We start from the raw sequence: 115343 nt of genomic DNA on the forward strand, positions 1-115343 counted from the left end.
CGACGCATCTCGTTGATGCGCATGACCCCGCCGTTGTCGAGCTCGAACAGGGCGGTCGCGTTCGAGAAGTCGTTGTCGAACTGGCTGACGTCCTTGTCGAAGACGCCGTCGCCGCGGTCGTCCTTCACGCCGATGCAGCTGACGCTGACCGCGTGCCCGGGGATCGCGCCGAGGACCCCGCCGACGGAGTGCGTCGGGTAGAGCATGGGCGGGTAGCTGGCGGTGCGCTTCCACTCGTCGCCCCCGCTGTACTGGTACGCGGCGTAGAAGCCGAGGTCCATGTCGTGCACGTAGTCGCCCTCGGCGTAGAAGACCCGACCGAAGGCGCCGGCGGCGACCTGCTTGCGGGCGAACACCGTCGCGGGGTTGTAGTAGCTCGTCTCGCCCATCATGTAGGTCCGGCCGGTCTCGCGGACCGCCTGGATGATGTCGCGGATCTCGTCGACCGAGATCGCCATCGGCACGGCGGAGTACACGTGCTTGCCAGCGCGCAGGGCCTTGACCACGAGCGGGCCGTGGGTCCAGCGCTGCGTGAAGATCGCGACGGCGTCGACGTCCGAGGCGAGGACGGCGTCGAAGTCGTCGAAGGTGCCGTCGAGGTGCTGCGTCTCGACGAGTTCGGATGCCCGCTCGTCGACCAGGTCCGTGACGTAGACCCGGTCGACGTCGGGGTGGAGCTTGAACAGCTTGGCGAACTGGGGGGCGAACTGGCCCGCGCCGACCATTCCGACAGAGATCATCAGTGACCTTTCCAGGGGTGTGGGATGCGTCGCCGAGCGGGTCGCTCCGATGCGATCGAGCGCCATCCTGACACACGCTGTCTACACGTGACAACCCCTGTCCACGGCCCGGAAAAAGCCTCTTGCGAGCCGTGGTCCCCACGTGTAGATTCCCGGCTCACGGACTGCTGCACGTCAGTCCACCGCAGACGAAGGAGTCGCGATGGCAACCGAGAGCCCTGTGTCGTCACCCTTGACGACCGCCAGCACGAGACGGAGGAGTCGGTCCGCCGACCTCGCCCGTGCCCGCACCACCGTCCCGCGGCGCCGCCCCAGGAACGACCTGTGGCTCGCGCTCGTCTTCATCGCACCGGCAGCCGTCGGGTTCGCGGTGTTCCTCGCCTGGCCGACCGTGCGGGGCATCTACCTGAGCTTCACCTCGTACAACCTGCTCACCGAGCCCGAGTTCACCGGCCTGCAGAACTACGCCCGACTGGTGCAGGACTCGATCTTCTGGCACTCGATGGTCGTGACGATCGAGTACGTCCTCATCAACATCGTCATCCAGACCGTCGTCGCGCTGTTCATCGCCGTGATGATGCACCGGCTGACCAAGTCGACGTTCGTGCGTGGCATCGTGCTCGCGCCCTACCTGGTGTCGAACGTCGTCGCCGCCCTGGTCTGGCTCTGGATCCTCGACACCCAGCTCGGCATCGGCAACGAGATGCTCGCAGCGCTCGGCCTCGACCGCATCCCGTTCCTGCAGAGCGACGTCTGGGGCATCCCCTCGATCGCGCTCATCAACGTCTGGCGACACGTCGGCTACACGGCGCTGCTCATCTTCGCCGGCCTGCAGTCCCTGCCCGAGACCGTGTACGAAGCCGGGCGCATCGACGGTGCGAGCGAGTGGAAGATGTTCTGGCGCATCACGGTGCCGCTGCTCCGCCCGATCCTGTCCCTGGTGCTCATCATCACCGTGATCGGGTCGTTCCAGGTGTTCGACACCGTCGCCGTCACCACGCAGGGCGGCCCCGCGAACGCCACGAACGTCGTGCAGAACTACATCTACAACCTGGCGTTCGGTCGGTTCCAGTTCGGCTACGCGTCCGCGGTCTCGGTCGCGCTCCTCATCGTCCTCAGCATCATCACGATCATCCAGTACCGACTCACCCGCTCGGGTGAGTCCGACCTGGACTGAACGGAAGCGCCATGACCACGACCCTCACCCGCTCCGTCACCACGTCGCGCCCGCCCCGGATGGGCGCCGGCCACCGTCGCCGCCCGTCGCTCGGCCGGGTGCTCGCCTGGGTCGCGATGATCCTCGTCATCGTCGTCACCCTGTTCCCGTTCTACTGGATCCTGCGCACCGCGCTGTCGTCGAACACCGCGATCAACTCCGACCCCACCTCGCTGCTGCCCGTCGGGTTCAGCCTGGGCGGGTTCGAGCGGGTCTTCGGCCTGCAGTCCACCGAAGAGGCGTTGGCGCAGGGCGGCTCCGGCGCCGCGCTGAACTTCTGGCGGTACCTGCTCAACTCGATCCTGGTGTCGACGCTCGTCACCGTCGGCCAGGTGTTCTTCTCGGCAGCGGCGGCCTACGCCTTCGCTCGGCTGCGCTGGCCCGGCCGCGACAAGGTGTTCGGGGTGTTCCTGGCCGGGCTGATGGTCCCCGCGATCTTCACGCTGCTGCCGAACTTCACGCTCATCAAGCAGCTGGGGCTCGTCGACAACCTGCTCGGCATCGCCCTGCCGACGATGTTCATGACCCCGTTCGCGGTGTTCTTCCTGCGCCAGTTCTTCCTCGGCATCTCGAAGGAGGTCGAAGAGGCGGCGCTCATCGACGGCGCCGGCAAGGTCCGCGTGTTCTTCCGGCTCGTCATCCCGATGGCGGCGGCCCCGATCGCCACCCTCGCCGTGCTGACGTACATCACGAGCTGGAACGACTACTTCTGGCCGCTCATGGTGTCGTACACCGACAGCTCGCGGGTGCTGACCGTCGCGCTCGGCGTCTTCAAGTCGCAGACCCCGCAGTCCGGCACCGACTGGGCCGGGCTCATGGCCGCGACCCTGGTGGCGGCGCTCCCGATGATCCTGCTGTTCGGCGTCTTCGCCAAGCGGATCGTCAACTCCATCGGCTTCTCCGGGATCAAGTGACCCGGCTGTCGGACAGGACGAACACCATGACGAACCAACTGACCCGCCGCACGCTCTTCGCCGGCGGCGCCTCCGCCCTGGCCCTCGGTGCGCTCGCCGCCTGCTCGTCGCCCGGTCGGCGTACGACCAGCCGATCGGGTGCACGGACCGTGAGCTACTGGCTGTGGGACGCGAACCAGCAACCCGCCTACCAGGCCGTCGCCGACGCCTTCCACCGCGCGAACCCGGACATCACCGTGAAGATCACCCAGCTCGGGTGGAACGACTACTGGACCAAGCTCACCGCGGGGTTCATCGCCGGCACCGCGCCCGACGTCTTCACCGACCACCTGACGAAGTTCCCGCAGTACGCCGACCTCGACGTGCTCTACAAGCTCGACGAACTCGACGCGACCAAGGGCATCCGCGACGACGACTACCAGTCCGGGCTCGCCGAACTGTGGAAGGGCCAGGACGGCCACCGCTACGGCTCCCCGAAGGACTGGGACACCGTCGCGATGTTCTACGACAAGAAGGCGATGGCGAAGGCCGGGGTCTCCGCCGAGGAACTCGGGTCGCTCGAGTGGAACCCGGACGACGGCGGCACGTTCGAGCGGATGCTCGCCCGGCTGACGGTGGACTCCAAGGGCCGACGCGGCGACGAGGACGGCTTCGACAAGGACGACGTCGCCGTCTACGGCATCTCGTCGAACGGGTCGGGCGGCGACGGCTTCGGACAGACCCAGTGGTCGCCGTTCACCGGGTCGGTCGACTGGTTCTACACGAACGAGAACCCCTGGGGTGACAAGTTCCGCTACGACGAGCGGGTCGTGCAGGACACCCTCGCCTGGTACTACCGGCTGGCCGAGAAGGGCTACATGGCGAAGTACGGGGTGTTCTCCACCACGACCGGGCCCGAGGTCCAGCTCGGCGCTGGCAAGTGCGCGCTGTCGTTTAACGGCTCGTGGATGATCGGCTCGTACCTCGGCATGGACGACCTCGACGTCGCCGTCGCCCCGACCCCGATCGGTCCGGCGGGACACCGCGCGTCGATGTTCAACGGGCTCGGCGACTCGATCACGAAGCAGGCGAAGGACCCCGAGGCCGCGGCGAAGTGGGTGGCGTTCCTGGGCAGCGACGAGGCGCAGCGGATCGTCGGTCGGAGCGGGATCGTGTTCCCCGCTCGTCCCGCGGGCACCGAGGCCGCGGTGGCGTCGTTCCGGAAGCGCGGCCTGGACGTCTCGGCGTTCACCCGGCAGGTCGAGGAGGAAACGACGTTCCTGTTCCCGGTCACGAAGAACCCCGCCGACGTGCAGGCGTTGCTGCAGCCCGCCTTCGACGACGTCTACGCGAACGGCAAGCCGGTCTCGACGCTGACCGGGGTGAACGAGCAGGTGAACAACCTGCTCGCCCTCACCTGATCGCGCACGGTGCAGGCGGCCGCGGGCCTCCGGTTCGGCGGCGCGCACGGTGCGTGTGTGGTGACTGGGTGCGGGGTTGGTTGCGTGGTGCGGCGCTGTGAGCGCGCACGGTGCGGGCAAGCTCGCACCGGGTGGCGNGGCGCGCACGGTGCGTGTGTGGTGACTGGGTGCGGGGTTGGTTGCGTGGTGCGGCGCTGTGAGCGCGCACGGTGCGGGCAAGCTCGCACCGGGTGGCGGTGGGCGCACGGTGCGGTGGCCGGGAGGCGCGGTGCGGGCCGGCCACGGGCCTCCCGTCCGGCGGTGCGCACGGTGCGTGTGTGGTGACTGGGTGCGGGGTTGGTTGCGTGGTGCGGCGCTGTGAGCGCGCACGGTGCGGGCAAGCTCGCACCGGGTGGCGGTGGGCGCACGGTGCGGCGGCCGGGAGGCGCGGTGCGGGCCGGCCACGGGCCTCCCGTCCGGTGGTGCGCACGGTGCGTGTGTGGTGACTGGGTGCGGGGTTGGTGGCGTGGTGCGGCGCGGTAAGCGCGCACGGTGTGGGCAAGCTCGCACCGGGTGGCGAAGCCCGCACGGTGCGGTGGCCGGGTGGCCGGGCGGCGCGGCGCAGCCGACGGGTCAGAGGTCGTGCAGCTCGCGGTCGCGGAACCACTTCAGCAGCCAGGCCGCACTGGTCCGGTCGAACGAGCGCGGGAAGTCCATCGTCCCGGAGAGGAAGGGACTGAAGCCCGCTTCTGACCGGATGTCGGAGTCGTCGAGTGCTCGGTACGCCATCGACCAGCCGTCGAAGCGCCGGCGCTCGATGTCCTCGCGCACGAGCGACTTGACCTCACCGTGCCGCCGGTCCTTCGCGATCACGTCGTACCGGTCCTGCACGCTCCACGCCGGCCCCTCGAGCAGCTGCATGAACCGGCCGCCCTTGGCGAGCAGGAGCCCGGAGACCCCGAGCGCTTCGTTCCGCAGCCGGGACTCAGCGAGCAGCACCGCCATGGCCTGGTCGTTGAAGGGCACGACGGCACGACTCATGTAGACGATGGAGACGAGCACTCCTCCATACTGCTGGGTGGCAGGCCGTTGCGCGAAGTGGATGTCCGCAACGCGCCCCACGGATCGGCGCCGCGGATCAGCCCTGCGGCAGCTCGTGCGCGGTGACGTCCTCGTTGCGCTTCTTCCGCCAGGGTCGAGCCGGGGTGTTCGGGCCGTCCCACACCAGGATGGCGCCCCATGCCGCGGCGATCAGCGGCACCGAGATGATCGCGCCCGTGATGCCGGCGAGCACGGTGCCGGCGGTCAGGCCGATCAGGATGACGAGGCCGTGCAGCTTGAGGGTCCGCCCCATCAGGACGGGCTGCAGCAGGTTGCCCTCGAGCTGGTTCACCAGCACCACGATGCCGATCACGATGAGTGCCTGCACCGGGCCGAGCGCGACGAGCGCGACGAGGGCGGCGAGGATGCCGGCAGCGGTCGCACCGACGATCGGGATGAACGCCGTGATGAAGACGACGACGGCCAACGGCAGGGCCAGGGGCACGCCGAGGATCGCGATGCTGACCCCGATGCCGATCGCGTCCACCGCGGCGACGGTGGCGGTGCCGCGGACGTAGCCGCCGAGGGTCGAGACGACCCGGTCACCGACACGACGTGCACGGGCGTAGCGCTCACCGGTGAAGGGACGGAGCAGGAACTCCCAGATGCTCGGGCCGTCCTTCAGGAAGAAGAACAGCACGACGATCATCAGCACGAGCCCGGTCAGGAAGTTCGCGGTGGCCGACGCACCCGCCAGCGCACCGGAGCCGAACTGGGCGCTCGTGACGAAGTCGGACGCCGACGCGACCGCGTCGTCGATCTGCTTGTCGGAGATCGAGAACGGCAGGTTCTTCGCGAACTCCTGCAGCTGCTGGAAGCCGTCGACCGCCGACTTCTGCAGCTGCGACCACTGGTTCTCGACCGCGACGACGATGAGCCAGCCGATCAGGCCCAGGATCGCGAGCACGCCGATCAGGACGGCGAGGGTGGCGAGCACCGACGGCACGCGGTGCTTGCGCAGCCACGACACGACCGGGTGCATCGCCGACGCGATGATGAGCGCGAGGAGCACGGGGATCGTGACGACGCTCAGGATGTTGCTCGCCCAGACGACCCCGGCGACGACCACCACGACGATGATCAGCTGCAGGCACCGGGTCGCGAAGTGCCCGGCGGAGTCGGACCATGCGGCCTGGACCCTGGACGGCGGGGCTGGGGTGGTCGGGCGCGGAGCGTCGCGGAAGAACGGCATGCGCCAGACGCTACCGACCAGCGGGCCGCCGCGCCGCTTCTGACGGGCAACGCGTCGAGGGCAGCACGTCCGCGCGCCTAGGATCGGGCGCATGGCGACCGTCCTCCTCGTCCGTCACGGACGCACCACCGCGAACGCCACCGGCGTCCTGGCCGGACGCACCGCCGGCGTGCGACTCGACGCCGTCGGGCGGACCCAGGCCGAGCGGACCGCGGAGCGCATCGCCGCGGTGCCCGTGGTCGCCGTGGTGTCGAGTCCGCTCGAGCGCTGCCGACAGACCGCCCGCGCGATCCTCGACCGGCAGCCCGGCCGGCAGCCCGGCCGCCAGCCCGACCGGCAGTCCGGCGCGTCCGATCTGCTGATCGAGCGCGCCATCACCGAGGCCGACTACGGGCAGTGGCAGGGCCGGAAGCTCGCCGACCTGGCGAAGGAGCCCCTCTGGCGCACGGTGCAGGCGAACCCCAGTGCCGTCGTGTTCCCCGGCGGCGAGTCCATGCAGACGATGCAGTCCCGTGCCGTCGCGGCCGTCCGGCGCATCGACGCCGAGGTCGAGGCGGAGCACGGACCCGGCGCGGTCTGGGTCGCGGTGAGCCACGGCGACATCATCAAGAGCGTCCTGGCCGACGCGTTCGGCATGCACCTGGACCTGTTCCAGCGCATCGGCGTCGGGCCGGCCTCGGTGTCGGTCGTGCGGTACGGCGAGCACCGCCCCGAGGTCGTCGCGACGAACACCGAGTCGGGCGACCTGTCCTGGCTGCGCACCGCCCCGGCTCCCAGCGGGGAGGCCGCGGTCGGCGGCGGCGCAGGACATCCGGAACCCGATGCGCACACCGGCACCGGGCGTCCGGCCCCCGACGCGCCCGGCTGACCTGCGCGACCCTGAACGGGCGGAGCCGAGCGCTCCTACAATGCGGGTATGCCCACCATCGTCCACGGCTTCGACTGGCCGGACCGCCTCGTCGTCGGCACCATCGGCCGTCCGGGTGAGCGCGCCTTCTACATCCAGGCCCGCTCCGGTCGACGCGTCACCAGCGTCGCGCTCGAGAAGGAGCAGACCTCCGTGCTCGCCGACAAGATCGACGAGCTCCTCGACGAGGTCGCGACCGTCGACGACAACCGCTTCAGCGTGCCGCCGTCCGTGCCCGCCGAACTCCGCGACCCGGAGCCCCTCGACCAGCCGGTCGAGGCCGAGTTCCGCGCCGGAGCGCTGAGCTTGGGCTTCGACCCGTCCACCGCCCAGGTCGTCATCGAGGCGTACCCGATCGACGACGAGGTCGAGATCGTGTCCGAGGAGAGCGAGGACGGCGTCGAGATCGAGGCCGTCGTGGAGATCCCCGAACCCGCCGAGCTGTTCCAGGTGAAGATCCCGGTCGGCACCGCCCGGGCATTCGTCGAGCGCACGCGTGAGGTCGTCGCCGCCGGTCGTCCGCCCGGCGACGCATGAGCGACGGATCGCTCTCCGTCCGGGCGCGCATCCGTGAGGCGTCCAACGCCACCTTCCTCGCCGACCTCGACGGCGCGACCGTCGTCTACAAGCCCGTCGAGGGCGAGCGCCCGCTGTGGGACTTCCCGGACGGCACGCTCGCCGGCCGCGAGATCGCCGCACACCTGGTCTCCGAGGCGTTCGGCTGGGGCGTCGTCCCGCCCACGTGGATGGGCGACGGTCCGTTCGGCCCCGGCATGGTGCAGCGCTGGCAGGACGTCGACCCCGAGCAGGACGCCGTCGACCTGGTGGCACCCGAACTCGCCGAGGCGGACGGTTCGCCCTGGCTGCCCGTGCTCGAGGCCATCGACGAGCGCGACCAGCCCGTCACGCTCGTGCACGAGGACTCCGAGGCCCTGCGCCGGATGGCCGTCTTCGACGTCGTCGTGAACAACGCCGACCGCAAGGGCGGGCACGTGCTCGCGATGCCCGACGGCCACCGCTTCGGCGTGGACCACGGGCTCACCTTCCACGTCGAGCACAAGCTCCGGACGGTCCTGTGGGGTTGGATCGGCGAGCCCCTCGGGCCGGACGAGCTCGAGGGCCTCGACCGCGTGTCCGAAGCCCTGCGCGGCGGGCTCGGCGACGAGCTCGCCGAGCACCTGACGGACGAGGAGATCGACACGCTCCGGGCGCGCTGCGCGGCCCTGCGCGCCGTCGGGATCTTCCCGCCGCCGCCGGGTCACGGCCCCGCCGTGCCCTGGCCGCTGTTCTAGACGCACCCAGGTACGGACTGGAGGCCCGTGGCGGTCTCGCCACGGGCCTCCCGGCTGTCCGTGGCTGGCTTCAGAGCCCCCAGTCGTCGCGGAAGAGCGCGCCGCCGGCCCCGCGACGCGAGCCGAGGTACGAGCCGACCACGGCGACCCCGAGGTCGTCGTTCTCCGGCGCCACGACGCTGCCGTCCACCCGCTTCGCCATCGCGTCGATGAACCGGGCGAGCCCCGGGTCCTCGCCGAGCCGGAAGAACGTCGTCTGGGCGCCGAGGCGTCCGGCGTTCTCGAGCTCCCGCACGGTCAACGCGATCGTCACCGGGTCGGGCGGGTAGTCGAACCAGACCTGCCCGTTCGGCTCGAGGTGCGAGGTCGGCTCGCCGTCGGTGACGATGAGGAGCACCGGTTGGGCCGTGGGGTGCTTGCGGAAGTGCCGGTTGGCGAGCAGCAGGGCGTGGTGCAGGTTCGTGCCCTTGTCCCACATCGCGTCGAGCCCGACGAGCTGTTCGACGTCCATCACCTCGGCCTCGCGACCGAAGGCGATGAGCTGCAGGTCGTCGCCGCGGAACCGGGTCGACACCAGGGTGTGGAGCGCCAGGGCCGTGCGCTTCATCGGGACCCAGCGGTCCTCCATCGCCATCGAGAACGACGTGTCGACGAGCAGCGCGACGCAGGCCTGGGTGCGGGCCTCGGTCTCCTGCACCTCGACGTCGTCGATGCTCAGGTGCACGCCGGCTCCCTGCCGACCGCTGGCCGCCGTCCGCACCACGGCGTTCGTAATCGTGCGGGGGATGTCCCACGGCTCGGTGTCGCCGAACGCCCACTGCCGTGACGCCCCTGACGGTTCGCCCGCGGCGCCCGAGCGACGGAGGTCCCTGGCGCCCTGGCGACCGGACATCCGCTGGGCGACGTCCTTGAGCAGGCTCTTGCCGAGCTGCCGCATCGCCTTCGGGGTCAGCCGGAGCTGCCCGTCGGCACCGCGGCGCATCGCCCCCGAGTTCCGGAGCGCCTGTTCGAGCCGCTGCAGGGTCTTCGCGTCGACCGCCGCTTCGTCGCCCAGCTGCCGGGACAGCGCGTCGAGGTCCAGGTCGTCGAGTTCCGAGCCGGGGCCGGACTGGGCGAGCTGGTCGGCGAGCGCGTCGAGGTCCGCGATGTCCTGGAACACCCCGGTGCCGTCGCCGAGCCCGAGGCCCTGCTCGCCGTCCATCCGCGCCGACCCGCCCCAGTCCTCGCCGGGCCGCAGGGACCGCAGGTTCCCGTCGAGCTGGGACAGCTGCCCCATCAGGTCCGGGGAGCCGAACGCCTGCTGGGCGAGGGAGTCGAGTTCGTCCCGCTGCTCCTGGGTCATCGAGTTCCGCATGCGCTGCGCCGCGGCCGCGCGGGCTGCCAGGTCGTCGAGCAGCTCGTCGACGTTCGCGGGGTCCGACGGGAAGTACTCGCCGTGCTGGTCCATGAAGTCGTCGAACTGCTGCCGGGTGTCCTCACCGCGGGCGTGCGCCTCGAGCAGGGCGTTGAGGTCCTGCATCATCGCGCTGACCGCGGCCCGGTCCTGTTCGGTGGCGCCCTCGAGCGCCTGCTTCATGCCGGCGAAGCGCTGGTCGAGCACCTCGCGGCCGAGCAGGTCCTTGATCTCGTCGTACTTCTGCCGGGCCTCGGGGCTCGTCCAGTCGTAGCCGCCGAGCTCCTGCACCGCGGCGGCGGGGGAGGGCGACAGGCTGTCGAGCTGCAGTTCGGCCAGCGCCCGGTCGCCGTCGTCGAGGTCGACGTTGCGGGCGAGTTCGCCGCGTTCGGCACGGAGCGCCTGGTCGAGCAGTTCGCGGACCTGCTGCAGGGTGCCGTCGAGGTTGTTCCGGCTCGTCAGTTCGCGGCGCCGCTCGGCCACCTGGCGGGCCAGGTCGTCGAGGCCGCGCTGCGTCCGCCCACCACGTCGCAGGAACTCCCGCATCGCGCGCTCGGGCGACGTGCCGCCCATCACGTCCTGCCCGATGGCGTCGAGCGCCTCGGCCAGGTCGACCGGGGCCGCGAGCGGGTCCGGCCCGTCGGTGTAGGCCCCGTAGCGGGTGTCGCGCGTCAGGCGTCGGTTCTGCCTAGCCATAGACGGCTTCGCCCCCGCCGGACTCCTTGCTGATGCGCCGGGCCAGGAACAGGCCCTCGAGGGCGAGCTCGATCGCGCCGGCGCGTTCGCCGTCGTTCGTGGCACCCATCCGGTCGCACACCTGGTCGTACAGGTCGGACTCGCCGATCGACGGCAGCCCCTCAAGGAACGCCCGGGCGCTGACCTGCTCGCCCGTGGTCACCATCGTGCCGCCGTCGAGCGCGTCCACGAGCACCGCGAAGTCGAGACCCCTGAACCGGGCGCGCACGGTCTCGGCGGTCGCGGTGCGGAGCAGGTGCTCGAGGACCTCGTCGGCCCGGTCCTCTTCGCCGTTCTCGAACTCGATCTTGCCGCCGAGGACGTCCACCGCGGTCTCGAGGTCGATCGGGCGGGCGACCGCCTCGTCCTCGCCCTGGCGTGCTGCGCGGTGCACGGCGGCGGCGGACACCGTCTCGGCACCCGCGATCGCGAACCGGGCGCTCACGCCGCTGCGCTGGTCGACGGCGCTCGACGAACGGAGCGCCCGGGTGAAGCGGGCGAGGATCTCGATCAGCGCGTCGGGCACCTCGGCCGTCAGCTGCGCCTCCTGCCGGATGACGGCGATCTCGTCGTCGAGCTCGATCGGGTAGTGCGTGCGGATCTCGGCGCCGAAGCGGTCCTTCAGCGGCGTGATGATCCGGCCGCGGTTCGTGTAGTCCTCGGGATTCGCACTCGCCACGACGAGCACGTCGAGCGGCAGCCGCAGCACGTAGCCGCGGATCTGGACGTCGCGCTCCTCCATCACGTTGAGCATCGCGACCTGGATGCGTTCGGCCAGGTCGGGCAGTTCGTTGATCGCGACGATGCCACGGTGGCCGCGCGGGACGAGCCCGAAGTGGATGGTCTCCGGGTCGCCCAGGCTGCGACCCTCGGCGACCTTCATCGGATCGACGTCGCCGATCAGGTCGGCGACGCTCGTGTCCGGCGTCGCGAGCTTCTCGACGTAGCGGTCGTCGCGGTGCCGCCAGCTGATCGGCAGGGCGTCACCGAGCTCGTCGGCACGACGGATGCTCGCCGTCGTGATCGGTTCGTACGGGTGCTCGCCGAGCTCGGAGCCGGTGATGACCGGCGTCCACTCGTCGAGCAGGCCCTGCAGGGTGCGGAGCAGGCGGGTCTTGCCCTGGCCGCGCTCGCCGAGCAGGACGACGTCGTGCCCGGCGATCAGGGCGCGTTCGAGCTGGGGGATGACGGTGGTCTCGAAGCCGTGCAGGCCGGGCCACGGATCGGTGCCCTGGCGCAGGGCGGTGAGCAGGTTGTCGCGGATCTCGGCGCGGACCGTCTTCTGGACGTGACCAGAGGTGCGGAGCTCGCCGACCGTGCGGATGTCAGGTCGGGTCACGTTCTGGACGTTACGCCTTGTCGGACGGGAGGCTCGTGGCGGGGCCCGCCACGGGCCTCCCGTCCGTCCGCTTGTGGGTTTCCATCGCACTTGCGATCATTGAGATCCCGGCGACGGAGCCGGATTCGAAGTAGGGGGATCCGGCTCCGCCCCCGGTTGCTCGTACCGCATCTGAACCACATCGGCGATCTCGGCGTACGGTCCCCTTTCGTGAGCAGCGCGAACGCAACCATCAAGAGCCTGGTGCCCGCCAGGATGGACCGCTTGCCGTGGACCCGGTTCCACTGGAGCGTCGTCGTCGGACTCGGCGTGTCCTGGATCCTCGACGGTCTCGAGATCCAGATCGTCTCGAACGCCGGGTTCCAGGCCGACCTGAACCTGTCGACGCAACAGGTGACGTTGCTCGGCACGATCTACCTGGTCGGGCAGGTCGTCGGCGCCCTGGTGTTCGGGCGGATGTCCGACCGGCTGGGCCGCCGCAAGCTGTTCATCCTGACGCTGGCCATCTACCTGATCGGTTCCGGCATCGCGGGCCTCGCGCAGGACTTCTGGTTCCTGGCGGCCTTCCGGTTCGTGGCGGGGTTGGGCATCGGTGGCGAGTACGCGGCGATCAACTCCGCGATCGACGAACTCATCCCCGCGAAGTACCGCGGGCACGTCGACATCGCCATCAACGGCACGTACTGGGGTGGCGCGGCACTCGGCGCCTTCGCGAACATCTACCTGCTCGACACGTCGTACTTCGCCGAGGACATCGGCTGGCGCATCGGGTTCTTCCTCGGCCCGGTGCTCGGCATCGCGATCATCTTCCTGCGCCGGCACATCCCGGAGAGTCCGCGGTGGCTGATGACGCACGGACGTCAGGAAGAAGCCGAGGCCACCGTCTCCCGCATCGAGGCGTCGGTGGAGCAGGCGACCGGCAAACCGCTGCCCGAGGTCGACCAGTCGAAGGCGATGACCGTCACACCGACCGACCGCGTCGGGTTCCTGACCATCGCGCGCGTGCTGCTGAAGCAGTACCCGACGCGGACGCTCGTCGGCGCGACGATGATGATCACGCAGGCGTTCCTGTACAACGCGATCTTCTTCACCTACGCGCTCGTGCTGACGAACTTCTTCGGCCTGAAGACAGCGGAGACGGCGGTGTACTTCTTCCCGTTCGCGATCGGCAACCTGCTCGGGCCGATCATCCTCGGGCGCTTCTTCGACACCTGGGGTCGTCGCCAGATGATCTTCCTGACGTACCTGGTGTCCGGGCTCGTGCTCGCCACGTCGGCGTTCCTGTTCCGGGCCGACGCGATCTCGGCCACGGTGCAGGTCGCGTTCTGGTGCGTCTCGTTCTTCTTCGCCTCGGCCGGTGCGTCGAGTGCGTACCTGACGGTCAGCGAGATCTTCCCGCTCGAGCTGCGGTCGCAGGCCATCTCGTACTTCTTCGCGCTGGCGCAGATCTTCGGTGCGGTCGCCCCGGCCATCTACGGTGCCTTCATCGGGGACGGGTCGTCGCGGGAGCCGCTGTTCTGGGGGTACCTGCTCGGATCCGCGGTGATGATCGGCGGCGGCGTGGTGGCCCTGATCTTCGGGGTCGACGCCGCGCGGAAGGGGCTGGAGGACGTCACCCAACCGCTCTCGGTGCTCACCGGGGATGCGAAGTCCGACCGGAAGTGAGCACGGTGGCGGCAGCCTGACATTCTGTATGCAGAGTGTTTAGCGCCGCCGCCGCAGCGCTGTCACTGTGCTTGCATGGCACTCCTCCACAGTCCGACACCGGCGACGATCATCCACGACAGCGGCCGCCCGCTCCCCGGGGGCTTCGCCCGTGCGTGACCCTGGGGTGATGGAGCACACCCCGATGCGCGCCGCGGCCGGCGACCTCGATCCCCACGGCCTGCGCCGCAGCCTGCTGCGCGACGCGGTGTTCCTGCGCCTGCTCGACAACGTCCTGCGGGGCGAGTACCGCCGTGGGCAGCGGCTGCGGCTCGACACCCTGGCATCGGACATGCGGGTGTCGCGGACGCCTGTGCGCGAAGCCCTCGTGACCCTCGAATCGCTCCAGCTGGCGACCGTCCAGCGGTACGTCGGGGTCGTGATCTCGCACTGGTCGGTCGACCAGATGACCGAGCGCCTCCGGATCGCGCAGACCATGCTCGCCGATCCTCCGTCGAGCGCCGTCGGCTACCAGGACCGGTTCGACAAGGCGTGGCTCCGCGAGTGCTGGACCGAGGCCGGTGCCTTCGTCGAGCTCGGGTCCTGGTACCTGCGGCGCCGCGGATCGTCGGTGAGCGGCGACTGGTTGCTGTCGCAGCGCATCGTGCTCGACATGTTCTTCACCGATGACGTCGCCCTGGCGAACGGGATCGACGCCGTGGTCGACCGGCGCCGACGGGTCGAGATCGTGGAGCGAGCGGTGGACGCCGCCGGCCGAGATGCCCTCGACGACTGCGCCGCCGCACTCCTCGAACTCTCGACCGCCCTGATCGCCCTGCCGGACCGCTTCCGGGTGGTGGTGTCGGCCTGACGCGGCGTCGGCTGCGGATCCGTTCAGGTCCGTGCCGACCGCCGCGGATCCGCTGGTCGCGATGCCGTTCACCGAGCATCGCCGGTGTCCCTCGCACCGGATCGTCAGGAAACGTCGTGGCAGCCTTGACCGGTTGCCGTCCCCGGCGTGTCCACCGACGACAGGAGTGCCCGTGAACGACGTCCGCGACCGATCCCACCGCTTGAACCGAGCGTCCGGGATCGCACGGCACGGACGTCTCCGGCGCTCGAGCCCCCTCGCGACCGTGGCCAAGACGGTCTCCGCTGTCGTCGCGGTGGCGCTCGTGAGCTCGGTCTCGGTCACGGCGATCGCGGCGAAGCAGGTCACGGACGACCTCGGTGACGGGGTGGAGATCCAGGGCCAGCCCGCGCCGCAGGCGAAGGGTGGTCCCAAGCCCCTCAGCGCCTTCAAGGGCGGGTTCAACATGCTCGTCGTCGGCACCGACAACGACCCCGACCAGAGTGCTGCGTTCGGGGAGCGCGACGCGACCCTCAACGACGTCAACATCCTGCTGCACGTCTCAGCGGACCACACCAACGCCACCGCGGTGAGCATCCCGCGTGACCTCGTCACACCGATCCCGGCCTGCAAGAAGACCGACGGCACGGGCACCGCCCCGGCGATGGCGGCGCAGCCGATCAACACCTCGTTCGGCGAGGGCGGCCTGAACTGCGTGACCCAGACCGTGTCGGGCCTGACCGGGCTCGACATCCAGTACTCGGCGGCGGTGTCGTTCAAGGGCGTCATCGAGATGTCGAACGCGATCGGCGGCGTGCCGGTCTGCGTCGCCCAGCCGATCACCGACTCGTACACCGGGCTGAACCTGCCCGCCGGCACCTCGACGCTGCAGGGTGACGATGCCCTGGCGTTCCTGCGCACCCGGCACAGCGTGGGCGATGGGTCGGACCTCGCCCGGATCTCGAGCCAGCAGGTGTTCCTGTCGTCGCTGCTCCGAACCGTGAAGTCGAACGACACCCTCGGTTCGCCCGCCCGCCTGTACAAGCTGGCCCGGGCGGCGGCGTCGAACATGCAGCTGTCCCAGAGTCTGAACGACATCGGGACGATGGTGCAGATGGGCCTGGCGCTGCGGGACCTGCCGCTGGCGCAGGTGAACTTCGTGCAGTACCCGGGCACCACGGGCGGCACCGGGGTCTACGCCGGCAAGGTCCAGCCGACGACGTACCTGGCCGACCAGCTGTTCGCGAAGATCAAGGCCGACCAGTCGTTCTCGCTCGGGGCGGACAGCACGGGCATCGGGTCCGAGACGAACCCGACGCAGACGGGTCCGACGCAGCCGACCGCTGCACCGTCGTCCCCGGCCGCTGCGCCGAAGCCCGCGACCCCCGCGCCCCCGGCAGCACCGTCGTCCGCTGCGCCCCGCACCCCCTCGGCGACGCCCGAGACCATCGACGGACTCGAGGGCCAGTCCGCCGATCAGCAGACCTGCTCCAAGGCGTTCGGGTACTGAGGCGCGGCTGGCCCTCGCTGGCCCCGAGTCTCGGTCGGGCGGACTCTTTGCGGCCTTCAACGCCCGTGGAATGTCCGTGGGGACGAGTCTCGGCTCGGTAGCTGCCTGCCCCCGAGCGCAGGAACGGGGGCGCGGTGGTGCGCCGCGCCCCCGGGGAAGTCGCTCCCCGTCGGGCACCACGCGATCGGGCGCGCCGGGCCCGCGCGGAGAACGACGTCGGGTGCTGTGTCGCGACGACGGGGGCGAACCCCGGAACGTGATTGCCGCGTCCCGACGATGCTATGCAGTGGGGTACGCCCCGACAACCCCGATGTGTCCCCACTTCGGGGGACCGCGCTATCCGGCCCGAGCCACGCGCGGGCGTGCGTCGGGTCGAGAGTGGCGCGGTCCTCCTGTATGGTGGTCGGAGCGCTCGCGAGAGTGCTTGGAGACGTCGCATAGTCCGGCCGAGTGCACCACCCTGCTAAGGTGGAGTCCCCTTTGAGGGGACCGAGGGTTCAAATCCCTCCGTCTCCGCACTGTACGAACAGCATGACGAAACCCCGGTCCGATCGGACCGGGGTTTCGTCGTTCCCGGGCGCCTCGCACGGCGGTCGACCCCGCCGGAACCAGGTTCCGCGGCTCGAGCGCGATCAGGCGCGCGGCGGCCCCGTCGTCGACCGCACCACGAGCGTCGGTGGCACGAGCGTCCGGATGGGACCCGCCGGGGCTCCCGCAGCCGCGCCGATCCGCTCCACCAACCGCGCAGCCGCCAGGCGCCCGACCTCGTCGTTGTGCGGGTCGACCGTCGTCAGGCGCAGCAGGGGTGACGCGGCGAGCGGGGTCTCGTCGTTGCCGATCACCGAGACGTCCTGCGGCACGCGGAGTCCGGCTTCCTGCACGGCGGCGATCGCACCCATCGCCATGACGTCGTTCGCGGCGAACACCGCGGTCAGGTCGGGGTGCTCCCGGAGTGCGAGCCGCGTGCCCTCGTAGCCGGTGGCTTCCGAGGTGGGGCCGGAGCCGGAGACCAGCGGCTCGATGCCGGACGCGACCAGCTGTGCGACGGTGGCGTCCCGGCGGAGCGCAGCCGGGCCTCCCGAGCCGGTGACGTGGACGATGCGGCGGTGACCCAGCCCGATCAGGTGATCCGCTGCCAGCCGTCCGCCGGCGGCTTCGTCGGATGCGACCACGTCGAGTCCGCCTGGGACGTCCTCACGCGCACCGGCGACCACGACCGGGGTGTCCGCGGGGACGACGACGTCGGGGAAGCCCTCGGCGGCGAGCACCACGCCGTCGACCCGCAGGGAGACCAGGTCGTCGAAGGGCGAGGAACCGAGGTGGGCGTTGGCGCGGGTGTCGGCGAGGGTGAGGCGGAGTCCGTGCGGGGCGAGGGCCTCGCGGATGCCGTCGAGCATCGGGACGTACCAGGGGTTCCGGAAGTCGTCGACGATGACGCCGATGGTGCGGGTCCGGGTGCCGGCGAGGATCGCGGCGGCGCGGTTCGGGCGGTAGCCGAGCTCCGCGACGGCGGCGAGCACCGCGGAGCGGCGGGCGGGGGAGACCCCGGGGTCGTCGCGCAGCACCATCGACACCAGGGACTTCGAGACGCCCGCGCGTGCGGCGACGTCGATGATCGTCGGCGGGCGAGGGGTCACGCTGAGCCTTTCCGGCACGGTGCTTGACAGGACATGGGCTGGTGCGGCTACAGTCTACCGAAACGTTCTGGAACGTTCCAGAATCGGATCCAGCGACCTTCTCGAAGGAGAGAACATGAGCGACAGCATCGGCGTCGCCGTCATCGGCGCGGGCATGGCGGGCAAGGCCCACATGGCTGCGTGGCGGAACGCACCCTCCCTCTTCACCTCGACGCTGCCGCCGGTCCGGCTCGTCTCGGTCGGCGACGTGTACGAGCCCCTCGCCGCCGAGGCCGCACGGCGCTTCGGCTACGAGCGGCACGACACCGACTGGCGGGCCATCGCGGCAGCGGACGACATCGACGTGGTGAGCGTCGTCGTCGCGAACACGCTGCACCGCGAGATCGTCGAGGGGCTGCTCGCCGCCGGCAAGCACGTGCTGTGCGAGAAGCCGCTGTCCGACTCGCTCGACGACGCCCGCGCCATGGCGTCCGCCGCTGCCGAGGCCGAGCAGCGCGGAGTCCTCGGCCGCATCGGTTTCACCTACCGTCGCGCTCCCGGGCTCGCGGCCATCAAGGAGCTCGTCGAGGACGGCACGCTCGGCCGGGTCCTGCACGTCTCGGGTCGGTACTGGACCGACTACGGCGCCTCGCCCGACGTCCCGTTCTCGTGGCGCTTCGCGGGGGAGCCCGGGTCCGGGGCGCTCGCCGACGTCGGCTCGCACCTGTCCTACGTCGCCGAGTTCCTCGCCGGACCGGTCCGGAGCGTCAGCGGTGGGACGTTCACCACGTCGATCACCGAGCGACCCGTGGCCGCCGGACACGCCCTGCGGGGGCAGGCGGTCCCGCTCACCGGTGCGACCGCGGCTGTCGGGAACGACGACTACGCCACGTTCAGTGCACGCTTCGGTGACGGCACGGTCGTCGGGTCGCTCGAGGCCTCCCGCGTCGCGGCCGGGCATCCGAACGGACTCGTCATCGAGGTGTTCTGCGAGCGCGGGGCCGCCCGGTGGGACCAGGAGCGCGCCTCCGAGATCGGCCTCGCGCTGCAGTCCGACGGCTCGCGTACGGGCGGGTACCGCCAGGTCGTGCTCGGCCCGGACCACCCCTACGTCGCGGGCGGCATGGCGATGGACGCCCCGGGCGTCGGTTGGGGGCAGAACCAGATGTTCGAGTACCAGGCGCGGGCGTTCCTCGACGAGGTCGCCGGGCTGTCCGGCGACGTACCCGACGCCCTGCCCGCGAACGCCACGTTCGACGACGGCGTGCACAACATGGAGGTCCTCGACGCGGTGGCACGGTCCGCCGCGGCCGGGGGTGCGTCCGTCGACGTGGCCGACGCCGTCGTCCCGACCACGGAGGGTGTCCGCGCATGAAGCTCGGTCTCTACAACGCGATCCTGCACGACCGCCCCCTCACCGACGCACTCCGGGTCATCGCGGCCAACGGCCTGACCGGCATCGAGCTGAACACCGGCGGCTTCCTGCCCCCGGTGCACGTGCCAGACATCGACGCGATCCTGGTCGACGACGCAGCCCGTGACGCCTTCCTCGCGCAGTTCGAGGACACCGGCGTCTCGATCGCCGGCCTCAACTGCAACGGCAACCCGTTGCACCCCGACCCCGCGATCGGTCCCGCCCACGCCGAGGACGTCCGACGCAGCATCCGCCTCGCGGCCCGCCTCGGACAGGACCGCGTCGTCACGATGTCCGGGCTTCCGGCGGGGGAGTCCGGCGGGACGCGGCCGAACTGGATCGTGAACGCGTGGAACTCGGCCGCGCTCGACGTCCTCGAACACCAGTGGAGCGTCGCGGTGCCGTTCTGGCAGGAGATCGACGCCCTGGCCCGGGAGCACGGCGTGAAGGTCGCGCTCGAGCTGCACCCGCAGAACCTGGTGTTCAACCCGGCGACGATCCGCGAGCTCGTCGAACGCGGCGGGCTGACGAACGTGGGGGTCGAGCTCGACGCCTCGCACCTGTTCTGGCAGCAGATGGACCCGGTGGCGGTCGCCCGCGACCTCGGCCCGCTGGTCTTCCACGCCGCCGCGAAGGACGTCCGGATCAACCCGCACGCCGCGATCAACGGCGTGCTCGACAACTCGTTCCGCCGGTTGTCGACCGACGAGCCACGCACGAACCTGGGCGGCGACGAGTGGGCGAACGAGTGGCCGAAGCCGTCGGCGTGGGACTTCGTCGCGCTCGGCAAGGGCCACGACGAGGCGTACTGGACGACGTTCCTCGAGGCCCTGCGCGCGATCGACCCGGACATGTGGGTGAACATCGAGCACGAGGACACCGAGCTCGGGCGCGAAGACGGCGTCGCGGTCGCCGCGCGCGTGCTGCGCGCCGCGGACGCGGCACTGCCGCACCGGGCCTGACCCTCCGGCGGCCGACCCGCACACCGCCTGGAGGCCCGTGAGCCGTTCCGCGCACGGGGTGACGGATCCGCTCGTGGTGCGCAGTGCCTCCCGGCCGCACCCTGCGCGGATCGGCCACCGGTGCGCGGAACGACCAGTCGGTGCACCCGTGCCGGGTGCTGTCACCGGGCCGGGGTAGCATGCACGACACCTGTCCTGTGACGATGGAGCCCTGCGTGCCGGAACCGACCGACCCCGCCTTCCCGCTCGAACACGTGCGATCGGTGGGCGACGACATCGTGGCCTCCGTCGCCACGGTGATCGACGGCAAGACGGAAGCCATCCGAACCGCCCTGACGGTGATGCTCGCCGAGGGGCACCTGCTCGTCGAGGACGTCCCCGGGGTCGGCAAGACCGTGCTCGCCAAGGCGCTCGGCGCCTCGGTTGGCGGGTCGGTGAACCGCATCCAGTTCACGTCGGACATGCTGCCGTCCGACGTCACGGGCGTGAACATCTTCGACCAGTCGTCCGGCACCTTCCGGTTCTCGCCCGGCCCGGTGTTCGCGAACGTCGTCATCGGCGACGAGATCAACCGCACCAGCCCGAAGACCCAGTCGGCCCTGCTCGAGGCGATGGCCGAGTCACAGGTCACCGTCGACGGCGTGACGCGGCAGCTGGACCGTCCGTTCATGATCGTCGCGACGCAGAACCCCATCGACATGGAGGGCACGTACCCGTTGCCCGAAGCCCAGCGCGACCGCTTCATGGCGCGCATCGCGATGGGCTACCCGAGCGTCGACGCCGAACGGCAGATGCTCGCGAACCGCGGCGGCAGCGACCCGCTGTCGCGCCTGCGGCCGATCGTCGACGTCACCACCCTGCGGCAGATCATCGAGACCGTGGCCCACGTGCACATCGCCCCCGACGTCGAGGCGTACATCATCGCGATCGTCCGGTCGACGCGCACGCACCCCGACCTGGTGCTCGGTGCGAGCCCCCGTGCGACGCTGCACCTCGCGCAGGCCGCGCGTGCGCACGCTGCGCTGGCCGGCCGGCCGTTCGTCACCCCCGACGACGTCGCAGCGCTCGCCCCGATCGTCCTCGCACACCGGCTCGTGCCGGTCGCCCGCGGGCTCGGCGGCACCGGCGAGGACACCGTGCGCGAGATCGTTGTCCGCATCGTCTCGGACACCGCCATCCCGTTCACGGCCACCCCCGTCCGCTCCTGATGGCGCGTCCACCGGCACCGCCGTCGCTGCTGCGACGCGTCGGTGCCGCGCGGTCCACGGCCGCCCGGTTCGGTCGCCGCGGGCTCTCGTTGGCACGCCGGACCCCGTTCCCGCGTCCGACGGTCCGCGGCTGGACGGTCATCGCGGTCGGCATCGGCCTGGTCGGCGGCGGCCTGGTCGGCTCCACGAGCGTCGCGGTCACGGCAGGGCTCCTGCTGCTCGTGCTCGTCGTGCTCGGCATCGTCATGGCGTTCGTCGTCGCGACCCCGCTGCGAGGCAGCCGCAGCACCGCCCGGGCGATCGTGCAGGTGGGCGAGGTCTACCGCGAACGCATCACCCTGGGCGGCACCAGCCTGCCGTTCGGGCCGCGGGCGACGCTGCTCGTCCGCGAACAGCTCGAGGACGCCTTCGCCAGCCTGGCCGAGGCGGAGACCTACGCCGAGGTCGGACCTGGCCTGCCGCCGGCGGTGCTCGACGTCGAAGCGCTCGCGATGCACCGCGGCCGCTCGCTGGTCGGGCCCGTCACGATCCGGGTCGAGGACCCCTTCGGCCTGCTCCGGATCGACCGTCCCGTCGTCGCGGCCGAAGAGATCGTCGTCGTGCCGGCCTCGGCGCCGCTCGGGGCGATCGACGCCGGAGCGCTCGCCGGTGCCGTCTCCGCCGACGAGGGCCGGGTCGGACAGGGCGGTTCGGCCGACGACAGCGAACTCCGTCCGTACCGACCGGGTGACCCGATCCGCCGGGTGCACTGGGCCCAGAGTGCGCGCCGCGGGGAACTCCACGTCCGCCAGACCACGCAGGCCCAGCCGCCCGAGGCCGTGATCGCGCTCGACGTCCGGCGCGAGTCCTACCAGCGCCTCGGTCGGGAAGACCTCGCCGAGCTCTCCGACCTGGGCGGCGACCAGGCCTTCGAGCACGCCGTGGTGGTGGCCGCCAGTGTCGCCCGCGCGCTCGCCGCCCGGACCTCCCGCGTCGTGCTCGTGTTCGACGGCCCCGAAGGCGCGACCCGGCACGCGGGCGACGTCGGCGGGCTCACCGACGTGCTCGTCGGGCTCGCCGACGTCCGGCTCCGCTCCGATGCGCGACAGGTGACCGACGTCCTGCCCGAGGTCCGCGGCCGAGACGTGCACGGGATGACCGCCGTCGTGACCGGTACCTGCACCGCGGAGGAAGCCGCCGAGCTCGTCAGTGCGACGAGTGGGTCGAGCCGCGGCATCCTGGCGACCATCGTGCCGCCGGACCCTGCCGTCCGGGGCATCCTCGACCGCGGTGGCTGGCGGACCCTCGTGGTGCCGGTCGCCGGTGCGACTCCGTCCGGAGCAGCGCGGTGACCGGGGCGACCGCACCGGTGCGTGGCCGCGTGGACGTGCGCGAGATCCTGGAGCGGGACGACCTGCGTGACGTCCCGAGCGCCTGGGTCGTCGCCCTCGCGCCGGTGCCCGTGCTCCTCGCCGCCCTCGCCATCCGGCCGCTCGTGCAGGGCATCGCCTGGTGGGTGTCCGGTGTCGTCGTCGTCGCCGTGCTCGTCGCGGTGATGCTCGCGGTGCGCCGGCAGACGCCCGGCATCCGCTTCGTCGTCCTGGTCGGCACGGTCATCGCCTGCTCGTGCGCCGCCGCCCTGGTCAACGACATCCAGCCGCTCGGGTGGCTCGACGCCGACGGGGCCCTCGGGCAGACGCTCGCCGCGATCCGCCTCAACCCGGCACCCCTGCCACAGACCGACGCGATCCGGCTCGTGGTCACGGCGTCGATCGGGTGGGTGGCGGCGGTCGCACTGTTCCTCGCCGCCATCGCGCGGATCCCGTCGCTCGCCGCGGCCCCGGCCCTGGTGATCCTGATCGTGCCGGGCGTCATCACCGGCCAGCCCGCCGGCACCCCGCTCGTCATCGCCACGTCGGTGGCGTTCCTTGCCCTGCTGTGGTTGTCGGTGCGCCCCGTGCAGCGCGCACTGCCCGCCGCCGTCGTCGGTGCCATCGGGCTCGTCGTCGCCATCGGACTGCCGACGATCGTGCCGCTCAACGCCAGCTGGCTGTCCGGTGTCACCGGTGCGATCCAGTCCCCGATCCAGCCCGGACGGCCCGGCACGCTGCTCGAACTCGGCAACGACCTGCGCCGCCCGAGCGAGCTCGAGGTCTTCCGGTACCGCTCGTCGGACGGGCAGCCCGAGTACCTCAAGCTCGCCGACCTGGACGAGTTCGGCACGGGGGACTGGGTGCCGACCGTGACGAACGCGGCCGAAGCCGACACCGCCGACGAACAGCAGTGGGCCGAGGGCGTCAACCCGCGCCTGGCGAGCCGCGGCGACGTGACCGTCCGGATCACCGGGCTGTCGAGCACCTACCTGCCGGTGCCGTCGGGTGCGGTCTCGATCGAGTCGCAGTCCACCAACCTCGACCTGTCGCAGTGGCGCTGGATGGGGAACTCGAGCACCGTCCGGTCGACCGGCGCCGCGACGGCCCGGGGTGCGATGTACGAGGCGTACGGCGCCTCGACCTTCGCCAACGACTACCTCGACGCGGTCGCCGCCTCGGGGGTGCTCGCGCGCTCCGACGGCCGTGGCTTCCGGGAGCCCAGCCGCGAGCAGCTCCGCACCGACCTCGCCCTGCCCGACGACCTGCCGGCGAACATCTCGTCCACCGCCACCCGTGTCGCCGCAGCCGCGACCGACGACTACGGCCGGGCACGGGCGCTCGAGCAGTGGTTCCGCAGCGACCTGTTCACGTACTCCGAGACCGCTCCGGTGGAGCAGGGCTACGACGGTGACAGCATGGACGTCGTCTCGACGTTCCTGCGCGTGCGCGACGGGTACTGCGTGCACTTCTCGTCCGCGATGGCCGTGATGGCCCGGACGCTCGGCATCCCCTCGCGCATCGCGGTGGGGTACCGGGCCGGGTCGCCGCAGCCCGACGGCGAGTACGCCGTGTCGAACCGGCAGCTGCACTCGTGGCCCGAGCTGTACATCGAGGGTGCCGGCTGGGTCGCGTTCGAGCCGACGCCCGACTCCGACGAGGCCGCTCCGTCCGAAGAACCCTCGGCCTCGCCGACGGCAGCGGCACCGGAGACCCCGCTGCCGGCGCCCGAGCAGACCACCCCGGCGGAAGAGGCGGCGTCGTCGACTCCGTCGGAGTCCCCGGTTCCGGGTGCTGCGGGTGCGTCCAGCACCGGCGGCGGCGGTGGCCCCGTCGGTCTGCTGGTGGGCCTGTTGCTCGTGCTCGCGGTCCTGGTCGCCCCGGGCTTCGTGCGTGCCGTTCGTCGCCGCTCCCGGCTGTCGGCGATCGCCGCCGGTCGGTCACCTGCCGTGCAGGCGTGGCGGGAACTGCTCGACGACGTCGCCGACCACGGGTACGCCCCGGGCCTCGCGCCGCCGGGTGACGCCGCCGCCGTGGCCCGGACTGCCCGAGCCGTGCTCGGACGCCTGCGGCCCGGACTGCCCGCGTCGGTCGTGCCGCACCTGGAGGCCGCCGTCGACGCGGTCGACCGTGAGCGCTTCGCCGCCGACGGGGCCGCATCGGCGGACGGTGCGGCGCTGGGCAGCCACGTCCGACAGGCCCGTGTCGCCCTGGACGAGTCGGTGCCGAGCGTGCGCGTCGTGCGGTCGCGGCTGCTGCCACCGAGCCTGTTGCCGTCGTCCGCCTGGTCCCACGACGGGCCGAAGCCCCGCCGTCGGGATCGTCGCTCGGCCTGACGCCGGCGCGGGCGCGTGGTGCGAGCCTCGCACGGTGCGGGGTTCGTCGGGCGCTGCGGGGTTSGTCGGGTGGTGCGTGGTTGGTGGCTCGGTGCGGGGCTGTRGGCGTGCACGGGGCGGTCGAGCGGGCACGGGGTCGCGAACCTCGCACGGTGCGGGCTCCGTTGGGCGATGGCTCGGCGGATGTTGCACGGTGCGGGGTTSGTCGGGTGGTGCGTGGTTGGTGGCTCGGTGCGGGGCTGTGGGCGTGCACGGGGCGGTTGAATGGGCACGGGGTTGCGAACCTCGCACGGTGCGAAGCCCCGACCGCCGCGCCCGACCGCCGCGCCCGGCCGCCAGGCCCGCCCGCGGGCCGCGGCAGCGTCAACGCCGGCGGATGACCGCCTCGAGCAGGGTCGCGACCAGCTCGCCCGGGTTGACCCCCGGCAGCGCCGGCGCGTCGAACACCAGGCCGACGTTCGCCGCGATGAGCACGTTCGCGAGCTCCTCCGGCGTCATGCCCACGTCGACCTCGGGGTGGCCACCGAGCCACAGCCGCACCAGTTCGAGCACGCCGTCCTGCAGCACCCGGCGCTGCCGGATGAACTCGGGCAGGAACTCCGGGTGCCGGACGGCGTACCCGCGGAACGTCGACAGCAGCGCGAACTGTTCGCTCTGGTCGTTCTGACCGAACGCGACGCGCAGGACGTTCCCGACGTCGACGGAGTCGATGTCGGCGTGCACGAGTTGCCGCAGGGAGCCGAGCACCACGTTGGTGGACCGCTGCATGACCTGCCCGAGCAGGTCTTCCTTCGACGAGAAGTTCGAGTAGACCGCACCCTTGCTGAACCCGGCGCGCGCAGCGACCTCGTCGAGCCGGGCGCCGTGGACCCCCTGTTCGGCGAAGACGGCCGCACCGGCGGCGAGCAGGCGTTCTCGGACCTCGGCGCGCGGGATGCGCTGGGCGGGGGAAGCGTCGTCGCTCATCGGTTGGTGCTCCGACCTGTGCTGGTGGTCGTCGGGGAGAGCATCGTGGAGGAGACCTGCCGCGCCGCGCGTCTGATCCCGCGCGGCATCAGCGAAGCCCCCATCCCCACGTCTGCTCGGAACCGCCGCGTTCGGGTCGCGTCGGTGCTGTGCGGACAGCGTTCACCGGGATCGCACCGGCAGAACCACCAGGACGATACCCGGCGGTACTGATCGTACCGTCGCGGAGCCGCGGATGACAGCCCCTCAGTCCTCGTGCTCTTCCCGGACGCTGCCGGCACCGGTCCGACGCCCCGGTCGACGGAGCAGTCGGAGCGCGTCCGGTCGCAGGCTCCGACCGCGCCGGAGCAGCGAACCCAGGGTCGACTTCGGCTGCCAGTCACGACCGTTCGGCAGTCCCCAGCCGCGGCGGACCGCGCCCCAGCGGAGCCCGAGCGACAGGGTGATCGCGAGCAGGATGCCGATCGAGGGTGACCCGAGGGCCGAAGCGATCACCATCGTGGCCGACGCGGCGACGGCCACGGTGGCGTACAGCGCGTTCCCGCCGAACACCGCCGGCACCCGTCGCAGCAGCAGGTCGCGCATGGCCCCGCCACCGACCGCCGTGATGGTCCCCATGATGATCGCGGCGGGCCAGTCGAGGCCGGCGTCGTAGGTCCGCTGCACGCCGACCACCGCCCAGAACCCGATCACGGCGGCGTCGAGCACGGTGAACAGGCGGTCCCAGGTGATCTCGGAGAACGACACGAGGAACGCGATGAGCGCCCCGGCGACGGCGACCGGCACGTACAACGGGTCGACCAGTGCGACGGGCGGCCCGTTCTGCAGCAGGGTGTCGCGGAGCATCCCGCCACCGAGTCCGGAGACGAACCCGACGACCAGGAACCCGAACAGGTCGAAGTCCATCGCGCGGGCGATGGAGCCGCCGAGCAGGGCGGACGCGAAGACCCCGGCGAGGTCGAGCACGTTCGTGACCGACGCCAGGCCGTCGACGGACAGCAGGTTCATGAGAACCATCAAACATCACGTCGCACGACTGGCGGGCCGATCCGCGGTTAGGTTAGCCTCACCTTCGTCATGCTCGCCACTCTCGTCATCGGTCTCCGTGAAGGCCTCGAAGCCACGCTCATCGTCGGCATCATCGCCGCGTTCCTGCGTCGCAACCGCGTCCCGCTCGCCCCGATGTGGTCGGGCGTCGGGCTCGCGGTGCTGCTCAGCATCGCCGTCGGCTTCGGGCTGCAGGCCGTCGAGCAGGCGCTGCCGCAGGCGCAGCAGGAGGGCATGGAGGCGGTCATCGGCATCGTCGCCGTCGTCTTCGTCACGGGCATGATCGTCTGGATGCGCACGCACGCGCGCACCCTGACCGCCGACCTCGAAGCGAGTGCGACCGCCGCGCTCGGCCGCGGCACCGCCTGGGCGCTCGCCGGCATGGCGTTCCTCGCCGTCCTGAAGGAGGGCTTCGAGACCTCGGTGTTCCTCCTCGCCACGTTCCAGGCGTCGTCGGACACCGGCCTCGCCGCGCTCGGCGCCGTGATCGGCATCGCCGCCGCGGTCGCCGTCGGCTTCGGTATCTACACCGGTGGCGTCCGCCTCAACCTGTCGCGGTTCTTCACCGGCACCGGGGTCTTCCTGGTCTTCGTCGCCGGCGGCCTGGTGCTGACCGTCCTCCGCCGCGCGCACGAGGCCGGCTGGATCGTCATCGGCCAGCAGCGCACCGTCGACCTGTCGTGGCTCGCCCCGAACGGTTCCGTGCAGGGCGCCCTGGTCACCGGCGTGCTCGGCATCCCGCCGGACCCACGGGTCATCGAGGTGCTCGGCTGGGTCCTCTACGTCGTCCCGGTACTGGCCCTGACCCTGTGGCCGCGCGCCTGGCGTCCGTCGCCGGACCGCGTGCCCCGGGTGCGCGCCGTCGTGGCCGGCACCCTCGCCGTGGCGGCAGCGGCGCTCGCGATCGCCGTGCCGACCGGCGGCGTCGACCTGCCCCGCACCACCGCGGTCGGCGGCGACGCCAGCTCCGTCTCCGCCAGCGTCGACGGTGCGTCCGGCGTCCTCCGTGTGGCCGGCACCGGAACCGGCCAGGAGGCCCGACTCGCCCTGCCGACGTCGGCCCACCGCCGCGTCACCCGCGCGGGCGTGGCCGCCGACCGGTGGCGCGTCGTGCAGGCCGGAACCGGTGCGCAGGGGAGTGGTGCCGACCGTCCGTCGAGGCTGACCCTCGACGACCTCGTCACACTGTTCGGCCGACTGCCCGTCGGGGTCTCCCCGTCGACGAACCCCGGCCCGTTCGCGGCCCGCTGGGCCGTCCGCGACACCGTGACCCTGTGGACGGTCCGGGGTGGGGTCCTGGACGCCACCCGCCACGAACGCGACGTGCTGACGCTGAGCGGTGGGGGCCTCCCGTCCGCACGCACCACGACCCTGGACCGCACCGTCTGGTCCGTCCCCGACGCCCGCGTCGAGCGGTCGGCCGCCTCGGTGGCCGCGGCCGACGCCCGGTCAGCCGACCTGCTGCTCTGGAAGGCCTGGCTGCCGATCGCCCTCGGCACCGCGGCCGCCGCACAGGCGCTGCTGGCCCTGCGTGACCGCCGCCGTCGGCGGCTCCCCACGACCCGCACCCCCGAACCCGTCCCCGCTCGTGGCCCTCCGGCCGCGGACCCTGCAAGGAGCACCGACCATGTCCTTCGGTAAGCCCGTCCGACCCCTGATCACCCTGGGCGCCCTCGGCGTCGTCACCGCCCTCGCACTCTCCGGATGCTCCGGCGGGTCCGCCGAGACCGGCGGCTCCGGCACCGACGCGAAGGTCTCCCGCGTCACCGTCACGCTCACCAACGACGGGCAGGACGCCTGCGCGGTGTCCGCGACGAAGGTCCCCGCGGGCCCCGTCACGTTCACGGTGAAGAACGAGTCGTCGACCGCGATCACCGAGGTCGAGCTGCTGCAGGACCAGCGGATCCTCGGCGAGAAGGAGAACCTGGCACCCGGCCTCGACGCCGTCCGGTTCACCGCCACGCTGACCGGCGGGAAGTACCAGGTGTACTGCCCCGGTGCCGAGACCGAGCTGACGGACTTCACCGTCACCGGCAAGGCCGTATCCACCGCGAACAGCAGCGCCTCGACGCTGCTCCGTGACGGGACGAAGGGCTACGCGACCTACGTCGACGGCCAGGTGACCGACATGGTCGCCGCGGTCGAGCAGCTGCAGAAGCACATCGACGCCGGCGACCTCGACGCGGCGAAGACCGACTACGCGAACGCCCGTCCGTTCTACGAGCACGTCGAGAGCGACGTCGACGGCTTCGTCAAGAAGGGCTTCAAGGCCACCGACAACGCGGGCAACCTCGACTACCTGATCGACATGCGCGCCTCGAACCTCGACCCGGCCGTCGGCTGGAGCGGGTTCCACGCCGTCGAGAAGGACCTGTTCCAGGCGGGGAAGATCACCGCGTCGACGAAGCAGACCGCCGCGGACCTGACCGAGGACGTCCAGCTGCTCGCGAAGCTCGTGCCGACGCTCGACTACAAGCCGGAGGACCTGGCCAACGGTGCCGCCGGGCTGCTCGAAGAGGTGCAGTCGAACAAGATCACCGGCGAGGAAGAGGCCTACAGCCACATCGACCTGGTCGACCTCGCCGCCAACGTCGAGGGTGCCCGCCAGGCCTTCGCGTACCTCAAGCCGGGGCTGACCAAGCTCGACCCGACTCTGACGAAGCAGATCGCGAAGCAGTTCGACGCCACGAACACGCTGATGGACGGCTACCGCGACGCCGACGACCTGGGCGGCTTCGCCAGCTGGGACGCCGCCACCAAGAAGTCCGACGCGAACACGATCTCGCAGCAGATCCAGGCGCTGCAGGACCCGCTGTCCCGCCTGGCCGAGAAGGTCGCGACCGCGTGACCGAGCCGGATGAGGGACCCCGGGCGGACGAGGGACCCCGGGCGGACGAGGCACCCCGGGCGAACGTCTCGCGCCGCGGACTGTTCGGCGCCGGCCTGGCCGTGGCCGGTGCCGGGGTCGGCGCGGCCGCGGGCATCGGCGGCGCCACCGCGGCGACCGGGGTGAACCCGTTCACGGCGGCGACGAACGGCGACGAGTCGATCGACCTGTCCACGAGCCACCCGTTCTACGCCACCGCGGCACGGCAGCCACAGGGCGGGATCCGCACCACCCCGCAGCGGCACTGCGTCTACATGACGTTCGACCTGTCGACCACCGTGACGACCGAGCTGCAGGTGCTCCTGGCCCGCTGGTCGGCCGCGATCGCCCAGCTGCAGGCCGGCAAGACCGTCGGCAGCGTCGAACCTGCCCACGGCAACGGGGTCGGTGCCGACACGGGCGAGGCGCTCGACCTCGGTCCGGCGTCCCTGACCGTCACGGTGGGGCTCGGCCCGGGCGTCTTCGACGAGCGCTTCGGGCTGGCCGACCGGCGTCCGGCGTCGCTCGCCGACATCCCGACGCTGCCGAGCGACAACCTGCAGCGGGGCCTGACCGGCGGCGACCTGTCGCTGCAGGCCTGCGCGGACGACCCCCAGGTGGCGTACCACGCGGTGCGCGACCTGGCGCGGATGGCCCGCGGCACCGCGACCGTCCGCTGGACCGTGCTCGGCTTCGGTCGGGCATCGGCCGGGCCGGACCAGAGCACGCCCCGCAACCTGATGGGGTTCAAGGACGGCACCCGGAACATCACGACCGACGCCGACCACGACCGGTTCGTCTGGCTCGACCGCGACGCCGGGTGGATGGCCGGGGGCAGCTACCAGGTGGTGCGGAAGATCCGGATGAACATCGAGACCTGGGACGCCGACGTCGTCAGCGACCAGCAGCGGGTGTTCGGGCGGACGAAGATCCAGGGGGCACCGCTCTCCGGCGGACAGGAACACACCACCCCGGACTTCCACGCGAAGGACGACGACGGTGCGACGAAGATCGACGCGACGTCGCACATCGCCCTCGCCGCACACGAGGCGAACGGCGGCGTGAAGATCCTGCGCCGGCCGTACAACTACACCGACGGGCTCAACGAGTACGGCCAGCTCGACGCCGGGCTGCTGTTCATCGCCTACGTGAACGACCCGGACCACTTCACGCGGTTGCAGCGGAAGCTCGGCGCCTCGGACCGGCTGAACGAGTACGTCTCGCACATCGGCTCCGCGGTGTTCGCCGTGCCGCCGGCACCGCGCAAGGGGTCGTACATCGCCGAGCAGCTGTTCCGCTGAGCTGAGTCGCCGACAGGACCCACCGACGCAGAAGGGGTGGGCGCCCTCCGCCGTTTCCCTGGAGGCGGAGGACGCCCGCGTCGCGGAGTCTTGTCGAACGGAACCACCGCCGACTTGCTGAAAGCGACCCGGCACGACGCGTCGCGGTGCGACAACCCCGAGAGTACCGCGTGGATCCGCGGATCCGCAGTGTTCGACCGGGATGGGACAGCAACCGTGGCGGCCGGCTCGCGCGACGCGTGCGCCGGACGCGCCCCGGGCCTCCTGACCGACGCGAACGGGCCGCCTCACCATGGTGAGACGGCCCGTTGCGGTGTGCGCTCGGGAGGCGCGGGGTCAGTCCGTCAGGACCATCGCAGCACGTCGTGCACGGTTGCGGCGGAGGACCACGAGTGCTGTGGTCCCGGCGAGCAGGAGCAGGCCGGCCGCGATCGCCGGAGCGGTCAGGTCCGCACCCGTGTAGGCGAGGTCGCCACCGGCGCGCGGGTCGTCGTCGGTCCCGCCGACGCCGCCGATGCCGGCGTCGTCACCGGTTCCCGCGCCGGGGCCGGGGGTGACCCCGCCACCGGTGCCCGGGGTCGGGTCGGCCGGGTCCGTCGGGTTCGTGGGGTCGGTCGGGTCCGTCGGATCGGTGGGGTCGACCGCCGCGGCGACCGGGATCGTCACGGCGAGGGTGACGGTCTGATCACCCGGCAGGGAGACCACGAGCGGTGCGTCGGTCGTGGCGACCGGCTCCGCCACGGCGGCGAGCGAAACGGACCCGGCGGTGCGGGCGGCAGCGCGTGCAGCCGGCGCCTCGATGTCGGGGACCGTGACGGTCAGGGTCGCGCGACCCTGCTCGTCGTTCGTGTCGATGATCGTCGGGTCGATGGCGGCCGACGCGAGCTCCTTGCCGTCCGCGCTGACCGAGACGGTGCCGGCCTTCGCGGGGTCCTCGCTGCTGAACACGAGCGACGACAGGTCGAGCTCGATCTCGTCGCCGGGCTGGAACCCGTCGGACGGGGTCGGCGTGACCGTGACCCCGACGGCGCGCTGGTCGGTCGGGGGCGTGACCGTCGGGTTGGCGAGGAAGTAGTCCACCTGGGCCTGCAGGTCGACCTGGCCCGAGTCGGCGATGTTCGTGCCGGTCGCGAAGGCGCCGAAGTTGTCACCACCGGTCGACAGGAACGAGTTGACGGTCACCTTGAGGGTGTCGGTCAGCGCGATCGGCTCGCCGTCGAGGGTCATCCCGGTGATGCGGTCGCCACGGCCCTTCGACGGGTCGTAGGTGTACGCGAAGCCGTCCGAGACGCCGAGCTTCAGGAACGGACGCGGCAGACCGTCCGGCTGCCACTGCTGCTCGAGGGCGTTCTTGATCTGCTGGCCCGTCATGTCCTCGGTGACCAGGGTGTTCGCGAACGGCTGGACGAGCGCGGCTTCCTTGTAGGTGACGGTGCCGTCCGGGTCGCCGGCGCCGCTCGACGCGGCGATCATGTCGGTGCGGAGTCCGCCGGGGTTCATGAAGGCGACCTGTGAGCCGTTGCGCTCGGTGGCGCTGCGCTGGACCTCGGCGATGTAGTTGCCCAGGACGGATTCGCCACCGCGGTTCTCGGTCGTGCGGTCGGACTGCACGGCGCGACGCAGGTCACCCGTGATCGTGCCGAGTTTCTTGCTGCCCTCGACGTCGGCGACGGCCTTCGCGGCGGTCACGATGTCGGCCACCGCGTTCACCGAGGTGGGGTCGGTCGGCACACGGGTCTCGCCGTTGACCGACTTGACCTCGCTCGTGATGCCGGTGAGCTGCTTGTCGGCGTCCACCGTGAGCTGCAGGTGCCCGAAGGCCACGCCGTAGGACCCGGCCTGGATCACCGGACGCTTCGTGCCGTCGGGGCCCGCGATCGAGTGGTTGTACGTCGCGTGGGTGTGCGCTGAGACGATGGCGGAGACCTTCGACGAGACACCCGAGGTGATCTCGCCGAACACACCAGAGCCGGTGGCGTCGGCGAGGACGTTCGTCGGTGCGCCCTCGTGGACGAGCAGGACGAGCACGTCGGCCTCGTCGTTGTCGTCCTTACCGTCGGTGAGCTGCTCGGCGTACTTGTTGACCTGGCTGACGATCGGGGCCATCGCGAGGCCCTCGACACCGCCGGGGCTGACGAGCCCGGGGATGAGGTCCTCGGTGGTGGCGCCGATGAAGCCGATCTTCACGCCGCCCTTCTCCACGATGGAGTACGGCGTGAACGCGGGGTCCGTGGTGCCGGCCTTGACGATGTTCGCCGAGACGTAGGGCCACTCGGCGCGGTCCTCGATGCGGCCGGTCAGGTCGCTCTGGCCCTTGTCGAGCTCGTGGTTGCCGATCGCGCTGACGTCGAGGTCCATGGCGTTCAGGGCGTCGATCGTCGGGGTGTCCTGCTGGATGAGCGACGTGAAGGTCGAGGCCCCGACGTTGTCGCCGACGCTGGCGAAGATCGTGTTCGGGTTGGCCTCGCGGTACGACTGCACGACGCCGGCGAGCTTCGCGGCGCCCGCGGCCTTGTCGGCGGCGGTGCCCTCGGACTCGATGCGACCGTGGAAGTCGTTGACGTCGATGATGTCGATCGTCGTGTCGCCCTCGGCGGCGACGGCTGCGGACGGGACGGACAGTGCGACCAGGACCCCGGCGGTGGCGAGGGCCGCGCCGACGCCGAGGCGCCGTCGGGTCGTCGCACCGGCGGATCCGGTGGTGTGGGAAGTGTTCATCGCCGTCGAACCTACGAAGACGCACAGGCGACTCGCCAGACCCCGTCGCAACTCGTCACACGACGTTCACATCCACGATGTCGAGCTTCAGCGGATCTCCCGCCAGGTCGTCTCGGCCGCGCTGCCGATCACGGCCTCGATGATGTCGGCGGAGCGGGCGCCGTCCGCGAAGGTCGGCAGTCCGTCTGGTGCCACCCCGGTGCGGGCCGCGGTGTAGGTGTCGGCGACGAAGGCCGCGAACGCGTCGAGGTACCCCTGCGGGTGTCCGGCCGGCACGATCGCCAGCCGGCGCTGGTCCGGGTACCCCTGCGAGGGGTCGCGCACGACGATCTGCGCGCCGCGCTCGTTGCCGAACCACGCGGACTCGGGCTGCTCCTGGTCGAACGCCGCGCTGCCGCGGGTGCCGTCGACCTCGAACCACAGGCGGTTCTTGCGGCCCGACGCGACCTGCGAGATCACGACGTTGCCGATGCGGCCCGTGGCGGTGCGGAAGGTCGCCACGGCGGTGTCCTCGGTGGTGACCTCGGCACGCTCCGCCGCGTCCGCCACCGGGTCCGGGTCGGGGGAGCCGGAGAACGACGGACCGGACGCCGCAGGCCGGGTGGGGTAGACGATGTCGGTCGCCGCGGACACCGAGGCGAAGCGCTCACCCGTGACGAACTCGACCAGGTCGCACCAGTGCGAGCCGATGTCGGCGAACGCGCGGGACAGCCCGCTCGAGGTCGGGTCGACCCGCCAGCTCGAGGCGTCCTCGTCGAGCATCCAGTCCTGCAGGTAGTGGCCGTGCACCGCGAGCAGCCGGCCGAGCTCCCCGTCGGCGATGCGCGCCCGGATCTCGCGGACCATCGGGTGGTAGCGGTACACGAACGGCACCGTGGCCACGACACCGGCGTCGGCAGCGGCGGCGACGAGCTCGGCGGCCTGGGCGGGGTCGATCGCCAGGGGCTTCTCGCACACGACGTTGATGCCGGCCGCGATCACCGCGAGCGCCTGCGGGTGGTGCTGGTCGTTCGGGGTGCAGATGTGCACGACGTCGGGGGCGTCGGCGATGACCTCGTCGAGCGAGGCGTAGCCACGGGGCAGGTCGAGCTGCGAAGCCACCTGCTCGGAGCGGGTGGCGTTCCGGCCGAGGACACCGAGGACCTCGGCACCGGAGGCCCGGGCCGCCCGGGCGTGGACGCCGGCGATCATGCCCGTCCCGACCACGGCGACACGGAGGCGTCGCCCTTCGTACCCATTGCTCATGGTGCTCCCTCGCGCCGGAATGACACCACCGTAGCGGCCCGGTCATCCACCGGGGCCGATGAGTACCGTCTGCAGCATGTCGAGCCTCCAGACCAGCCTGCTCATCCTCGGAGCCAGCGGCGACCTGTCCAAGCGCCTGCTCCTGCCCGGCCTCGCGACCCTGCTCCAGGTGAAGGACGACTGGGACGTCCAGCTCGTCGGGGCCGGTGTCGAGGACCTGTCCGACGCCGACTGGAAGGCGCAGGTGCGCGAGTCCTTCGAGAACGCGCAGGCGTCGAAGAACGAGGAGGACGAGGGCGCTTCCGGCGACACGGCGCTGCCGGAGCGACTGCAGGCCGTGGTCGACGCCTCCACCTACCGGAAGGCCGACGTCACCGACCCGGACGACCTGCGGGCACTGCTCGAAGTGTGCGACCACGACCCGGCGATCTACTTCGCGCTGCCGCCGGCCGTCACCGAGAAGAGCTGCGAGCAGCTCGCCCACCTCGACCTGCCCGCCCGCACCCGGCTGGCGCTCGAGAAGCCGTTCGGCACCGACGCCGACAGCGCCTCGAAGCTCAACGACCTGCTGCACTCGTTCATCCCCGAGGAACGGATCCACCGGGTCGACCACTTCCTCGGACGCTCCACCGTGCTCAACCTGCTCGGGCTGCGCTTCGCCAACCGCATCATCGAGCCCCTGCTGTCGTCGCAGCACGTCGAGCGCGTCGACATCGTCTACGACGAGACCCTCGGGCTCGAGGGTCGTGCGCGCTACTACGACAAGGCCGGCGCGCTCACCGACATGATCCAGAGCCACCTGCTGCAGGTGATGGCCGTCGTCGCGATGGAGGCCCCCGCCTCGATCAAGGCCGACGACCTGCGCACCCAGAAGGAGCTCGTGCTGCGGGCCGTCCGGCCCTGGGGTGGCGACGTCGTCACCGCGGGCAAGCGCGCCCGGTACACCGCCGGCACCGTCGGCGACCGCCAGCTGCCGTCGTACGTCGACGAGGACGGCGTGGACCCGTCGCTCGGCACCGAGACCCTCGCCCAGCTCACCCTGGAGATCGCGAACTGGCGCTGGGCCGGCGTCCCGTTCACCCTGCGCTCCGGCAAGGCGCTCGCCGCACAGCGCCGCGAGATCGTCATCACGTTCAAGGACTCCCCGCACGTGCCCGAGGGACTCACCGGCACCGAACTGCCCGACCGGCTGCGCATCTGGATCGCCCCGGACGAGATGCAGCTCGAGCTCAACGTCAACGGCGCCGGCGACCCGTACACGATCGACCACACGAGCCTCGAAGTGACCTTCAACCCCGGGCGCCTGAGTGCCTACGGCGAGGTGCTGGCCGGCGTGCTCGAGGGTGACGCGACGCTGTCGGTCCGCGGCGACAGCGCCGTGCAGGGCTGGAAGGTCGTCGGGCCGTTCCTCGACGCGTGGAAGGCCGGCGGGGCGCCCCTCGACGAGTACGCAGCGGGATCGGTCGGCCCCGACGGCTGGGACAACATCGAGGCCTGAGCCCGACGGGCGGCGTAGCGTCGGGCGACGTGAACACCACCGACGACGTCCTGCAGACCGTTCCCGAACCCGCCGGCGCCGACATCCGTGTCGACGACGTCTCCTACGACCACGAGGGCACCGAACTGCTCGGTGTGCTCGCGAAGGACGCCGCGATCGCGGGCCGTCGTCCGGCCGTCCTCGTCGTGCACGACTGGCACGGCGTGAACGAGCACGTCGAAGCCCGGGTGACCATGCTCGCCCGACTGGGCTACGTCGCGTTCGGCGCGGACGTCTACGGTGCGGGCGTCCGCCCCGGGGACGACACCGCGGCCCAGGTCGCCGGCGGTTTCTACCAGGACCTGCCGCTGCTGCGGGCCCGCGCCACCGCCGGACTCGAGCGACTGCTCGCCGACCCGGACGTCGACCCCGCCCGCGTCGTCGTCATGGGGTACTGCTTCGGAGGCTCGACCGCACTCGAACTCGCACGGACCGGGGCCGACCTGGTCGGTGCCGTGTCGTTCCACGGCGGGCTCATCGCGCACGACCCCTCGGACGCCGCCGACATCCGGGCGAAGCTGCTCGTCCTCACCGGGGGCGCCGACCCCGTGGTGCCGGACGAGGCCGTGCACGCGTGGCAGGACGAGATGCGCGCTGCGCCGGACGTCGACTGGCAGGTCGTGACGTACTCGGGCGCGATGCACGCGTTCGCGGTGCCCGGCACCGACGCCCCGGACCACGGTGCGCAGTACCAGGAGCGCGCCGACCGCCGGTCGTGGCAGGCGCTCCGGGTGTTCCTGGCCGAGGTGTTCGACGAGGAGCCCGCGGCACGGTGACCGCGCGGCCGCCGGGGGCTGCTCGCGACACGCCGGGCACGGGGGCCGGAGCGCCTCGATTGGCGCCCGGGCCGCACCTGTTGTAGAGTCTTCCACGGCCGCAAGGCCACGCGCTCGTAGCTCAATGGATAGAGCATCTGACTACGGATCAGAAGGTTGGGGGTTCGAGTCCCTTCGAGCGCACAGTACGAAGAAGGGCCCCGGTGGACACCACCGGGGCCCTTCTCCGTTCCGGCCGGCGAGGGCCAGAGCCCGGCGAGGGTCAGCCCGCGGCGTGGTGCGGGTACTCGGCGGAGCGGCCCTGGAACGCCAGGATCGCGGGGTTGCGGATGTGTCCGTCCCCGATCTCGATCGCCCGGCGGATCGTCTCCGACCCGGCCCAGGCGTCGGCGCCCGACATCACGGTCCGCAGGAACGGCAGCAGCGCCTCGCTGATCTCCCAGGTCGACGAGTTCCAGAGCAGCGACGGGCTGTGGTCGACCGCGTAGTAGTTGGTGGTGCCGCCGACGGTGGCCATCGGTTGTGCGAAGGACGTCGGGTGCGCCCAGCTGAACCCCATCCCCTCGTCGACGGAGACGTCGACGACGAGGCTCCCCGGACGGAAGGCCGCCAGGTCCTCGGTGCGCAGGAACACCAGGGGCGCGTTGGGGTCCTGGAGCGTGCAGTTCACGACGATGTCGTTCGCGGCCAGGTACGGCGCGAGCGGGACCGGCCCGTCCGGGGTGCTGACCACGCTGTCGAACGGCGGTGCGTCGGTCTGCCCGAAGTGCAGGATGTCGACGGAGGGGATGGGTGAACCGACGGCCGCGATGTCCCGGTTGGTCAGGACGCGGACGTCGTGGATGCCGTGTGCGTTCAGGGCGGTCACCGCACCACGGGCCGTGGCACCGAACCCGATGACGACCGCGGTGAGCCGGCGCCCGTAGTCGCCCGTCGACCCGCAGAGCTGCAGTGCGTGGATCACCGAGCAGTAGCCGGCGAGCTCGTTGTTCTTGTGGAACACGTGCAGGCCGAAGCCACCGTCGTCACGCCAGTGGTTCATCGCCTCCCACGCGATCAGCGTCAGTCGTTTGTCGACGGCGAGCTGCGTGAGTTCCCGGTCCTGCACGCAGTGCGGCCACCCCCAGAGCACCTGACCGTCACGCAGGTCCGCCAGGTCGGACGGCAGGGGCTTGGGCAGGAGGACGACGTCCGCGGTCGCGATGACCTCGTCACGGTCGGCCATCGCGCCGACGAGTGGTTCGAGCTGGTCGTCCGGCACGCCGAAGCGAGCGCCGTACCCGCGCTCGAGCGTCATCGCTCGGCGAAGGTCCGGATCGATGCGCTCGAGGTGGGCCGGGTGGATCGGCAGGCGGCGCTCGTCGGCCTTCCGGGAGTCGGCGAGCACCCCGAGGTGGAGCAACTGGTGCGCTGGCGCTGTTTCGGTCATGGTGCACTGTACGGTGCAGGCCGACCACGGGTGCGCCGGACGGGACGACCGCTCAGGAACCGGGCGAGTACGGCCGGGCCGCGTCGATGATCTCCGGGGCACGCTCGATGCCGAACGACGTGAAGAGCGGCGACCACAGGGCCTTGAGCTGCGCGACGAGTTCGTCGTCGGTCAGCTGTGTCGAACCGTCCACCATGCCCAGTGTCGTGTTGAGGAGCAGCAGGACCGACGGCTGGACCTCGGCCGCGTCGACGTCAGCGGCCGCCACCCCGGCGCTGACGAGCTCGCCGCGCGTCATCTCGAACCAGTCGAAGCCGCGCGGCACCGGCACGCCGGCCTTGCCGAGTTCGTGCAGGAGCCGCACGGCGCCGCCCGCGACCGAACCCCTGCGGACGTCGATCCCGGTGGTCAGGAGGAACACCGTCAGGCGCTCGAGCCCGGGCTCGGCGGGCAGCGCGTCGAACAGTTCACGCCAGCGCTGCTGCTGCAGCTCGATGACCGCCGTCGCCAGGTCCTTCTTCGACGGGAACAGGTGGTACCCGATCGCCGACTTCGGCTTGCCCATGGCCTCGGCCACGCGGGAGAACGTGGTCGCCTCGTAGCCGAAGGCCGCGAACTGTTGTCCTGCGGCGTCGATGATGGCTCGTCGAGACGCCTCCATGGCGAGCTGCCGCTGGTTCATCTGGCGCGGTGTCCTTCCTCGCCCGGGATCGAGCGGTCAGTGAACACCACATCCTAGGGCCGCTCACTCCTGCGGCCCGTCACCCCGTTCGGGTCAGGCGGCGCAGAACGTGTTCCACGCCACGTCGATCCCCTTCCGGTGCAGCGAGTCGAGTCCGGCGTCGAGGTGCGTCCGCTCCGCGTCCACCAGGTGCGCGCACCGGTGGTCCTGGGCCACGGTCTGCAGCTGGCCGAGCGCGGTCACCAGGTCGGTGTCGATCGCGTCGAGCTGGGGCCGGATGGTCGCCAGGTCCGGTGCCGTCGTCGGTGCGGTCCACGGGTTGTGCGTCCAGTGGTTGATGAGGCCGCGCTGGACGACCTTGCTCGCGGCGATCTGTGCGCGGACCACCCGGGTCACCAGGACGGGGTCGACGCCCTGCTGCTCGGCCAGGGTCACCGCTTCGTCGACGACGGCCTGTTCGCGCACCGGGTCGGCGACCGGCTTGCCGCTCAGCCACTTCGACTCGGCCACCGGGTCGGCGAGCTCGAGTCGACGCAGGATGAGCGCGCCGAGGGTGTCGAGCTGCGCCGTCGACGCCGCGGGACCGGAACCGTCGTGGGAGATGGTCATCGTGGAACCCGTCGGTTCAGCCGAGGTGGACAGGGTGTCGGCGTTCGCCACCGACGTGGGCAGTGCGATGCCCGCTGCGAGCAGGCCGAGGGCGAGCGCGGTCGCGGCGCTCCGGCGGGCGCGCTGACGGGCGGAGGTCGAGGTGGTGGGGTGTGCGGTGTTCACGGGGTTTCCTTCCCGAACCGGCGCCGGAAGCGTCGGGTCAGATCGTCGATGATCGGTTTGATGACCTCGTCGTAGAACGGGTAGACGCCGAAGTGGTCGGCGCCCTCGTCGCAGTAGCAGTCCATCGAGATGGCCTCCTCGAAGTTCGAGAAGACGTAGGTGGCGCGGTGCGGGAACACTGCGTGCGGTTCGTCGTCACGCGGGGTCGTGGTGGTCACGGCGGTGCTCGATCCCGGTCGGCAGCCGTCAGCCGGCCAGGCGAGCCGCGGGGACGCCCGGGTCGCGCCCGGAGACCACCACGGCATCGATCTCGGTGGACCCGTTCCCCGACCCGACCGTGCGGTTCTGGATCTGGTTGAGCGCCCAGTTGCCCGGCAGGGGCTCGAGCTGGTTGCCCGCCCACGCCGGCGACATCCCGGCGACGAACGAGAAGTGCGCGAGTCCGGAACTGCTCACCGCGGTGCACGTGGCACGGGATCCGTAGACGCCCTGCTTGTACAGGTTCCCCCGGTCCCGCAGGCCGGCTGCGACGCCGCGGAAGTACGGCACCACGAGCGACTCGTCCTGCGCGGCGGTGGCGTCGAAGTCGGCGGCGAAGTAGATGGTGGTCTGCTTGGGGATCCCGAGTTCCCGAGCGGCGTCGTGGGCGCGGTGGGCGTCCTTGACACCCTGCTCCTCGGTGAACCACGAGGCGGCGAACCCGCCCTCCTCGAAGATCGGCCACAGCCCGAGCCCGGCGCTCGCCATCACGCGCAGCTCGTCGGGCGTCAGGGCCTTGTCGAGCGCCCCCGACCGCTGGTGGTTCGTCAGGTAGCGGCCGACGCCGGTGGCGCCGGATGCACGGACGGCTGCAGCGCGCGCGTCGTCGAGGCGCACGGCGGTGTCGGCCCCGGTCGTGGCCCGGTCGGGGTCGCCCGTGCTCGCTGCCAGCGCCGCCCACGTGCCGGCGTCGCACGTCCCGGTCTGCTCGGCGGGCGGGAACGCCTGGAACTGCTGGAACGCACGGACCACCGCGGCGTCCGCCGCCGAGTAGGCGCTGCTGAACACGACGCGCTCACCGTTCAGCACCAGGAGCGCCTTGACGAGCAGCACCCAGGCGCCGGTGGCCCCCACGCCGACGACGCTCGGTCCCGCGGCGCGGAGTGCAGCAGCCGTCCCCGGACCCCAGGCTCCGTCGACCGTGACGCCGACCGCGACCTGCACGGCGCGGATCGCTGCCGCGTACGTGCTCGTGTCGACGACCCCGCTCGTGCTGCCGTACGCACCGCCGACCGCCTCGGCGTACGTGCGGTTGAGGTACTGCTGGACGGTGCGGACCGATCGGGACCCGCCGGAGGCGAGCCGCACCGGGTCGACGGTCAGGAGTGCGCCGAACAGGTGGGCCGACAGCGGGAGCCCGCCGGGAGCTGCGCCCAGGTCGGACCGCAGGGCCTCGGCGGCCGCGACGGTGGCCGCGTCGAACTCGCCGGTGAGCGAGACGGTCGACGCGCCCTTGCAGATGAGTCCCGCCTGGACGAGCCCGCGCCAGGTCTCGGCGTCGTCGCCCGTCTCGGCGCCGACGTCCCCGTGCTGCTCGAGTTTCTGCCGTGTCGTCGGACCGAACGTCGCGACGACGGGGGAGATGCCGAGGAGCGACTGGGTGGCCTGCACGATCCCGAGCACGGTGCCGCTGCCGGTCAGTCCGTCCTCGTCCACCTGCACCCATCCGTGCACGTGCCCGAAGGTCTTGTTGAGCCAGCGCTGCACGGCCAGGACACCCGCGTCGGCCGAGCCGGAGGAGCCGGTCGACCCGGGGGAGCTGGCCGAGCCGGAGGGGGTCGCCGCGTCGGCCGGGGCCGCGAGCGTGGTCGTGACGAGCGGGACGGCGGCGGTGATGCCGATGAGCGCAGTTCGGCGCGAGATGTGCACGGGGGTGCCCCTTCAGTTGCCTCGAGCGTCCGCTGGCCACCGATCACGCTGTGCGATGCTGATGGCTGCGGCATGGTCCGAGCAACTTCGTCCCTCAACTTGGGACGGTCCTGCATTTCAATAGACGATCGACTGATGAAGCGCTCAGTCCGACAGAACGGACGGGAGGCCCGTGGCGGTTTCGCCACGGGCCTCCCGTCCGTTCCGTCCGTTCTGTCGGTGCGTCGACTACGCGACGGTCGCGCGCGCCTCGGCGAGCGACGGGTAGTCCGTGTAGCCCTCGGCGGTCGCGCCGTAGAAGAGCTCCGGACGCGGCTCGTTGAGCTCGGCGTCGTGCTCCCAGCGGTGCGCGAGGTCCGGGTTGGCGATCGCGGCGCGGCCCACGGCGACGGCGTCGGCGTGGTCGCCGTCGACGAGCGTGATGGCCTCGTCGCGGGTGGTGAGCGACGAGAAGCCGGAGTTCACGATGAACGGGGCACCGGTGGTCCGGCGGATGTGCTGCACCAGGTCGCCGGTCGGCTCGGCGTGCAGGACGTCGACGAAGGCGAGCCCGAGCGGCGCGAGGCCCTCGGCGACGGCCGTGTAGGTGGCGCGGACGTCGTCGGCGTCGTCCTCGATGACGCCCTGGATGCCGTGCTCGGGCGACAGGCGGATGCCGGTGCGCTCGGCGCCGATGGCCTCGGCGATGGCCGTGGTGACCTCGATCGCGAAGCGCGCGCGGTTCTCCGGGGAGCCGCCGTACTGGTCGGTGCGGGTGTTCGACACCGGCGACATGAACTCGTGCACCAGGTAGCCGTTGGCACCGTGGACCTCGACCCCGTCGAGCCCGGCGGCGATCGCGTTGCGGGCGGCCTGCACGAAGCCCTGCACGGCCTCCTGCACCTCGGCGGTGGTCAGCGCGTGCGGGACGGGCATGTCGGCCTTCGAGCCGTCGGCCAGGTGCGTCTGGCCGGGAGCGGCGACGGCGGACGGGCCGACGATGCGCGGCGTCTGCGAGATGTCGGTGTGCGAGACGCGGCCACCGTGCATGAGCTGCATCACGATCGTGCCGCCGGCGGCGTGCACGGCGTCGGTCACGCGGCGCCAGCCGGCGATCTGGTCGTCGGTCTCGATGCCGGGCTGGCCGGGGTAGGAACGGCCCTCCTGCACGGGCCAGGTGCCCTCGGTGATGATCATGCCGAGGCCGGCGCGCTGCCGGTAGTGCTCGACGAGCAGGTCGTTCGGGACGCCGTGCTCACCGGCGCGGGTGCGGGTGAGCGGGGCCATGACGACGCGGTTCGACAGGGACAGGGCACCGATGGTGGTGGGTTCGAAGAGCTTCACGTCAGGGGGAACGACGAGTTGTCCGATGCAATTCCGTCTCGGAGCAGTTCTTCAGGCAGCGCCGTCAGTCGCGCGGGCACACCAGCGTCGACGAGCGCACCTGACCCTCCGGCCGGATCACCTGGTGCTGGGAGAGGGGCTTGCCGCACAGGGGGCAGCCCCGGTCGATCGTCCGGTCGTCGATGCCCTCGGGGCGGCCGGCGCCGATCTGCGAGGGGCCCATCTTGTCGATGAGCGTCGTGTTCCATCGTTCGTACCACTGGCCGAAGCGTCCCACGGTGCATCCTTTCGTTCGTGCACGAACCATTATGGCACTGATGGTCGCGGATCACACCTGGTCGACGCGTTCCAGCAGCTCGGTCAGTTCGTCCTTCAGTGACTCCAGGCGAGCGAGTGGCCACCCGAGCCGGTCGGCGACGGCCAGCGGCACCGCCTGGGCGCGGTCGCGCAGGGCGTGTCCGGCGGTGGTCAGCGAGACCTCGAGCTGGCGTTCGTCGGCGGCACTGCGCGTGCGGCGGACGTAGCCGGAGGCCTCCAGTCGCTTGAGCAGTGGGCTCAGCGTCGCGGAGTCGAGTCGCAGCTCGCCGGCGATCTCGCGCACCGACCGCGGGTCCCGTTCCCACAGGGCGAGCATCACGAGGTACTGCGGGTGGGTCAGGCCCATCGGTTCGAGCAGGTCGCGGTACAGCCCGATGACGCTGCGGCTCGTCGCCGCCAACGCGAAGCAGAGCTGCCGGTCGAGCGCGAGCGGGTCCGGTGCGGTCTGGGTCATGCGCCCAGGGTACTTCGTTCGTGCACGAAGTGGTCTGAGGCGCGGTGGTGGCGCGTTCATGCAGGGACAGATATCGACAGAACACCAGTCGATCGACGCGTGTTCTGTCGCGTTGCGGACGCATCAGGTGCGGACGCATGCGTCGGGGCGGTGGGCGCAACGGCCTGGAGGCCCGGTGCCGGTCTCGCCTTGGCCTCCCACCAGCAGTGCGAGTCGACCCGGGTGCATCCGGGAGCGGCGCCGGGCGCGGACAGGCCGAGCACGGCGCGTGCGGTGACGGTCTTGCCCGAGCCGGACGCGGTGGGAGCGCTCGAGCTTCGCGCCCTCCACGTCGACGTCCGGCACGATGCGGTCGAGCCACTTCGGGAACCACCAGGCGCTCTTGCCGAGCAGGTGCATCGCCGACGGGATGAGCAGCATGCGGACGACGAAGGCATCGATCAGCACACCGAACGCCAGCCCGAAGCCGATCGGCTTGATGGTGGACGAGTCCGAGAAGATGAAGCCCGCGAACACCGAGATCATGATGATCGCCGCTGCCGTGACCACCGCGCGACCCGCGTGCAGACCGCGCTGGACGGCCACCTTCGCGCTCGCGCCGTGGGCGTAGGCCTCACGCATGCCGGACACCAGGAACAGCTGGTAGTCCATCGCCAGACCGAACAGGATGCCGATCTCGATGATGGGCAGGAAGCTCAGGATCGGTGCCGGGTCGTGCACACCGAAGACCGAGCCGAGCCAGCCGAACTGGTAGATCGCGGTCAGACCACCGAACGACGCCAGCACGGACAGGATGAACCCGGCGGTGGCGGTGATCGGCACGAGGAACGACCGGAACACGATGATCAGGATGATCAGCGACAGTCCGACGACCACCACGAGGTAGAGCGGCAGCACGTTCGACAGCTTCTCGGAAACGTCGATGTTCGCCGACGCGTTGCCTGCGACGCCGAGCGTGACCTTGCCGTCGTCGGTGGAGACGGTCTGCTCGCGCAGGTCCTTCACGACGTTCTCGGTCGAGACGCTGTCCGGGCCACCCGAGGGCTTCACCTGGAACGCGACGATGTCACGGTCCTTCGATGCACCGATGGGCAGCACGGCCTCGACGTCGTCGTTCTTCGCGATCGCCTGGCCGATGGTGACCTCGGTCGCGGTGACGTCGCTCTTGCCGATCGACTCCGGCAGGGTCGCCACGACGAGCAGCGGGCCGTTCTGGCCGGCGCCGAACTCCTTCTCGAGCGTCTTGTAGGCCTTGTACTGGCTGGAATCAACGGCCTCGGACGATCCGCTCGGCAGGCCGAGGCGCATCTGGGTCGCCGGCAACGCGATGGTGCCGAGCACCGCGACGCCGAGGACGAGCGTGATGACCGCGCGCCAGCTCGACATGGGCTTGTTCGGGATCCGCGTGGAGTCGGTGTTGCCGATCTTCGCGCGCTCCTTCTTCCGCAGGATCCGCATGCCGATCAGCGACAGCAGGGCCGGCGTGAAGGACGTCGCGATGAGGATCGCGAAGAGCACCGCGACCGCACCGACCGTGCCCATCAGGCCGAGGAACGGGATGCCGGTGATGTTCAGGGCGAGCAGCGCGACGATGACGGTCGCACCGGCGAACACCACGGCGTTGCCCGAGGTGCCGTTCGCGAGCCCGATCGACTCGTGCACCTGCATGCCCTGCTTCAGCTGGGTCCGGTGCCGGTTCAGGATGAACAGCGAGTAGTCGATGCCGACCGCCAGGCCCAGCATCACCCCCAGCACCGGCGTGACCGAGATGAACTCGACCACGCTCGAGAACGACAGGGCGGTGAGCGAGGCGACGCCCACGCCCAGGACGGCACTGACGAGCGGGACCGCGGCGCCGATGACCGTGCGGAGCATCAGGAGCAGCACGATAGCGGCGATGATGACACCACCGATCTCACCCGGTCCGAGGATCGACGGCACACCCTGCGCGATGTCGTTCGAGACGTACACGTTGACGCCCCGGATGTCGGCCGATTCGGCGTCGTCCGCGATGGCGGTCTTGGTGTCCGCGGGGACCTCGTAGGTCGACGTCGTGAACTGGACGGTGCCGATCGCGGCGCTGCCGTTGTCCGACACGAAGCGGATGTCCTTCGACAGGTCGAGCAGGTCCGAGCCCTGTTCGAGCTCCCGCTCGTTGTCGTCGAGCTTCTGCTTGTTCGTGTCGATCTTCTTCTGGGCGTCGGCGATCTGCTGCTCACCGGCGTCGATCTGGGCCTGCTGGGCGTCGATCTGCGCCTGGGCCTGCTGGAGCTGGGCCGCTGCGGCCTGCGCCTGCGCGGCGGGGACGGCTGCGCCGCCGGCTGCCTGCGCCTGGGCCTTCTGCGCGTCGAGCTGCGCCTGCGCGTCCGCGATCTTCTGCTTGCCGGACTCCAGCTGCGCCTTCTGCGCGTCGAGCTGGTCCTGGCCGGTCTCGATCTTCGCGCGGCCGGACTCGATCTGCTCGCGACCGTCGACGATCTTCTGCCGCTGGTCGTCGAGCCGGTCCTGCGTCGCGAAGCCGCTCGTCGTGCCCTTGACGCCGTCGAGCTTCTCGAGGCTGGTCAGGAAGTCGTCGATCTCGGACTGCTGCGAGGACGAGAACGCCTTGCCGTCCTTCGTCTCGAAGACGATCGTGCCGTTGCCGCCGTTCGCCGACGGGAACTTGTCGGCGAGCTGGTCCTGCACCTGACTGGTCTTGGTGTTCGGGATGGTGATCGACGACGAGATCGTCCCGGCGAAGAGCGTGTACGTGACGCCCGCGACGGCCATGATCACGACCCAGGTGATGATCACGAGCCAGTGGCGTCGTGCGGAGAACCGTCCGAGACGGTAGAGGAGACCGGCCATGCGGAGTGCCTGCGGTCCTTTCGTTGTCAGGTGCTGGTGGTGCGGGGTGCGCCGGTGGACCCCTGGGGGACGAGGAGGTGGGGTGGTGTCAGTCGTCGGCCATGTAGCCGCTGCGGACGCTGTGCACGAGTCGGGCGAGCAGGTCGTCCCACGCGTCGAGGGCGGGCTGGTCGAGATCGGGGCCGGAGGTCGCCAGCCAGTGTTCCGCGATGACGACGATGCCGCTCATGAGCCCTTCGACGAGCAGCGCTGCATCGAGGGGGTCGGCGGCCGGGTAGCGACGGGCGACCTCGTGCCGGAGCCGTTCGGTCACGCGTGAGAACGCCGTCTGGGTCAGGACTGCGGCCTTCGGGTCGTCCTTGCCGGGGTCGCCGAGGATCCGGTACATGCCGGCGATCGCCGGGGCCAGGTCGGCGCCGCGGGCCGCGGACTCGAGCTCGTCGAACATCGACGCCCGGCTGCCGTCGCCCACCGGCGTCCGGGCCATGTCGGCGAGGAACCGGTCGATGATGACGGACAGCTCCTGCTCGCAGACGGCCAACAGGACCTCGTCGAGCGAGGCGAAGTGGTTGAACACAGTGCGCCGGGCGATGTCGGCCCGGGCGGCGAGGTCGTCCACGCTGAAGTCGCGTCCGCCGCGCTCGTCGATCAGGTCGCGGGCGGCCTGCAGGATCGCCGCGCGGTGCTTCGCCTTGAGGGCGGCACGGCGGTCGGTCACGATGGTCACGAGAGGGAACACTAGGTGCATCGATGCACTCGGTGCAATGAGGCTCGGTGCTTCCCCAGGTTCGTCCCCCGGCGTGAACGTCTGTGCTGCACCGGTGTTCAGGCGGAGGTGTCCGGTGCCAGACTGGACCGACGAACCACCGTCGTACGAAGGAGTACCCGATGCCCGTCCGCCTGTCCCCGGAGACCCTCGACGAGATCGCCGCGAGCGGTGTCGCCGTCCCCACCTACGACCGCGCCGGCATCACCGCCGGCATCGTCCACTTCGGCGTCGGCGGGTTCCACCGCGCGCACCAGGCGATGGTGATCGACCGGCTCCTGCAGCAGGGCGAGGCCCGCGAGTACGGCATCTGCGGCGTCGGCGTGCTCGAGCAGGACCGCCGGATGGCGACTGCCATGGCCGAGCAGGGCGGCCTGTACACGCTCGTCCTCAAGCACCCGGACGGAACCCGCGAGTCGCGCGTCGTCGGCAGCATCATCGAGTACCTGCTCGCCGTCGACGACCCCGACGCCGTCGTCGAGAAGATGGCGCACCCGGACACGAAGATCGTCAGCCTGACCATCACCGAGGGCGGCTACAACTTCGACCACGTCACGGGCGAGTTCGTCGCCGACGAGCCGGGTGTCGCCGCCGACCTGCGCGGCGACGGCCCGCCCCGCACGGTCTTCGGCCTGGTGGTCGAGGCTCTGCGCCGCCGACGGGACCGCGGGCTGGAACCCTTCACCGTGATGTCCTGCGACAACATCCAGGGCAACGGGCACGTCGCCCGGTCGATGTTCACCGCCTACGCCCGGCTGCAGGACCCGGCCTTCGCCGACTGGATGGACGAGCACGTGTCGTTCCCGAACTCGATGGTCGACCGCATCACCCCGGTCACGGCCGACGAGGACCGCGCCTGGGTCCGCGACGAGCTCGGCATCGACGACGCCTGGCCCGTCGTCGCCGAACCGTTCTTCCAGTGGGTGCTCGAGGACGACCACCCCGCGGGCCGGCCGCCCTACCAGGACGCCAACGTGCAGATCGTCGAGGACGTCGAGCCGTACGAACTCATGAAGCTCCGGCTCCTCAACGCCAGCCACCAGGGGCTCTGCTACTTCGGGTACCTGTCCGGCTACCGCTACGCGCACGAGGCCACACAGGACCCGGCGATCGCGACCTTCCTGCGCCGCTACATGGACGAAGAGGGCGCACCGACGCTGCACCCGGTGCCCGGCATCGACCTCGATGAGTACGAGTCGACCCTGATCGAGCGCTTCCAGAACCCCGAGGTGCGCGACACCCTCGCCCGGCTCTGCGCCGAGTCGAGCGACCGGATCCCGAAGTGGCTGCTCCCCGTCGTGCGCGAGAACCTGGCCGCCGGTCGGCCCGTCACGCTGTCCGCCGGCATCGTCGCGTCCTGGGCCCGCTACGACGAGGGCACCGACGAGTCCGGCGAGCCCATCGAGATCGTCGACCGGCTCGCCGAGCCCCTGCACCGCATCGCCCTGACCCAGCGCGAGGACCGCCTCGCCTTCATCGCGAACCGCCAGGTCTTCGGCGACCTGGTCGACGACGAACGGTTCGTCGCCGCCTACCGCGACGCCCTGGACGGGCTCATCGCGGACGGCGCGCACGCCACCGTCACGCGCCTGTCGCGGTCCTGAGACGCGACCGACGAACGGACGGGAGGCCCGTGGCGGCGCCGCCACGGGCCTCCCGTCCGCCTGCTGGCGGCTGCCGTCAGACGCTCACCGCGCGACGTCGTCCCACGGCACCGGAGTGGTCTCGCCCGTCTCCCAGTCGCGACGCAGCACGCCGTAGCCGACCGACCCGACGGCCGGGCCGCCGTCGACGGGCCACGCCTCGCGGTAGTGGGCCTCCTGCACCCAGCCGGCACGGACGAAGACCCGGCGCATGGCGGTGTTGTCCTCGCGGGTCTGGCCCTCGAAGCGTGTGATCGCCGGCATCGTGGTGAACACGTGGTCGGTCACCGCACGCAGGGCGGGGACCCCGAGGCCGCGGCCCCGGAACCGACCGGCCAGGCGCAGGTCGAACAGGGGGACGGGGTCGGCGAGGTCCTCGAGGCGGACCAGCCCGATGCGTCCGAGTCCGTCATGGTCGAGCCAGGACGTGTCGTGCTCCTCGTCGCGGTAGGCGCCGGAGTCGACGGCGCTCGCCGCGTCGGCCGCGCTGATGCGCCGTCGGACGTGGAACGGGAACTCCTCGGACGTCAGGAACGCGAGCAGCTCCGGGCGGTCGGCGCCGGTGGGGTCCAGGCGGGTGAGTCGGACGGCAGGAGCTGGCATGCCGCTCAGGGTAGTTGCACGGTCGTCGGGCAGGCTCGGGGCGTGCGAGGTGGGACGGGGACGACGACCACAGCCCTGACGGCCCTGGTGCTGGTCGGACTGGTGGGGTGTTCCGGCGAGCCGGGGGGTGCGTCGGCTTCTGCTTCTGCTTCTGCCGCTGCGTCGGCTCCGGGTGCAGCGGCGCCGTCGACCGACCCGGCGACCGACCCCGCAACCGCGCGGGCCTTCGCGTCGCTCGAGCGGCGGTACGACGCTCGGCTCGGCGTCGCCGCGGTCGACACCTGCAGCGGCCGGACCCTCGTGCACCGTGCAGGGGAGCGGTTCGCGTTCGCGTCGACGGTGAAGGTGTTCATCGCGGCGGCGGTCCTCGACGGCTCGTCCGACGCCGACCTGGCGACCGTCGTGCACTACGACCGCGGTGACCTGCTCGAGTACGCGCCCGTGACGAGCGAGCACGTCGACACCGGGATGACGGTCCGGGAGCTCATCGACGCGGCGCTCCGGTCCAGCGACAACACCGCGGCCAACCTGCTGGTGGAGCGGCTCGGCGGCCCGGACGCCGTCGAGCGGTGGCTGCGCGGCATCGGGGACCGGACGACGAGCGTCGACCGGGTCGAACCCGACCTGAACCAGGCGACGCCGGGCGACCGGCGTGACACGACGACGCCGGAGCGGTTCGCGGCCGACCTGCGGGCGGTGCTGCTCGGGGACGTCCTCGACGCTGCCGACCGGCGGGTGCTCCGCGACGCGATGCTCGGCAACACGACCGGGGACGCGACGATCCGTGCCGGGGTGGCCCCGTCGTGGCGGGTCGCCGACAAGACCGGCACGGCGTCCTACGGGGTCCGGAACGACATCGCGGTCGTGACGCCGCCGGGACGAGCACCGATCGTGCTCGTGGTGATGACGAGCCGGGCCGATGCCGCCGCGGAACCGTCGGATGCACTGGTCGCCGCGGCGACCCGGGCCGCGGTGGCCGGGCTGACCGGCTGAGCCGCACGCCTCGCGGAGCGTCGCGGGACTACCGGAGTGTGCTCGCCCAGCGCTCGATGGTGTCGTACGCCCGTTCCCGGACGTCCGGCGCGGACAGGACGACGTCGTGCAGGGCCCCCGCGAGCCGGCGGACCGTGACCTCGTCACCGAGGGAGAGCGCACGGTGCGCCACCGTGTCGACGTTCAGGGCGACGTCGGCCCGCGCCATCCCCGGGTCCCACCGCGGCTGGAGCATGCTCTTGTCGCTCAGCATCACCAGGGTCGGGACCGTGATGCCGAGCCCCTTCTCGACCTCTGCCTGACCGTCGAAGACCGCGGCGAGCCACCCGGGGTGCAGGGGGAAGCCGCGCTCCGGCCGCCACTGCTGCTCGTAGGTCCACGACCCCTCGCCCTCGGCCGAGACGGTGCGCGTGTAGAAGCCGGGGTCGACGGCGGGCATCGGCGCGAGCGGGTTCCGGCGCGCGCCGAGCCTGATGACCGGTGCGACGATGGCCCGCCCCACCGCGGTGGCCTGGAACTCGAGCCACGGGCTGTTCAACACCAGGCCGTGCACGAGCTCCGGGTGCCGGGCCGCCCACAGCGACAGGGTCAGACCGCCCGTGGAGTGGCCCATCGGCACGAGCTTGCGGCGGTCCGAGCCGGGGTGCTCGGCCGAGATCGCGTCGAGCGCTGCGGCGATGTCCTCGTCGTACACGGCCAGGTCGTCGACCATGCCCGGGGTCTGGTGCGGACGCAGACTCCGACCGTACTTCCGCAGGTCCAGCGCGTGGAACCGGGCGCCGAGCCGCTCCAGGCGTTCGGCGAGCTCGACCTGGAAGAAGTAGTCCGACCAGCCGTGCACGTAGAGCACATCGACCCCGTGCAGGGGCCCGCGACCGTGCAGCAGCAGGTCCGTCGGGGTGTGCCGTCGGCGGACCAGGGTGGCGACGACGGGGCCCTCGGAGTCGGTGCCGAGCGGCAGTTCGAGCCGCTCGTACGGTGCTCCGAGCACGTCCTCGTGCCACCTCTGGTCCGTCATGCGGCGAGCGTATCCGGCGCCGGTGCGGGCGGTGCTGCTGCGGGGTCGTGCACCCGTCACCCGGCCAGGACCACCCGCTCCCTCAGACCCCGGTCAGTTGTACGACGCGAGTCGGTTCGGTGCGGTGTTGCCCGCAGGTGTGGGAACCGCGCCGCCGACGCCGTTGATGATGCTCGAGATGGTGCCCGTGTCGCCGAGCGAGACGGTGACGAGCCCGTGGGCGCGGACGCCAGCGGTCTGCGGGACCTCGAACGCCCGGTCGGCGTGCACGGACGGGTTCGTGTTGAAGAAGGCGTAGACGCCGCCGCCCCAGATCTCGTGCTTCGTGACCGAGGACGCCACCTTGTAGGCCGCGTAGCCCGCGCCGGTCGGACTCTGCCAGGATGCGTTGTCCGGCACGTCGTACGGCATCTCGTTCTGGAAGAAGATCGTCCTGCCGTTCTCACCGTTCCAGAGCACTTCGTACTTCTGGTAGTGCTCGACGAAGAGCCCGGTGGCGAGCACGTCGTTGCCGTTCACCTCGACCCCGGTCGCGCCGATGTTGACGTTCCAGCCCGTCGGTGCGCCGCCGTGGTCGGCTCGCCAGGCCCAGATGTGGTCGACCAGTGTGTCGTCGGCGTTCACCTGCAGGGTGGTCGTCGCCTTGCCCTGCACGCTCGAACCGACGCGGAAGAAGACGTCCTGGATGCTCTGCGGATCTCCCGCGTGGTCGACGTGCGACCCAGCGCTGCCGAGGCGGACGAGCTGTGCGCTGTTCTGCGCACCGGCGTCCACGACGAGGTTCGACACGTTCACCCCGGCGACGTCCGTCGACGTCAGAACGGCGTTGCCCCTGGTGGGAACGAGGGTGGGGAAGCCGATTCCCGTCACGACGGTGTCCGCCCTGGTGACGGCGATCGGCGAGTCGAGCTCGTACGTGCCCGGCGTGAAGAAGAGGTTGAGGCCCTGCGCCAGAGCGGCGTTGATCGTGGCGGCCGAGTCGCCCGGGTGCGCGACGTAGAAGTTCCGCATCGGGAGGTCGGTGCCGGCGGTGTTCGGCCACGTGACACCGCTCGCGTTCTGCTTGAGCGAGGGGACGAACACGTGGTACTTGTTGGACGAATCCACGTACAGGTACGGCTTCTCCCGTGTGGTCGGCGTGGTGGCGAGCGTCGTGTAGCTCTTCGAGAAGTCGTTCGCCGGGGCGCCCTGGACCCCTGAGAAGGTCATGTTCCAGTTGCCGCCCTGCCACGACCCGATCGTCGAGTTCCGCGTGTACCACTGCTGCTGGGACCCCGAGGTCACCGTGCCGTCCACCTTCGTGTCGGCGATGTAGCCGCCGGACGAGTACCCCTGTCCACCATCCTGGTTCGACGGACCCATCGTCAGGTTGCCCTTCACGTGGACCCGGCGCATCGGGGCGGCCTGGGACACCGCCCACCGGTCGGTTCCGCTCTCGGGCGCGATCGCCACGTTCTCGACCGACCGCCAGAAGTTCTGTGTCGCGTTCTTCTCGTCGCCGGCGTTCCACCCGGAGTCGACGTTCACCGCGCCGTTGATCGTGACGTCGTCGGGGTTCTTGCCGAGCCCAGCGACCGACGTGTAGAAGCCGAGGTTCGCCCAGATGCGGCCGTAGCTGCCGGGCTTGAACAGGAAGACGTGCCGCTGCGTGCCGAACTGCGCCGTCGTGCTGCGGAGCTGGCTGGTGAACGCCGCGTCGACGTCGGCCTGGATGGTCGACGCCGGCACCGTGGGGTCGTAGACCTTCACGTTGCTGCCGAAGTCCGGGGTGTCGCTCGTGGCGACTGCCTGGGCCGAGATCGCCGGAGCCAGTGCCCCCACGACTCCGACGCTCAGGGCGAGCGCGAGGATCCGCTTCATCCGTCGTTGCATGATGCTCGATTCGTCATCGTGCGGCGTCGTTGCCGCACGGGACAGACCGTAGACCCGTTGCCGCGCTCGGACAGTCGGGAGAAAAGGGGACAAGTGCCCCGGCGGCGGGGACTAGCTGCGTGGCGCCCGGACGAAGAACAGCGTGAGGGCACCGAGGACGACCGCGGCGACGATGAGCGCCCAGGCGAGCAGGACGACCGGCCCGTCCCAGGGGGAGAAGAGCAGTCCGACCCCGATCACCAGGGCCACGGCGGCGCCGATCAGGGCGAGGCGGTGCGGTCGTACCGGAGCGGTGCGTGTCACGGCACCCAGGGTACGCGTGCGCGGCCGGTGGTGCGGAGCGAGCAGGGACGATCGGTCACACGGTGGCGCGCATCACCCACCGCCACTTCGCGATGCGGCGGTCGCGCACGAACCCGAACTGCGTGAACAGTTCTTCCGGTCCGGTGTGCAGGTACGCCCCGCGCTGCGGTTTCCGCTCGACCGTCTGCTCCGGGTAGGCCTCGACCGTCCCGCCGCCCGCCCGGCGGATCTCGTCCAGGGCCGTGGTGACCGCGGCACGTGCGACACCGTGGCCGCGGTGCCGGGACTCCACGAACACGCAGCCGATCCGCCAGTCCGGCGGGGTCGAGGCGTCGCGGGCGTACGCGCCCGGGTTCAGGATCGTCGGCAGCTCGGCCGGGCGTCCGAACTGGCACCAGCCGACCGCGGTGCCGTCGGCGTAGACGAGCACCTGGTGGTTCGTGCCGTCGCGCACGTGCCGGTGCTTCGCCTCCTGGTGGGACACCGTGGGGTCCGGTGTGCCGCGCGGGCCGTCCGGGTGGAAGCCGATGCACCAGCACCCGCCCCACACACCGTTGCTGCGGGTGACGAGCGCGGCGAAGTCGGGCCACGTCTCCTCGGTGAGCATCGCCGTCGAGTACTCCATGCGCCGATCATGCTCCGCACGGGCGGCGAGCGCCGAGCGGCGACCGACCCCGGCACTTTCCCAGCGGACACGACGGTGTTCCGCGGGGAAGTCCCGGCGGCCACCCGAGCAGGACTGCGAGCCTCTCCGGACCGCGCCGACGGTGGCGCGGACGAGGGGGAACGACATGACGATGCGACGTGCAGGGGGAGCCGCGCTCGGCTTCGTGGGTGGCAGTGTGCTCGCCGGGTTGCTGGTGAGCGTCGGGGTGACGCCGGTGATCGCGGTCGCCGGCGTCGGCACGACCTCGGCGATCGGGGTGTTCGAGTCGTTGCCGGAGGACATCGAGATCGGGCAGCTCCCGCAGCGCAACCAGATCTGGGCGTACCGCGGCGGCGAGCCGGTGCACCTGGCGAACGTGTGGGACCAGGACCGCCAGGAGCTCACGCTCGAGCAGATCAGCGACCACCTGGAGCACGCCGCGGTGGACGGCGAGGACAAGCGGTTCTACGAGACCGGCGGCGTCGACGCGACGTCCGTCGTCCGGTCGCTCGTGAGCGTCGCCACGTCCGGGACCGAGGGCGGGTCGGGTGGTTCGACCCTGACGATGCAGCTCGTGCGGAACATCAAGATCCAGCAGGCCAGCGAACTGCCCACGGCCGAGGAGCGCGAGGCCGGGTACGAGGAGGCGACCAGGCGGACGCCGCAGCGCAAGCTCGCCGAGATGAAGCTCGCGATCAGCCTGGCGAAGCAGTACACGAAGCGGCAGATCCTGGCGGCGTACCTGAACATCGCCTACTTCGGCGACCAGACCTACGGCGTGCAGTCGGCGGCGCAGCACTACTACGGCAAGTCGGCGAGCGACCTGACCCCGGCCGAGGCGGCGTCGCTCATCGCGATCGTGCAGTGGCCGGAACGACGGGACCTGTCGACGCCGGACCACCACCGCGACAACGCCGCCCGGCGGAACGTGATCCTGCGGTCGATGCACGAGCAGGGGCACCTGTCGGCCGAGGAGTACCGAACGGCTCGGCTGTCCCGTGTCGCCGACTCCGTGCACCTGACGGCACCGCACCAGGGGTGCGAGGCGGTCGAGGTGGGCGCCGCGTTCTTCTGTGACCACGCGGAGACCATCGCCCAGCGGCTCCCGCAGCTCGGCGCGACGAAGCAGCAGCGGGCGGACGCCTGGCGCACCGGCGGGTACCGGATCCAGACCACGCTCGACCTCGACCTGAACGCGGCGCAGAAGCAGCTGCTCGACCGGTACGACCCGAAGACCGAGACCCGGCTGGCACTCGGGGCTACGTTCAACACGGTCGAGGCAGGGACGGGCCGCGTGCTGACGATGGCACAGAACACCGACCACGACCGCTCGTCCGACGCGCCCCGCACCGCGACCTCGCTGAACTACGCCACCGACGAGGCGGACGGCAGCTCCACCGGCTTCCAGACCGGGTCGACCTACAAGATGTTCACCCTGCTCGCGTGGATCGAGGCCGGCCGCAGCCCGGACACCGTCGTGGACGGCACGCCGCACCCGCACAGCGAGTGGACCGCGTGCGGGGAACCCGCCTCGGCGTTCTGGCAGCCGAAGAACGACTCAGCCGGGCAGCGTGGTCCGTACTCGGTCCGGTCGGCGACGGCGCAGTCCGTCAACGCCGCGTACCAGTCGATGGCCGAACAGCTCGACCTGTGCGACATCCGCGACGTGGCCGAGCGGCTGGGCGTGCACCTGGCGAGCGGCGGCGAACTGCCGTGGAACCCGGGGTCGTTGCTCGGCACCGAGAGCATCGCCCCGCTCACGATGGCCTCGGCCTACGCCGGCATCGCGAACGGCGGGCGGTTCTGCGCACCCGTGGTGATCGACCAGGTCGTCGCGCCCGACGGTGAGGAGCTCGGCGGACAGCCCCGCTCGTGCACGCAGGCGGTGTCCCGGCAGACCGCGGCCACCGCGTTCGACGTCATGCAGGGCGCCTTCCGCGGCGGGACGGCGAGCGGTGGGCAGACCCCCGACGGCGCGACACTGTTCGGCAAGACCGGCACCACGGACGCGGCCGACCAGGTGTGGTTGGTGGGCGGGACCTCGCGTGCCGTCACCGTCTACTGGCAGGGCAACACGGACGGCGCGAAGCACAACCTGCGGTCGTTCTCCAACGGCCAGGGCGGTACCTACGCCGGGTCGCGTGCGGCCGTCTGGCGCGACGCGCAGACGGCGGTGAACGCGGCGCTGCCGGTCGGCTGACGGCCCGGAACGCAGCCACGAACGGCCTGGAGGCGCGGTGCCAGCTGGCACCGCGCCTCCAGGCCGGTTCTCGGTTGCGTCCTACGACAGCTTCTTGCTGTCCTCGAGCCAGCCTGCGAGCTTGGTCATGTAGTCGGCCTGCGACGTGTAGTCGAGTGCCGGGAACGTCCAGCTGTGGACCTGGCCGGCCTTGAGCGCGGCGTTGTCGGCGAAGGTCGGCTGCTTCTCGAGGTCGGCGACCTGGTAGCCCTGCTGCGACAGCAGCAGCACGTCACCGGTGATCTGACCGGCGTTCTCCCACGAGTAGATGCCCCAGTAGAAGCCCTTCGGCTTCGGGTTGACGAAGTCGACCCCGTACGACGCGTACATCTGCAGCGACGGCTCGTCGGTCGGGCGGGTGACGTACGCGCCGTCACCGTCGGCGTACATCGAGACGACCGACAGGTCCGTGTCCTTCGAGACCTTCTCGAGCTCGTCGGCGGCGGTGTCGAAGCGCTTCTCGGCGGCGTCGACCGTCGACTCCTTCGCGCCGAGCGACTCGGAGAGCTTCGCGATCTCCTCGATGACGTCCTCGCCCTTGCCGCCCCACTTCACCTCGGCGACCGGCGCGATCGCCTTGATCTGCTTCTCCTGCGCCTTGTCCTTGAAGCCGTAGCCGGGCTGCGTGGTGTCGAGCGTGCCCTTCGCGTCGGTCGGGTAGACCGAGGTCACGACGAGGTCGGGCTTCAGCGCGGCGAGCTGCTCGAGGTCGATGTCGCCGTAGGCGGTGCCGAGCTGGGTGATGCCGTCGGTGTCGAGGCCCTTGAACCGGGCGTCCTTCGCCATCGTCAGCTGCCCGAAGGTGCCGACGGGCTTGAGGCCGTACTCGATGAACGACAGGGCGATGTCGTTCAGCACGACGACGCGCTTCGGCGTGTGGTCGACCTTGACGGTCGCGCCGGTGGCGTCCTGGTACGACCACGCCTTCGACGCGGCGGTGCCGCCGTCTGAGTCGGAGTCGTTCGAGTTGCCGGTGCTCGAGCAGCCGGTCAGGAGGAGTGCCGAGACGGTCACGGAGGTCAGGAGGGCGGCGCGCAGGTGGCCACGTCGGGAGGTCTTCACATTAGGAGAGGCTAACCTAACTTTGCGGCACTCGCCAGCACGTCTTCGGTTTTCGTGCGTGTGACGGTGTGCTCGGCCGGGGCGTGCGGGACCGGGTCGTGCTCGTCCGCTTCGGGCACGATCATCGGCGCACCGGTCACGGGGTCGGGGAACACCCGGGCGTGCAGGCCGAACGCGTGCTCGAGCAGTGCCGGGGTGAGGACCTCGTGCGGTGTGCCGTCGGCCACGACCCCGCCGTCGTGCAGCACCACGAGCCGGTCCGAGTACCGCGCCGCCAGCGACAGGTCGTGCAGCACCATCACGATCGTCGACCCCTGCTCGCGGTTCAGCCGTCGGACGAGCCGCAGGACCTCGAGCTGGTGCGCGAGGTCCAGGTAGGTCGTCGGCTCGTCGAGCAGGAGCGTCTCGGCCTGCTGCGCGACGACCATGGCGATCCAGGCGCGCTGGCGCTGTCCGCCGGACAGGCTCGTGACGTCGCGGTGCGCGACCTCGGTCAGTCCGGTGGCGGCGATCGCGTCCTCGGCGACGGCGGCGTCCTCGGCGGTCCACGGCTTCGCCCACGACTGGTGCGGGTTCCGGCCGCGCATCACCAGGTCGAGCACGCTGGTGCCGGCCGGGGCGACGGGGGACTGCGGCAGGATCGCGAGCTTGCGGGCGACCTGGCGGTTCGGCTCCTTGCGGATCGGGGCGCCGTCGAGCAGGACCTCGCCGGCCTGCGGCTTGAGCACGCGGCCGAACGCCTTGAGCAGGGTCGACTTGCCGCAGCCGTTCGCGCCGAGGAACGTCGTGACGGTGCCGCGCTCGATGCGCAGGTGCAGGTCGCGCAGGACCGGCTGGCGGTCGTAGCCGACGGACAGGCCCTGGGCTTCGAGCACGCTGTCGTGCTCGTGCTCGTGCTGGTGGTCGCGGTCGTGCGCTGTTGTCATCGGGACATCTCCTTGCGGTGACGGACGAGGAGCCAGATCAGGTACGGCGCCCCGATCACGGTGGTGATGATGCCGACCGGCACCTGCCACGGGAACGCGGAACGGGACAGCAGGTCGGCGGCGAGCACGAGCACGGCTCCCAGAGCACCGGCGAGCAGCAGCGGCGGCCGGTTCGTGCCGGCGAGCCGGAGCCCGACCTGCGGCACGACGAACGCGACGAAGCCCACCGGTCCCGCGGCGGCCACGGCGGCGGCGGTCAGCACGACCGCGAGTGCGATGACGAGCAGCCGGTGTCGCTGGACGCCGAGTCCGACGCCGGTCGCGACCTCGTCGCCGAGCTGCCCGATGCCGAGTGCCGCACTCGTCGCGAGTGCGATCGGCACCGCGACCACGGCCACCAGGAGCAGCGGCCAGACGCTCTCCCACGAGGTGCTCGACAGGCTGCCGACCAGCCACTGCGAGGCCGCGGTCGCGACCGTGATCTTCGCCCGGACGAGCAGGTAGCTGGTCACGGCGTCGAGGGTCGCGCTCACGCCGATGCCGACCAGCACGAGCCGGTAGCTCTGCGCGCCACCGCGCCAACCCAGGCCGTAGACCAGGACCGCTGCGACCAGGGCGCCGATCGTGGCGGCCACCGGGATCCCGCCACCGAGCACCAGGGACGACACCGAGTACGTCCCGCCGCCCAGCACGATCGCGGCGACCGCACCGACGCTCGCGCCCGCGGTGACGCCGATGATGTCCGGGGTGCCGAGGGGGTTCCGCGTGAAGGTCTGGGTCAGTGCCCCGGCGACCCCGAGGGTCAGGCCGACGAGTGCGCCGGTCAGCACGCGGGGCAGGCGCAGGGTGGTGATGATGAAGGCGTCGGGACCGGACTCCAGCCCGAGCAGGGACCGGATGACGACCCCGGGCGCGATCCACGTCGAGCCGACCGCGGTGCCGAGGACGATGAGCACCAGGACGGTGGCGAGCGACGCGACGGTGTACCAGAACACCCGGGGGCGCCAGGCGAGGCCGACGGGGCCGATGCGGATGCCGGCACGGCCGGGGGTGCGGGCCGCGGGGCCGTTCGTGCCCGGCGCACCGGGTGTACTGCCGGGCATGCCGGTGGTGCTGCCGGGCGTCCTCCCGCTGCTGCGCACCGCTGCCCCGCTCACAGTGACACCAGCGATCGGCGGCGGGCCACGGCGACGAACACCGGGCCCCCGATGACGGCGAGCACGATGCCGACCTCGACCTCGGAGAACCCGCCGATCAGGCGACCGATGACGTCGGCGACCAGCACGAGGGCGGCGCCGACCAGACCGGACACCGGCAGCGTCCAGCGGTGTCCGGTGCCGACGAGCGCGCGGGCGACGTGCGGGACCGTCAGGCCGACGAAGCCGATCGGGCCGGCCGCCGCGGTCGCCCCGGCGGCGAGCAGCGTGATCCCTCCCAGGCCGACCAGCCGGGCGACGAGCACGTTCTCGCCCAGGCCCTTCGCCAGCTCCGACCCGAGCCCGAGGGCGTCGAGGGCGCGGACGTTCAGCACCGCGAGCACGAGTCCGGCGGCCAGGAACGGCCACACCGCCCCGAGGATGTCGAGCTGGCGTGCGGCGAGCGACCCGACGACCCAGAGCCGGTACGCGTCGAGCGACGCCTGGTCGGTCAGCACGACGAACGAGGTCAGGGCGGCGAGCAGCGCCGAGACCGCGGCGCCGGCGAGGGCGAGCGGCACCGGGCTGGCCGTGCCGCTGCCGGCGATCGTCACCGAGAAGACGACGACGCTGGCGACCAGGGCCCCGACCAGTGCGAACCAGACGGTCGCGCTCGTGCTCGTCACCCCGAACACGTAGACGCCGAGCACCACCGCGAGCCCCGCGCCCGACGAGACGCCGAACAGACCGGGGTCGGCGAGTGGGTTGCGGGTGTGTCCCTGCATGAGCAGTCCGGCGATGCCGAGGGCCGCGCCGACCGCTGCGCCGATGAGCGTGCGCGGGATGCGGGAGCCCCACACGATCGCCTCGTCGGTGCTCGATCCGGTGCGCGTGAGCCCCGCCCACACCTCGGCGACGCCGATGCGGTTGCTGCCGAGCAGCATGCTCGCCACGGCGACGAGGACCAGGGCGACGACGAGGCCGATGATGACCGCGGTCCGTCGCCGCATCGCGGTCCGGTGCACACCGAGGGCGCGGGACGCGTCGCCGTCCCGGGCGCTGGACACGACGGGTTCGGGGGCCTCCGGACCGGAAGCCAGAACGGGATTGGGGGCTGGCACGGAAGTCATCTTAGGTTAGCCTTGCCTCATGGCGAAGACCCCGCGGCTCCTGCCGACGAACCCCCGGCTCTTCCGCGCCCGTGTCCTCCGGACCCAGCGGGTGACCCCCTCGATGCAGCGTGTCACCGTCACCGGCGACGACCTGCACGAGTTCGGCTACCTCGGTTTCGACCACTGGTTCCGCCTGTTCGTCCGGCGCCCCGACCAGGACGCCTTCCGGATGCCCGACCTGGACGGCAAGAAGTGGTGGCCGACGTTCCTCGGCATCCCCGAGGACATCCGCCCGCACTGCGCGAACTACACCGTCGCCGCGTACCGGCTGCTCGCCGACGGCACCGCCGAGCTCGACATCGACTTCGTCGTGCACCTGGACCACCGCGGTCAGCTCGAGGGCCGTGCCGCGATCTGGGCCTGCTCCGCCCGCCCCGGCGAAGAGCTCGCGATGCTCGACCAGGGCTGCATCTTCGACGTCCCGGCCGGCACCAGCGAGGTCGTCGTCGCGGCGGAGGAGACCGGCCTGCCGGGCATCGTCGGCATCGCCGCGTCGTTGCCGCGCGACACCGTCGGCCGCATCATCCAAGAGGTCCCGACCGCCGCCGACATCCGCGACCTCGACGCCCCCACCGGCGTGCAGGTGACGTGGATCGTCCGGCAGCCGGGCGCGGTCCCCGGCAGCGGCGCCCTCGCGGAGCTGCAGCGGCACGTGCCGTCCGACGACAGGGGCTACGCGTTCGTCGTGGGGGAGTCGAAGCTCGCCACCGAGGGCCGCCGCCACCTGCACCGTGCGGGTCTGCCGAAGTCGCGCATCACGTTCTCCGGGTTCTGGAAGCACGAGACGAAGGTCTCCGTCCCCGCCTGACCCGCGCGCTGCCTGGCAGGTGTGCCCGGTCCCGCCAGGTACGCCCGCTCTCGCCAGGCACGCCGCGCCCGTGGCGCGACCAACGGACGGACGGGAGGCCCGGTGCCAGCTGGCACCGGGCCTCCCGTCCGTGGTGGGGCCGCGTCAGCCCTTGAGGCCCGAGCCCGTCACGCCCTCCACGATCTGCCGCTGGAAGATCAGGTAGAGGATGATCAGCGGCAACGCCGCCAGGAGTGCACCAGCCTGGATGTCGGCGTAGCGCTGCCCGAAGCTGCCCTGGACCGTGGCGAGCCCGACCGGGATCGTCATGAGGTCCGGGTTGGACAGCACGAACAGCGGCAGCAGCAGGTTGTTCCACACCCCGACGAAGGTCAGGATCGTCACCGCTGCGATCACCGGACGCGACAGCGGCAGGATGACCGACCAGTAGACCTTCCAGATGCCGGCGCCGTCGATGCGCGCAGCCTCTTCGAGCTCCTTCGGGATGCCGTCGAAGAACTGCTTGAAGATGAACACCGCGATCACGGCGGGCACCTGCGGGAAGATCACCGACCAGTACGTGTTGAGCAGGCCGACCGCGTTGAGCTCCTGGAAGATCGGGATGATCAGGACCTGGGTCGGGATCATGATGCCCAGGATGATGAGCAGGAACGCGATGTTCCGGCCGCGGAACACCAGCCGCGACAGCGCGAACGCCGCCATCGAGGCGAACAGCACGGTGAGCACCGCGGTCACGACGCTCGTGATGCCGCTGGCCAGGTACCAGTTCCAGATGTCGCCGGCCTGGAACAGCGACGCGTACGAGTGCAGCGTCGGGTTCCAGTTCGACAGGATCGAGTTCGCGCCGAGCGCGGCGACACCGTTGTCGGACAGCGACGTCTTCAGCGCGAACACGCTCGGGATGAGCCAGATGATCGCGAAGATCGTCAGGATGATGCCCGACGCGATCGTGAAGCCGCGCCCGCTGACACCGATCTTGGCGGCGCTCGTGGGAGCGGCGGACGAGACCCCGGTGCGGAGCTTCCGGCCGGTGGTGATGCTCTCGGTGGCGGTCATGTCAGGCACCGATCTCTCGCTTGGCGGCAGCGCGCTCGACGAGCTGCCGGATGACCGCGATCGCCACGATCACGATGAACAGGAGGACCGACGCAGCCGACGCGGCACCGAGTCGGTTGTCGGTGAATCCGACGCCGGTGATGAGCTGCAGCGAGACCTGGGTGGAGATGCCCGGGCCGCCGTTCGTCATCAGGTAGACCTGGTCGAAGATCTTCAGGCTCGCGATGATCTGCAGCAGGATGACGAGGGTCGTCGTGCGGCCGAGCAGGGGGAGCGTGATCGACTTGATCTGCTGCCAGTTCGAGGCACCGTCGACGGCGGCGGCCTCGTACAGTTCGCGCGGGATCTCCTGCAGGCCGGCCAGGTAGAGCACGAAGTTGAAGCCGAGGGTCCACCACACGGTGGCGATGGCGACACCGATCATCGCCGTGTTCGGGCTGGCCAGGACACCGGCGCCCGGAGTCATCCCGAGCAGCGACTGGACGCTCGCGAAGAGACCGGTGCTCGGCGTGAAGATGAACACCCAGATGAGCGAGATCGTCGCCGACGGCAGGATGAACGGCAGGAAGAACGCCAGACGGAAGAACCACTGGCCGCGGTTCATCCGGTTCGTCAGCACGGCGAACACGAACGCCAGGATCACGAGCGGCGGGGTCGTGTACAGCGTGAACTGCAGCGTGTGCCAGAGCGAGGACCAGAAGTCGTCGCGACCGAGCATCTCCGCGTAGTTCGCGAACCCGGCGAAGCTGCCGAGCCCGGTGCGGACCGTCGAGGTGTTGAAGAAGCTCGTGACGATCATCCAGACCGTCGGACCGAGCAGGAAGGCGATGTAGAACAGGCCGAACGGGGCGAGGAACAGCCAGCCGCTGCGGCCCTGGCCGCGGGTCAGGCTGGAGCGGTACGGGCGGAGTCGTCGCGGCGCGCTCGCCGCGTCCGTCGGGCGGTCGAGGACAGGTGCTGTGGTCACGTCATCGTGCCTTTCGCAGGGTGTTCACGTCGTTCGTGGTGGTCGCAGGCCCGATCACAGCGGGCTCGGCGTGTTGAGGTAGGTCGACAACTGGGACTTGATCGCGCTCATGGCCGCGGCGGGGGAACTGCTGCCCTGCTGCACGAGGGCCAGCTGGGCGCCCACGGTGTTCTCGAACGTGGACCCGGAGCCGCCGTACCAGGCGGCGTCGTCGAACACCGCGGTCTCGGCGGCGGAGGCGTAGTTCGACTGCGGCGTCAGCTTCTTGTAGGCCGAGCTGTCGTACGTCGGCAGGTACGCCGGCACGTGGCCACCCTGTGCCCAGGTCAGGCTCTGCTCGAGCATCTGCTTGATGAACAGCATCGCCGCCTGCTTCTGCTCCGGCGTGCGGTCCTTCTTCGGCAGGATGAACGTGTGCGAGTCGGCCTGGGTCGCCGGCTTGTCGAAGAGCTGCGGGACCGGAGCCATCCCGAACTTCAGCCCCTTGATCGACTGGGCGGTGCTGATCTCCCACTCGCCCTGCATGAAGAAGCCGGCCTTGCCGGTGAACATGAGCGTCTGCGCGGTGGCGTAGTCGAGGCCCTTGTTGAGCCAGCCCTGCTTGACCCACTTCTGGGTCATGTCGGTGACCTTCGTGTAGGCGTCCTCGTTGACCGTGAGCTTGGAGCCGCCGTCGCTGATGAACGGCGTCGCACCCTCGATCTGGTTGTACATCGTCCAGAAGAAGCGCCACGGGGTCGCGACCTCACTGACGTTCGCGACGTTGAGCGCCGTGCCGCCGGTGACCTTCGAGACTGCCGCCAGGGCCTTCTCGAAGGCGTCGATCCCCGTCAGGTCCTTGAGGTTGTCGTCGCTGTCGAGCAGGCCGGCCTTCCGGCACACGTCGACGTTGTAGAACAGCACGAAGGGGTGGGTGTCGAGCGGCACGCAGATGTTCTTGCCGTCGGTCTTCTGCGCCGTCCAGGCCTTCTGGTTGAAGTCGGCGGCGCTCATACCGACGCCGGCGAGGTCCTCGGAGGTGATGGGATCGAGCAGGTCACCGTCCCACAGGGGCTTCGCCCGGGTCAGGTGGGAGATCGCGACGTCCGGCGGCTTGTTCCCGACGGTGGCGAGTGTGACCTTCGAGTAGTACGGGTTGCCCCACGCGAACGTGGTGGCCTGCAGCGCGCTCGATCCGCCGTGCTGCTTGGCGTAGCCGGCTTCCATGTCCTGCATGCGGACGCCGTCACCGCCGCCGAACAGGTTCCAGAAGACGAGGGTCTCGGGGTTGAGGGCACTGCCGGCGAGACCGGCGGCGAGGGGACTGGAGCAGGCGGCGAGCGGCAGGACCGTCGCGGCCGCTGCACCGGCGGCGAGGAAGCCCCGCCGCGAGAGGCGCGACGCAGGTGTTGCGGGTGGGATCGGCATGGCATCACTCCATCGGGATGGGCCGGGCTCGGGAACAGGGTCGGTGCTCCCGCCGGAGCATCGCTGCTCCGGACCCGGAGCACTGCTGCTCCGGACACGGAACGACCTTCCGGTGCTCCGTGAGCGCTCACATTAGCGCTCGCCCCTGTCATCCGCCACCCCTTTCGCGACGGCGTGGAACCCGGTAGCGTTTCCGTCAGGTGAGCGCTCACTTTCGTGACGGCCCGCTTCGGTTCCCGTACGCGCCCCCACCGCTCCCCGCACGAACCGCACTGCCACGATCGAAGGAGATCCATGCCCCGCACACACCTCGTCCTCGACGCCGCGTTCACCGTGGGGCCGGTGCGACGTCGCCTGTTCGGCGGGTTCGTCGAGCACCTCGGCCGCCACGTCTACGACGGCATCCACGAGCCCGCCCACGAGACCGCCGACGAGCACGGCTTCCGGGGGGACGTCGTCGAACTCGTCAAGGAACTCGGCGTCTCCGCCATCCGCTACCCCGGTGGCAACTTCGTCTCCGGCTACAAGTGGGAGGACGGTGTCGGCCCCGTCGAGCAGCGCCCCCGCCGCCTCGACCTCGCCTGGCACTCGACCGAGACGAACGAGGTCGGCCTGCACGAGTTCCAACACTGGCTCGACCGGGTCGGCTCCGAGCTCATGCTCGCCGTGAACCTCGGTACCCGCGGCACGCAGGAGGCGATCGAGCTCCTCGAGTACGCCAACATCGACGCCGGCACCGCACTGTCCGATTACCGTCGTTCCAACGGTCGCCAGGAACCCTTCGCCATCACGATGTGGTGCCTCGGCAACGAGATGGACGGCCCGTGGCAGCTCGGCCACAAGAACGCCGACGACTACGGCAAGCTCGCCGCCATGACCGCCAAGGCCATGCGACAGATCCAGCCCGACCTCGAGCTCGTCGCCTGCGGTTCCTCCGGGGCGTCGATGCCGACGTTCGGCGAGTGGGAGCGCACCGTCCTCGAGCACACCTACGACGACGTCGACTACATCTCCGCGCACGCCTACTACGAGGAGGACGACGACCTGCCGTCGTTCCTCGCCTCGGGCGTCAACATGGACCACTTCATCAAGACGGTCACCACGGCCGCCGACCACGTCCAGGCGCAGAAGAAGTCCGACAAGCGCATCGACATCTCGTTCGACGAGTGGAACGTCTGGTCGATCAAGAAGTGGGAAGCCAAGGCCAAGACCTTCACGCTCGACGAGTGGCCCGTCGCCCCGCGTCTGCTCGAGGACGTCTACACCGTCGCCGATGCCGTCGTCGTGGGTGGCCTGCTCATCTCGCTGCTCCGCCACGCGGACCGCGTCGCCTCGGCCTCGCTCGCCCAGCTCGTCAACGTGATCGGCCCGATCATGACCGAGCCCGGCGGCCCGGCCTGGCGCCAGACGACGTTCTTCCCGTTCTCGGTCACCTCGCGCCTGGCACAGGGGACGTCGCTGCAGGTCAAGGCCTCCGGCGACACCGTCGACGGTGGCAAGCACGGCGAGGTCCCGGTCGTGGACTCCGCCGCCACCGTGACCGAGGACGGCAAGGCCGCGGTCTTCCTGGTGAACCGCCACCCGTCCGAGCCGACCACGGTGACGATCGACCTCGCAGGCATCGGTGCGTCGGGCGACGTCCACGCCGAGGGTGTCTGGGACGACGACCTGCACGCCGTGAACGACCTGGAGAACACCTCGCGCGTGGGGCTGCGCACGAACGAGTCGGTCCGCCGCGAGGGCGACACCGTCACGATCGAGCTCCCGCCGGTCTCCTGGACCGCCGTCTCGATCGGCTGACAAGACGCCTCGGCGCGCGCCACGGCGGGCGTCGAGTGAGCACAGAGGACGTCGGGCGCTCGCGCCCGACGTCCTCTGCTCGTTGCGGGGGCGCGGCGCGCCGCGGGCCGCGGCCGAGTCTCGTCTGGGCGGACAGGGCGCGGCACGCGGATGGCGCAGCCTGTCCGCGGGGCCGAGTCTCGGCACGAGCGCGCCGCGTCAGCGCGCCGGCGGTGCCGCCGTGCTCGCGCGCTCGACGAGCCGCACCGGCACCAGGTCCGACGCGACGCTGACCCGCTCGCCGTCGATCTGGGCGAGCAGCGTGGCGACCGCTCGGCGGCCGACCTCGTCGAAGGACTGGTGCACGGTGGTCAGCGGCGGCCAGAACGAATCGGACTCGGGGGAGTCGTCGAACCCCACCACGCTGAGCGACGACGGCACCGGGCGTCCGGACTCGTGTGCGGCGCGCAGGACCCCGAGGGCAGTCTGGTCGTTCGCGGCGAACACCGCGGTGATCTCCGGCCGTGCGGCGATCTCGAGCCCGGCCTCGTACCCGTGCTCGGTCGTCCACCCACCGCGGAACACCGGGGGGACGGGCCGACCGGCGCGCGACAGGGTGTCCTGCCACGCGGCGAGGCGACGGGCCGCCGAGTACGACGAATCCGGACCGGCGACGTGCCAGACGGTCTCGTGGCCCAGGTCGAGCAGGTGCTGCGTGGCCTGCCGGGCGCCGTCTGCCTGGTCGGTGTCGATCGCGGGGTGGTCCGTGCTGCCCGTGGAGTCGACGATCACCATGGGGACGCCGTCGGGCAGTACGACCTCGGCGGTGTCGATGATGTGCGACTCGATGATGATCACGACGCCGTCGACGGCCTGTTCGTGCAGGCGTGAGAAGGCGGACCGGACGCCCGCCTCGGTGCGCGAGGCCATGGGCAGCAGGGTGATCGTGAAGTCGGCGACCCCGGCGGCGTCGGCGATCGCCTCGAGCGTGCGCATGTTGCCGAAGGACGCGAGCGTGAACATGATCACGCCGATGGTGCGGAAGCGGCCCGAGCGCAGGGCGCGGGCGGCACGGTTCGGCCGGTAGCCGAGGGACTCCATCGCGCGCTGGACGCGGTCGCGGGTCTCCGGGCTGACGTTGTCGAAGCCGCGGGCGACCCGCGAGACGGTCTGCATCGAGACCCCCGCGGCGTCGGCGACGGCGGCCATCGAGGGGGCGCGGCGGGTGCCGGCGGGGGACTCCATCGTCACGCTGGCGCTCCTTCCGGATCGAGGGGCCGAACGGTCGGCCTCCCCGGACGCTAGCGCATGTTGACGTTGCCATGCTATCGTCGCGACGTTCGATGTTGACGTCAACATCGGTGACCGCCCGGACCCCCTGATCCGGCCCGGGCCGAGCCGCCGACATCGACCACCCGAACGCAGCAGACGAAGGAGTCACATGAGCACGCTCGCAGCGCGCCCCGGTGAGGCAGCACCCCGCCCCACCGCCGAGCGCCCCGCCGGCCGCCGCCCCAAGCCGCGGGGACGGTTCACCGGATGGCTGTTCGTCGGCCCGTTCGTCGTCGTCCTGGTCCTGATGCTCATCGTGCCGATCGGGTACGCGCTCTGGCTCAGCCTGTTCCGCGACCAGCTCATCGGCGGCAACCAGTTCGTCTGGTTCGCCAACTACGTGCAGCTCTTCCAGGATGCCAAGTTCTGGTCCGGGCTCGGTCGGGTCGCGATCTTCCTGGTCGTCCAGGTGCCGATCATGCTCGGCCTCGCGCTCGTCGCCGCCCTGGCCCTCGACAGCGCCCGACTGTGGGGGACGAGCTTCTTCCGCATCGCGGTGTTCCTGCCCTACGCGGTCCCCGGTGTCGTCGCAGCCCTGATCTGGGGCTTCATCTACGGCAACCAGTTCGGTCTGACCGGTGCCGCGAACGACGCGCTCGGCATCGACCTGCTGCAGCCGTTCAGCCCGAGCTGGGTCCTGACGTCGATCGGCAACGTGGTCACGTGGGAGTTCCTCGGCTACAACATGCTGATCTTCTACGCCGCACTCCGCACCGTCCCCGGTGAGCTGTACGAGGCGGCGGAGCTCGACGGCGCCGGCCCGATGCGCACGGTCCTCTCGATCAAGCTCCCGGCGCTCCGCGGCCCGATGGTCATCGCCACGATCTTCTCGATCATCGGCAGCTTCCAGCTCTTCAACGAGCCGAACCTGCTCAAGACGCTCGCCCCGAACGTCATCGGCAGCGCCTTCACCCCGAACATGTACGCCTACTCGCTGTCCTTCAGCGGCCAGCAGTTCAACTACTCCGCCACGGTCGCGATCGTGATGGGCGTGATCACCGCGGTGATCGCCTACGTCGTCCAGGTCCGCGGCACCCGCGAGGAGAACCGATGAGCACCATCCAGCACCCCGCCGGGCCCGCAGCGGCCACGGTGACCGAGGCGACCACGACGCAACGCGCGCCGCGCACCCGCTCGATCCGCGCCTCCCGGCAGCTCCGCACCGCGGAAGGCGGACGCAAGCCGAAGCGTTCCGGCCTGCTGACCGCGGTCATGGTCGTCTTCGTCGTGTACTCGTTCGCGCCGCTGTTCTACCTGCTCGTGAACAGTACGAAGACGCAGTCGTCGCTGCTCTCCACCTTCGGTCTGTGGTTCGGCGGGGACTTCAACCTCTGGCAGAACATCGTCGACACGGTGACGTACAACGACGGCATCTTCCTGCAGTGGTTCGGCAACACGCTGCTCTACGTGGTCGTCGGCGCCGGCGGGGCCACCCTGCTCGCCACGGTGGCGGGCTACGGCATGGCGAAGTTCCAGTTCCCGGGGCGCCGTGCGGTCTTCGCCGTCGTCCTCGGCGCCATCGCGGTCCCCGGCACGGCACTGGCCGTCCCGACCTTCCTGCTCTTCTCGCAGGTGGGCCTGACGAACACCCCGTGGTCGATCATCCTGCCCTCACTGATCAGCCCGTTCGGCATGTACCTGATCTGGACCTACGCGGTCGACGCGATCCCCGCCGAATTGCTCGAGGCCGCCCGCATGGACGGTGCCGGCGAGTTCCGGATCTTCTTCACCATCGCGCTCCGCCTGCTCGCTCCCGGTGTCGTCACGGTCCTGCTGTTCGCCGTCGTCGCGACCTGGAACAACTACTTCCTGCCGCTCATCATGCTGAGCGACCCGAAGTGGTACCCACTGACGGTCGGCCTGAACCAGTGGAACGCGCAGGCCACCGGGTCCGGCGCGCAGCCGATCTACAACCTCGTCGTCACGGGATCGCTCCTCACGATCATCCCGATCGTGGTCGCGTTCCTCTTCCTCCAGCGCTTCTGGCAGTCCGGCCTCGCAGCCGGGTCGGTCAAGGCCTGACCCCTCGGACACCAGGCGCACGGCGACCCCGCCACGCGCCGCCCGGTCCGGCACACAGCAGCACCACCCCCTCCACGAAGAAGTGAAAGGCACTCCCATGAACAAGCGTCTCCGGCGCGGGCTCAGCGCCCTCGCCATCGGCGTCACCGCCGCGATCGCCCTCGCCGCGTGCGCCTCCGGCAGCTCCGGCTCCGGCGGTTCGGCCGACGACATCGACAAGGCCCTGAAGGACGGTGGCACCCTGACCTACTGGTCGTGGACCCCGTCGGCGAAGGCCCAGGTCGCCGCGTTCGAGAAGCAGTACCCGAAGGTGAAGGTCAAGCTCGTCAACGCCGGCACCGGCGCCGACCAGTACACCAAGCTGCAGAACACGATCAAGGCCGGCTCGGGTGCCCCCGACGTCGCCCAGGTCGAGTACTACGCCCTGCCGCAGTTCGCCCTGTCCGAGTCGCTCCTCGACCTGTCGAGCTACGGCTTCGACTCGCTCGAGAAGGACTTCGCGAAGAGCACCTGGAGCTCGGTGTCGATCGACGGCAAGGTCTACGGCCTGCCGCAGGACTCCGGCCCCATGGCGCTGTTCTACAACAAGAAGGTCTTCGACAAGCACGACATCGCCGTGCCGAAGACGTGGGACGAGTACGTCACCGCGGCCAAGAAGCTGCACCAGGCCGACCCGAAGGCGTACATCGCCGCGGACTCCGGCGACGCCGGCTTCACCACGAGCATGATCGCCCAGGCCGGCGGCACCCCCTTCACCACCGACGGTGACAAGGTGACCATCAACCTGCAGGACGCGGGCTCGAAGAAGTGGACGAGCACCTGGAACGAGCTCGTCGAGCAGGGCCTGCTGTCGAAGACGGTCGGTTGGACCGACGACTGGTACAAGCAGCTCGGCAACGGCGAGATCGCCACGCTGATCACCGGCGCCTGGATGCCCGGCAACCTGGAGTCCGGCGTCGCCCAGGCCTCGGGTGACTGGCGTGTCGCCCCGATGCCGACCTACGACGGTGGCACCGCCCAGACCGCGAACAACGGCGGCAGCGCCGAGGTCGTCATGAAGCAGTCGAAGAACCCGGCACTCGCCGCGGGCTTCCTCAAGTGGCTGAACTCCTCGAAGGAGTCCACGAAGGTCTTCATGGAGTCCGGCGGCTTCCCGTCGACCACCGCTGACCTGGACTCGTCGGCCTTCCTCGACGAGAAGCCGTCCTACTTCGGCGGCCAGCAGATCAACAAGGTGCTCGTCGACGCGTCGAAGTCCTCGGACAACGACTTCACGTACCTGCCGTACCAGGTGTACGCGAACAGCGTCTACGCCGACACCGTCGGCCAGGCGTACGAGAACGGCACCTCGCTCGACGCCGGACTGCAGGCCTGGCAGAAGGCCCTCGCCAAGTACGGCAAGGACCAGGGCTTCACGGTCTCGACCAAGTAGTTCCCGGTATCCCCGCGGGGCCGTGCGGACACGTCCGCACGGCCCCGCTCCACGCCCGGCTCCGGCCGGCCATGAGAAGGTCACACCATGCGCTTCGCCATCGGCGACACCGACTTCCTGCTCGACGGCGAGCCGCACCGGGTCCTGTCCGGCGCGATCCACTACTTCCGCGTGCACCCCGACCTGTGGGCCGACCGGATCCGCAAGGCCAAGCTGATGGGCCTCAACACCATCGAGACCTACGTGGCGTGGAACGCGCACGCGCCGTCGCCGGGGGAGTTCGACCTGTCCGGAGGCCTGGACCTCGGCCGCTTCCTCGACCTCGTCGCGGCCGAGGGCATGCACGCCATCGTCCGCCCCGGCCCCTACATCTGCGCCGAGTGGACCAACGGCGGGCTGCCGTACTGGCTCTTCGCCGACGGCTCCGTGGGGGTCCGCCGAAACGAGCCCGGGTTCCTCGCAGCGGTCGAGACGTACCTGCAGCACCTGGCCCCCGTGCTGGTCCCGCGGCAGATCGACCAGGGCGGGCCCATCGTCCTGGTGCAGGTCGAGAACGAGTACGGCGCCTACGGCTCCGACCCCGAGTACCTGCGCGCGCTGGAGCAGATGCACCGCGACATCGGGCTGACCGTCCCCTTCACGAGCGTCGACCAGCCGATGGGCACCATGCTCGAGGACGGCTCGCTGCCCTCACTGCACAAGACCGGTTCGTTCGGCTCCCGCTCCGCCGCCCGGCTCGAGCGCCTGCGGCAGGCCCAGCCCACCGGCCCCCTGATGTGCTCGGAGTTCTGGGACGGCTGGTTCGACAGCTGGGGCGAGCACCACCACACCACGCCGGCGTCCGCCAGTGCCGAGGACCTGGACGTCCTGCTCGCCGCCGGCGGCTCGGTGAACATCTACATGTTCCACGGCGGCACGAACTTCGGCTTCACGAACGGCGCGAACGACAAGGGCGTCTACCGTCCGATCGCGACGTCGTACGACTACGACGCCCCGCTCGACGAGGCCGGCCGACCGACGTCGAAGTTCCACGCGTTCCGCTCGGTGATCGCGCGCTACGCGCCCGTGCCGCCGCTGCCCGCAGCGATGGAGCCGGGTGGGTCGGGTCGCCTCGGTCCCGTGGCCGCGTCCGGCGACGGCCTGGAGGCCCGGATCGCCCCCGCCACGGACCTCGCCGTCCGGCTGGACCGCGTCGCCTCGCTCCGTTCCCTGCTGCCCACGCTCACGACGTGGTCCGCGCACGACGAGCCGCCGACCTTCGACGCCCTCGGAGCCGCGAGCGGCTTCGTCGTCTACCGCGCCGAGGCCGACCTGCCCGCCGGAGGGGTGCTGACCGTCGGCACCGAGGTGCGTGACCGTGCGATCGTGTCGGCCGACGGTGTCGTCGTCGGGGTCCTGGAGCGCGAGCACCACGACCGGGCCATCACCCTGCCGCCGGTGACCGGCCCGCTCGAACTCCTCGTCGAGGACCAGGGCCGGGTCGACTACGGCGTCCGCATCGGTGAGCCGAAGGGCTTGATCGGGGGCGTCTCGATCGACGGCGTCCCGGTGGCCCGCTGGACGGCGTCCCCGCTCGCACTCGACCCGATCGCGCCGGCAGCCGTCACCGCACTGGCCGAGGTCGCTGCCTCCGGCGGGGACGTGCTCGCGGGGCCGACGTTCGCCGCGGGGTCGTTCGACCTCGACACCGTCGACGACCGGTACCTGTCGCTCGACGGGTTCCGCAAGGGAGTCGCCTGGGTCAACGGGTTCTGCCTCGGTCGGTACTGGTCGCGAGGCCCGCAGCGGACCCTGGCGATCCCGGGCCCGGTGCTCCGCCACGGTCGCAACGAGCTCGTCGTGCTCGAGCTGCACGCCGCCGCGTCCCGCACCGCGTGCCTGCTCGTCGAGCCCGACCTGGGCCACACCGAGGCGTAGCCGCGCGGCCGCCCTGGTCAGATCGGGCGTACCTGGTCGAATCGGGCGTACCCGGTCGGAAGTTCCGACCAGGTACGCCCGATTCCGCTTTCCAGCGCGGGCGTCATGGGAAGGATCAGTCGCTGTCGAGGGCGTCCAGGTCTGCCAGGGCCCGCTCGGCGTCGGCGATCCGGTCGGCCTCGGGGCGACTCCACCACTCGGGGCCGCGCTCGCCCAGGCCGTGCTTGGCCAGGCCGTTCCGGTGCCGCGCCGCCGCCAGGGCCTCGTCGTCGCCTGCGCGCTTCGCGGTCTTCACGGCGTTGCGCCCGCGCCCCAGGTGGGAGCGGAGTGCGGCGGCGAGTTCCTCGGGCAGGGCGGGGTCGGTGCGGCGCCAGCGTCGGCCGTCCACGACGAAGAAGTGGTCGTCGGGTTCGGCGGTCATGGTCCGAGTCTGCTCCGTCGGTGGTGCCGGGTAGACAGGAGCCGATGAGCCACGAACGCGTCCGCCCGATGCTCGACGTCCGACGCATCTACGCCGAGCCGGCCGCCCTCGAACTCCAGCGCGGGCAGGAGATCGTCGGGCGCTGGCCGGACGCCGAGATCGTCCCGGTCGAGTCGCACTGGAACATCCCCGAGGTGCACGGCGACGAACGGAACGTCCAGCGCTGGGTGCGGATCAAGACCGAGGCGCTCGTGCTCGGCGTGAAGAAGTCGTTGGTGACCCGGCCGAATGGTCGCTCCGCCGACTTCATCGCACCGTCCACCGCGAACGGCTGCGCGATGGCGTGCGCCTACTGCTACGTGCCGCGGCGCAAGGGCTACAGCAACCCGGTCACCGTGTTCGCAAACATCGACCAGATCACCAAGCACGTGGCGCGGAACATCGCCAAGCAGGGGCCGAAGACCGAACCGAACCAGTGCGACCCGGAGTCCTGGGTCTACGACATCGGCGAGAACAGCGACTGCTCGGTCGACGCGATGATCAGCGACAACGTCCGCGACCTCTGTGACCTGTTCCGGATGACGCCGACGGCCAAGGCCTCGTTCGCCACGAAGTACGTCAACCGCGACCTGCTCGACTGGGACCCGATGGGCCGGACCCGGATCCGCTTCTCACTGATGCCGCACGAGACCGCGAAGGTCACCGACATCCGCACGAGCCCGATCGCCGAGCGCATCGCCGCGGTGAACGACTTCGTCGACGCCGGCTACGAGGTCCACCTGAACTTCTCGCCGGTCATCCTCACGCCGACGTGGGAGTCGGACTGGGCCGAGCTGCTCCGGCAGGTCGACGACGTGCTGTCCCCGGCCGCCAAGGCGCAGCTCGCGGCCGAGGTGATCTTCCTGACCCACAACCAGCCCCTGCACGAGGTCAACCTCGGGTGGCACCCCCAGGCCGAGGAGCTGCTGTGGCGTCCGGACCTGCAGGAGCAGAAGGTGTCCCAGAACGGTGCCGTGAACGTGCGCTACCGGTCCGGCATGAAGGGGCAGCTCGTCGAGCGCTTCCGCGAACTCGTGGCCGAGCACCTGCCGTCGTGCCGGATCCGGTACGCCTTCTGACCGGCCCCCGACCGATCAGGGGATGAGGCGGTCGGCCCGGTACCGGGCGAACAGGTCCGCGAAGGCCTGCTCGGTCCGCCGGAACGCCGTGAACCCGGCGTCGCGGCTCTTCCCCATGTCGGTGACGACCTCCATCGCACGACCGAGGTCGGCGTCGGTGTGCCACCACGAGGCGAGCCGGGTGATGTCGGCCTCGGCGAGACCGTGGCGCTCGGCGATGCCGGCCCACTCGGACTCGTACGGCGCCATCTGCTCCTCGAGCGGTCGCGGAGCGTCCTCGTAGCCCACGACGCGCGCGGGGTCGACACCGAGGTGCGCGGCCAGGCGCGGCCACATCCAGCGCCACCGGAAGACGTCACCGTTGACGATGTTGAACGACTCGTCGGCACCCTCGGGTGACGTCGAGGCCCACACCATGTGCTCCGCGAGGATGCCGGCGTCGGTCATGTCCGTCAGGCCGTTCCACTGTGCCTCGCTGCCCGGGAACACGAAGTCCAGGTCGAGTTCCTTCGCCAGCGTGGCCTGCACGGCGAGTGTGAGGCCCATGTTCATGGCGTTGCCGACCGCGTGCCCGATCACGGTGTGCGAGCGGTGCACGGACCAGGTGAACCCCTGGCGTTCGGCGGCTGCGAAGAGCTCGTCCTCTTGCGCGTAGTAGAAGTTCGGGGTGTCGAGGCGCGGTTCCTCCTCGTGGAAGGGGGTGTCGGGCATCTCGCCGGCGGCGTACGCCTCGAACGGGCCGAGGTAGTGCTTCAGGCCGGTGACCAGGGCGACGTGCTCGAGCGGAGCGTGCGACAGCGCCGCGAGCAGGTCGCGGACCATGCCGCCGTTCACGCGGATGTTCTCCGCCTCGGTGTCCTGCCGCTGCCAGGCGGTGAAGAAGACGTGGGTCGGGTGCTCGTCGGCGAGTGCGGCCGCCAGGCTCTCGGGGTCGCGCAGGTCGGCCGCGACGGTCCGGACGCCCTGTTCAGCGAGCGGTCGGCGGGAGAGCGCCGTCACGTCCCAGCCGAGGTCGAGCAGGTGGCGCACCAGGGCGGAACCGGTGATGCCACTGGCTCCGACGACCAGGGCTTCGCGGCGGGCAGAGGTCTGTTCGGTCGATCCGGTTGCAGTCATCCTTCGATGCAACCGACGTTGGACGACACGTGTTCCCTCCTCACGTACCGTCGCGCGCTGAGTGTGCACAAAAACGCCCCATGTGTACCGCTGATCGGTACACTTCTTGCGGAGGCATCGACATGCAACTCGTGAAACCACTCGCCACACTGCTGGGGGCCACGCAGGCTGACGCGCTCCGCGTCCTCGCCCGGACCGATTCCGGCATGACCGGACGCCAGGTGGCGCGGGTCGCGGGCGCTGCGCAGCACACCGGCATCAAACGCGCGCTCGACAAGCTCGAGGCAGCAGGGCTCGTGCAGGTCGAGCGTGGTCTCCAGCACTCCGCCTACCGGGTCAACCGGGAACACCTGCTCTGGCCAGCGGTGGAACTCGGCCTCGAAGCAGGCGACGAACTCGAACGTCGGATCGGCGCCTACGTCGAGTCGGCGGAGGCCGGGGTCCTCTCGGTCTCGATCTTCGGGTCAGTCGCCCGGGGCACCGCGACGCCGGCGTCCGACCTGGACCTCCTCGTCGTCTTCGAGCAGACCGTCGACACCGACGTCGTCGTCCGCCTCGGTGACCTCGTCCGGCGGTGGACCGGCAACGAGTGCCAGGTGTTCGACGTGACCCGCGCTGATCTCCGTCGGTTCGTGGCCGAGGGAGACCCGCTCGTCGGGTCGTGGCGAGAAGAAGCCCGAACAGTCTTCGGCGAGGAGATCAGGACGTACATCTGATGGGCGCCCGCGTGCGCGCCGTCGACAGGGCCGCAGTCGCGATGCGCCGAGACGAAGCGCAGTCCTACCTCGAGGTCGCGCTCCTCTACGTCGAGTCGACGAGTCACGCGGACTGGAAGGCCGCCGGTGCGAACGCTGTGCTCGGCGGGATCGCGGCGTCGGACGCTCTTTGCGGTGCGATCCTCGGCTACCACCACCTCGGTGACGACCACGCTGCCGCTCGTCGGCTGCTCGACCAGGCCTGCGCACCGGACACGCGACCCGGCCTGCACTTCAAGCGTCTGACCGATGAGAAGACGAACTTCCAGTACTCGACGTCGCGCGTGACCCAGGAGAAGACACGGGCGCTGGTGACCGCGCTCGAACGGCTCATCCGCACGGTTCACGAGCGCACCTGAAACAGGCGCGCCGCGACCCGGATCACCGCGGACGGCGGATGCGGATCGGTCCCTTGGCGGTCGACGGGTCGACGACGGACCCGCCCTGGGTGATCTCGACCTCGCCGCGCGCGACCATGCGCCGGGCGGCTCGCCGTGCCGGCTCCATCAGCGGTCGCCAGTCGTCCGGGTCCAGCGAGCGTGCGACCTCGGACGGGCAGATGCTCGAGGTCCGTGCCCGGGCTGCGAGCAGTTCGTCGATGCGCTGCTCGAGGGCCCGGTCGGTGTCGTCGAGACCGTGCCGGCGACAGGCGCCCGAGCACCACTTCGCCTCCGGTGCCGCCGAGGACGGCATCCGCCGACCGCACGAGGCGCAGGTCCGCTCGGCGTGCGCCGACTCCGACGCCGAAGCATCGGCTTCCGTCCTGATCGCCCGTCCCATCACCCCATCCTCGTCCTGCCGTCCGCGGGGGTACACAGCGACCACGCACCCGGCCCAGGTGCACCTGGCAGCATCGGAGCGGTGAACCCCGACACCGCCCCCACCCGTCCGTCCGAGCCCGCCTGGGCCCAGCACGTGATGTGGTGGCACGTCTACCCGCTCGGCTTCGTCGGCGCCGAGGTCCGTCCGACCACGCCGGTGGGGGAGCGTCCGCTCGAACACCGCCTCGACCGCCTGACCGGGTGGCTCGACCACGTCGTCGACCTCGGTCTGAACGGCCTGTTGCTCGGCCCGGTGTTCGCGAGCTCGACCCACGGGTACGACACGGTCGACCACTTCCGGATCGACCCGCGCCTGGGCGACGACGCCGACTTCGACCGTCTGGTCACCGCGGCGCACGAGCGTGGCGTGCGGGTCCTGCTGGACGGGGTGTTCAACCACGTCGGCCGTGAGCACCCGGCCTTCACCGCGTTGTCGGAACAGGGCCCCGAGGCACCGACCGCCGACCTGTTCGCCATCGACTGGTCCGGCTGGCAGCCGGGACGGCCCGTGCCCGTCGGGCTGTTCGAGGGGCACGACATCCTCGTCGCGCTCGACCACGACAGCCGCGCCACCGAGGACCTCGTGGTGCAGGTCATGACGCACTGGTTGGAGCGGGGGATCGACGGCTGGCGGCTCGACGCGGCGTACGCGGTGCCGCCGGCGTTCTGGGCACGGGTGCTGCCACGGGTGCGGGAGCGGTTCCCGGACGCCTGGTTCAGCGGTGAGGTCATCCACGGCGACGCGGCGGCGATCGCACGCGACTCGACGATGGACTCGCTCACCCAGTACGAGCTGTGGCAGGGGATCTGGCACGGCATCGCGGACGGCAACGGCCACGAGCTCGCGCACGCGATCGAGCGGCACGACGCCCTGCTCGTCACCTTCGCCCCGACCACGTTCGTCGGCAACCACGACGTGACCCGGATCGCGAGCGCGGTGGGGGAGCGGTTCGCCGGGCACGCCGCCGCGGTGCTGTTCACGGTCGCGGGGACGCCGGTGGTCTACGCCGGTGACGAGTACGGCTGGACCGGTGTGAAGGAGGAACGCGAGGGCGGCGACGATGCTGTCCGCCCGGTGTTCCCGGCCGAGGTGCCCGCGCCGACGGACCTGACGCACGCGTACGAGGCGCTCATCGCCCTGCGCCGCCGGAACCCGTGGCTGCACCGGGCACACACCGACGTCGTGCACCTGACCAACACCGCCGTGGTGCTGCGGACCGCGACGGCGGACGCTGCCGTGGTGACCGCCCTGAACCTGGCGGACGATCCCGTCGAGGTGCCCGTGGCCGACGCGACGCAGGTCGAGGCGGGCGGGGCCGATGTCGGGGACGGGACCCTGCGCCTCCCGGCCGGGGGGTGGGCCGTCCTGTCGCGTTCGTGAGCAGAAACGGTCGGGTCCCCATCGAGGACCCGACCGTTTCTGCGCACCAAGCGAACGCGAGCGAACGCGAACGCGCGCTCCCTACTTGCGGGCGGACGCCGCCCGGCGCTTGTTGAACACGTCGAACGCGACGGCGGCGAGCAGCACCAGGCCCTTGATCAGGGACTGGAACTCGGTGCCGACACCGAGGATCGACATGCCGTTGTTCAGCAGGCCGATGATGAGACCACCGACGATGGCGCCCGGCACGGTGCCGATGCCGCCGGTGACCGCAGCGCCACCGATGAACACGGCGGCGATGGCGTCGAGCTCGAAGCCGTTGCCGGCGCCCGGAGCCGCCAGGTTGAGCTGGCCGGTGAAGACCACGCCCGCCAGGGCCGAGATGACACCCATGTTGACGAAGAGCAGGAACGTGACCCGCTTCGTCTTCACACCCGACAGCTGCGCGGCCAGCGCGTTGCCACCGATCGCGTAGATGTGGCGGCCGAACACGGCACTCCGCATGACGACCGAGTAGATCACCACGAGCGCACCGAGCACGACGAGCACGATCGGGGTGCCGTTGTAGCTGGCGAGCAGGAGCGCCACGTAGATCACGAGCACGGCGCCGAAGGCCGTCTTCACGATGAACCAGGCGAACGGCTCGCTCTCGAGCTGGTACTTGCGACGCGTGATGCGACCGCGGAACGCTGCGATCACCATGACGGCCGCGGCGGCGAAGCCGAGGATCATCGTGAGCGGCTCGTACCCGGTGGTGCCGAAGGACGGCAGGAAGCCGGAGCCGAGCGAGCGGAAGCCGGTCGGGAACGGCGAGATCTGCTGGTTCTGCAGCACGATCTGGGCCGCGCCGCGGAAGGCGAGCATGCCCGCCAGCGTCACGATGAACGCCGGGATCCCGAAGTAGGCGATCCAGAAGCCCTGCCAGGCACCGACGAGGGCACCGACGACCAGGCAGAGCACGACCGCGATGGGCCACGGGATGTTCCACTGCGTGATCATCACGCCGGCCATGGCACCGGTGAAGGCGACCACCGAACCGACCGACAGGTCGATGTGCCCGGCGATGATGACCATCACCATGCCGATGGCCAGGATGAGGATGTAGCTGTTCTGGACGATCAGGTTCGACACGTTGATCGGGGCCAGCGTGATGCCGTTCGTGGTCACCTGGAAGAAGATGACGATGACGATCAGCGCGATGAACAGGCCGATCTGTCGGAGCTGCCCGGTGAGGTAGCCGACGGCGGACTTAAGCGCGTTCATTGACAGGGGTCTCCCGTTCCTGGGTCATGTACTGCATGAGGACCTCGGGCGTCGCCTCGGAGCGCGGGACGTCGGCCGTGATGGTGCCCTCGGAGAGCGTGTAGATGCGGTCGCAGATGCCGAGCAGTTCGGGGAGCTCGGAGGAGATCACGATGACCGCCTTCCCCTGGTCGGCGAGCTGGTTGATGATCGTGTAGATCTCGTACTTCGCGCCGACGTCGATGCCGCGGGTGGGCTCGTCGAGGATGAGCACGTCGGGGTCGGCGTACATCCACTTCGACAGGACGACCTTCTGCTGGTTCCCGCCGGAGAGCTTCCCCGTCACGACGTCGACGTTCGGCGCCTTGATGTTGAGGCTCTTGAGGAACTGGCTCGCGACCGTGGTCTCCTCCGAGGAGTTCACGAACCCCCAGTTCGCGAGCTTCCCGAGCGCCGACCCGGAGATGTTCCGCTTGATGTCGTCGATCAGGTTCAGGCCGTAGCGCTTGCGGTCCTCGGTGACGTAGGCGATGCCGTTGTCGATCGCCTGCGAGACGGTGTGCGTCTTGATCGGCGTTCCGCGCTTGTAGACGGTGCCGCTGATGCCGGTGCCGTACGACTGGCCGAAGACGCTCATCGCGAGTTCGGTGCGGCCGGCACCCATCAGCCCGGCGATGCCGACGACCTCGCCGGCCCGGACGTTCAGGTTCGCCCGGTGGATGATCTCGCGCGACGAGTCGAGCTGGTGGTGGACGGTCCAGTCCTCGATGCGCAGCAGTTCCTCGCCGATGACGGGGTGCTCGCGCTCGGGGTACCGGTTCGACAGGTCGCGGCCGACCATCCCGCGGATGATGCGGTCCTCGGACACGTCGTCGGCGCGCATGTCGAGCGTCTCGATGGTCTTGCCGTCACGGATGATCGTGACCTTGTCCGCGATCGCCTTGATCTCGTTGAGCTTGTGGCTGATGATGATCGCCGTCATGCCCTCGGCCTGCAGCGAACGGATGAGCTCGAGCAGGTGCGCGGAGTCGTCGTCGTTCAGCGCGGCGGTGGGCTCGTCGAGGATGAGGAGCTTCACCTCCTTCGAGAGCGCCTTCGCGATCTCGACGAGCTGCTGCTTGCCGACACCGAGGTCGACGACCTTGGTGACGGGGTTGTCCTTCAGCCCGACGCGCCCCAGCAGCTCGGCTGCCGTCAGGTTCGTCTTGTTCCAGTCGATGAAGCCGCCCTTGGACTGCTCGTTGCCGAGGAAGATGTTCTCAGCGATCGACAGGAAGGGGCTGAGGGCCAGCTCCTGGTGGATGATGACGACGCCGGCGGCCTCGGAGTCGTTGATGTTGGCGAACCGCACGGGTTCGCCGTCGAGCAGGATCTCGCCGTCGAAGGAGCCGGCCGGGTAGACCCCCGACAGCACCTTCATCAGGGTCGACTTGCCTGCGCCGTTCTCGCCGCAGATCGCGTGGACCTGGCCGCGCTCGACCTCGATCGTGACCCCCTGCAGGGCCTTGACGCCGGGGAACGTCTTGGTGATGTCCCGCATCTCGAGGATGGTGTCCGCCATGTGGACGCCTTTCCGTCGTGCGCGCGCGTGCGCGCGCTGGTGGAGACGGACTGGAGGCGCGGTGCGCAGCTGGCACCGCGCCTCCGGTCCGAGAGATGGGCCCTGACTACTTCAGGTCGGCTTCGGTGTAGTACCCCGAGTCGACGAGGACTTCCTTGTAGTTGTCCTTCGTGACGACCGTCGGCTGGAACAGGAAGGTCGGGACGACCTTGACCTTGTTGTCGTAGCTCTTGGTGTCGTTGACCTCGGGCTTCTTGCCGGTGAGCAGGTCCTCGGCCATGGTGACCGACTGCTTGGCGAGCTTGCGCGTGTCCTTGTAGATGGTCGAGTACTGCTGCCCGGCGATGATCGACTTGACCGAGGCGGCCTCGGCGTCCTGGCCCGTGACGGTCGGGAGCGGACGGTCGCTCGTGCCGTACCCGGCACCCTGCAGTGCCGAGATGATGCCGATCGAGATGCCGTCGTACGGGGAGAGCACGCCGTCGAGCGTGGTGCCGCCCGAGTAGGACTTGGCGACCAGGTTCTGCATGCGGGCCTTGGCCGTGGCCGGGTCCCACTGCTGCGTCGCGGCCTGGGACAGCTTGTCCTGGCCGGACTGGATCTTCAGCGTGCCGTCCTCGAGGTACGGCTTGAGCGTCTTCATGGCGCCGTTGAAGAAGAACCCGGCGTTGTTGTCGTCGAGCGAGCCGGCGAAGACCTCGATGTTGAAGGGGCCCTTCTCGCCGGTCTTCTTGCCGTCCGCGTCGAGCACACCCAGGCCGGTGAGCAGGCTGTTCGCCTGGTCGACGCCGACCTTCTCGTTGTCGAAGGACACGTAGTAGTCGACGTTCTTGTTGCCCGTGAGCAGGCGGTCGTACGAGATCACCTTGATGCCGGCCTTGGCAGCGGCGTCGAGCTGGTCGGAGAGCGCGCCACCGTCGATCGACGCGATGATCAGGACCTTCGCGCCCTTGGTGATCATGTTGCTGACCTGCTGGGCCTGCTGCTGGACCTTGTTGTCGCCGTACTCGAGGTCGACCTTGTAGCCGGCCTTCTCGAGGTCGCTCTTGACGGCGTTGCCGTCCTTGATCCACCGCTCGGAGACCTTGGTGGGCATGGCGACGCCGACGAGGGCGCCCTTGTTGTCGCCGCTGCCGCCACCATCGGTGGATGCACGGCCGCCGGCCGAGCAAGCGGCCAGCGAGATCGCGATGCCGACGGCTGCGACGCCCGCGATGATCCTGCGCTTCATCATCGAAGTACCTCTGTTCCTTCGCGTCGTCCTCGACGCGGTCGGGTGCCGGGGCTGCTGTGCCCCGCGGGATGCGCTCGTGTGAGCGCTCACATCTTGTGGGTTCCGTGACGGGGTGTCAACTCAGCGTCGCCGTTTCGTGATCTTGCCGCGGTGGCCGGACCGAGCGGTACGGTTGGCCACGTGAGCACCAGGACCGCCCCCGAGGGCACGGGCGGCAAGCGCCGGAAGGCCCCGACGATCTTCGACGTCGCCGAACGCGCGGGCGTGTCCCACCAGACCGTCTCGCGTGTCATCAACGGTGACCCGACCGTCCGCGAGCAGTACCGGACGCAGGTCACCGACGCCGTCACCGCGCTCGGGTACCGGCCCCGCGCCGCCGCCCGGGCACTCGCCGGCGGGCGGAGCAAGGCGCTCGGCATCATCACCGCCGGCGACGCGCTGTACGGACCGTCGAGCACCTCGATCGGCTTCGAACGGGCCGCGCGGTCCGCCGGGTACCACGTGCTGCTGTCCACCCTGCCCGAGGAACCGACGCCGTCCGACCTGTCCGGCGCGCTCACCACGCTGCTCGCGCAGGACGTCGCCGCGATCGTGCTCGTCGCCGCCGACAACCGGGTGCTCGACGCCCTCGCCTCGCTCACCGTGCCGGTCACGGTGCCCGTCGTGGTGTCGAACGCGGTGCAGCGCGACGCCGTCCGGAACCCGGTCGCGCCGAGCGTCGCCGCGGTCGCGATCGACCAGGCCGCCGGCACCTCGCTCGTGATGCAGCACCTGTTCGGCCGCGGACACCGCCGGATCGTGCACATCGCCGGACCGCACGTGTCGCAGGAGTCCGAGGTCCGCCGTGCCACCTACGTGCGGATCATGCAGGACGCCGGGCTCGAACCCGTCGTGCTCGAGGGCGACTGGACCCCGGCGAGCGGCTTCGCAGCTGCCCGGCACATCGACGTGGGGACGGTCGACGCGGTCTTCGCGGGCAACGACCAGATGGCGCTCGGGGTGCTGCACGCCTTCGCCGACGAGGGGCTGCGGGTGCCCGACGACATCGCCGTCGTGGGCTTCGACGACGTCCCCGAGGCCGCGCACTTCACGCCGCCGCTGACCACCGTGCGACAGGACTTCCGGGCGATGGGGGAGCGGGTGCTCGACACCGTGCGGGCCCTGGTCGAGGGGGAGCCCCGCGACGAGACGCTGCTCGCGCCCGAGCTGGTGGTGCGGCGCAGCACGTAGCGCCCCCTCGCACCGTGCGGCGGTGTGCGGCCGGTGCGAGGTTGATCGCTCGGTGCGGCGCTACAGTCCCGCACCGAGCGATCAACCCCGCACCGGTTGAGGGGCCGCGCACGGTGCGAGGCCGCGCACGACCCCGCACGGACCGAAGGGCCGCGCACGGTGCGAGGCCGCGCACGACCCCGAGCTGACCCGACCGTCAGCCCTTCAACGCCCCGGACGAGAGCCCGGCGACGTAGAACCGTTGCAACCCGACGTACAGCGCGATGCACGGGATCATCGCCACCACCGACCCGGCGACGAGGTTGCCGTACGACACCTGCCCGTACGCCCCGGTCTGCAGGTTGAGCAGCGCGACCGGCAGCGTGTACAGCGAGTCCTTCGTCAGGAACGTCAGCGCTCCGAGGAACTCCGTCCACGACGCCAGGAACGCGTACAGTGCCGCGGTCGCCGCCCCGGGCAGCAGGAGCGGGCGGAGCACCGACACGACGACCCGGAAGCGCGAGGCCCCGTCGACGAAGGCCGAGTCCTCGAGCTCGGTGGGGATCGACTCGAACGCGTTCCGCATCACGAACACCCCGAACGGCAGGTTCACCGTCGTGTAGAACAGCACGAGCCCGAGCAGCGAGTTCGTCAGCCCCATCGCGTTCATCTCGAGGTACAGCGGCGTGAGGATGGCCTGGAACGGCACCATCATCGTCAGCAGCACCAGGCCGAACACGACGCCGGATCCCCGGAACCGGAAGCGGGCGAAGCCGTAGCCGGCCATCGTCGCGATGACCGCGGTCAGCACCGCCGTGGCGATCGACACGATGAGCGAGTTCACGACGCCGGTGAGCAGGTGCGACGACGAGGCGAACACGGCGGCGAAGTTCTGCCACCCGAGCTGGAAGAACGTCGCCGGGTCCGGGGCCTGCGTGATGACGGCCTCGGACTGGAACGCCCGCAGGATCGACCAGATGAGCGGGACGCCGAACACGAGGGCCGATCCGATGCCGGCGATCGCGTAGAGGGTGCGCTTCACGGTGGTGTCGCGCGGGTGCTGGACGCTGCCCTGCTGGTGGCGACGACGTCGGCCGTCGCCCGTGGTGGTCAGGGTCCTGGTGGACAGGTCCGGCGCCGCGAGGGCCGCACGGGAGGTCGTGGTGCTCATGGCGTCAGTCCTTCTCTCGCAGTGCCCAGAACTGGAACACCGTCACGGCGGCGATCACCACGACGAGGGCGATCGACTGGGCGGTCGCGGCCCCGAGCTGCAGGTTCACGAACCCGCGGTTGTAGATCGCGTTCACGATGGTGGTGGTCTCGGTGCCCGGCCCGCCCTGGGTCAGGATGTAGAACTGGTTGAAGGCCAGCAGCGACCCGATCACCGAGATGATGACGCTCAGCGCGACGGTCGAGCGGATCATCGGGAACGTGATGAGGCGTTCGGTCTGCCACCAGGACGCCCCTTCGAGCTGCGCGGACTCGTAGACCTCGTCGGGGACGCCCTGCATCGCCGACATGAGCAGCACCATCGTCAAGCCCGACACCGCCCAGACCACGAGCACGCAGATGAGCACCGTCGCCAGCGGGCCGTTCACGAGCCACGCGGTGCTGCCGTCGGTGATCCCGAGCCACCTGAGCACCATGTTGACGGCCCCGGAGTTCGGTTGCGCCTCGAGCACGAGCATGAACGAGAGCGTCGTCAGCCCGACCACGTACGGCAGGAAGAACACCGTCCGCAGGATCGTGCTGCCCCGGCGGCGGGCCCGGACGAGCACGGCGAGGAAGTACCCGAGCGCCAGGATCGGCAGGGTCACGATCGCCGTGTACAGCAGCGTGTAGCCGATCGCGTGCACGAACGTCGGGTCCTGGAACAGCGTCAGGTAGTTCTGCAGCCCGATGAACCGGTACGGGCCGATCAGGGGCCAGTTCGTGAACGAGATGTAGAGCGCGAACACGAGCGGGACGAGCACGAAGACGGCGACGAACAGGATCGCCGGGGCGACGAGGACGGCGCCGGTGCGCGGCGGGTGGGTGAGCGAGTTGCGGGTCCGGGCGGAGCCGCCGCGCCCCGGGCCGCGGCCCACGGTGGGACGGCCCGGGCCGGTCCGGCCGGCGGGACGCCGGGTGGAGATGGTCGACATGCGTGCACCTCTCTGTGCATCAACAAGAGCGAGACGAGCCAGAGCCCGAGACGAGCGAGACGAGCGAGCAGGCAGGCTCAGGCCTGCACCTGGTCGAGGATCCGCTGGTAGTCGGACTGCGCCGTCCGCATGGCGGCAGCGCTCCCCGACCCGAACACGGCCTCGCGGAACATCGCGAAGTACGGCGACGACGGCTGGTTGTTGAGCAGGTTGTACGCCAGCGTCTGCGGCGCGTAGCCCTTCTCGATGGCGTCGAGCGGGCCGTACGCCAGCGGGAACCGCTTGCGGTACTCCGGGGTGGCGGCGTCGGACCGCGTCGGGAAGTACCCGCCGTCCGGCAGTGCCTGCTGCTGTTGGAGCGCGTTCGCGTACTGCATGAACGCCCACCCACCGGACGGGTTCGCCGCCCCGTTCGGGATGCACATGTTGTCGCCGCCGTCGAAGAACGACCGCTGGCCGTCCCACGACGGGATGAGCACCGTCTGCATCTTCGCCCGCATCGCCTTGGTGGCCGCGGGCACGGTCGCCCCGTACGAGGTCGGGAAGATCCCCACCTTGCCGGCCCGGAAGTCGGCACCCCACGTGGTGCCGGCGTCGGAGTACGTCGCCTTCGACAGCACGCCGTCCTTCCACAGCTGCCGGTAGAACTCGAGCATGCGTTCGAGGGCCTCGTTGCCGGTGATGTTCGGCCGCTGGGAGCCGACCTCGCCGGTCATCATGTCGACGCCGGTCGCCCAGACGTGCGGCTGCGTGACGAAGCCGATGATGCCGGCGGCGTTGCCGGAGATCGACCAGCCGTACACGTCGTCGTCGAGCTTCCGGATGGCCTTCGCCGCGTCGAGCAGCGTCGACAGGTCCCTCGTCGACTCCTCGACGTCGAGCCCGGCACGCTCGAACAGCTCGGTGTTGACGAACAGCTGCGAGTTGTCCGCCAGGTACGGCAGCCCGTAGTACCGGTCGCGGTACTCGAGCAGGCGCAGGTGCCCCGGCGAGATCGCATCGAAGTAGTCCAGGCTCTTGACGACGTCGGTCAGGTCGGCGAACGCCTCGCGGAAGATGAACAGCTGCGAGTTGATGTCGTCGATGTCCACGACGTCCGGCGGCTCACCGCCGCGGATCGCGGTCGCCAGCTTGGTCACGTACTGCGCGTCCGGCACCGGGGTCAGCTGGACCTGCAGCTCCGGGTTCGCCTTGTTGAACCCGGCGACGGCCGACGTCAGGCCGGCCTGGGTCGCCGACCGGCACCACACCTGCACCGTGCCGGTCGCGTCCTTCCCGAAGCTCGCGGGCTTCGCGACGACCTTCGGCAGGGTGCCGGAGCACCCGGCCAGGGCGAGGGCTGCCCCGCCGGCGACGCCGCCGACGAGGAACGCACGGCGGTCCACGCCGGTCACCGCGCCAGCGGGAGCCAGACGCGCATCGGCGCGGCTCCCCGGTTCGCCCACGCGTAGTACGGGACCGCGGTCGCGGTGACGTCGTGGACGTCGCGACCGGCCTGGAGGCCCGTGGTGGCGCCCTGCAGACCGGCCACGTCGTCGACGTTGGTCGCGTCGCGGGCCGTGGTCGCGCCTCCCGGCCCGTCCAGACGCTGGTACGGCCAGGCCGGCTGCACGTGCTCGGCCGGGGCGTGCCCCGGGATCCGCAGCGTGACGACGCCGTCGAGCAGGTCGTCGCGGTGTTCCTCGGTGATCGGCGCGTCGGCGTCGACCGTCAGGTCGTCGACCGTGAAGCCCCGCTGGTCCGCCTGCTCGACCGCGTACACGAGCGGGCCGCGCTCGATCGCGACCTGCCCGCGGGCGGCGTCGATGCGGGCGTCGGCGACGTACCGGTGCGGTGTCGTGTCGAAGACGAGCTCGACGGTGTCGCCCGCCGACCACTCGCGGTCGACGACGTGCAGCGTGCCCGCCGTGGGGTTCGCGGACCCGTCCGGACCCGTGACGGTCGTGGTGTCCGACCAGGCCGGGATCCGCAGGCCCAGGGCGAGCGGGCCGTCCTCGGTGACCGTGACACGGACGCGGCCGTCGTGCGGGGAGTCGGTGTCGACGCGCACCGGACCGAGGTCCGCGGTGGCGTACTGGTGGATCTGCAACCCGCCGTCCGTCGCGGTCGCCAGGTAGCCGTCGAGGCTCGCGAAGGTCCGCATGATGTTCGGCGGGCAGCAGGCGCAGTCGAACCAGCCGCGACGCCCGTGGGCGGGGGAGCGGTTCTCGTCCTGGTGGGCGTGGTCGCGCTGCTGCAGCGGGTTCACGTAGAAGTACTCGGTGCCGGCCAGGCTCACCCCGGCGAGGAACGCGTTGTAGAGCAGGCGCTCGATCGCGTCCGCGTACACGGGCTTGCCGGTCGCGAGCAGCAGGCGCCAGGCCCACTGCACCCCGCCGATCGCCGCGCAGGTCTCGGCGTAGCCGCGATCGGTCGGCAGCTCGTACGGGTCGCCGAACGCCTCCCAGTCCCAGCGAGCCCCGAGGCCGCCGGTGATGAACGCCTTCGTCGCCATCATGTCCGCGAACTGCGTCTCGCTCGCGGTGAGGAGCTCGGTGTCCCCGGTCTCGATCGCGACGTCCACGGCACCCGCGGCCAGGTACACGGCGCGGACCGCGTGGCCCTCCACCGTCGTGGCTTCGCGGCTCGGCACCCGGTCGGAGAAGTACGTCGGTTCGCCGCCGGCGCGCTCGATGATGCCGTGGCCCCGGGCATCGACGAACCAGTGCGCCAGGTCGAGGTAGGCGCGGTCGCCGGTCTCGCGGTACAGCTCGACCAGGCCCATCTCGACGACGGGGTGGCCGTCGACGTCGCGGGTCTTCGGCGTGCCGTCCGGGGCGGTGCCGTCGCCGAACGTGCGGACCAGGTGGTCGGCGTTCTTGATCGCGACGTCGAGGAGCCCGGTGTCGCCCGTCGCACGGTGCTGGGCCACGGCCGCCTGGTACAGGTGCCCGGCGCAGTACATCTCGTGGCTCCACTTGAGGTCCGTGTACCGCTCGCCCTTGCCGCGGACCTGCTGCACGGAGTCCAGGTAGCCGTCCTCGGCCTGGGCTCGGGCGTACAGCGCGGTGACCTCGCGCTGCAGGTCGAGCAGGTCCTCGGCGGGGGCGCGGCCGTACTCCCACGCCACGGCCTCGAGCCACTTCGTCACGTCGGAGTCCATGAAGATCGGGCCGACGGCCTCGCCCTCCTCGAGCCCCGCGGCGATGCGCAGGTTCCGGAAGTTGCCGGCCGTCTCGAGCTGCTGGTAGCCGCTCCGCACGGCGTCACGGCCGTTGCGCTCCTGTCGGAGCGCCCAGAAGCCGCCCGTGATCCGGGCGTCGCCGGTCGGCAGCGGCCGGAGCGTGAGGTGCGCGTCGGCGGTCGGGAGGACCGGGGTCGCGGTGTGCGCGCCGCGATCGGTCGCGAGCGTGGTGGTCATGTCGCCTCCTTGCGATGTGACTCGGGCCGTCCGGGTCGTCATCGATCCGGAAAACGGTTTCTGCGGTGGACGCTACGACACGGGGCGCACGTCGCGCAAGAGCATTCCGGTGCTTTTGTGTAAGGTCATCGGCACGTCCTGGTCATCGGAAAGGTGGTTGCCGTGACGCTCGAACGCACCGGACAGCCGATCCGGATCACCGACGTGGCGGCGCTCGCCGGAGTGTCGATCGGCACCGCGTCGAAGGCGCTGAACGGCACCGGACAGCTGCGGGACGCCACCCGGCTGCGGGTGAAGGAAGCAGCCGAGAAGCTCGGGTTCGTCGGCGACGCCCGTGCCCGCGCGCTGTCCTCGGGGCGGACCTACACCGTCGGCATGATCACCACCGACTCGTTCGGCCGGTTCTCGATCCCGGTGCTGCTCGGTGCCGAGGACGCCCTGTCCGCCGGGCGGATGGCCGTGCTGCTCTGCGACACCCGCGACGACCACGTGCGCGAGGCCCACTACCTGCGCTCCCTGGCGGCCCGCGGTGTCGACGGCATCATCGTGACCGGCCGCTCCGCCGACGCCCGGCCCCCGATCGACGCGTCCATCCCCGTCGTCTACGCCTTCTCGCCCTCGACCGACGACAGCGACGTGTCGGTCACGCTCGACGACGCCGCCGGTTCGGCACTCGTCGCCTCGCACGTGCACTCGCTCGGGAGGCAGCGGGTCGCGATCGTGACGGGGCCGGCGCGGCACCGGTCGGCAGCGCGTCGCGTCGCCGGTGCCACGTCGGTGCTCGGGTCGCACCTGGTCACCGAGCCGCTGTACGGCGAGTGGTCGGAGCGCTGGGGGCGGCAGGCCGTGGACGTGCTGGCCCGGCAGTCGCCCGACGTCGACGCGATCGTCTGTGGCAGCGACCAGATCGCCCGGGGCGTGTGCGACCGGCTGCGGGAGCTCGGGCGTTCGGTGCCGGGAGACGTCGCGGTCACGGGCTTCGACGACTGGGACGTGATGGCGCTCGCCTCGAGGCCGCCGCTGACCACGGTCGACCTGCGGCTCGAGGAGCTCGGGCGCGTCGCGGGGCAGGCGCTCCTCGCCCTGATCGACGGCGGGACCGCGGCGTCGGCGGCCGTGACGCCGTCGCTCGTCATCCGCGAGAGCACCGTCGGGGCCTAGGTCGGTCACGACACCCCGTCCGCCGTGGTCGAGTGGTCACGAACCGTCGCTCTGCGCGCCGCCAGCCGACCGTTCGTGACCGCGCGGCGGGGAGGCAACGGGGCGTCGTGACCGTCCCTGGCGCCGCCGTTCGGGGTGTCGCGGGTCCGGCGGGTCGGCGCTCCCGGGTGTGGGGCAGCGAGGGGTCAGGACTCGCGCGGGTGTGGGGCGGCGAGGGGTGGCATGTCGTCGTCGCCCTCGTGCGTCGCGCGGTCACGACCCGTCGTGCGTGGGACGTCGAGTGGTCAGGAACGGTCGGCTGCAGGTGCGCCGGACGACGGTTCGTGACCGGTCGGCGGAACTGAGCGGGGAGTTTCGACCGGCGGGGGAAGCGGGCGGACGAGTGGGACGGGCAGGACGGGCGGCGCGCCGCCGCGTTGCGTGTGTGAGCGCTCACGTGCCAGGATGTGAGCGCTCACTGAGGACGACGAGGTTCTGGAGGAACGCATGGGCGACGACCGCCGACAGCGGATCGTGGACGGCCGCACCACGCTCGGGATCGAGCTCGGCTCCACCCGCATCAAGGCCTGCCTGGTGGACGAGGACCTCGTCCCCATCGCAGCCGGCTCCCACGAGTGGGAGAACGAGTACGTCGACGGGCGCTGGACCTACTCACTCGATGCCGTCGAGATCGGACTCCGTGCCGCGTACGCCGCCCTGGTGGCCGACGTCGAGTCGCAGTACGGCGTGACCCCGACGACCTTCCGCGCGGTGGGCGTGAGCGCGATGATGCACGGCTACCTGGCGTTCGACGCCGCGGGCGAGCTGCTCGTGCCGTTCCGCACCTGGCGCAACACCTCCACGGGTCCCGCAGCCGAACGACTCAGCGAGGCCCTCGGGTTCAACATCCCGCTGCGCTGGTCGATCGCGCACCTGTACCAGGCGGTCCTCGACGACGAGCCGCACGTGGCCGAGATCGCCGGTGTGACGACCCTGGCCGGCTACGTCCACCGTCGTCTGACCGGTCGGAACGCGCTGGGTGTCGGTGACGCCAGCGGCATGTTCCCCATCGAGGGCGGCCCCGTCGACAGCGGCCCCGGTGACCCCGGTGCCAAGGACTTCGACCCCGCCATGCTCGCCACCGCGCAGGACCTGATCGGCCTGCCGGACCTGCGGTCCCTGCTGCCCGAGGTCCTGGTGGCCGGCGCCGAAGCGGGCGAGTTGACCCCCGAGGGTGCAGCCTGGCTCGACCCGACCGGCACGCTCGAACCCGGTGCGCCGCTCTGCCCGCCCGAGGGGGACGCCGGCACCGGCATGGTCGCGACGAACGCGGTCGCCCCGCGCACCGGCAACGTCAGTGTCGGCACGAGCATCTTCGCGATGGTCGTGCTCGAGCAGCCGCTGACCACCGCGCACGAGGAACTCGACGTCGTCACCACCCCGGCCGGGGACGCCGTGGCGATGGTGCACTGCAACAACGGCGCGAGCGAGATCGCGAGCTGGGCCCGGGTGTTCGGGCGCTTCGCCGAGGCCTCGAGCGAGCGGACCGGCGCGACGCCGATCGGCATCGACGACGTCTACGCCACGCTGCTCGCCGAGGCCGTCGCCGACGACACCGACCCGGACGCCGGCGGTCTGCTCTCCTTCAACTACCTGGCCGGCGAACCGGTCACCCACGTCGAGGACGGCCGGCCCCTGCTGCTCCGCACCCCCGGCGCACGCTTCACGCTCGGCAACCTGGTGCGCTCCGAGGTGCACGGCGCCTTCGCGACCCTGGCCATCGGCATGGACGTCCTGCACGGCGAACAGGTGCAGGTGGACCGGATGACGGCGCACGGCGGGCTCTTCCGGACGCCCGGCAGCCCGCAGCGGCTGCTCGCGGCGGCGTTGCGCGTGCCGATCGCGCTCGAGGAGACCGCGGGCGAGGGCGGCGCGTGGGGGATCGCGGTGCTGGCCGCCTACCTCGAGCACACCGACCAGCAGCTCGCCGACTACCTGTCGGACACCGTGTTCGGCGGGGACGCCGTGCACGTGGCCGAACCCGAGCCGGCGGACGTCGCCGGGTTCCAGACGTACCTGGAGCGCTACCGGGCGGCACTGCCCGTGCAGGACGTCGCCGCGGCGGCGACCCGCCCCAGCGCGACCACAGGACCGACCGACGAGACCGACGGCGCCGACCCGCGCCTCCAGACAGAGGAAGTGACCCGATGACGGACGCGATCGACGAGACCACACGCCAGGCGGTGGCGACGACGCGGGAGCGCGTCGCGCGCCTGCACGGCGAACTCGTCCGCTACGGCCTCGTGATCTGGACAGGCGGCAACGTCTCCGAGCGCGTGCCCGGAACGGACCTGTTCGTCATCAAGCCGAGCGGGGTGTCGAGCGACGACCTGACGCCGGAGAACCAGGTCGTCTGCACGCTCGACGGCGTGCCGGCCGAGGGCTGGGGCAACGCGCACGGCCCCTCGAGCGACACCGCCGCGCACGCCTACGTGTACCGGAACATGCCCGAGGTCGGCGGTGTCGTGCACACCCACTCGACGTACGCGACCGCCTGGGCCGCCCGCGCCGAGGCGATCCCGTGCGTGATCACGGCGATGGCGGACGAGTTCGGCGGACCGATCCCGGTCGGCCCCTTCGCGATCATCGGCGACGACTCGATCGGCCACGGCATCGTCGACACCCTGAGCGGTCACCGCAGTCGTGCGGTCCTGATGCAGAACCACGGCGTCTTCACGATCGGCAAGGACGCGAAGGACGCCGTCAAGGCCGCCGTGATGTGCGAGGACGTGGCACGGACCGTCCACATCGCGAAGCAGGGAGGCGAGGTCGTCCCGATCCCCGAAGCAGACATCGATCGACTCTTCGATCGCTACCAGAACGTCTACGGACAGAACCCCGAAGGAGCCATGCGATGACGCAGGACACCACCGTCGACCCCCAGGCCACGCTCGACAGCTACGAGGTCTGGTTCCTCACCGGCTCCCAGGGGCTCTACGGCGAGGAGACCCTGCGCCAGGTCGAGGAGCAGAGCAAGGCCGTCCACGCGGAGCTCGCCGGGCACCTGCCGGTGCAGCTCGTCTGGAAGCCCGTCCTCAAGGACGCCGACGGCATCCGCCGGGCGCTCATCGAGGCGAGCGCCGACGACAAGGTCATCGGTGTCACCACGTGGATGCACACGTTCAGCCCGGCCAAGATGTGGATCGGCGGCCTGCAGGCCCTGACCAAGCCGCTGCTGCACCTGCACACGCAGGCGAACGTCACGCTGCCCTGGGCGGACATCGACTTCGACTTCATGAACCTCAACCAGGCCGCGCACGGCGACCGTGAGTTCGGCTACGCCCTGGCCCGCCTGGGCGTCCGGCACGCCACGGCCGTCGGCCACGTCTCGGACCCGCGCGTCCAGCATCGCGTCGCGAACTGGACCCGTGCCGCCGCAGGTGCCGCGGCCGTCCGCGAGCTGAAGCTCACCCGCTTCGGCGACAACATGCGCTACGTCGCCGTCACCGAGGGCGACAAGACCGAGGCCGAGATCGAGCTCGGCGTGCAGGTCAACACGTGGGCGGTCAACGAGCTCGCAGCAGCGGTGGACGCCGCAGCAGCGGACACGGCAGCGGTCGACGCGCTCGTGGCGACGTACGAGCGCGACTACGACGTGGACCCGTCACTCCGCAGCGACGGTGGCGAGCGTCACGCCGCGCTCCGCGACGGCGCCGCCATCGAGATCGGCCTCCGCACGCTGCTCGCGCAGAACGGAAGCGCCGCCTTCACCACGAACTTCGAGGACCTCGGCTCGCTCAAGCAGCTGCCGGGCCTGGCCGTGCAGCGCCTGATGGCCGACGGCTACGGCTTCGGCGCCGAGGGCGACTGGAAGACCTCGGTCCTGGTCCGCGCGATGAACGTCGCCGGCGCCGGCCTGCCCGGTGGTGCGAGCCTGATGGAGGACTACACCTACGACCTCACCCCGGGCGCCGAGAAGATCCTCGGGGCGCACATGCTCGAGGTCTCGCCGACGCTCACCACCACGAAGCCGACGCTCGAGATCCACCCGCTCGGCATCGGCGGCAAGGACGACCCGGTCCGCCTGGTCTTCACCGCCGACTCCGGCGAAGCCGTCGTCGTCGCGCTCTCCGACACCCGCGACGGGTTCCGCCTCACCGCGAACGTCGTCGACGTCGTGCCCCCGACCGAGGCCCTGCCGAAGCTTCCCGTCGGCCGTGCGGTCTGGGAGCCCCGGCCGTCGTTCCCCGTCGCTGCCGAGGCCTGGCTCACCGCCGGCGCCGCGCACCACACCGTCATGACGACGGCGGTCGGCCTGCAGGTCGTCGAGGACTTCGCGACGATGGTCGGCACGGAGTTCCTGGTGATCGACGAGCACACCACCGCACGCGGGTTCCGCGACGAGCTGCGTCTCCAGCAGACGTGGCACCGTCTCGACCGCGGCTTCTAGGGGAGTCAGGACCCACGATGGACGACGTGATCGCGGCCGAGCGCACGCGCACGAACTGGGCGGGCAACGTCACCTACCGCGCCTCGGCGCTGGCCCGCCCGACGTCGGTGGACGAGCTCCAGCAGCTCGTCGCCTCGACGCCGCGCCTGACGGCGCTCGGCTCGCGACACTCGTTCAACACCATCGCCGACACGGATGCCGTCCAGGTCTCGCTGTCGGACCTGCCGCCCGTGCTCGACATCGACACGGCCCGGCGGGTGGTCCGTGTGGCCGCGGGCATGACGCACAGCCAGGTCGCGGCCGGCCTGGAGGCCCGTGGCTGGGCCCTCGGGAACCTCGCGTCCCTGCCGCACATCTCCACGGCCGGTGCCGTCGCCACGGGGACGCACGGCTCCGGTGTGCGGAACCCGTCGCTCGCGCAGGCGGTGGTCGGCCTCGACGTGGTGCGCGCCTCCGGCGCGCTCGACCACGTCGACGCTGCGTCGCCGGACGGGCTGCTCGACGCCCACCGCGTGGGGATCGGCGCGCTCGGCGTCGTCACCGCGGTGGAGCTCGCGATCGAGCCGACGTTCCAGGTCGCCACGACGGTGCACCTCGACCTGCCGTGGGAGGCCGTGGCCGCGCAGTTCGACCCGGTGATGTCCGACGCGTACTCGGTGTCGATGTTCACGTCGTTCGACGACCGGGGCGCCCGGCAGGTCTGGGTCAAGCACCGCGTCGACGAGGCCGCACCGACGGTCGACCTCGTGGCCCTCGGAGCACGTGCGGCCTCGGGTCCGGTGCACCCGGGTGAGAACGACCCTGCCGGGGTCACCGAGCAGGGCGGCGTGCCAGGGCCGTGGGCCGAGCGGCTGCCGCACTTCCGGTCCTCGTTCACCCCCTCGACCGGGGCCGAGATCCAGGCCGAGTACCTGATCCCCGCGGCCTCGGCCGTGGCGGCACTCGAGGCGCTCCGACCGCTGGCGTCGCTGTTCGCGCCGATCCTCATCGCCGCCGAGGTCCGCACCATCGCGGCCGACACCGCCTGGCTCGCGCCGTCATCCGGCCGACAGTCGGTCGGTCTGCACTTCACGTTCCGCCGGGACGCCGCCGCCGTGGCCGCGGCGGTCACCCGGATCGAGGACGTCCTCGAGCCCTTCGACCCGCGGCCGCACTGGGGCAAGGTCTCCGCTGCCGGCGCCGAGCGGCTGCACGAGGCGTACCCGCGGCTGTCCGACTTCGCCGCACTCGCCCGTGACCTCGACCCCACGGGGCGGTTCCGCAACGCGTTCCTCGCGCGCATCCTGTCCTGACGCGATTGACAGGTGTCCCGCACCACCGGCTGTGGTGCGGGACACCCGGGTCCTCAGTCCTTGCGGGACAGGTCGATCAGGAGCCTGACCACGGTCACGAGCAAGCTCGCGATCCCCAGCCAGGGCACCCGACGCCTGGACCGATCATCGGCGTCGTTCGACATCGCTGACCTCCTGGTGTCGTCGCCGGCTGACACGAGGAGCTTCGGCCGAGGGATGCGTCGCCGAGCGGGCTCGGCTACCATCGGTTCCGAGCGTTGGAATCGGGATGGTTGATGCATCCCTTGGCTTTCCACTCGGAAGGCGAATCGAGGCCCGGAACTGTTGTCGCAGTCCCGGGCCTCACGCTTTCGCCCAGGTCGCGCTCCGGCGGTGACGCGACCGGAGCCAGCCTACGTGCATGTGTCCGCTGATATGCAGATCGACTCTCACAGGGGATCCCCATCGGATGCCCCGGCGAACCCCCGCTCCGGTACCGGTCGTCCACATGTGAGGACGCAAAGGTCGGGGCATGGCGAACCTCAACCGCATCATCGGCATGGCCTCGAAGGTCATCGACAAGCAGCTCCAGAAGCGTGGGCAGGGGGGAACCGCGCCCGGCGCCGGATCGCAGCAGGGCGGAACCGACTGGCGTGGCATCGTGCGGAGCGCCGCGGACAAGCTGACCGGCGACGACCGGGGCCAGCAGCAGCCGCCGCAGGAGTACGGCCAGCCGCAGCAGTACGGCCAGCCACAGCAGTATGGCCAGCCACAGCAGTACGGCCAGCCACAGCAGTACGGCCAGCAGCAGCAGCAGCAGCAGCCCGCAGGCACGCCGCAGCACGGGGCCGACGCCGACAAGGTCGCCCTGGCGAAGTACGATTACCTGCTCCGCACCTCGTCGCCGGAGCAGCTCGAACAGGTCCACCACGACGCCTTCGCGCGGCTCACCCCCGGGCAGCGCCAGCAGGTCCGCGACCGCCTGAACTCCGAGCTCCCGCCCCACGAGCACCTGCGCGACGACTCGGCGGGCGGCATGGCCCGTGCGATGACCCGCGGGGAGATGTCGCGTCCGGGTCTGGTCCGACGGGTCCTCGGGGGTTCCGGCCGCTCGGGCAACGCCAACGGCAACGGTCGCGGCCGCGCCGGGGCCTTCGCCGGCGGTGCAGCGGTCGGCGCTGGCGCGATGGCGTTCGGTGGCCTCGCCGCCGCGGTGGCCGGGGGAGCGGTGCTGAGCGCCGCCGCCGGTCCGGTGCTGGCAGGGGCTGCCGACCTCGGCGTGGACTTCGAGGGCATCGCCTCGGGCATGGGTGACCTCGGACTCGGTGACCTCAGCGGTGGCGTCGATGGACTCGCCGGTCAGGGTGAGCAGCTCCTCGGTGGCTTCGGTGAGCAGGCCGCGGGCTTCGGTGAGCAGGCGTCCGGTCTCGGCGAGCAGGCGTCGAACCTCGGCAACGACTTCCTCGGTGGGCTCTTCGACCGCTGACACACGACGGTGCGAACGCATCGGGAATAGCGGGACGGCGTCCGGCGCTTGCAATGTTTCGTCGTGCGTCGTCCGACGCACGCGAGATTCGGACGGGCCACCGTCGCGGTGTCAGGATGGATGCCGCCCGGCGGGTGGACCGTTCCGCCGTCGCAGCGACCGCCACCGCGATCGCGCCCCCTTCCCCGAGGAGCAGCCCCGTCATGAGACGCCCCAACCGCCTGACGATCACCGCGGCCGTCGCCGCAGCAGCAGCCCTGGTCCTGACCGGCTGCTCGGGTGGGGGCTCGTCCGACGACGGTGCCGACGGCACGGCCAAGGGCGGCACGCTCAACATCCTGACGCCGCAGACCTCGTTCCACCTCGACCCGGCGACCAGCCAGAGCCTCGGCATCACGTCGATGGGGCTCGTCGCGCGTCGACTCACCACCTGGGACGTCGAGCCGGGCAAGACGGCGAAGGTCGTGCCCGACCTGGCGACCAACACCGGCGTCTCGAGCGACGACGGCAAGACCTGGACCTACACGCTGAAGGACGGCGTCGAGTTCCAGGACGGCACGCCGATCACCACGAAGGACATCAAGTGGGGCATCGAGCGCTCGTTCGCACCGACGCTGAGCGGTGGCCTGAGCTACCACAAGTCGCTCCTGGTCGGTGGTGACTCCTACAAGGGCCCGTTCGAAGGCAAGTCGCTCGACAGCATCGAGACCCCGAACGACAAGACCATCGTCTTCAAGCTCAACGCCGCGTACGGCGACTGGCCGTGGCTCGCGTCGATGCCGGCGTTCACCCCGGTGCCCGAGGGCGACGGCAAGGACACCGGCGCCTACGACCTGAAGCCGGTCGCGTCCGGCCCGTACCAGGTGCAGTCGAACACGCAGGGCTCGCAGGTCACGCTGGTCCGCAACAAGAACTGGAGTGCGAAGACCGACGAGGTCCGCACGGCCGGCCCGTCGAAGATCGTGTTCAAGGAGAGCCAGGACCAGTCCACGGCCACGCAGACCCTGATCGCGGACAACGGCGACGCCAAGAACTCCTTCGGGGCGATCTACCTCGGTGCCGCGGAGCTGAACCAGGTGCGCAGCAACCCGGCCGCCCAGGACCGCCTCGCCACCTCGAAGGCCGGCCCGATCAGCTACATGGCGATCAACACGCAGCGCGGTGCGCTCAAGGACCTCAAGGTCCGACAGGCCCTGCAGTACGCCGTCGACCGCAAGTCGTTCCGGATCGCCGCAGGCGGCGCGATCGCCGGGTCGTACGCCTCGACCCTGATCACCCCGGGCATCGCGGGGCGCCAGGACTACGACCTGTACAAGACGAAGGCCACCGGCGACGTCGACAAGGCGAAGCAGCTGCTCAAGGAGGCCGGTGTCTCGGGCCTGAAGCTGACCCTCGTCACGCAGAACGACCCGACGTACCTCGCCCAGGCGCAGGCGCTGCAGTCCGGCCTGAAGCGTGCCGGCATCACGGTGACGCTCAAGCCGCTCGACTACGACTCCTTCACGCAGGCGACCACCAACGGCACCGACTTCGACCTGTCGCTGTCGAGCTGGCAGCCGGACTTCCCGAGCGCGAACGCCAACCTCCAGCCGCTCTACGCCTCGTCGCAGATCGGTGGCGGCGGCTACAACGTCTCGAAGTACCGCAACCCCGAGGTCGACGCCCTCATCGCGAAGGCGAGCTCGACGGTCGACCAGGACGCCGCGCAGAAGCTCTGGGCCCAGGCCGACCAGAAGATCATGGCCGACGCCCCGGTCGTGCCGCTGATCTACGCGAAGCAGTCGTTCCTCGCCGGGTCGAACGTGCAGAACTTCCAGATCGCGGACTTCCCCGCGTACCCGAACTACCTCAAGGTCTCGCTCAAGCAGTGACCGATCCGATCCTGCAGGTCGAGGGGCTCCGCGTCGCGTTCGGCGACGCGGAGCCCGTCGTCCGTGACGTCTCCTTCGACCTGACGCCCGGCCGGGTCCTCGCCCTGGTGGGGGAGTCCGGCTCGGGCAAGTCCGTCAGCGCCATGAGCGTGCTCGGGCTCCTGCCGCCGCAGGCCTCGGTGTCCGGCAGCGCCCGGTTCCGCGGCGAGGAGCTCATCGGTGCCCCCGCCGAGACCGTGCGCGCCGTCCGTGGGGCGGGCATCGGCGTGGTGTTCCAGGAGCCGATGAACTCGTTCACACCGGTCCTGTCGATCGGCACCCAGATCGCCGAGGCCGTCCGGGTACACCCGTCGGGACTCGACCGCGCCGGTGTCACGGCCCGCGTCGACGAGTTGCTCCGCGACGCCGGGCTCGCCGACCCCGGGCGCATCCGGAAGGCCTACCCGCACGAACTGTCCGGCGGCCAGCTCCAGCGCGCGATGATCGCGATGGCCCTGGCCGGCGATCCGGTCGCACTCTTCGCCGACGAGCCCACGACCGCGCTCGACGTCACCGTGCAGGCCGGCATCCTCGACCTGCTGCGGCGGCTCGGCCGCGAGCGTTCCCTCGCCGTGTTGCTCATCACCCACGACATGGGCGTGGTGGCGGACGTCGCGGACGACCTGCTGGTGCTGCGTCGCGGCGACCCGGTCGAGCACGGGACCGTCGCCGAGGTCTTCGCACACCCGACCGCCGACTACACGCGCGAGCTCCTCGCGGCCGTCCCCAGCCTGGAGGCGCGTGGAAGCTCCGCCGAGCCGCTCGCGTCGACCGAGACTCGGCCTGCCGGACCGGACGCGGCTCCGGCAAGCCGCAATCTGTCCGCAGACGCGAGCACCGCCTCGGCCCCGGCCGACGTCGACGACGCGAGTCGCGCCTCTCCCCACCGGCACGGCCGGCCCGCCGCTGGCGCGTCGGACCGGAACCGGCGGCGTGGGCCCAGTCCGCTCGTGGCGCGCCTGCGCGACGTCGCCGTGCGGTACTCGCGCCGAGGCGGACCCACCGTGTCCGGTATCGACCTCGACCTGCACGCCGGTGAGACCGTCGGCCTGGTGGGCGAATCCGGTTCCGGCAAGTCGACGATCGGGCGCGCGCTCGCGGGCCTGGTGCCCGTCGTCGCCGGCTCGGTCGAGGTGGACGGCAGCGACCTGCGCACTGCTCGCGGACGCCGGCTGCGCGAACTGCGCAGCCGGGTCGGCATCGTGTTCCAGGACCCGGCGTCGTCGCTCAACCCGCGGCAGACCATCGGCTGGAGCATCGCGGAACCGCTGCTCGTGCACGGCACCGACTCCGCAGCCGAACGCGCCGAGCGTGTCCGCGAACTGCTGATCGCCGTGCAGCTCGACCCGACGTGGGCCGAGCGGTTCCCGCACCAGCTGTCCGGCGGCCAGCGGCAGCGAGTCGCCGTCGCGCGTGCGCTCGCGCTGCGGCCGGCACTCGTCATCGCCGACGAACCGACCTCGGCACTCGACGTGACGGTGCAGGCCGCCGTGCTCGACCTGCTCGCCGGCCTGCAGCAGGAGTTCGGTTTCGGCATGCTGCTCATCAGCCACGACCTCGCCGTCGTCCGCCAGCTCGCCGACCAGGTGATCGTGCTGCGCGACGGCCGGATCGTCGAACGGGGGAGCACCGACGCGGTGCTCGACGACCCGCAACAGGACTACACGCGCATGCTCCTCGCCGCAGCGCCCGTCGCCGATCCCGTGCGACAGGCCGCCCGCCGCGAGGCGTGGCGCGCGTGGGAAGGAGTGGCCTCGTGACGGCCAACGTGGTGGACCGACCGGTCGCACCGTCCGGCCGTACGACCGGCTTCCGGGCCGTCGTACGGCGGGTGCGGCAGGACCGCTGGGCGGTGGCCTCGGCCGTCGTCATCGCGGTGTTCCTGGTGGTCGCCGTGGCGGCCCCGCTCATCGCGAAGGCGTCCGGGCAGGACCCGTACTCGTACGACATCGACGCGCTCAACTCGTTCGGCGCTCCGCGTGGTCCGGGCGGCGGCATCAGCGGCGAGCACTGGTTCGGCGTCGAGCCCCTGACCGGGCGCGACCTGTTCTCGATCGTCACGTACGGCGCGCGGACCTCGCTCGGCATCGGACTCGCCGCCACCCTGGTGTCGATCGTCATCGGCGTGCTCGTCGGCGTCACGACCGGGTTCTTCGGCGGCTGGTACGACCGGGTGCTCTCGCGGGTCGTCGACGTGATCTTCGGGTTCCCGTCGCTCGTGTTCATGATCGCCCTCACCGCGATCGTGCCGTCGTCGTTCCCGAAGCCCGTGCTCGTCGTGCTCGTCATCGGGTTCTTCGGCTGGCCGGCCGTGGCCCGTGTCGTGCGAGGACAGACGCTGTCGCTCGTCAGCCGGAACTACGTCGTGGCCTCCACCGCGATGGGCGCCGGCCGGTGGCACGTCATCCGCACGCAGCTGCTGCCGAACCTCGCCGCGACCATCACCGTCTACGCGACGATCTCGATCCCGTCGATGATCGGTGCCGAGGCCGCGCTCTCGTTCCTCGCCGTCGGGGTCAACCCGCCGACGCCGTCGTGGGGTCGCAGCATCGGTGACGCCATCGGCTGGGTGCAGACCGACCCCATGTACCTCGTGTTCCCCGGAGCCGCACTGTTCCTCATCACCCTCGCCTTCAACGTGCTCGGCGACGCCCTGCGCGACGCCCTCGACCCGCGAGGGGGCACCGCGTGAACGCCGCGACCCTGCGCTTCCTCGCGATCCGCCTGCTCGGTGCGGCGGTCGTGCTGCTCGTCGTCGCGGCCATCACGTACGCGCTCTTCATGCTGCTGCCGACCAACCCGGCGCGGGCGATCTGCGACAAGCCCTGCACCCCGGACCGACTGCGCGAGGTGCAGGCGTTCCTGGGCACCGACAAGCCCTGGCTCGCACAGTTCGGCGCCTACCTGGCCGGCATCTTCACCGGCCGGACCTTCGGCAGCGGCAACAGCGTCATCGAGTGCGCGGCGCCGTGCTTCGGGTACTCGTTCCAGCTGCACGAGAGCGTCACCGAGCTCATCCTCGCGCGCCTGCCCGTCACCGCCTCGATCGCCGTCGGAGCCGCTGTGCTGTGGCTCGTGGCCGGGGTGTTCGGGGGCACCGTCTCGGCGCTGCGTCGCGGCACCTTCGTCGACCGGGCCGTGATGACGGTCGCGGTCGCGGGTGTCTCGTCGCCGGCGTACCTGGTCGGACTGCTCGGCATCCTGCTGTTCGGGTTCGTGCTCGGGATCCTGCCGACGAGCGGCTACGTGGCCTTCGGTGACGACCCGGTCGGCTGGTTCACCCACCTGATCCTGCCGTGGTGCGTGCTGGCCTTCATCAGCGCTGCGATCTACGCCCGGTTGACCCGCGGCGAGATGCTCGAGTCGATGTCGCAGGACTTCGTCCGGACCGCTCGGGCCAAGGGACTGCGCGAGCGACAGGTCGTCGTGCGGCACGGACTCCGGACGGCGATCCTGCCCGTGGTGACGCTGTTCGGGCTCGACCTCGGGTCGCTGCTCGGCGGTGCAGTCATCACCGAGAAGGTGTTCTCGATGCAGGGTCTCGGCGCGCTGCTGATCGACGCGGTGCACACGCTCGACCTGCAGGTGGTCGTCGGCTTCACGCTGTTCTCGGCGCTGCTGATCGTGACCGCGAACGTGATCGTCGACATCGTCTACGCGTTCGTCGACCCGCGGGTGCGGCGCCAGGCGTAGGGCGCGGTCGGCCCGCGCACCGTGCGGGGCGCGCTGGTCCGTGCGAGGTCCGGTCCGACGCGGGCCCGTCGCACGGTGCGGGGCGCGCTGGTCCGTGCGAGGTTGCCCGCTCCGTTCTGCACTACGGCGCCGCACCGAGCGGGTAGCCCGTCACGGTCCGACGAACCCTGCACCGTGCGTCTGCGCCCGGCCCGGCTCGCCCCGCCCTGCCCCGGCTGCCCGCCTGCCTCAGGCCGGGCGCCCCACGAACCGGTAGACCGAGCCGTCGTCGGTGCGCGTCAGCACACCGAGGTCCACCGCATCCCGGCGCACGATGGACACGTCGGCCGCCAGCATGCCGATCGCGGCGTTCAGCACGGCCTCCGGCACGGCGCGGTCACGCCCGAGGCGCTCGAACACGAGTTCCACGATCCGGACGGACAGCGCATGTCGTTCGACGTCCTTCACCGGCATCCGCTCGATCCGGTCGAACTCGAGCACCGCTGCCGGCGACTGCAACCGCTGGAGTTCCCGTGCCGTCCGACCGAGCACCGCGGCGTCGGGGCCGTCGTCGGTGACCCAGTCGAACGAGCCGACCGCCGCCTGGGTGCGGTCGTCGGCGGGGGCTCCGCCGAACACCGCCGCACGGAGGGCCGGGGACGCCAGGACGGAGACGACCTGACGCGCCCGGCCGACCACCCGGGCGACGTCCATCAGAAGTACGTGATGCCGTGCGGCGTCCGCGGCGGCAACAGCATCGCGCGGAGCAGCTCCACCGATGCCGGGTCCGCAGCGCGGACCAGGCCGGCGGCCGCCAGGGTGACGGGGGAGACCGAGCCGATCAGCACCGCACCGAGCTCCGCGACGTCGAGCTGGACGTCAGACCCGGCCACGTCGACGTCGTCGGCGACGCGCGTGACGGTGCCACGGGCCTCCTGGACGTCCAGCCGGTACGTGCCGGTCGTGTGGCCGAGCGCATCGGTGACCGCGAGTGTCAGCGAGCCGTCGGCGGCGAACGGCCTCGACTCGAGCACCGCCGCCACGTCGAGCACGCGCAGCCAGACGTGGTCCTCCTCGTGGTCGACGTCGTACGCACGGTTGTCGCCGAGCGCCGCGACGATCGGGTCGTCGAGGCGGGACCGGTTGTACTTCACGACGTCGTTGAGGTCGACCGACAGCAGGAACTCCCACAGGGCGGTGTAGGCCCGGTCGTCCGCGTAGACCAGGTCGACGATCTCGAGCGCGGTGTCGGAACCGCTGGTCTCCTTGACGCGCCAGGTGACGTAGCCGTCGATGTCGTCCGAACCGTCGGGCCGGTGCACGGCAGCGCGGACGTCCTTCGCCTTCTGGCCGTCGGGGCCACGCAGGCCGAAGACGACGTCCCAGGTGCCGGTGTTGCGGACCATGGAGCCGGGGGTGCGGGCGTGGAAGCGGTCGAAGACGGCTTTGCCCGGGCAGTCGGCGAGCCACTGCGGCGTCACGACCGACACCGTGCCGGAGGTCGGCGCCAGCAGGGGGAGCGCGCGTTCGCGGCGGACGTGGATCGCGCGCTCGCGGATGGCGCTGCCGAAGCCGAAGCGGCGGTAGATGGTGCCCTCGGACGCGGTCAGCGACGCCACGGCGTAGCCCTCGGCGACGCCCCGCTCGAGCGCGTGCGTCATCATCCGGCGCAGGATGCCGCGGCGGCGTTCGGTCGGACGGACGGTGACCGCGGAGATCGCCTGGGTGTCGACGGAGGACCCGTCGCCCCAGCTCAGCGCCTTGCGGAACCAGGTGAAGGTGCCGGCCGGCCAGGTCTCGTCGACAGACCCCGGGAACGGCTTCCGCACGTAGACGCCGAGGAAGGTCTCTTCGTCGGCGATGAAGTGCGACGCCATGCGGGCTGCGCCCTCGGCGTCGGGGTCGGCTTCGTGGAAGCCCATCCCGACGGCCTGCATCCACGGTGCCGTCTCGGCGTTCGGTGCCCCCTTGTCGTCCGTCCCGGGCGCGAACTCGCGCAGCTCGTAGCGGTCGTCGAATGCATCGTTGCTCACGTTCCGACACTATCGGGACCGGGTGACGTCGCGACAGCCGTGTGGTCTGCATGGGGTCACGCGCCGGGAGTTGGGCGCGGGGCGCACGGTGCGGGGTTCGTGGGTCAGGGCGGTGGAGGTGGCTCGGTGCGCGGTTGTGGCGGGGCACGGGGCGGGCAAGTTCGCACGGGTCGGGCGATCCGGCACGGTGCGCATGCCCGAAGAACCTGCACCGCACGATGAGCCCTGCACCGCACGACGAACCCTGCACCGCACGACGAACCCGGCGCGGTGCGGTTCCGTGGTCGCGTCCTGGGGGCTCGCCCGGAGCTGCACGGTGCGGGGTTCGTGGGTCGGAGCGGTTGGGTGGCTCGGTGCGGGGTTGTGGCGGGGCACGGGGCGGGCAAGTTCGCACGGGTCGGGCGATCCGGCACGGTGCGGTTCCGCGGTTCCGCGGTTCCGCAGTTCCGCTGCTCTGCGGCAGGAGCTCGCACCGGGAGCGGGAACGCGCACGGAGTCTCCCGCGCTGCACGGTGCGCTGGCGCGACAAACCTGCACCGCACGACGAACCCCGCACCGTGCGACGGGCGGTGCCGCGTCAGTCGGTCGCGCCCCGCGGGGGATCGACGAGCAGGCCGACGCGGTCGGCCAGGTAGTCGGCGAGGGGGACGGCGGCGCCGGCCGTCGGGGACCACCGGACGGAGGGCACGTCGTCGGCGACGAAGAGCACACCGTCGGCGGCGACCAGGGTCTCGTCGACGGGGATCGGGACGGCGCCGTGGTTGACCGTCTCACCGGCGGCGAAGTGTCCCTTCGCGGCGGCGGCACGGTAGGCGCGACGGACCTCGGCGGAGACCGACTGGTACTGCGAACGACCGGGTTCGGTGACCCGGGTGATCGACCCGGTGGCCCAGACACCGCCGGCGGTCTCGGGGGACGACCCGATCAGGAGCGCTCCGACCCGCCACACCCGCCCGAGCGGCCGCATGGTGGGGTCACGACGGATCCCGAGGACGGCCTTCGGCTGGACGTACTCGCCGAGCGCTTCGTCGGGGACGTCCGCGGCGCGGAGCAATCGGGCCGCTGCGTCGAGGAGCTCCCGCGCCCGCTGCACTCCGTCCGTCACGTCCACCGAGCCTAGACCGGGTGGGGGTCGTGGTCTCGGTGGTGCTCCGTCCGACGTGGTGTGCTGCGCTGCGACGCCCGCGGCCGGTGCCCGCCCGACGACGACGGGCGGTGCTGACGAAGCCGGCGGTCATCATGACCGCGCCGTACGTCAGGAGCACGCCGGCGACCAGCGGGATGAGCCAGCTGCGCGACCCGTTGACGAGCTGGTTGACCAGGCCGATGTCCGGGACGCTGTACCAGAGGACTCCGCGGATCTGCACGGCGGTGACGGGGGCGGGGTCGGCCTCGGCGTTGTTGTCGCCCTTGAGGACGAAGGTCCGTCCGCCGTCCGACGACGAGGACACCGACACCACGCGGTGGCTGATGACCGCGGGCTGGCCGGAGACGATCTGGTAGGTGACGACGTCGCCGACCTGGATGTCCTCGACCGGGGTCGGCCGGACCACGAGCAGGGTGCCCGGGGGGAGTGTCGGCTCCATCGACTGCGTCAGGACGGTGAGCGGCATCGACCCCGTGGCCTTCGGGACGACGATCAGCACGACGGCCAGCGCAGCCACGATGAGCAGGAGCCCGGTGCTGAGCCCGAACGCGACGGCGCGGACGACCGCTCGCCACCCGGTGCGTGGGGCGGGGGTGCTCATGCGCCGCATCGGATCGCCGCCCCGTTGTCCTGCGTGAAGAGCGTGACCTTGCCGGTGCCCGCGACGGTCGAGGTGGGGTTGCCGGCGCTGTCGAGCACCTTGACGGCGACGGTGAGCGTGCCCGAGGTGCCGGCGCTCGCGGGGACGTCCGGCGGTGCGATCGTGATGAACGCGGAGTAGTCCTGCGCCTTCTTCCCGACCGGGGTCGAGCCGACGAAGGCCCCGTACCAGGTGTCCTGCGGGCGGTTCGCGGCGTCCCAGCGCACCTCGACGTACCAGCCGCCGTGGTCGGTGCAGACCAGCGACGGGGTGGTGTCGACGGTCGCCGCCGGGGTGGTCAGCGTGAAGCTGCCGGTGACGACGCCCGAGCTCCAGGTGCCGCTCGTGACGGTGAGGCCGACGTTCACCGTGGTGGTCGCGCCGGCCGGGGCAGACGACTGCAGGGTGCTGCGCGTGCACCAGATCGCGGAGGCCCCGGCGGCGAGCTTCGCGCTCATGCTCGGCAGCGACGCCCAGGTTCCGCTGACGGATCCGGTTCCGACGGCCGTGCTCGTGGTGCAGGCCGTGGTCGAGGCGACCGGCCAGGCGACGACGGTGACGGCCTTGGCGAGTGCAGTCGAGCTGCCGGAGGCGACCGAGACCGTGGTGGTGGCGGTGCCGCCGAGGGTGCCCGAGTCGGTCAGGGTGATCGGCTTCGTCGTCGAGGTGACGCTCGCCGAGAAGGCGGTGGTGAGTGCGCTCGTGCCGCCGATCGACGCCGTGACGGTGCCGACCGTCGTGCTCGCCGCGGTGGTGCCCGAGGCGCTCCACAAGGCCCACGCGGCACTCGAGGTGCCACCGACGAACACGGCGGTGAGGAGCACGGCGACGAGGAGCCGGAGGCGGCGGTTCATGCGGCGACCTGCGTTCCGGTGACGGTGAGGGTGAAGTCGGTGGTTGCGCCGGCGACGGTCTGCGGGGCGTCGGCGTCGAGGGCCATCTCGAGGCACGCGATGCCGCTGCCCCCGGCCGGCAGGGTGACGACACCTGAGCCCGTGTCGAAGGTGGCGAGCCGCGCGCTCGTGCCGGTGAGCCCGGGCACGCACTTCGCGGTCGACGACACCATCGCGAGGTGGAGCGTCAGCTCACCGGACGCCGCCGCGACGGATGACTTCGAGGACGTCGTCGTGACGCGCACGGAGAGCGGGATCGACCCGGTGTTCCGCATGGTGAACGTGCCGGTGGTGCTGGTGCCCGGCCCGAGGACCGCGGTGTTCATCGCCGTCGTGCCGCCGACGGTGATGGTCGCCGTCGCGGAGCGCACGGTGGTGGCGGCCGTGCTGGCCGTGCCGTTCCAGAGTGCGTAGGTGCCGCCGACGCCGAGGAGCGCCGTGCCGACCGCGACGACCAGGCCGAGCGCGACCGGCCACACCCAGCGGTGGCGTCGGGAGGCGCGGTGGCGTCCCGTCGTCCGCGGTGTGGCGGTCATGTCCCTGCTCCTGGTCGTCGTGGTCGGTGGGGTGCGATCGGTGGGTCAGGAACCGATCGCGGTCTGGGTCAGCGTGAAGGCGAGCGCGCTGAGGTTGAGCGAGCCGCCCTGACCGGTGGTCGCGGCGGCGGGCAGCGTCACGGTGAAGACGACCTTGACCGTCGAGGTGGACGACGACGGCGAGACGACGAAGGTGTTCGCGTTCGACGAGGACTGCACGATCGAGGCGCTCGTCGACGTGACGGCCAGCGTCTTCGTCGTGGCGGCGATCAGCGCGCTGTCACCGGTGATGCTCTGGTTGGCGTAGGTCAGGTTGGCCTTGAGGTCCTGGCCGGTCGCGCCGATGTTCAGCGTCTGCGTGAACTGGAACGTGTTGCCCGGCACCATCAGCGCCTTCGTCGGGTCGATCGCGGCGGAACGACCGTTCGTGATGTCGGTCCAGGCGCCGTCGTTGTTGGCGCTGAGCGTCAGGGTGCCGGCGCTCACCGCGGACGCGGCGCTCGAGGCGCTGGCGTTCCAGAGGGCGAACGTGCCGGCACCGCCGAGGAGGAGTGCGACGCCTGCTGCGCCGGCGATGGCACCGGTGACGATCTTGTGCATGGAGTGGTTCCGTTCCTGCGTGCCTGGGCGCGCTGAAGCCCACCGGGGACGTTCGGGTGTCCTGCCCGGTGGGGAGGTTGTCATCGACCAGTGGTTGGAAGGGGTCGCGGCTGACCGGTGCCGAGAACGGTCGCCGGGCCTCTGAGCGCAGGGACTGCTGCTCGGGCGGGCTGGACTCGCTCTGGGGACGACGTTAGCTGTCCCCCAAACTGCGGACAAGCGAGAACGAGCGTTCACCGGGACCCCAGAACGGGGGGCATTTGCGTCCTCGCATTTGAGGACATGCTTTGTACCCCGGTTTCTGGGTGTGTGCTCCGTGCGGACCGGGGAAACCCGGAAGGAATGCCGGTACGGGTGGCGTCGTTGCACCGTCCGGCGGAAACGAGGAGGGCCCATGGACATCGTGCGTTGGTTGTTCGACGCGCAGATCGTCATCGGCGACCAGACGGTGCTGTGGCGTGAGGTGATCGGCAACGTCTTCGGGTTGCTCAGCGCCCTCGGCGGCATGCGTCGCAAGGTCTGGGCCTGGCCGGTCGGACTGGTCGGCAACGCCCTGCTCTTCACCGTCTTCATGGGTGCGCTGTTCGACACCCCCAACCCCGTCAACCTGCTCGGCCAGGCGGGCCGTCAGGTCATGTTCATCATCGTGAGCGTCTACGGCTGGTACCGGTGGACGCACCGCCCCGAGGACGCGACGACCGTGATCGACCCGCACTGGGCCTCCTGGCGGTCCCGCCTGCTGCTCGTCGTCGGCCTGGTCGGCGGCACCGCCCTGCTGACCCCCGTCTTCCGCGCGCTCGGATCCTACGAACCGGTGTGGAGCGACGCCTGGATCTTCGTCGGCTCGCTGCTCGCCACCTACGGCATGGCCAAGGGGTGGGTCGAGTTCTGGCTCATCTGGGTGGCGGTCGACCTGGTCGGCGTGCCGCTGCTGTTCTCCGCCGGGTACTACGCATCGGGGCTGATGTACGTCTTCTACGGCGTCTTCACCCTGACCGGGTTCTTCGTGTGGATGCGCCAGCGGGTCCGCCCGCCGGCGGCGCCGATCACCGTCGGCTGACGGCCCGGGGGCACGGCCCCCGCTCTGGGACGAGACAAACGGCCCGCGATGCGCTGCAATGGTCGGATGGAACCCCTGCACGGCGAACGCGTCGAGGACGACGAGTCCCTCGCAGAGCGCACCGTGCGCGCAGCCATCCGCGCGTACCGGTTGCACCCGTTCGACGACGTCGACGCCGCGGTCATCGCCGACGTCGCCGGCGTTCCGCTCGAGACGGTCGAGCGGCTGTTCCCGACCTGGCACGCCCTGCTGCTGGTCACCTACGACCGGTGGGTGCGGCTGCGCGGGACCCGACGGAAGCCCCCGCCGACGTGCATGATCGAGCACGTCCGCCTGACCCTCGCCGAGGACGTCGCCGATCCGGGCCTCGTCCGGGTCCTCGCCGGACTGATCACCGTGGCCAGCTCGGAGTCCGGGTTCGCCGAACTGTTCCGCAAGCGGTTCGAGGAGTACGCCGAGCAGCTGACCGTCGGGCTGCAGCGCGACTTCGACAAGGGCGCCGAAGAGGCCGGGATCCCCGCGTACCAGGCGGCGACACAGCTGCTCGCGATGTACGAGGGGCTGCAGATCCAGATGCTCGTCCGCCCGCACATCGACGTCCTGGTCGAGTTCGACCGTGCGGCCGACACCCTGCGTCAGGGGTGGAAGCGGCATGCCGTTCCCTCGTGGGACCTCGACGAGACGCCTGTCCGCGTCTGAGGGCCGCGAGCGCGAGCGCACCGCGAACGCGACTCGTGTATCAGGAAAGTGCTTGCCAAGTTGGAAAGTAGTTGCCATACTGGTGTCACAAGAGGGGACACCATGGACCACACCACCGCACGACCCGGACCCGCCGAGGCGGCCCGACTGCTCGACCAGGCGGACCGGATCGGCCGACGCGCGCACGACGCCGTCCGCTGGCCGTACGTCACGTTCATCACCGCGCTCGGCGTCGCGACGTCGCTCGGCACGCTCGGCATGGGACTCACGACGGGGGACGCGTTCGCCGCGGTCTACGTCGGCACCCTCGTCGCGCTGTTCGCCCTGGTGGTGTTCTTCATGGTGAGCATCCGCGGCCGCTCGGCCTTCGCCCGGAGCCGCCGCTGGACCGTCTACATCGCCAGCTGGGCGGTCACCTACCTGGCGGCGATCGCCGTGGTCGGGTGGGTGCACGGCTCGGTGCTCTGGTCGGGCATCACCTCGGGGCTCGTCCTGCTGGTCGCGCTCGTCTGTGCGGCTCGTGAGGCCCGCTCGTGAGCACCACGGAACGGACGCACCCGCGGCACGAGCTCGACGACCTGCTGCAGCACCCGGTGCGCTTCTCGGTGATCGCCGCCCTGACCCGCGCCGGCACGCTGGGGTTCCGCGAGGTGCGGGACGCGGTCGAGGTCAGTGACTCGGTGCTGAGCAAGCAGGTGTCCGCGCTCGAGGCGGCCGGCTACGTGTCGGTGGGGAAGGGCTTCGTGGGCAAGACGCCCCGGACGTCGATCACCCTGACCGCCTCGGGCCGGGCCGTCTGGGCCGCCCACCTGGACGCGCTCCGCCGCATCGCCGCCGGCTGACCGGCGGCGCGAGCGCTGCGGGCCGGCGGCGCGAGCGCGGCGGGCCGGCGACGCGAGCACCGCGCGCCGGCAACGCGAGCGCGGCGGGCCGACGGCGCGAGCTCCGCGGGCCGGCGACGCGAGCACCGCGGGCCGACGGGGCCGAGCACCGCCCCGCTCAGCCCCGCTGCCCCCGCCGCCACGACAGCACCTGCCGCACCGTCACCTTCGACCCGTACTGCGCGACCGAGTGCCGGAACAGGTACTCGGCGAACCACAGCAGCAGCCCGGCGACGACGAACACCTCGACGATGCAGACCACCGACTCCGTCACGGTCAGGGCCCCGACGGCGTTCCGCACCATCGCGGTGATCGGCGTGAAGGTCGGGAAGTACGTGAAGAACTCCGCCACCGGCGACGTCGGCGTCGTCATCACGAAGAACGCCGCGTACAGGGGGATGATCAGCGCGAAGATCGCTGCCGACTGCAGGGCCGAGGCGTCCTTGATCGACGGCACCGCGGCCCCGACGGCGACGAACAGCCCCGATGCGAGCAGCACGCCGCCGACGAGCAACAGCGCCCCGGTCACCATCCGCCACGGGTCGATGGTCAGCCCGCCGAGCTGCGACGACAGCAGCGGCAGGGCGACGAGCAGTCCGACCAGTCCGGGCACGACGAACACGCTGACCTGCACGAAGCCGACGAGCAGCATCGCGATGACCTTGCCGCGGATCAGGTCGCCCGCGGTCACCGTGGTCAGGATCATCTCGGAGATCCGGTTCTCCTTCTCCTCGACCACGACGGTGACCATCCGGGCGGCGAGCAGGATGACGAGCCCGAAGAACGCGGCGACGAACAGGAACGGCGGCACGACGGACAACCAGCCCGGGGCGACCCGGCCGTCGGCGTAGGTGGTGACGTCGGTGGCGGGCGGGTTGCGGAGCAGCTGCACGGTCTCGGGGTCGTCGACCGACGCGGCGACGCTCTGCTCGAGCACCCGCTGGGCGAGCGACGAGTACACGCCGTTGGCGAAGAGCCCGCGGTCGGCCGCGTCGACCCGGATCGCGGTGGTGGACGGTGACGACGGGAACACGATGAAGGCGTCGAGGTCGCCGGACCGCACGGCGGCGCGGTCTGCGGCGGCGCTGGTGGACGGTGTCCCGCCCCACTTCGCGGCGACGGACTCGGACACCAGGCCGGAATCGTCGACGTAGTGGAACGGTGTCTTCGTGGCCGACGACCCGGAAACCACCGAGTCCGTGCCGGCGGCCTGTCCGATGCCGACGAGCAGCGAGACCACCACGATGACGACCGGCAGCGCGAGCGTGCCGATCCAGAACGCGGGCTTCTTGACCGCGCGGACGAACTCGAACCGGACGACCGTGCCGAGGTTGCTCATGCCGCTGCCCCGTCGGTCGACGTCAAGGCCAGGGCGTCGTGCCCGTACACCTGCACGAAGATCTCGTCGAGCGGGATCCGGCGCATCTCGAACGCGGTGACGTGCACCCCGGCCGCGATCAGTTCCGCCAGGACGTCCGCACCGTCCGGGGCGGCGGCCTGCGTGGGGACGAGGTAGGCGACGTGCCCTTCGTGCCGGGCGAGCCGGTACAGCGGCGACTTCGGCACCGGGCCGTCGAGCCCGACGCGGGCGACCGCGCCGCCGAAGGCGTCCTGCACGTCGGGCACGGATCCGTAGGCGGCGGCCCGGCCGTCCTTGAGCAGCAGGATGCGGTCGCAGAGCCGCTCGACCTCGTCCATGTGGTGGGTCACGAGGACCACGGTCGCGCCGTCGGCCTTGCGCTCGTCGACCAGGTCGAGCAGGAGCCGCCGGTTCACCGGGTCGAGCCCCTTGGTCGGTTCGTCGAGGATGAGCAGCCGCGGCTGGTCCATGATCGTGATGCCGAGCTGCACCTTCTGCTGCTGCCCGCCGGACAGCTTGTCGACGCGCAGCTTCGCACGGTCGGCCAGCCCGACGCGCGCCAGGTAGTCCATGCTCCACGCGGTCGCTTCGGCGCCGCGCAGCCCGCGCAGACGCCCGAAGTAGGTCATCACGTCGATGACGGATTCCTTGCGGTACAGCCCGCGCTCTTCGGGCAGGTAGCCGATTCCGCCCGTGGCCGGCCGGTAGGGGCGGCCGTCGATCGTCAGCGTCCCCGCCGTCGGCGTGGTGATGCCGAGCAGCGCCCGGATCGTCGT

The 115343-nt window shown here is 70.9% G+C and carries 99 protein-coding genes and 2 tRNA genes (2 of these 101 running past the window's edge); 49 read left to right on the forward strand and 52 right to left on the reverse strand.

What is annotated here, in order from left to right; genetic code table 11:
• Positions 1-740: the 5' portion of a Gfo/Idh/MocA family protein gene (locus ASF75_RS07580; RefSeq protein WP_414835788.1), read on the reverse strand. 541 nt of this gene lie to the left of the window's left edge; the window shows 740 of its 1281 coding nt (coding positions 1-740); its start codon is at positions 738-740; the stop codon falls past the left edge of the window.
• Between the two features lie 202 nt (positions 741-942).
• Between ASF75_RS07580 and ASF75_RS07585 the strand changes: the two genes are divergently transcribed.
• The 3 genes from ASF75_RS07585 to ASF75_RS07595 are packed head-to-tail and all read left to right on the forward strand — an operon-like array spanning position 943 to position 4270.
• Positions 943-1917 (forward strand): carbohydrate ABC transporter permease, encoded by a 975-nt coding sequence (locus ASF75_RS07585; protein WP_082509547.1) that lies wholly within the window; start codon positions 943-945, stop codon positions 1915-1917.
• Between the two features lie 11 nt (positions 1918-1928).
• The gene (locus ASF75_RS07590) at positions 1929-2870 is read left to right on the forward strand and encodes a carbohydrate ABC transporter permease (protein WP_027466099.1); all 942 of its coding nucleotides are present in this window, start codon (positions 1929-1931) and stop codon (positions 2868-2870) included.
• A 26-nt stretch (positions 2871-2896) separates the two neighbouring features.
• Positions 2897-4270, forward strand: coding sequence for an ABC transporter substrate-binding protein (locus tag ASF75_RS07595; RefSeq protein ID WP_056071014.1), 1374 nt, complete (start codon positions 2897-2899; stop codon positions 4268-4270).
• A 612-nt stretch (positions 4271-4882) separates the two neighbouring features.
• Here ASF75_RS07595 and ASF75_RS07600 read toward each other — a convergent pair.
• Entirely contained in the window at positions 4883-5311 is a 429-nt protein-coding gene (locus ASF75_RS07600) for a BLUF domain-containing protein (protein ID WP_056070253.1), read from the reverse strand.
• A gap of 76 nt (positions 5312-5387) precedes the next feature.
• The gene (locus ASF75_RS07605; protein ID WP_056070256.1) at positions 5388-6542 is read right to left on the reverse strand and encodes an AI-2E family transporter; all 1155 of its coding nucleotides are present in this window, start codon (positions 6540-6542) and stop codon (positions 5388-5390) included.
• Positions 6543-6633: 91 nt separating this feature from the next.
• Here ASF75_RS07605 and ASF75_RS07610 point away from each other — a divergent pair, with 91 nt between their 5' ends.
• Genes ASF75_RS07610 through ASF75_RS07620 form a run of 3 tightly spaced genes read left to right on the forward strand, consistent with a single transcriptional unit; the run spans position 6634 to position 8741 of the window.
• Positions 6634-7410, forward strand: a complete 777-nt coding sequence (locus tag ASF75_RS07610) for an MSMEG_4193 family putative phosphomutase (RefSeq protein WP_056070259.1) — start codon at positions 6634-6636, stop codon at positions 7408-7410.
• 48 nt (positions 7411-7458) lie between these two features.
• Positions 7459-7986 (forward strand): DUF3090 domain-containing protein, encoded by a 528-nt coding sequence (locus ASF75_RS07615; protein WP_017888309.1) that lies wholly within the window; start codon positions 7459-7461, stop codon positions 7984-7986.
• Positions 7983-8741, forward strand: a complete 759-nt coding sequence (locus ASF75_RS07620; protein ID WP_056070262.1) for an SCO1664 family protein — start codon at positions 7983-7985, stop codon at positions 8739-8741. The genes ASF75_RS07615 and ASF75_RS07620 overlap by 4 nt, the downstream gene beginning before the upstream one ends.
• 70 nt (positions 8742-8811) lie before the next feature.
• On the opposite strand, the gene ASF75_RS07625 is transcribed toward ASF75_RS07620, so the two are convergent.
• Together ASF75_RS07625 and ASF75_RS07630 are read right to left on the reverse strand one after the other, a co-directional pair.
• Positions 8812-10830, reverse strand: coding sequence for a vWA domain-containing protein (locus ASF75_RS07625; protein WP_056070265.1), 2019 nt, complete (start codon positions 10828-10830; stop codon positions 8812-8814).
• The gene (locus ASF75_RS07630; protein ID WP_017888312.1) at positions 10823-12208 is read right to left on the reverse strand and encodes an AAA family ATPase; all 1386 of its coding nucleotides are present in this window, start codon (positions 12206-12208) and stop codon (positions 10823-10825) included. Before ASF75_RS07630 ends, ASF75_RS07625 begins: the two co-directional genes overlap by 8 nt.
• Positions 12209-12418: 210 nt before the next feature.
• On the opposite strand from ASF75_RS07630, the gene ASF75_RS07635 reads away from it, so the two are divergent.
• The 4 genes from ASF75_RS07635 (at position 12419) to ASF75_RS07650 (ending at position 16728) form a co-directional block, all read left to right on the forward strand.
• Positions 12419-13873, forward strand: coding sequence for an MFS transporter (locus tag ASF75_RS07635; protein ID WP_040420052.1), 1455 nt, complete (start codon positions 12419-12421; stop codon positions 13871-13873).
• A 169-nt stretch (positions 13874-14042) separates the two neighbouring features.
• Positions 14043-14723: a GntR family transcriptional regulator gene (locus tag ASF75_RS07640; RefSeq protein ID WP_056070268.1), complete on the forward strand. Its 681-nt coding sequence runs from the start codon at positions 14043-14045 to the stop codon at positions 14721-14723.
• Positions 14724-14988: 265 nt separating this feature from the next.
• The gene (locus ASF75_RS07645; protein WP_235517577.1) at positions 14989-16212 is read left to right on the forward strand and encodes an LCP family protein; all 1224 of its coding nucleotides are present in this window, start codon (positions 14989-14991) and stop codon (positions 16210-16212) included.
• A 426-nt stretch (positions 16213-16638) separates the two neighbouring features.
• Positions 16639-16728: transfer RNA gene (locus ASF75_RS07650), tRNA-Ser, on the forward strand.
• A gap of 116 nt (positions 16729-16844) precedes the next feature.
• Here ASF75_RS07650 and ASF75_RS07655 read toward each other — a convergent pair.
• Complete coding sequence (locus tag ASF75_RS07655; RefSeq protein WP_017888335.1) at positions 16845-17849, reverse strand: LacI family DNA-binding transcriptional regulator; 1005 nt, start codon at positions 17847-17849, stop codon at positions 16845-16847.
• Positions 17850-17964: 115 nt separating this feature from the next.
• Here ASF75_RS07655 and ASF75_RS07660 point away from each other — a divergent pair, with 115 nt between their 5' ends.
• The 5 genes from ASF75_RS07660 (at position 17965) to ASF75_RS07680 (ending at position 25097) form a co-directional block, all read left to right on the forward strand.
• The gene (locus ASF75_RS07660) at positions 17965-19203 is read left to right on the forward strand and encodes a Gfo/Idh/MocA family protein (protein WP_056070271.1); all 1239 of its coding nucleotides are present in this window, start codon (positions 17965-17967) and stop codon (positions 19201-19203) included.
• On the forward strand, positions 19200-20204 hold the full coding sequence (locus ASF75_RS07665; RefSeq protein WP_056070276.1) for a sugar phosphate isomerase/epimerase family protein: 1005 nt from the start codon (positions 19200-19202) through the stop codon (positions 20202-20204). Before ASF75_RS07660 ends, ASF75_RS07665 begins: the two co-directional genes overlap by 4 nt.
• A gap of 203 nt (positions 20205-20407) precedes the next feature.
• Complete coding sequence (locus ASF75_RS07670) at positions 20408-21412, forward strand: AAA family ATPase (protein WP_056071020.1); 1005 nt, start codon at positions 20408-20410, stop codon at positions 21410-21412.
• A complete protein-coding gene (locus tag ASF75_RS07675; protein ID WP_017888339.1) occupies positions 21412-22743 on the forward strand; it encodes a DUF58 domain-containing protein in 1332 nt (443 codons plus the stop codon). The genes ASF75_RS07670 and ASF75_RS07675 overlap by 1 nt, the downstream gene beginning before the upstream one ends.
• Entirely contained in the window at positions 22740-25097 is a 2358-nt protein-coding gene (locus ASF75_RS07680; RefSeq protein ID WP_056070280.1) for a transglutaminaseTgpA domain-containing protein, read from the forward strand. The genes ASF75_RS07675 and ASF75_RS07680 overlap by 4 nt, the downstream gene beginning before the upstream one ends.
• 363 nt (positions 25098-25460) lie before the next feature.
• Here ASF75_RS07680 and ASF75_RS07685 read toward each other — a convergent pair whose 3' ends face one another.
• Entirely contained in the window at positions 25461-26063 is a 603-nt protein-coding gene (locus tag ASF75_RS07685; protein WP_017888341.1) for a TetR/AcrR family transcriptional regulator, read from the reverse strand.
• Between the two features lie 246 nt (positions 26064-26309).
• Positions 26310-27071: a trimeric intracellular cation channel family protein gene (locus tag ASF75_RS07690; protein ID WP_056070282.1), complete on the reverse strand. Its 762-nt coding sequence runs from the start codon at positions 27069-27071 to the stop codon at positions 26310-26312.
• Between the two features lie 69 nt (positions 27072-27140).
• On the opposite strand from ASF75_RS07690, the gene efeU reads away from it, so the two are divergent.
• Genes efeU through ASF75_RS07705 form a run of 3 tightly spaced genes read left to right on the forward strand, consistent with a single transcriptional unit; the run spans position 27141 to position 31277 of the window.
• Positions 27141-28751: an iron uptake transporter permease EfeU gene (gene efeU / locus ASF75_RS07695; RefSeq protein ID WP_056070285.1), complete on the forward strand. Its 1611-nt coding sequence runs from the start codon at positions 27141-27143 to the stop codon at positions 28749-28751.
• Positions 28738-29958 (forward strand): iron uptake system protein EfeO, encoded by a 1221-nt coding sequence (efeO, locus tag ASF75_RS07700; protein ID WP_056070289.1) that lies wholly within the window; start codon positions 28738-28740, stop codon positions 29956-29958. The genes efeU and efeO overlap by 14 nt, the downstream gene beginning before the upstream one ends.
• Positions 29955-31277, forward strand: a complete 1323-nt coding sequence (locus ASF75_RS07705; protein ID WP_056070292.1) for a Dyp-type peroxidase — start codon at positions 29955-29957, stop codon at positions 31275-31277. The genes efeO and ASF75_RS07705 overlap by 4 nt, the downstream gene beginning before the upstream one ends.
• A gap of 336 nt (positions 31278-31613) precedes the next feature.
• Here ASF75_RS07705 and ASF75_RS07710 read toward each other — a convergent pair whose 3' ends face one another.
• Both ASF75_RS07710 and ASF75_RS07715 read right to left on the reverse strand, forming a co-directional pair.
• Positions 31614-33995, reverse strand: a complete 2382-nt coding sequence (locus ASF75_RS07710; RefSeq protein ID WP_017888346.1) for a bifunctional metallophosphatase/5'-nucleotidase — start codon at positions 33993-33995, stop codon at positions 31614-31616.
• Positions 33996-34082: 87 nt separating this feature from the next.
• On the reverse strand, positions 34083-35240 hold the full coding sequence (locus tag ASF75_RS07715) for a Gfo/Idh/MocA family protein (RefSeq protein ID WP_042540607.1): 1158 nt from the start codon (positions 35238-35240) through the stop codon (positions 34083-34085).
• A gap of 76 nt (positions 35241-35316) precedes the next feature.
• Between ASF75_RS07715 and ASF75_RS07720 the strand changes: the two genes are divergently transcribed.
• The 3 genes from ASF75_RS07720 to ASF75_RS07730 all read left to right on the forward strand — a co-directional run bounded on the left by ASF75_RS07720 (position 35317) and on the right by ASF75_RS07730 (position 37736).
• Positions 35317-36738, forward strand: a complete 1422-nt coding sequence (locus tag ASF75_RS07720) for a glucose-6-phosphate dehydrogenase (RefSeq protein WP_056070295.1) — start codon at positions 35317-35319, stop codon at positions 36736-36738.
• A gap of 29 nt (positions 36739-36767) precedes the next feature.
• On the forward strand, positions 36768-37553 hold the full coding sequence (locus ASF75_RS07725) for a dienelactone hydrolase family protein (RefSeq protein WP_042540609.1): 786 nt from the start codon (positions 36768-36770) through the stop codon (positions 37551-37553).
• Positions 37554-37663: 110 nt separating this feature from the next.
• A tRNA-Arg gene (locus ASF75_RS07730) sits at positions 37664-37736 on the forward strand.
• A 79-nt stretch (positions 37737-37815) separates the two neighbouring features.
• On the opposite strand, the gene ASF75_RS07735 is transcribed toward ASF75_RS07730, so the two are convergent.
• The 10 genes from ASF75_RS07735 to ASF75_RS07780 all read right to left on the reverse strand — a co-directional run bounded on the left by ASF75_RS07735 (position 37816) and on the right by ASF75_RS07780 (position 48015).
• A complete protein-coding gene (locus tag ASF75_RS07735) occupies positions 37816-38982 on the reverse strand; it encodes a N(5)-(carboxyethyl)ornithine synthase (RefSeq protein ID WP_056070298.1) in 1167 nt (388 codons plus the stop codon).
• 52 nt (positions 38983-39034) lie between these two features.
• Complete coding sequence (locus ASF75_RS07740; RefSeq protein WP_017888351.1) at positions 39035-39664, reverse strand: TetR/AcrR family transcriptional regulator; 630 nt, start codon at positions 39662-39664, stop codon at positions 39035-39037.
• A gap of 93 nt (positions 39665-39757) precedes the next feature.
• The gene (gene aroQ, locus ASF75_RS07745; RefSeq protein WP_056070300.1) at positions 39758-40438 is read right to left on the reverse strand and encodes a gamma subclass chorismate mutase AroQ; all 681 of its coding nucleotides are present in this window, start codon (positions 40436-40438) and stop codon (positions 39758-39760) included.
• A complete protein-coding gene (locus ASF75_RS07750; protein WP_017888353.1) occupies positions 40435-40656 on the reverse strand; it encodes a hypothetical protein in 222 nt (73 codons plus the stop codon). Before ASF75_RS07750 ends, aroQ begins: the two co-directional genes overlap by 4 nt.
• A gap of 28 nt (positions 40657-40684) precedes the next feature.
• Entirely contained in the window at positions 40685-42346 is a 1662-nt protein-coding gene (locus tag ASF75_RS07755; RefSeq protein ID WP_056070302.1) for a glycoside hydrolase domain-containing protein, read from the reverse strand.
• A 228-nt stretch (positions 42347-42574) separates the two neighbouring features.
• Positions 42575-43669 (reverse strand): alkene reductase, encoded by a 1095-nt coding sequence (locus tag ASF75_RS07760; RefSeq protein ID WP_056070304.1) that lies wholly within the window; start codon positions 43667-43669, stop codon positions 42575-42577.
• Positions 43670-43733: 64 nt separating this feature from the next.
• Entirely contained in the window at positions 43734-43946 is a 213-nt protein-coding gene (locus ASF75_RS07765) for a hypothetical protein (RefSeq protein WP_017888356.1), read from the reverse strand.
• A gap of 51 nt (positions 43947-43997) precedes the next feature.
• Complete coding sequence (locus tag ASF75_RS07770; RefSeq protein WP_017888357.1) at positions 43998-44441, reverse strand: MarR family winged helix-turn-helix transcriptional regulator; 444 nt, start codon at positions 44439-44441, stop codon at positions 43998-44000.
• Positions 44442-44564: 123 nt separating this feature from the next.
• The gene (locus tag ASF75_RS07775) at positions 44565-47288 is read right to left on the reverse strand and encodes an MMPL family transporter (protein WP_235517579.1); all 2724 of its coding nucleotides are present in this window, start codon (positions 47286-47288) and stop codon (positions 44565-44567) included.
• Positions 47289-47376: 88 nt separating this feature from the next.
• Positions 47377-48015 carry a TetR/AcrR family transcriptional regulator gene (locus ASF75_RS07780; protein ID WP_017888359.1) on the reverse strand — a complete coding sequence of 213 codons (639 nt, stop codon included), beginning with the start codon at positions 48013-48015 and terminating at the stop codon, positions 47377-47379.
• A gap of 161 nt (positions 48016-48176) precedes the next feature.
• On the opposite strand from ASF75_RS07780, the gene ASF75_RS07785 reads away from it, so the two are divergent.
• Positions 48177-49658: a mannitol dehydrogenase family protein gene (locus ASF75_RS07785; RefSeq protein ID WP_056070307.1), complete on the forward strand. Its 1482-nt coding sequence runs from the start codon at positions 48177-48179 to the stop codon at positions 49656-49658.
• A gap of 84 nt (positions 49659-49742) precedes the next feature.
• On the opposite strand, the gene ASF75_RS07790 is transcribed toward ASF75_RS07785, so the two are convergent.
• Positions 49743-50300, reverse strand: coding sequence for a GNAT family N-acetyltransferase (locus ASF75_RS07790; protein ID WP_056070311.1), 558 nt, complete (start codon positions 50298-50300; stop codon positions 49743-49745).
• Positions 50301-50342: 42 nt separating this feature from the next.
• On the opposite strand from ASF75_RS07790, the gene bla reads away from it, so the two are divergent.
• The gene (gene bla, locus ASF75_RS07795; protein WP_200942681.1) at positions 50343-51293 is read left to right on the forward strand and encodes a class A beta-lactamase; all 951 of its coding nucleotides are present in this window, start codon (positions 50343-50345) and stop codon (positions 51291-51293) included.
• A gap of 28 nt (positions 51294-51321) precedes the next feature.
• Here the strand turns inward: bla and ASF75_RS07800 are convergent, their stop codons facing one another.
• The 4 genes from ASF75_RS07800 to ASF75_RS07810 all read right to left on the reverse strand — a co-directional run bounded on the left by ASF75_RS07800 (position 51322) and on the right by ASF75_RS07810 (position 55111).
• Positions 51322-52311 (reverse strand): alpha/beta hydrolase, encoded by a 990-nt coding sequence (locus ASF75_RS07800; RefSeq protein WP_056070314.1) that lies wholly within the window; start codon positions 52309-52311, stop codon positions 51322-51324.
• A gap of 93 nt (positions 52312-52404) precedes the next feature.
• Positions 52405-54171, reverse strand: a complete 1767-nt coding sequence (locus tag ASF75_RS07805; protein WP_056070317.1) for a hypothetical protein — start codon at positions 54169-54171, stop codon at positions 52405-52407.
• A gap of 123 nt (positions 54172-54294) precedes the next feature.
• On the reverse strand, positions 54295-54486 hold the full coding sequence (locus ASF75_RS17635) for a hypothetical protein (RefSeq protein ID WP_152427337.1): 192 nt from the start codon (positions 54484-54486) through the stop codon (positions 54295-54297).
• Positions 54487-54541: 55 nt separating this feature from the next.
• Complete coding sequence (locus ASF75_RS07810; protein WP_031260377.1) at positions 54542-55111, reverse strand: GNAT family N-acetyltransferase; 570 nt, start codon at positions 55109-55111, stop codon at positions 54542-54544.
• 166 nt (positions 55112-55277) lie between these two features.
• On the opposite strand from ASF75_RS07810, the gene ASF75_RS07815 reads away from it, so the two are divergent.
• Positions 55278-57332 (forward strand): transglycosylase domain-containing protein, encoded by a 2055-nt coding sequence (locus ASF75_RS07815; protein WP_235517581.1) that lies wholly within the window; start codon positions 55278-55280, stop codon positions 57330-57332.
• Between the two features lie 81 nt (positions 57333-57413).
• On the opposite strand, the gene ASF75_RS07820 is transcribed toward ASF75_RS07815, so the two are convergent.
• Genes ASF75_RS07820 through ASF75_RS07835 form a run of 4 tightly spaced genes read right to left on the reverse strand, consistent with a single transcriptional unit; the run spans position 57414 to position 61616 of the window.
• Positions 57414-58433 carry an ABC transporter substrate-binding protein gene (locus ASF75_RS07820; RefSeq protein WP_017888368.1) on the reverse strand — a complete coding sequence of 340 codons (1020 nt, stop codon included), beginning with the start codon at positions 58431-58433 and terminating at the stop codon, positions 57414-57416.
• 11 nt (positions 58434-58444) lie between these two features.
• Complete coding sequence (locus ASF75_RS07825; RefSeq protein ID WP_056070323.1) at positions 58445-59359, reverse strand: ABC transporter ATP-binding protein; 915 nt, start codon at positions 59357-59359, stop codon at positions 58445-58447.
• Complete coding sequence (locus ASF75_RS07830; protein WP_235517583.1) at positions 59356-60462, reverse strand: FecCD family ABC transporter permease; 1107 nt, start codon at positions 60460-60462, stop codon at positions 59356-59358. The genes ASF75_RS07825 and ASF75_RS07830 overlap by 4 nt, the downstream gene beginning before the upstream one ends.
• 50 nt (positions 60463-60512) lie before the next feature.
• Positions 60513-61616: a FecCD family ABC transporter permease gene (locus ASF75_RS07835; protein ID WP_231564117.1), complete on the reverse strand. Its 1104-nt coding sequence runs from the start codon at positions 61614-61616 to the stop codon at positions 60513-60515.
• A 28-nt stretch (positions 61617-61644) separates the two neighbouring features.
• Here ASF75_RS07835 and ASF75_RS07840 point away from each other — a divergent pair, with 28 nt between their 5' ends.
• The gene (locus tag ASF75_RS07840) at positions 61645-62475 is read left to right on the forward strand and encodes a siderophore-interacting protein (RefSeq protein WP_017888372.1); all 831 of its coding nucleotides are present in this window, start codon (positions 61645-61647) and stop codon (positions 62473-62475) included.
• A 144-nt stretch (positions 62476-62619) separates the two neighbouring features.
• Here ASF75_RS07840 and ASF75_RS07845 read toward each other — a convergent pair whose 3' ends face one another.
• Genes ASF75_RS07845 through ASF75_RS07855 form a run of 3 tightly spaced genes read right to left on the reverse strand, consistent with a single transcriptional unit; the run spans position 62620 to position 65905 of the window.
• The gene (locus tag ASF75_RS07845) at positions 62620-63531 is read right to left on the reverse strand and encodes a carbohydrate ABC transporter permease (RefSeq protein WP_056070327.1); all 912 of its coding nucleotides are present in this window, start codon (positions 63529-63531) and stop codon (positions 62620-62622) included.
• 1 nt (position 63532) lies between these two features.
• Complete coding sequence (locus tag ASF75_RS07850) at positions 63533-64498, reverse strand: carbohydrate ABC transporter permease (RefSeq protein WP_017888374.1); 966 nt, start codon at positions 64496-64498, stop codon at positions 63533-63535.
• Positions 64499-64552: 54 nt separating this feature from the next.
• The gene (locus ASF75_RS07855; protein ID WP_042540360.1) at positions 64553-65905 is read right to left on the reverse strand and encodes an extracellular solute-binding protein; all 1353 of its coding nucleotides are present in this window, start codon (positions 65903-65905) and stop codon (positions 64553-64555) included.
• A 294-nt stretch (positions 65906-66199) separates the two neighbouring features.
• On the opposite strand from ASF75_RS07855, the gene ASF75_RS07860 reads away from it, so the two are divergent.
• Positions 66200-67705: an alpha-N-arabinofuranosidase gene (locus tag ASF75_RS07860; protein WP_056070329.1), complete on the forward strand. Its 1506-nt coding sequence runs from the start codon at positions 66200-66202 to the stop codon at positions 67703-67705.
• Between the two features lie 198 nt (positions 67706-67903).
• On the opposite strand, the gene ASF75_RS07865 is transcribed toward ASF75_RS07860, so the two are convergent.
• Complete coding sequence (locus tag ASF75_RS07865) at positions 67904-68929, reverse strand: LacI family DNA-binding transcriptional regulator (RefSeq protein WP_031260382.1); 1026 nt, start codon at positions 68927-68929, stop codon at positions 67904-67906.
• A gap of 196 nt (positions 68930-69125) precedes the next feature.
• Here ASF75_RS07865 and ASF75_RS07870 point away from each other — a divergent pair, with 196 nt between their 5' ends.
• The 4 genes from ASF75_RS07870 to ASF75_RS07885 all read left to right on the forward strand — a co-directional run bounded on the left by ASF75_RS07870 (position 69126) and on the right by ASF75_RS07885 (position 74387).
• Positions 69126-70070 carry a carbohydrate ABC transporter permease gene (locus ASF75_RS07870; RefSeq protein WP_017888378.1) on the forward strand — a complete coding sequence of 315 codons (945 nt, stop codon included), beginning with the start codon at positions 69126-69128 and terminating at the stop codon, positions 70068-70070.
• Positions 70067-71038, forward strand: a complete 972-nt coding sequence (locus tag ASF75_RS07875) for a carbohydrate ABC transporter permease (protein WP_017888379.1) — start codon at positions 70067-70069, stop codon at positions 71036-71038. Before ASF75_RS07870 ends, ASF75_RS07875 begins: the two co-directional genes overlap by 4 nt.
• Before the next feature lie 97 nt (positions 71039-71135).
• Positions 71136-72470, forward strand: coding sequence for an ABC transporter substrate-binding protein (locus ASF75_RS07880; protein WP_017888380.1), 1335 nt, complete (start codon positions 71136-71138; stop codon positions 72468-72470).
• A gap of 87 nt (positions 72471-72557) precedes the next feature.
• Positions 72558-74387: a glycoside hydrolase family 35 protein gene (locus ASF75_RS07885; RefSeq protein ID WP_056070331.1), complete on the forward strand. Its 1830-nt coding sequence runs from the start codon at positions 72558-72560 to the stop codon at positions 74385-74387.
• 115 nt (positions 74388-74502) lie between these two features.
• Here the strand turns inward: ASF75_RS07885 and ASF75_RS07890 are convergent, their stop codons facing one another.
• Positions 74503-74808: a hypothetical protein gene (locus ASF75_RS07890; protein ID WP_056070334.1), complete on the reverse strand. Its 306-nt coding sequence runs from the start codon at positions 74806-74808 to the stop codon at positions 74503-74505.
• A gap of 44 nt (positions 74809-74852) precedes the next feature.
• Between ASF75_RS07890 and ASF75_RS07895 the strand changes: the two genes are divergently transcribed.
• Positions 74853-75926, forward strand: a complete 1074-nt coding sequence (locus ASF75_RS07895; protein ID WP_056070337.1) for a spore photoproduct lyase family protein — start codon at positions 74853-74855, stop codon at positions 75924-75926.
• Positions 75927-75941: 15 nt separating this feature from the next.
• On the opposite strand, the gene ASF75_RS07900 is transcribed toward ASF75_RS07895, so the two are convergent.
• Entirely contained in the window at positions 75942-77042 is a 1101-nt protein-coding gene (locus tag ASF75_RS07900) for an SDR family oxidoreductase (RefSeq protein ID WP_042540354.1), read from the reverse strand.
• 122 nt (positions 77043-77164) lie between these two features.
• Between ASF75_RS07900 and ASF75_RS07905 the strand changes: the two genes are divergently transcribed.
• Positions 77165-77758, forward strand: coding sequence for a nucleotidyltransferase domain-containing protein (locus ASF75_RS07905; RefSeq protein ID WP_052481899.1), 594 nt, complete (start codon positions 77165-77167; stop codon positions 77756-77758).
• A 41-nt stretch (positions 77759-77799) separates the two neighbouring features.
• Complete coding sequence (locus ASF75_RS07910) at positions 77800-78156, forward strand: hypothetical protein (RefSeq protein ID WP_235517584.1); 357 nt, start codon at positions 77800-77802, stop codon at positions 78154-78156.
• A 22-nt stretch (positions 78157-78178) separates the two neighbouring features.
• On the opposite strand, the gene ASF75_RS07915 is transcribed toward ASF75_RS07910, so the two are convergent.
• Positions 78179-78577, reverse strand: coding sequence for a DUF3253 domain-containing protein (locus tag ASF75_RS07915; protein ID WP_017888385.1), 399 nt, complete (start codon positions 78575-78577; stop codon positions 78179-78181).
• 81 nt (positions 78578-78658) lie between these two features.
• Between ASF75_RS07915 and ASF75_RS07920 the strand changes: the two genes are divergently transcribed.
• A complete protein-coding gene (locus ASF75_RS07920) occupies positions 78659-79999 on the forward strand; it encodes an alpha-amylase family glycosyl hydrolase (protein WP_082509551.1) in 1341 nt (446 codons plus the stop codon).
• Positions 80000-80080: 81 nt separating this feature from the next.
• Here ASF75_RS07920 and mmsB read toward each other — a convergent pair whose 3' ends face one another.
• From mmsB to chvE, 3 genes are all read right to left on the reverse strand, one after another.
• A complete protein-coding gene (mmsB, locus tag ASF75_RS07925; RefSeq protein ID WP_017888387.1) occupies positions 80081-81262 on the reverse strand; it encodes a multiple monosaccharide ABC transporter permease in 1182 nt (393 codons plus the stop codon).
• Positions 81249-82802, reverse strand: a complete 1554-nt coding sequence (mmsA, locus tag ASF75_RS07930) for a multiple monosaccharide ABC transporter ATP-binding protein (protein WP_042540350.1) — start codon at positions 82800-82802, stop codon at positions 81249-81251. Before mmsA ends, mmsB begins: the two co-directional genes overlap by 14 nt.
• A gap of 106 nt (positions 82803-82908) precedes the next feature.
• Entirely contained in the window at positions 82909-84036 is a 1128-nt protein-coding gene (chvE, locus tag ASF75_RS07935; protein ID WP_017888389.1) for a multiple monosaccharide ABC transporter substrate-binding protein, read from the reverse strand.
• Between the two features lie 180 nt (positions 84037-84216).
• Here chvE and ASF75_RS07940 point away from each other — a divergent pair, with 180 nt between their 5' ends.
• Positions 84217-85266, forward strand: a complete 1050-nt coding sequence (locus tag ASF75_RS07940; protein WP_056070343.1) for a substrate-binding domain-containing protein — start codon at positions 84217-84219, stop codon at positions 85264-85266.
• 196 nt (positions 85267-85462) lie between these two features.
• Here the strand turns inward: ASF75_RS07940 and ASF75_RS07945 are convergent, their stop codons facing one another.
• From ASF75_RS07945 to ASF75_RS07960, 4 genes are all read right to left on the reverse strand, one after another.
• Positions 85463-86416: a carbohydrate ABC transporter permease gene (locus ASF75_RS07945; RefSeq protein WP_052481898.1), complete on the reverse strand. Its 954-nt coding sequence runs from the start codon at positions 86414-86416 to the stop codon at positions 85463-85465.
• Between the two features lie 4 nt (positions 86417-86420).
• On the reverse strand, positions 86421-87389 hold the full coding sequence (locus ASF75_RS07950; protein ID WP_017888392.1) for a carbohydrate ABC transporter permease: 969 nt from the start codon (positions 87387-87389) through the stop codon (positions 86421-86423).
• Between the two features lie 77 nt (positions 87390-87466).
• On the reverse strand, positions 87467-88783 hold the full coding sequence (locus tag ASF75_RS07955) for an ABC transporter substrate-binding protein (protein WP_231564115.1): 1317 nt from the start codon (positions 88781-88783) through the stop codon (positions 87467-87469).
• Positions 88780-90789, reverse strand: a complete 2010-nt coding sequence (locus ASF75_RS07960; protein ID WP_056070346.1) for a glycoside hydrolase family 127 protein — start codon at positions 90787-90789, stop codon at positions 88780-88782. The genes ASF75_RS07955 and ASF75_RS07960 overlap by 4 nt, the downstream gene beginning before the upstream one ends.
• Positions 90790-90951: 162 nt before the next feature.
• On the opposite strand from ASF75_RS07960, the gene ASF75_RS07965 reads away from it, so the two are divergent.
• From ASF75_RS07965 to ASF75_RS08010, 10 genes are all read left to right on the forward strand, one after another.
• A complete protein-coding gene (locus ASF75_RS07965) occupies positions 90952-91950 on the forward strand; it encodes a LacI family DNA-binding transcriptional regulator (RefSeq protein ID WP_017888395.1) in 999 nt (332 codons plus the stop codon).
• Between the two features lie 486 nt (positions 91951-92436).
• Positions 92437-94140, forward strand: coding sequence for a xylulokinase (locus tag ASF75_RS07970; protein ID WP_056070348.1), 1704 nt, complete (start codon positions 92437-92439; stop codon positions 94138-94140).
• Positions 94137-94847, forward strand: a complete 711-nt coding sequence (locus tag ASF75_RS07975; RefSeq protein WP_017888397.1) for an L-ribulose-5-phosphate 4-epimerase — start codon at positions 94137-94139, stop codon at positions 94845-94847. The genes ASF75_RS07970 and ASF75_RS07975 overlap by 4 nt, the downstream gene beginning before the upstream one ends.
• Entirely contained in the window at positions 94844-96379 is a 1536-nt protein-coding gene (araA, locus tag ASF75_RS07980) for an L-arabinose isomerase (RefSeq protein WP_056070352.1), read from the forward strand. The genes ASF75_RS07975 and araA overlap by 4 nt, the downstream gene beginning before the upstream one ends.
• Positions 96380-96396: 17 nt before the next feature.
• Entirely contained in the window at positions 96397-97671 is a 1275-nt protein-coding gene (locus tag ASF75_RS07985) for a D-arabinono-1,4-lactone oxidase (RefSeq protein WP_056070354.1), read from the forward strand.
• Positions 97672-98182: 511 nt separating this feature from the next.
• A complete protein-coding gene (locus ASF75_RS17980; RefSeq protein ID WP_056070357.1) occupies positions 98183-99136 on the forward strand; it encodes a hypothetical protein in 954 nt (317 codons plus the stop codon).
• Positions 99137-99339: 203 nt separating this feature from the next.
• Positions 99340-101007, forward strand: a complete 1668-nt coding sequence (locus tag ASF75_RS07995; RefSeq protein WP_056071033.1) for an ABC transporter substrate-binding protein — start codon at positions 99340-99342, stop codon at positions 101005-101007.
• Complete coding sequence (locus ASF75_RS08000; protein WP_056070360.1) at positions 101004-102806, forward strand: dipeptide ABC transporter ATP-binding protein; 1803 nt, start codon at positions 101004-101006, stop codon at positions 102804-102806. Before ASF75_RS07995 ends, ASF75_RS08000 begins: the two co-directional genes overlap by 4 nt.
• Positions 102803-103738 (forward strand): ABC transporter permease, encoded by a 936-nt coding sequence (locus tag ASF75_RS08005; RefSeq protein ID WP_017888404.1) that lies wholly within the window; start codon positions 102803-102805, stop codon positions 103736-103738. The genes ASF75_RS08000 and ASF75_RS08005 overlap by 4 nt, the downstream gene beginning before the upstream one ends.
• Positions 103735-104739, forward strand: a complete 1005-nt coding sequence (locus tag ASF75_RS08010; protein WP_056070365.1) for an ABC transporter permease — start codon at positions 103735-103737, stop codon at positions 104737-104739. Before ASF75_RS08005 ends, ASF75_RS08010 begins: the two co-directional genes overlap by 4 nt.
• 228 nt (positions 104740-104967) lie before the next feature.
• On the opposite strand, the gene ASF75_RS08015 is transcribed toward ASF75_RS08010, so the two are convergent.
• From ASF75_RS08015 to ASF75_RS08045, 7 genes are all read right to left on the reverse strand, one after another.
• On the reverse strand, positions 104968-105432 hold the full coding sequence (locus tag ASF75_RS08015) for a DUF2087 domain-containing protein (RefSeq protein WP_056070368.1): 465 nt from the start codon (positions 105430-105432) through the stop codon (positions 104968-104970).
• Positions 105432-106751 (reverse strand): GNAT family N-acetyltransferase, encoded by a 1320-nt coding sequence (locus ASF75_RS08020; RefSeq protein WP_056070372.1) that lies wholly within the window; start codon positions 106749-106751, stop codon positions 105432-105434. Before ASF75_RS08020 ends, ASF75_RS08015 begins: the two co-directional genes overlap by 1 nt.
• 577 nt (positions 106752-107328) lie before the next feature.
• A complete protein-coding gene (locus tag ASF75_RS17870) occupies positions 107329-107805 on the reverse strand; it encodes a hypothetical protein (RefSeq protein ID WP_056070376.1) in 477 nt (158 codons plus the stop codon).
• Positions 107726-108499, reverse strand: coding sequence for a signal peptidase I (locus tag ASF75_RS08030; RefSeq protein WP_235517585.1), 774 nt, complete (start codon positions 108497-108499; stop codon positions 107726-107728). The genes ASF75_RS17870 and ASF75_RS08030 overlap by 80 nt, the downstream gene beginning before the upstream one ends.
• Complete coding sequence (locus tag ASF75_RS08035) at positions 108496-109392, reverse strand: hypothetical protein (RefSeq protein WP_056070382.1); 897 nt, start codon at positions 109390-109392, stop codon at positions 108496-108498. The genes ASF75_RS08030 and ASF75_RS08035 overlap by 4 nt, the downstream gene beginning before the upstream one ends.
• Positions 109389-109967: a TasA family protein gene (locus ASF75_RS08040; RefSeq protein ID WP_071251972.1), complete on the reverse strand. Its 579-nt coding sequence runs from the start codon at positions 109965-109967 to the stop codon at positions 109389-109391. Before ASF75_RS08040 ends, ASF75_RS08035 begins: the two co-directional genes overlap by 4 nt.
• A gap of 45 nt (positions 109968-110012) precedes the next feature.
• Positions 110013-110567, reverse strand: coding sequence for an alternate-type signal peptide domain-containing protein (locus tag ASF75_RS08045; protein ID WP_056070388.1), 555 nt, complete (start codon positions 110565-110567; stop codon positions 110013-110015).
• Between the two features lie 394 nt (positions 110568-110961).
• On the opposite strand from ASF75_RS08045, the gene pnuC reads away from it, so the two are divergent.
• The 4 genes from pnuC (at position 110962) to ASF75_RS08065 (ending at position 113168) form a co-directional block, all read left to right on the forward strand.
• Complete coding sequence (gene pnuC / locus ASF75_RS08050) at positions 110962-111627, forward strand: nicotinamide riboside transporter PnuC (RefSeq protein ID WP_017888412.1); 666 nt, start codon at positions 110962-110964, stop codon at positions 111625-111627.
• A 66-nt stretch (positions 111628-111693) separates the two neighbouring features.
• Positions 111694-112326, forward strand: a complete 633-nt coding sequence (locus ASF75_RS08055) for a TetR/AcrR family transcriptional regulator (protein WP_056070391.1) — start codon at positions 111694-111696, stop codon at positions 112324-112326.
• Positions 112327-112428: 102 nt separating this feature from the next.
• Positions 112429-112863: a hypothetical protein gene (locus ASF75_RS08060; RefSeq protein ID WP_017888414.1), complete on the forward strand. Its 435-nt coding sequence runs from the start codon at positions 112429-112431 to the stop codon at positions 112861-112863.
• Positions 112860-113168 (forward strand): winged helix-turn-helix domain-containing protein, encoded by a 309-nt coding sequence (locus ASF75_RS08065; protein ID WP_017888415.1) that lies wholly within the window; start codon positions 112860-112862, stop codon positions 113166-113168. Before ASF75_RS08060 ends, ASF75_RS08065 begins: the two co-directional genes overlap by 4 nt.
• Before the next feature lie 157 nt (positions 113169-113325).
• Here the strand turns inward: ASF75_RS08065 and ASF75_RS08070 are convergent, their stop codons facing one another.
• Complete coding sequence (locus tag ASF75_RS08070) at positions 113326-114546, reverse strand: ABC transporter permease (protein ID WP_056070394.1); 1221 nt, start codon at positions 114544-114546, stop codon at positions 113326-113328.
• On the reverse strand, positions 114543-115343 hold the 3' portion of the coding sequence (locus tag ASF75_RS08075; RefSeq protein WP_056070397.1) for an ABC transporter ATP-binding protein. 135 nt of this gene lie beyond the right edge of the window; the window shows 801 of its 936 coding nt (coding positions 136-936); its start codon lies off the right edge, out of view — the gene reads right to left on this strand; it ends in the stop codon at positions 114543-114545. Before ASF75_RS08075 ends, ASF75_RS08070 begins: the two co-directional genes overlap by 4 nt.

This window comes from Curtobacterium sp. Leaf154, assembly GCF_001424595.1.
Lineage (GTDB): Bacteria > Actinomycetota > Actinomycetes > Actinomycetales > Microbacteriaceae > Curtobacterium > Curtobacterium poinsettiae.

What these genes read in the sequence shown, in the direction of transcription:
- ASF75_RS07605 (WP_056070256.1), bottom strand. Translation starts at nt 6,542, where the DNA reads ATGCCGTTCTTCCGCGACGCTCCGCGCCCGACCACCCCAGCCCCGCCG.
- ASF75_RS08030 (WP_235517585.1), bottom strand. Translation starts at nt 108,499, where the DNA reads ATGAGCACCCCCGCCCCACGCACCGGGTGGCGAGCGGTCGTCCGCGCC.
- ASF75_RS07665 (WP_056070276.1), top strand. Translation starts at nt 19,200, where the DNA reads ATGAAGCTCGGTCTCTACAACGCGATCCTGCACGACCGCCCCCTCACC.
- ASF75_RS07970 (WP_056070348.1), top strand. Translation starts at nt 92,437, where the DNA reads ATGGGCGACGACCGCCGACAGCGGATCGTGGACGGCCGCACCACGCTC.
- ASF75_RS07720 (WP_056070295.1), top strand. Translation starts at nt 35,317, where the DNA reads ATGTCGAGCCTCCAGACCAGCCTGCTCATCCTCGGAGCCAGCGGCGAC.
- ASF75_RS07855 (WP_042540360.1), bottom strand. Translation starts at nt 65,905, where the DNA reads ATGCCGATCCCACCCGCAACACCTGCGTCGCGCCTCTCGCGGCGGGGC.
- ASF75_RS07915 (WP_017888385.1), bottom strand. Translation starts at nt 78,577, where the DNA reads ATGGGACGGGCGATCAGGACGGAAGCCGATGCTTCGGCGTCGGAGTCG.
- ASF75_RS07715 (WP_042540607.1), bottom strand. Translation starts at nt 35,240, where the DNA reads ATGAGCAATGGGTACGAAGGGCGACGCCTCCGTGTCGCCGTGGTCGGG.
- ASF75_RS07845 (WP_056070327.1), bottom strand. Translation starts at nt 63,531, where the DNA reads ATGACCGCCACCGAGAGCATCACCACCGGCCGGAAGCTCCGCACCGGG.
- ASF75_RS07830 (WP_235517583.1), bottom strand. Translation starts at nt 60,462, where the DNA reads ATGCCCGGCAGTACACCCGGTGCGCCGGGCACGAACGGCCCCGCGGCC.
- ASF75_RS07615 (WP_017888309.1), top strand. Translation starts at nt 7,459, where the DNA reads ATGCCCACCATCGTCCACGGCTTCGACTGGCCGGACCGCCTCGTCGTC.
- ASF75_RS08060 (WP_017888414.1), top strand. Translation starts at nt 112,429, where the DNA reads ATGGACCACACCACCGCACGACCCGGACCCGCCGAGGCGGCCCGACTG.
- ASF75_RS07825 (WP_056070323.1), bottom strand. Translation starts at nt 59,359, where the DNA reads ATGACAACAGCGCACGACCGCGACCACCAGCACGAGCACGAGCACGAC.
- ASF75_RS07775 (WP_235517579.1), bottom strand. Translation starts at nt 47,288, where the DNA reads ATGGCCGGTCTCCTCTACCGTCTCGGACGGTTCTCCGCACGACGCCAC.
- efeO (WP_056070289.1), top strand. Translation starts at nt 28,738, where the DNA reads ATGTCCTTCGGTAAGCCCGTCCGACCCCTGATCACCCTGGGCGCCCTC.
- ASF75_RS07885 (WP_056070331.1), top strand. Translation starts at nt 72,558, where the DNA reads ATGCGCTTCGCCATCGGCGACACCGACTTCCTGCTCGACGGCGAGCCG.
- ASF75_RS08015 (WP_056070368.1), bottom strand. Translation starts at nt 105,432, where the DNA reads ATGGACGTCGCCCGGGTGGTCGGCCGGGCGCGTCAGGTCGTCTCCGTC.
- ASF75_RS07740 (WP_017888351.1), bottom strand. Translation starts at nt 39,664, where the DNA reads ATGAACCAGCGGCAGCTCGCCATGGAGGCGTCTCGACGAGCCATCATC.
- ASF75_RS08045 (WP_056070388.1), bottom strand. Translation starts at nt 110,567, where the DNA reads ATGCACAAGATCGTCACCGGTGCCATCGCCGGCGCAGCAGGCGTCGCA.
- chvE (WP_017888389.1), bottom strand. Translation starts at nt 84,036, where the DNA reads ATGATGAAGCGCAGGATCATCGCGGGCGTCGCAGCCGTCGGCATCGCG.
- ASF75_RS08055 (WP_056070391.1), top strand. Translation starts at nt 111,694, where the DNA reads ATGGAACCCCTGCACGGCGAACGCGTCGAGGACGACGAGTCCCTCGCA.
- ASF75_RS08070 (WP_056070394.1), bottom strand. Translation starts at nt 114,546, where the DNA reads ATGAGCAACCTCGGCACGGTCGTCCGGTTCGAGTTCGTCCGCGCGGTC.
- ASF75_RS08040 (WP_071251972.1), bottom strand. Translation starts at nt 109,967, where the DNA reads ATGACCGCCACACCGCGGACGACGGGACGCCACCGCGCCTCCCGACGC.
- mmsB (WP_017888387.1), bottom strand. Translation starts at nt 81,262, where the DNA reads ATGAACGCGCTTAAGTCCGCCGTCGGCTACCTCACCGGGCAGCTCCGA.
- ASF75_RS07910 (WP_235517584.1), top strand. Translation starts at nt 77,800, where the DNA reads ATGCGCCGAGACGAAGCGCAGTCCTACCTCGAGGTCGCGCTCCTCTAC.
- ASF75_RS07995 (WP_056071033.1), top strand. Translation starts at nt 99,340, where the DNA reads ATGAGACGCCCCAACCGCCTGACGATCACCGCGGCCGTCGCCGCAGCA.
- ASF75_RS07735 (WP_056070298.1), bottom strand. Translation starts at nt 38,982, where the DNA reads ATGACCGAAACAGCGCCAGCGCACCAGTTGCTCCACCTCGGGGTGCTC.
- ASF75_RS07595 (WP_056071014.1), top strand. Translation starts at nt 2,897, where the DNA reads ATGACGAACCAACTGACCCGCCGCACGCTCTTCGCCGGCGGCGCCTCC.
- ASF75_RS07625 (WP_056070265.1), bottom strand. Translation starts at nt 10,830, where the DNA reads ATGGCTAGGCAGAACCGACGCCTGACGCGCGACACCCGCTACGGGGCC.
- ASF75_RS07710 (WP_017888346.1), bottom strand. Translation starts at nt 33,995, where the DNA reads ATGAACACTTCCCACACCACCGGATCCGCCGGTGCGACGACCCGACGG.
- ASF75_RS07770 (WP_017888357.1), bottom strand. Translation starts at nt 44,441, where the DNA reads ATGACCCAGACCGCACCGGACCCGCTCGCGCTCGACCGGCAGCTCTGC.
- ASF75_RS07675 (WP_017888339.1), top strand. Translation starts at nt 21,412, where the DNA reads ATGGCGCGTCCACCGGCACCGCCGTCGCTGCTGCGACGCGTCGGTGCC.
- ASF75_RS07585 (WP_082509547.1), top strand. Translation starts at nt 943, where the DNA reads ATGGCAACCGAGAGCCCTGTGTCGTCACCCTTGACGACCGCCAGCACG.
- mmsA (WP_042540350.1), bottom strand. Translation starts at nt 82,802, where the DNA reads ATGGCGGACACCATCCTCGAGATGCGGGACATCACCAAGACGTTCCCC.
- ASF75_RS07685 (WP_017888341.1), bottom strand. Translation starts at nt 26,063, where the DNA reads ATGAGCGACGACGCTTCCCCCGCCCAGCGCATCCCGCGCGCCGAGGTC.
- pnuC (WP_017888412.1), top strand. Translation starts at nt 110,962, where the DNA reads ATGGACATCGTGCGTTGGTTGTTCGACGCGCAGATCGTCATCGGCGAC.
- ASF75_RS07590 (WP_027466099.1), top strand. Translation starts at nt 1,929, where the DNA reads ATGACCACGACCCTCACCCGCTCCGTCACCACGTCGCGCCCGCCCCGG.
- ASF75_RS07690 (WP_056070282.1), bottom strand. Translation starts at nt 27,071, where the DNA reads ATGAACCTGCTGTCCGTCGACGGCCTGGCGTCGGTCACGAACGTGCTC.
- ASF75_RS07905 (WP_052481899.1), top strand. Translation starts at nt 77,165, where the DNA reads ATGCAACTCGTGAAACCACTCGCCACACTGCTGGGGGCCACGCAGGCT.
- ASF75_RS07785 (WP_056070307.1), top strand. Translation starts at nt 48,177, where the DNA reads ATGCCCGTCCGCCTGTCCCCGGAGACCCTCGACGAGATCGCCGCGAGC.
- ASF75_RS07670 (WP_056071020.1), top strand. Translation starts at nt 20,408, where the DNA reads ATGGAGCCCTGCGTGCCGGAACCGACCGACCCCGCCTTCCCGCTCGAA.
- ASF75_RS07890 (WP_056070334.1), bottom strand. Translation starts at nt 74,808, where the DNA reads ATGACCGCCGAACCCGACGACCACTTCTTCGTCGTGGACGGCCGACGC.
- ASF75_RS08035 (WP_056070382.1), bottom strand. Translation starts at nt 109,392, where the DNA reads ATGAACCGCCGCCTCCGGCTCCTCGTCGCCGTGCTCCTCACCGCCGTG.
- ASF75_RS07840 (WP_017888372.1), top strand. Translation starts at nt 61,645, where the DNA reads ATGGCGAAGACCCCGCGGCTCCTGCCGACGAACCCCCGGCTCTTCCGC.
- araA (WP_056070352.1), top strand. Translation starts at nt 94,844, where the DNA reads ATGACGCAGGACACCACCGTCGACCCCCAGGCCACGCTCGACAGCTAC.
- ASF75_RS07945 (WP_052481898.1), bottom strand. Translation starts at nt 86,416, where the DNA reads ATGAGCACCACGACCTCCCGTGCGGCCCTCGCGGCGCCGGACCTGTCC.
- ASF75_RS07610 (WP_056070259.1), top strand. Translation starts at nt 6,634, where the DNA reads ATGGCGACCGTCCTCCTCGTCCGTCACGGACGCACCACCGCGAACGCC.
- ASF75_RS07960 (WP_056070346.1), bottom strand. Translation starts at nt 90,789, where the DNA reads ATGACCACCACGCTCGCGACCGATCGCGGCGCGCACACCGCGACCCCG.
- ASF75_RS07790 (WP_056070311.1), bottom strand. Translation starts at nt 50,300, where the DNA reads ATGCCAGCTCCTGCCGTCCGACTCACCCGCCTGGACCCCACCGGCGCC.
- ASF75_RS07895 (WP_056070337.1), top strand. Translation starts at nt 74,853, where the DNA reads ATGAGCCACGAACGCGTCCGCCCGATGCTCGACGTCCGACGCATCTAC.
- ASF75_RS07975 (WP_017888397.1), top strand. Translation starts at nt 94,137, where the DNA reads ATGACGGACGCGATCGACGAGACCACACGCCAGGCGGTGGCGACGACG.
- ASF75_RS07865 (WP_031260382.1), bottom strand. Translation starts at nt 68,929, where the DNA reads ATGGAGTCCCCCGCCGGCACCCGCCGCGCCCCCTCGATGGCCGCCGTC.
- ASF75_RS07660 (WP_056070271.1), top strand. Translation starts at nt 17,965, where the DNA reads ATGAGCGACAGCATCGGCGTCGCCGTCATCGGCGCGGGCATGGCGGGC.
- ASF75_RS07640 (WP_056070268.1), top strand. Translation starts at nt 14,043, where the DNA reads ATGGAGCACACCCCGATGCGCGCCGCGGCCGGCGACCTCGATCCCCAC.
- ASF75_RS07815 (WP_235517581.1), top strand. Translation starts at nt 55,278, where the DNA reads ATGACGATGCGACGTGCAGGGGGAGCCGCGCTCGGCTTCGTGGGTGGC.
- ASF75_RS07985 (WP_056070354.1), top strand. Translation starts at nt 96,397, where the DNA reads ATGGACGACGTGATCGCGGCCGAGCGCACGCGCACGAACTGGGCGGGC.
- efeU (WP_056070285.1), top strand. Translation starts at nt 27,141, where the DNA reads ATGCTCGCCACTCTCGTCATCGGTCTCCGTGAAGGCCTCGAAGCCACG.
- ASF75_RS07620 (WP_056070262.1), top strand. Translation starts at nt 7,983, where the DNA reads ATGAGCGACGGATCGCTCTCCGTCCGGGCGCGCATCCGTGAGGCGTCC.
- ASF75_RS07860 (WP_056070329.1), top strand. Translation starts at nt 66,200, where the DNA reads ATGCCCCGCACACACCTCGTCCTCGACGCCGCGTTCACCGTGGGGCCG.
- ASF75_RS17980 (WP_056070357.1), top strand. Translation starts at nt 98,183, where the DNA reads ATGGCGAACCTCAACCGCATCATCGGCATGGCCTCGAAGGTCATCGAC.
- ASF75_RS07880 (WP_017888380.1), top strand. Translation starts at nt 71,136, where the DNA reads ATGAACAAGCGTCTCCGGCGCGGGCTCAGCGCCCTCGCCATCGGCGTC.
- ASF75_RS07800 (WP_056070314.1), bottom strand. Translation starts at nt 52,311, where the DNA reads ATGACGGACCAGAGGTGGCACGAGGACGTGCTCGGAGCACCGTACGAG.
- ASF75_RS07805 (WP_056070317.1), bottom strand. Translation starts at nt 54,171, where the DNA reads ATGAAGCGGATCCTCGCGCTCGCCCTGAGCGTCGGAGTCGTGGGGGCA.
- ASF75_RS07900 (WP_042540354.1), bottom strand. Translation starts at nt 77,042, where the DNA reads ATGACTGCAACCGGATCGACCGAACAGACCTCTGCCCGCCGCGAAGCC.
- ASF75_RS07875 (WP_017888379.1), top strand. Translation starts at nt 70,067, where the DNA reads ATGAGCACCATCCAGCACCCCGCCGGGCCCGCAGCGGCCACGGTGACC.
- ASF75_RS07870 (WP_017888378.1), top strand. Translation starts at nt 69,126, where the DNA reads ATGAGCACGCTCGCAGCGCGCCCCGGTGAGGCAGCACCCCGCCCCACC.
- ASF75_RS07950 (WP_017888392.1), bottom strand. Translation starts at nt 87,389, where the DNA reads ATGTCGACCATCTCCACCCGGCGTCCCGCCGGCCGGACCGGCCCGGGC.
- ASF75_RS07810 (WP_031260377.1), bottom strand. Translation starts at nt 55,111, where the DNA reads ATGGAGTACTCGACGGCGATGCTCACCGAGGAGACGTGGCCCGACTTC.